Below are 115,343 nucleotides of genomic sequence, written 5' to 3'. Positions count from 1 at the left end.
TATAGATATCAAAGTCTTTTTGAGCTGCCGTTTGAGCGAGGTAGCTAGAATTATCGTAGTCATCTGTTGATAATTGTTGGATATCGATAACCACATTCTCAGCTCCTAGAACAGATTCGATGGATTGTTTCAAAGAACTTGCTTCAAGTACACCTTTTTTAGCTGATTGGTCTACAGATACATCCAAGTGGATTGGGAATTGTACACCCTTAGCTTCCAATTCTTTCTTAGCTTCTGCAAATTTAGCTTTAGCCTTGTCAGGATTGTAGTATGGGTCTTGCGCATCTGCAAAGTTGATTCCTTGCCATTCTTGGCCATAGTTGACCATCTTTTCTGAAACAACATCGCCAAAGTCTTTTCCGTTGATACTTACAAATGTTGGAGGTACAACCAAGTTACGAATAATCTTTGTTGCTCCTTCTTCCCCTTGAGATTGTGCTCCATAGGCTGTACGGTTATAAGCATAGTTGAAGGCTTGACGGAAGTTTTTATTCAGAACTGCTTCTTGAGTTGATTTCTTTTCGATATCTGATGTTTTAGACGTGAAGTTATAAGATTTTCTGTCCAAGTTGAAGTTCAAGTAATAAGAAGTTGCGTTTTGCATACTATAGATGATGTTATCCTTGTTCTTCTCTTTAATTCCTTCAAAGCTTGAGCTATTTGGATAGAGACGCGCGTAGCTGTAGACTCCTTCTACAAAGTTACGAGCTAGGGCATCTTGGTCACTACCATCATAGTAAGTCAATTTCACATCATCCACAAAGACATTTTTAGCATCCCAGTAATTTGGATTCTTCTTGTATTCGATAACAGATTTTGAAACAAACGATTTCATCAAGAAAGGTCCACTGTACAAAATGCTAGAAGGATCTACCTTACCAAAATCATCCCCTTTTGATTTCAGGAAGTCTGCATTGACAGGGAAGAGAATGGTTGAAGTTGTTTTAGAATTCCAATAAGGTTCTGGACGTGTCAAAGTATACTGAACTGTTTGGTCGTCAATCGCCTTAACACCGACAGTTGAAAAGTCAGTTGTTTTCCCGTTGATATAGTCATCCAAACCTGCTACAGAGTCTTGAACCAGGTACAAGGCTTCGGATTTTTTATCAGCAGCATATTTCAACCCAGTGACAAAATCTTGCGCCGTTACAGGGGCGTATTCTTCACCCTCATAGGTATACCATTTTGCATCCTTACGCAATTTGTAAGTATAGGTCAAACCGTCCTGAGAAACAGTCCAATCCTCTGCCAACGATGGAACATAGTTACCGTATTGGTCATTTTCCATCAATCCATCTACCAAATTAGTAACGATGTCGTTGGTTGTTGCACGGTTTTCTGCAAGATAGTTCAAACTAGATGGATCGCTCGAATAAACATAGTTATATGTTTTAGAAGAACTAGTTGAGTTTCCACATGCGCTCAGTAAGATACCTGCGCTTAACACGACACTTGCAAGTGTCAGATACTTGGCCTTAGACTTTTTCATCTCCAGAACCTCCTGTTTAAAAGTTTTGTCTTATTATACAGCTTTGGTTTTATTTAGTCAAGTAATTTCTGAAGAAAAACTTAAAAAACATATTTTTCTACTCTTAATTTTAGAAAAAGTTCTCCTTTTTTAAGAAAAATGTACTATAAAAACCTTTCTATTAAAGAAAGGTTAATTCATTGCTTTTATTTATAAATCTTCTTACGATATTTTCAATCGTGTCCGTAGTCGGTCCGCTTGGGCTTTACCTATTATCTTGTCTAAGAGTCGTGTTCGTAGGCTCATCAAACCATAGAGACATCCTCCAAACCCTCCGATGAGAGCCACATAAAGGAAACTCCAGAAACGTCCACTTGGTTGGAAGACAAAACCGAGTAGCCACTGCAAGAAGCCAACTAGGATAAACATGACAAGAGTCAAGATGGTGATCAAAATAGTCCGTTTCAAGATTATCTTTCGACGAGCACCCGTTACCTGGCAGATGTCTCGGTACATCAAGACATTCGGAATAATCAAGCCGATAGTCGTTGAGATCAAGGGACCGTAGCTGTGAAAAATGGCAATGGTTGGCAATTGCAAGACGATCTTAGCAATAGAACCATAGACAAAATAAAGCACTGCCTTGCGATTTCGGAACATGGCCTGAAGCATAGGGGACAAGACCATATACAAACCTAGGATAGTAGACTGCAAAACTGCAAAGACAAATAAGCCCATGGCCAGACTATCTGGCTTACCGTAAAAGACTGTATAAAGAGGCTCCCCTACCATGACCACTCCAACTGTTGCAGGTAGTAAAAATAAGAAGAGCATGGTAAGGCTATCTTGGACTAAGCGAGCCGCTGCCCGCAAGTCGCCTTTTACATAGTTCTCCGTCAACAGCGGCAAACCAACACTCCCAATTGAAACTCCCACAGAGATTAAAATCATGGTAATTTTATTCGGATTGGCAGAGAAATAAGAAAACATAACAACCAAGTCTTCATCGCTGTAGTTGGTAAACCACTTCATACTATTGATAAAGGTCATCTGGTCTAAAATCTGGAAGAGCTGGATGGCTGATCCCGTCAGGATAAAGGGAATGGCTTCCTTGATGGTATCAACCAAAAGTCGCTTACTATTGATCTTATCCCGTGTTTCAAAGACTTTCTTAAGCAAACCTTCTTGGGCAAGGAAGTAAATCAAAACTGCAAAACTTGCCACCATCCCCACAAAGGCCGCAAAGGTCGATTGGGTAACGGCTGATAAGTAGTCACCAGACCCCATCTTCATAATGAAGAAGGTCGCTAGCAACATCCAGATAACACGAATTACCTGCTCGGCGATTTGGCTCATAGCATAGGGTTTCAGGTTGTTCATCCCTTGGAAGAAGCCTCGGATAACACTCATAGATGGGAAAATCAAGACTGCCCAAGCCAAACTCTGCATGATGGGAATCAGGTCTTTCCCCACACCTGACAAATCTGCTAGCCAAGGAGAAAAGAGATACAAGACTAAGGCAAAGACTAGACCCAAGCCCGTCATAAAGCTTAGGAAACTCCGAATCAAGGCAAAGCTGTGCTCTTCTTCTCGCATGGTATTGTACTTAGCCACTTGTTTGGCGACCGCAACTGGGATACCCGCCGTCGAAATCAGCAAGAACCAGGCGTAAATATTGTAGCCCATGGTAAAGAGACCATTTGCCTTGGCTGCATAGGTTCCCATCCAGATATACCAGGGAATAATGTAGATAGCCCCAAGGAGGCGACTAATAAAGTTACTAGCTGTTAGCCAAGCAGTCCCTCGCAACATCTGGGCTTGCTGGTGATTGTTTTCGTTAGACATAGCTTCCTCATTCAATTTTGATAACTAGGAAATTTTCCTCATCTTCCATTATAAACTTTTCCTTGTTACTTGTAAAATTCAGACTTTCGGTTTACAATAGAAAGTATGATAAAGATTGAAACCGTATTAGATATATTAAAGAAAGATGATCTCTTCCGCGAGATTATCGACCAAGGACACTACCACTACAACTACAACGAAGTTGTTTTTGATAGCATCAGTTACGACAGCCGAAAAGTAAAAGAAGGCACTCTTTTTTTTGCAAAAGGCGCTGCCTTTAAAAAAGAATACCTTCTTTCTGCTATAAGTCAGGGCTTAGCCTGGTACGTCGCAGAAAAGGACTACGAGGTCGGTATCCCCGTCATCGTTGTGAACGATATCAAGAAAGCCATGAGTTTGATTGCCATGGAATTTTATGGTAATCCGCAAGAGAAACTAAAAATTCTTGCTTTCACAGGGACAAAAGGAAAGACAACATCTGCTTACTTTGCTTACCACATCCTATCTCAACGCTACCCAACAGCTCTCTTGTCAACTATGAATACAACTCTAGATGGCAAGACCTTCTTTAAATCTTCCTTCTCAACACCTGAAAACATCGATCTTTTCGACATGATGGCCCAGGCTGTTAAGAATGGTCGAACCCATCTTGTAATGGAAGTCTCTAGCCAAGCCTATCTTGTTCATCGAGTCTATGGCCTGACCTTTGATGTAGGTGTCTTTCTCAACATCACTCCTGACCATATCGGACCGATTGAGCATCCTAGCTTTGAAGATTACTTCTACCACAAACGTCTCTTGATGAAAAATAGCCGAGCAGTTGTCATTAATAGCGACATGGATCACTTTTCTGTACTGAAAGAACAAGTGGAACATCAAGAACATGACTTCTATGGTAGCCAGTCAAGCAATCAAATCGATAACTCCAAAGCCTTTAGCTTTTCAGCTACAGGTAAACTCGCTGGTGATTATGATATTCAACTCATTGGCCACTTTAACCAAGAAAATGCCGTTGCTGCAGGACTTGCCTGCCTCCGTCTAGGAGCTAGTCTTGAAAATATCAAAAAGGGAATCGCTGCAACCCGCGTTCCTGGACGTATGGAAGTCCTGACTCAGAAAAATGGAGCCAAAGTCTTCATCGACTATGCCCACAATGGCGATAGTCTTAAAAAACTGATTTCTGTTGTTGAAACTCATCAAACTGGAAAGATCGCTCTGGTTCTCGGTTCGACTGGAAACAAGGGTGAAAGTCGTCGCAAAGACTTTGGTCTCCTCCTCAATCAACATCCTGAGATTCAAGTCTTTCTCACCGCTGATGACCCCAACTATGAAGATCCAATGGCCATTGCTGAAGAAATCAGTAGCTATATCAGTCATCCTGTTGAAAAGATTGCCGATCGTGAAGAAGCCATCAAGGCGGCCATGGCCATCACAAATCAAGAACTCGATGCCGTAATTATTGCTGGTAAGGGAGCTGATTGTTACCAGATCGTACAAGGAAAGAAAGAAGACTATCCTGGAGATGCAGCCATCGCGGAACGTTATCTATAAAAAATCAAGGGAACCATTCCCTTGATTTTTTTAGTCTTCTTTCTTAAATGAGTTTTTAAGACCTTCAACGGCACCTTCTACAGCGCCTTTAGCATCTTCAACAACTTCTTTTGCTTTCGCAACTGTTTTTTCTACAGTGCCTTCTGCTTCTGTCTTGCTATCGCCAGTAACTTTACCAAATCCTTCTTTGATAGCACCAGTTGCTTGATCCAATTTATTTTCAAGTGACATAGCTCTGTCTCCTTTGCTTTTAATACGATAAACGTTATCGCTTACATTCAGTTTATGCTTATTCTTTAGCAAAGTCAAACAATCAGCTCAAAATGAAGCCATTAAGGTAAATAGAAAGTCAACCGTTCCTTGTCAAAATCAACAGCCAACTCATACTTCCCTTCTTCGTTTTGCACAACATAGCCTAGGACGACCAAACTATCCACAAAGATATCACGGCGTTTCTGCATGAGCTGGTCCTTTTTGAGGAACTTGAGTAAAAACGTCGTCATATACTTGAGAGCATACTCAGGATTGACATCTCCTAAAATGGCATATAGTTCCTGCTGTTTTTGTGTCAAAGGATAATGATTCTTGACCTTGTAGAAATAATTCGACAGGGTCATCTTTTCTCTTGCAAAATCCGTAGATTCGACTAAAATGGCTGCATTGGTTTGATTGCGCAATTCTGTCTCAAAAGTCTTCTCCAGCAAGGCTTGATAGACTGGACTGTCCTCTCGAGCAAAAATCTCTTGGTCAAGCTCTAGTGAGTCTAGCGACTCTAAAAAAGGAAGGTTAAGATAATAGCGCTTATTCTCCCGTAAGATCAAGCCTGCCTTAATATACTCTTCCATGAGTTTATCGACTGCTACATCTGGAAACTGAGCCTTGATTTCCCGGAGGATTACATCATCATGCTGGTCCAGATAGTCCACCAAATCTATAAAAAACGGCTGTCGAGTCAAACGGGAGGGATTAAAAATCTGAATCATGAAGATTCCTTTCTTTACATTCTAAAAGAGGAGATGCTGCCAACTGACTGGGATTGGTCCCCGGCTGGTTCAGAGGCACAGGAAGTTCGAGTTTCTGGTAATAATCCCTCCAAAAATCACTAATCTCCTGTTCCCCATCCCCAAATTTCATCGGAATGGTCTCAAAAATAGGGAGAATTTCCGCAATATACTGGGAGCAGTAAAAGCCAGACTCATCTGGATAAAAAGAGGCATTATAGGGTGCACCTAAATGTTTGCAAGCTCTTTCCTTTACCAAGTCAGCTTCCAGCTCTGGATAGACATAAAGGTCATAGAGATGAGTCGGTTCAAAAAATTCTACTGGTTCTTGACAAATAACACCTGCTTGCCCACTAGCATGATAGATCAAACCGTCTAAAAAGATAGCTACATGACTATAGTTCCCGGTGGAAGCTTGGATAGCCTGCCCCATATCTGAAAGATCCTTCACAAAAATCAAGTCACCATTTTCTAACATCTTTCTCTCCTAGAAAAAAAGGAGCCGAAACCCCTTTAGCTATAAGGAAACTAACGTTTCCTCATTTTAATTATCACTCCGACTATTACCCATTAAAGCTTTCTGTCAACTGAGGCACCACTTGTTTCTTACGTGAAACGGCTCCTGGAAGGAAAGCGTGGTTATTTTCAAGTGTAAAGTTGAAGGCTGCTTCGACCTTGTCCATGTTTGATCCAAGAGCAAGGATTTCTGAGTTTGAGTTGACGATGTCTGTAATCATCAAGACAAAGTCAGAGTAGCCGTTTGCTGCATTAGCCGCTTGCATTGCTGCTTCGATTTCAGCTTGGCGTTCCAAGACTTCAGCAATATCAACTGTGTTAACCTGAGCAACACGAACCTTATTTCCGTTGAGTTCAAAAGTCTTAGCATCGATGTCAATTAATTCTTCAGCAGATTTGCTTGCCAAGTTTGTACCAGCCTTGAGCATAGCAAGACCGTACTCTTCCAAGTTCACGCCTGCCAAGTCAGCCAATTCTGGAGCAATGACTTTATCAGACGGGTGAGTTGTTGGTGATTTCAAAAGAAGGGTATCTGAAATCAAACCTGAAAGCATCAATCCTGCGATTTCTTTAGGAACTGCTACACCATGCTCTTTGAACATGCGGTAAACGATAGAAGACGCCGATCCAACTGGTTCCAAACGCATGTAGAGTGGGCTTGCAGTTTCAAAGTTAGCCACACGGTGGTGGTCCACAACACCATAAACTTCTACTTCAGCGATATCTGATACAGACTGTTGGAATTCATTGTGGTCAGTCAAGATAACTTGCTCTGCACCTTCTGCTTTAGCTGATGTGATGACACGTGGTGCTTCTACACCAAAATAGTTCAATACATAGGCTGTTTCTTCGTTTGGAGTTCCAAGTGCTACTGCTTCTGTGTCCAATCCATAAGCCTCTTTTGCAAGATAAGCAAAGGCTACAGATGACCCGATGGCATCTGAGTCTGGATTTTGGTGACCAAATACTAGAATCTTAGACATGATAATACCTCTTTAAATTTATTCATCTTATTTTAGCACTTTTTTCTTCTTTTGACAAAAGTAAGAGGAGTCAAAGGACTCCTCATTAGACATCAATATCGTTAACTAGATTTTTCTCTTGATTTTCGGATAGAAATCGTTCTTTCTGTGGACGTTTCTTTCGTTTGAGAAGAGCCTCTGCTGACATGGCTTCTTCCTTGCTAACAAAACCCTCTACATAGATGAGTTTGACTGGCAAGCGAGCTCGGGTATACTTGGCCCCCTTACCACTATTATGAACGGCAAGGCGTTTCTTCACATCTGTCGTGTAACCAGTATAGTAAGAACCGTCACAGCACTCCACCACATACATATATGCCTTATGATCCATAGTAAATCTCTTGAATTTCTGACGTATAGGAACCATCATCATTGTGAACAATGAGCGGTGGCAAGACCTTGAAGCCACTCGTCGATCCATCCTTGATAGCTTCGATTAAAAGCATATTTGCTTCCTTTTCTCGTTTAGGATAAACAAATTGCAGGCGCTTAGGAGCTAAATTATGGCGCTGAAGCATATCTAAGATATCCAAAAGCCGATCTGGACGATGAACCATAGCCAAACGGCCATTAGACTTGAGAATACTCTGAGCGCTTCGGCAAATTTCTTTCAGGTTAGTCGTAATTTCGTGTCTGGCCAGAAGGTAGTGTTCACTCTCATTGAGATTGGAATGCGGATCCACCTTGAAATAAGGCGGATTACACAAGATCATATCCACCCTGCTTCCCTGAATGCGTGCAGGCATATTTTTCAAATCATCGCAAATAACCTGCATCTGCTCTTCCAATCCATTCAACCGAACCGAACGCTCTGCCATATCCGCCAAGCGCTCCTGAATCTCCACAGAGAGAATTTTGGCCTTGGTACGACTACTTGCAAAAAGTCCAACTGCACCATTTCCAGCACAAAAGTCCACAATTAAGCCATTTTTAGGAAAGCGAGGAAAGCGTGACAAGAGAACACTATCCACCGAATAGCTAAACACTTCTCTATTTTGAATGATCTTGATATCTGTCGAAAAGAGCTGGTTGATTCGCTCTCCTGATTTTAATAATTGTTCTTCTTTCATACTTTCATTATATCAAATTATGTTAATATCACAAATGATTTAGATAATCGTATTTACGGCTTCTTTTTTAAATGCTCCAATCCTTCACGCGTCCAAACAGGCATCATTCGAGCAAGTGGCGCAAAACCATGCTTGATACGATCATTTGAAAAACGTCTCCGTCTTGGCAATTGATGTTTTTCTTCCTCCAAAGTACGGATAGAAAGACTGGCTTTTCCAGTGTATTCGTCAAAATCCACCACCTGTACTTGAACTTCATCACCAATTTTTAAAATGTCATAGATATTCTCAATAAATCCCGTCCGAATCTCCGAGATGTGAATCAGCCCTGTCACCCCTGTCTCTAACTCGACAAAAGCACCATAGGGCTGAATTCCTGTAATACGCCCGTTTAGCTTATCACCAATTTTCATCCTAGTCCTCAATTTCAATCGTTTCAATTACTACATCTTCAACTGGTTTGTCCATTGCACCAGTCTCAACAGCAGCAATGGTATCTAAGACAGCAAAAGATTCTGCATCGACCAATTGCCCAAAAACAGTATGGCGGCGATCAAGGTGAGGAGTTCCGCCTTGCTCTGCATAAATCTCAGCGATTGGTTCTGGCCAACCACCACGCGCAATCTCTTTCTTAGAGTATGGCAAGTGTTGATTTTGGACGATAAAGAACTGGCTACCATTGGTATTTGGACCAGCATTGGCCATAGAAAGAGCACCACGGATATTGTAAAGTTCTTCTGAAAATTCATCTTCAAAAGCTTGACCATAAATGGACTCTCCGCCCATACCAGTACCAGTTGGGTCTCCACCTTGGATCATAAAGTCCTTGATAATGCGGTGGAAAATCACACCATCATAGTAACCGTCTTTTGACAGAGCAACAAAGTTGGCTACTGTTTTGGGAGATTGCTCAGGGAAGAGCTTGATACGTAAGTCTCCGTGATTTGTCTTAATAGTCGCCAACGGACCTTCTACTGTTTCAATTTCTACTTGTGGAAAATGCAATTCTTTTTCTACCATACCAAATCCTTCTAAGGCATCAAAAATGCCATCTTCTTCTACTGTTTTTGTAATATAATCTGCTTTTTCTTTGATTTTATCATGGGAAACACCCATAGCAACGCTGATTCCAGCATAATCAAAGAGTTCCAAGTCATTGAGACCATCCCCAAAGACCATAACATTTTCTGGTTTCAAGCCTAGATGTTCTACAACCTTGGCTACACCAGTTGCTTTGGATCCTGAAATCGGCACGATATCAGATGAATGTTCATGCCAACGCACCATGCGAAGTTTATCTGATAAAGACTCTGGTAAGTGCAAGCCATCTCCTTTATCTTCAAAGGTCCACATCTGGTATATATCTGCTTTTTCATGAAAATCAGGATCCACACCCAAGTTCGGATAAATCGGATCAATTGCCTCACTGATCAGTTCTGTTCGAGTGGAGAGTTTGGCGTCATGACTGCCAACCAAGCCGTACTCAATCCCTTCTCGCTTAGTCCAAGAGATATACTCCTCAACATCTGACTTGTCAATCTGATGCTGATAAATGACCTGACTTTTTTTATCTTCAATATAGGCCCCATTTAGGGTTACAAAAAAGTCCGGCTTGAGCTCACGAATCTCTGGAACAACACCAAAAATGCCACGCCCAGAGGCGATTCCTGTTAAAATTCCTTTCTCCCGCAACTGTTTAAAGACAGTGGGAATTGTAGCTGGAATAAAACCTGTCTTTGACGTACGCAAGGTATCATCGATATCAAAAAAGATGATTTTAATCTTCTTTGCCTTGTATTTTAATTTCGCATCCATCTCTCTACCTCTTTTTTCCATTACTCTTTCCATTATACCATAAAGCTGATGAAATTCCTTTTTTGAAAAAAGATGAAAATCCTATCAAAAAGAGAGCCAGTAAAACTAGCCCTCTCTTTTCATCCTAGAACAACTCCAGAGCAATCATGGTAATCATCGTTGCATCATAGTAGCTCTCTATAGGTAAATCTTGTGTGAAAATGTATTTATTTTGTTGAAGAAGTTTCAGATAACCTTCTCCCTTATCAGAAGCATAGGTAATTGGAGCCAAGAAACTACCTGCCTGGTATTGATTGAGGGCAGATCCATTCAAGTCATATCCAGCATAAATGCGCTGTTCTTTCATAAAGAAATTCATCATCTTTTGAACGACTTTTTGACTTCTTTCATCTTGACTTTGAGACAAGTGATAAGGCAAACGACAAGCATTATAAGAATAAGCCCCATCATATTGAGATTCGATAGTGTTGGCATCAACAAGTCGTGCCCCAGACTTCTCAGCCCAGATAAAGTCTGGCAAGAGACCCGTATCAGAATGAGAACTGATTTGCTCCAGTTGACCAAGCATCTTATCCTTAACATCTAACCACTGTTTGTTTCCAGTCAGGTCGTAGAAAGACTGGAAATAGTGAGGAAGAGTATCAGACGTCCGCATCAAGTAATAATAATTGGAATCCTTGTTTGCCCAGTTTCCTACTGTTAAAACACCTGTCTCTTCATTGTAATTGTATCGAAGAATATCTTCTAAGATTTTTTTAGCTTGCTCTTGGTATTCCTGCGCCTTATCTGGCCACTGCTTGGCAGCTTCAATCAAAGAATAAGTGATGTAGAGATCTCCATCAGTTGCGTTTTGCTTCTCAACCGTTTCGCTACCATTTGTGATCACTTGCTTCCAAGACATCAACTGCGTTCCCTCGATACGATGATTTTGGTAATAGCGATAAAGACCCTCAAAATCTGCTTGTGTTGCTTGCCCTTTTTGGGCTGCTAAAACCGTTATGAGCATGCCGTAACTTTGGGCTTCAGATAGAACTGTTGTTCCCCCCGAATCACTCGTCGTACGAACATAAGACTGATCGTCTTTTGTAACAAGGAACTGTTGGCTCCATTGGCTGTAAATTCGATTGCGCATCTCGACTTTACTCCTTCCTCTTGCCAAAAACAAGGTTAAACAAAAGATAGAAAGGATGAGCACAAACCAGACATATTTTAATTTATTCGTTTTCATAGAACCTCCTATCCTGCAAATCGTTTGGTTTTAACCCACTTGGTTTCTTTTCGGCGGAGTACTTTGTCCAGCACGATTGAAGAAATGGAATCAATGGATACAACGATAAACATCTGTGCGTAAGAGAAATAGGCTGCCAAGGCTAACCAGATTTGTTTTGTCGTCGCTTGTCCAAACTGACTTGCTAATGCCGTCATAATTTGCATCAAATAGAGACCAATCATGAGAATCCAGTTGAAGAGCATGAGCTGGGCGATGTAGATATTATCCGCATCAAAAGCAAATGGAATTCTGACATCTGGGAAGAAAAGATTAAGACAGATCGCTAGCACATTCGCTAGGAAAATCAAATCCGATAGGACAATGGCAAAGTTAAACCAAAAGAAAACACAAGAATAGTTAAAGACTTCTAGTTTAACGCGCCAGTTTGCTCTGCCAAATAAATGCTTAAAATTTGAGAGAACAACTTCGTAGTTTCCTTTAGCCCAACGTTTTCGTTGCATATAGTAACTCTTTAAAGTCTCAGGTTCTTGTTGGAAAGCCTCTGAGTTATAAGCAAGGGCGATCAATTTACCACTCTGCATGATTTTAAAAGAAATATCGGTATCCTCAGTTAAGGCACCATTTTTCCAACCACCGATACTCTTTACAAAGTCGGTTTGAATGATAAAGTTGGTTCCTGGGATACGCCCAATTTTAAAGAGATGCCACATCCCAACGTGGTGCACGCGCTGAGTAACAACTATTTCTTGGTTGATACAACGTGTCAAGAAATTTTGGTTGGCGTTTCGAGTCTTGTTGCGACCGAAAGATGCCACGTGACGTTCTGGGTCCTTCATCACTTCTTTCACAAGGAAATATAGGGCATTTTTTTCAGGCATGGCATCCGCATCATAGACACAGATGTATTCACCTGTTGCCATCTCTAAAGCATCGTTTAGAACGCCTGCTTTTCCTCCCGTACCAGTACGGTCGATAATAGTCAGATTTCTTCCTGCATATTCAGGCAGAGCTTGTACAGACAAACACTCTGCATAGGTGTTGTCCGAACAGTTATCCGCAAATAGAAGCAACTCCACACGATCGTGAGGGTAATTCATATCCAAGATAGCTTTTGCCGTCTGGGCAATAACCACATCCTCATTATGAGCAGGAACAACAATGGTAACCTTAGGGTAATAAGGTAGTGGCGAAGTGTCTACACGAAAATCACTGTGCTTAAACCAAAAGTGCACTGCTGAAAAGAGAATTACCAAGCCCCAAGCTAGAGAAATCCAAATAGTAAGCAGGGTAAAAATCATTAACATTTGACTAATCATGATTCACCGCCTTAAAATTTTTGTTCACTCGATGGTAAAGAATACTGTATGCAATAAATAATATGACAAAACAAATGCCAAAGGTAAGACTGAGTCCCAAAGCAATGCCAAAAAATATATTGGTTAGAGTCATGTTTCCCCCCTAATATTCTACAATTACATCTGTCTCTAATTGACGTTTGAGATGACTAGCAATATCCGAGTAGTCTTGATATTTATCTTTATTATCAGAGTTAATCATCAAGTAACCTGTTTGAAATTGAATTCCTTGGTTTCCATCTTCTCCATGAAAAACTAAACTGTCTAGTTTCTCCTGCAAACCATTCAAATAGAGTTGCTTCAAAGAATCTTGACTACTATTAGATAAAACAAGAAAATTCCCATCTGAAACGTAATAGAGTTTATCGTTGTAACTCAATTCCTGAGAAATTACCTCTTGAATGCGACTGAGCATCAGATTATGTTCTTTCGGTTTAATCTGGAAGAACAAGTCTTCATGCGCCCAATGAATCAATAGAGATTGAACCGTCACATCACTTTGTTCAGTTACCATAGCATGGTAATCTGCTCGAGCTGCGTCCTCCTGTTCTTGTACCTTTGAGGCCACCTTGAAGAAATAATAACGAACCTTAAGTAGAATCCCAATCAAAAGAGGAAAACTGATTAATAAGAAGACCAGTTGAATGATTGGGATATAAACCACACCCGCAACCAAAACGATAAGTCCAAGCCCAAATGTTAAGATAAGGGTCCAAGTAAGCAAAAGGTCAGATAATACCAACACTGCAAACAAGGCTAAAGCTAAAAACAAGATTTGTTCTAAAATGATTGCTCGAGCATACAAAAAACAAAGCACCAAAAGAATGACCTCACAAGCAAGCAAAGCCATAAGCCAGTTTTTAAATTGACTCCAATTTTTCATTTTATCTTATTTTCCCCCCTTTGAATTCAGATACAGAAGTCGCTGCACCAAAGTACTGTTGAATGGATTGGACGATTCGTTCAGAGGCTCTTCCATCTCCATAAGGATTCGGTGCCTGAGACATTTGTCTATAAAGAGTTTCATCTGTTAAGAGAGCTGTCATTGCTTCTTTCACACGTACTGGATCCGTACCAACTAGCTTCAAAGTACCTGCTCTTACTCCTTCTGGACGTTCCGTCGTGTCACGAAGGACAAGAACAGGTCTGCCGAGAGAAGGCGCCTCTTCCTGGACACCGCCAGAGTCAGTCATGATAAAATAGCTTCTTGAAGCCAAATTATGAAAATCAAGTACATCTAAAGGCTCAATCAAGTGAATACGATCGTGACCAGCTAAGATATCGTTTGCTGCTTCTTGCACAGCAGGGCTAAGGTGAACAGGATAAACAACTTCAATTTCCTGATGAAGATCGACCATCTCACGTAAAGCTGTAAAGACATTTCTCATTGGTTGACCTTGATTCTCACGACGGTGCATGGTTACCAATACAAGTTTCTTATATGGATCCAATTGATCTAGAACTTCATGATAGTAATCCGATTGAACGGTTAGTTTCAAGGCATCAATGGCTGTATTTCCCGTAATGACAATAGCAGACTCAGGATGATTTTCCTTGAGGAGATTTTCTTTACTCTCACTAGTTGGAGCAAAATAGAGATCTGCTAGGTTATCTGTCATCTGACGATTCATTTCTTCTGGGAAAGGAGAATACTTATCAAAGGTCCTTAGGCCAGCTTCAACGTGGCCGATACGTACCTGATTATAGAAAGCAACTAAACTTGCTACAAAAGTTGTTGTTGTATCTCCATGAACAAGAATCATATCTGGACGTTCTTGCTTAACAACTGGATCAAACTTTTCTAAAATTTTTCCAGTAATATCTAAGAGGGATTGATTTTGCCCCATAATATCCAGGTCATAATGCGGCTTGATGCTAAACGTTTCAAGAACTTGATCTAGCATTTGACGGTGCTGAGCTGTCACAACTGTAATCGTCTCAATACTGTCACTATGTTTTTGCAATTCCAACACTAAAGGGGCCATTTTAATAGCTTCTGGTCTTGTTCCAAAAACAACCATCACTTTCAATTTCTTCATTATGGTATCCTTCTACTATAATAAAATTTGACACATCAGATTAATCTTTATATCGAATTGTTGCGCAAATCAATTAATTTGATTATCTTAATTATTTTACCGTCAATTAATTTATATGTCAAATTTTTCTAAGTATATTATTGCATTTAATTTAATTTTAATAAAATGTAATATTTCTGTAACGCCGTAATTTACAGCTTGTAAACCTTATACCTTAAAGTTTTCTTAAAATTTTTTTGAGCGAAGTATTTTTAAAACATTCTAAAACTTACCATTATCTAAATATTTATTTTTTCTTAATAATTCAGATAATTATATTTTAGCGTTTCATAGAATGTATCTCTTTTTCTAATACGAAAAGATCCATCTCTAATGAAAAAGGGATTTACGACTTCTTGCTATTTTAAAGTTAAACCTTATAAAATCTGTCTTAAAACAAATTTTTCGACAGATACAAGACCAATTCTCCGATATATTCACAAACCGCATTCATGGCCGGTTGATGGTTCTGATACCAAATACCCGTCCCATCTGGAATATAGCCTCGTTTGATGTACAATCTCTGGGCAGGTCCATACCCTGAATGGAGACCAACACCAAGGGTCACCTTATCCGATATGAGCTTAACTCGTTTTTCCGCTTCTTCCATCAAGAGGTTTCCAATACCTTGATTTTGAAAGGGCTCAAAGACATTGAAATCTGAGAGTTCTGGATAGATTTCTGCAAAAGGCCCCTGCTTAGCGCAGGGCAAAATTGTGATATAACCCGCTAAAGAACCCCCAACCTCTGCAACTAAGACTTCTCTCTCCCTACATTCTTGTTCAAGAAAATACCTAGCCAAAATTTCTTCTCTACCCGGCCAACCTTGATTGATAAAACCTTGGGATAGTTCTTTAACATCAGATGTTTGCATTTTTCTAATCAGACACGTTGTTTCCATAAGGTACTCCTTAAAAGCCTTCTTCCACTATTATAGCACGATAATAGAGATAAAAAGAAAAAGAAAGACCTAGCAAACTAAAAATAGAATCCTACTAGGCCCAGAAATATATGCTTTTGATTGTTCACAGTAAGAATCTTAATTCGCTTTCTTATTTTCAAACTCATGAAAAAGAGGTCTACCTGGACCCAACTCGCTCTCTCATTTCCATGCTCGTAAAAAAAGACCCGTAAGGGTCTTAATTCGCTTTCTTGTTTCCGAGCTCATGAAAAATAGGTCCACTGGATCTCAACTCGCTCTCTCATTTCCATGCTCGTGAAAAAAAGACCCATATGGGTCTTTTCTTTAATCTTCGTTTACGAAAGGCATCAAAGCCATTACGCGAGCGCGTTTGATAGCTGTTGTTACTTTACGTTGGTTTTTAGCTGAAGTTCCTGTTACACGACGAGGAAGGATTTTCCCACGTTCTGAAACGAAACGGCTAAGAAGCTCAGTATCTTTGTAATCAACATATTCAATTTTGTTTGCTGCGATGTAATCAACTTTTTTACGGCGTTTGAATCCGCCACGACGTTGTTGAGCCATGTTTTTTCTCCTTTATAGTATTAATTGTCCATTAGAATGGTAAATCATCATCTGAAATGTCCAATGGATTTGTTGCTCCAAATGGATTTTCAGAACGTGAAAAGTCTGGTACTGGGTTTGCAGGTGCTGATTGACCAGCAGTTGGTGCAGAATAAGCTCCACCTGAATGTCCTTCGCGCACTCCGCGGCTTTCCAACATTTGGAAATTATCCGCCACGACTTCTGTTACGTAAACACGTTGTCCTTGCTGGTTATCGTAACTACGAGTCTGGATACGACCTGTGATCCCGATAAGAGAGCCTTTTTTAGCCCAGTTAGCAAGATTTTCAGCCTGTTGACGCCACATAACGACATTGATAAAATCAGCCTCACGTTCGCCATTTTGACTCTTAAATGTACGGTTTACTGCAAGAGTAAAAGTCGCAACTGCTACATTTGATGGGGTATAACGCAACTCAGCGTCACGCGTCATACGCCCTACAAGTACAACATTGTTAATCATAATCTACCTTCTTACGCGCCAAGTTTGACGATCATGTGACGAAGAATGTCAGCGTTGATTTTTGAAAGACGGTCAAACTCTTTAAGAGCTACGTCATCGTTTGCTTCAACGTTAACGATGTGGTAAAGTCCTTCACGGAAATCTTGGATTTCGTATGCAAGACGACGTTTTTCCCAATCTTTTGATTCAACAACAGTTGCACCGTTGTCAGTCAAGATAGAGTCAAAACGTGCTACCAAAGCGTTTTTCGCTTCTTCTTCAATGTTTGGACGAATGATATAAAGAATTTCGTATTTAGCCATTGATATGTTCCTCCTTTTGGTCTAATGACCCCCGGTCTTTGCAAGGGGTAAGTGAGGTTCGCTCACAATAAACCATTATACTAGAAAAACTGACAGATAGCAAGTAAAAAAGATAAAAGTGAAAAAATAACTTTATTACTTAGAAATAACATCCTCTTTGAGTTCCAAAGCTCTGGCCATCTCTTTCAAAATGAAAAATAGCAAAAAGCTGGCTAGCACTAAAACGAGCCCTAAGTAAAGGAAGGCTACTACAAATCCTAGATAGTCAATCAACCATCCCGTCAGAGGAAAAATGATGATCATACTTAGGCTGAACATCATAGAGTAGACACTTAGCATGGTTGCCCGTACCTCGCTTGGGAGTCGCTTTTGTAAATCATTATCAAAAATCGGCTGAAAGAGGGCATATAAGGCGTTACTGAGCCAATAAATCAAAATGTAAATCAGTGGCGTACCAAAATAGGAAAGCAAATAAGTTCCTCCCGTCAAGAGTACAAGAATTGGAAAGAGTTTTAAGGCTGAATACCTCTTTCCAATCTTACTTGCTAGATAAACTGCCCAGATATTCAAAACACTGCCGATCAGCATGACTATCGAAATCTGCCACCCTTCTAAGTCAGGCAGTTGATTTTGATAGTAAAAATAAAACATGCACATCAGTGTCCCGATGATTTGGGAAAGAATCATCCAACTAAAAAGACTGGGGTTTCTCCGCAACTCCTCTTTGACAGTCCAGATTATTTTTTTCATTGTCAGACGCTCAGATTTTTGTGCTTTAACACTAGGCTCTTTTAGCATCCAAGTTAGGAAAAGAACGATTATCGAAGTAACAATCATGATATAGTAGGTCAAGTGCAATTGACCATGGACAAAAAATCCCGCTAAAACAGTCCCCAAAGACCGAGTTCCTTCTGCTACTCCTGACATAAAACTGGAGATAGACAAGTAGCGCTCTTTTAATCCAGCCTCCACGGCCGAATCATAAACCATAGCTGCACTCGTCCCCGAATCAAAATTATAAGACAAGGCACTCACCACCATAGCGAGTGCGTAAATCCAAAAATTACCTTGTCCTAGTAACATGAGAATAGACGACGCGATTCCAGCTATTCGACTTAAATATAGATTGGTTTTATAGGAATAGCGGTCAGCTAACATTCCAGAGGGAATTTCACAGATGACACTGGTGGCATGAAAAATACTTTCCAATAAGCCAATCTGCCAAAGCGACATCCCGTTTTGACTGAGAAATAGAATCCAAAAGCTGGTAATGCCCAGAAAGGCAAAAAATTCCACACCAGCCATGAGACCGATATTCTTCCGATAATTTCGTTTAAACATAGTTTCTCCTTTAACAAGTGTATTTGTATCTTTGTGTTTGTCACTTGTTAAGCTGTGCTTTACATGTTCTCCACCTCTTCTTTCTTCTACTTTGAAAAAACGCCCCTAGGGCGTTTTGATTTATTTTATGGTTTGATACGGTGCAACATACGTGGGAATGGAATAGCTTCACGGATGTGTTTTGTACCTGCTGCGAAAGTTACCATACGCTCGATACCGATACCAAATCCTCCGTGTGGAACTGTACCGTATTTACGAAGATCAAGGTAGAATTCGTACTCTGTACGATCCATGCCAAGTTCATCCATTTTTGCGACAAGGGCATCGTAGTCTTCCTCACGCATAGATCCACCGATGATTTCTCCGTAACCTTCTGGTGCGAGCAAGTCTGCACAAAGCACGCGCTCTGGATTTCCAGGAACTGGTTTCATGTAGAAGGCCTTGATAGCTGCTGGGTAGTTCATGACAAATGTTGGTACACCAAAGTGGTTTGAAATCCATGTTTCGTGTGGTGAACCAAAGTCATCTCCATGCTCCAAATGCTCGTAGTCAGCATCTTCATCGTTTTCATGCTCTTGCAAGAGATCAATCGCTTCATCATAAGTGATGCGTTTGAATGGCTCTGCAATGTAGCGTTTCAACAGTTCTGTATCACGCTCCAATGTTTCCAAGGCTTGTGGAGCACGGTCCAATACACCTTGAAGCAAAGCTTTTACATAAGCTTCTTGCAAGTCAAGTGACTCATCATGTGTCAAGTAGGAGTACTCAGCATCCATCATCCAAAACTCAGTCAAGTGACGACGCGTTTTTGATTTCTCCGCACGGAATACTGGACCAAAGTCAAAGACACGACCAAGAGCCATAGCACCTGCTTCTAAGTAAAGCTGACCTGATTGGCTCAAGTAGGCTGGCGTTCCGAAGTAATCTGTTTCAAAGAGTTCAGTTGAATCTTCTGCTGCGTTTCCTGAAAGAATTGGGCTATCAAACTTCATAAAACCGTTCTTGTCAAAGAACTCATAAGTTGCATAAATGATAGCGTTACGGATTTGCATAACAGCCACTTGCTTGCGAGAACGAAGCCACAAGTGACGGTTGTCCATCAAAAAGTCTGTTCCGTGTTCTTTTGGTGTGATTGGATAATCTTGAGATTCACCGATCACTTCGATGTCTGTAATATCCAACTCATAGCCAAACTTAGAACGTTCGTCTTCTTTCACAATTCCTGTCACATAAACAGACGTTTCTTGGCTCAAGTGTTTGATCGTTTCAAATTTTTCAAGACCTACCTCTTCACCAAATTTTTCAATAAAGTTTGGTTTGAAGGCGACTCCTTGGAAAAAGGCTGTTCCGTCACGCAATTGCAAGAAGGCAATTTTCCCTTTTCCTGATTTATTGGCAACCCAGGCTCCGATGGTCACTTCTTGACCAACGTAGTCTTTTACATCGATAATTGTTACACGTTTTGTCATAATCTATCTTCCTTTTTTCGTTTAACTTGTCCGAAGACATCATTACCCACTATTTTACCATAAATAGACTGCGATAGCTAGGTTCTACTAGAGAAAAATCGCGAGATTTTCGATACAAAAAATCTTCGCTAAAAAGGCGAAGATTCTAGGTTTTATTTTTCCATAAATTGATGCAAGCGACGAATAGCTTCTTTCAAAGTATCCAAGTCTGTAGCATAGCTGAGACGAACATTTTCTGGTGCTCCAAATCCAGCTCCTGTAATCAAGGCAAGACCGGCTTCTTCGAGAATAGCAGTTGTAAACTCTGTCACATCGGTATAACCCTTCATCTCCATCGCTTTTTTAACATTTGGGAAGAGGTAGAAGGCTCCTTGGGGCTTGACAACTTCAAATCCTGGTACTTGGCACAAGAGAGGGTAAATAGTGTTCAAACGTTCCTCAAAAGCCTGGCGCATGGTTTCAACAGAGTCTTGTGATCCAGTCAGAGCTTCAATGGTAGCATATTGCGATACGGCAGTCAGGTTAGAGGTTGTTTGTCCTGTTAGTTTGCTCATAGCAGCTATAATTTCAGGATTTCCCACAGCATAACCTACCCGCCAACCAGTCATGGCATAGGCCTTAGATACACCGTTAATCACGATGGTTTGCTTGCGAATGGCTTCTGACAGACTAGAGATTGGAACAAATTCGTTCCCGTTATAAACCAAACGACCATAAATATCATCTGCTAGGATGAGGACATCATGTTCAACAGCCCAATTTCCGATGGCCAAGAGTTCCTCACGAGAGTAGATCATGCCGGTCGGATTAGATGGCGAATTGAGAACCAAGACCTTGGTCTTATCTGTTCGAGCTGCTTCTAGCTGCTCTACTGTTACTTTAAAGTGATTGTCTTCCTTGGCCCGGACAAAGACTGGTACTCCTTCTGCCATCTTGACTTGATCCCCATAACTGACCCAGTAAGGAGTAGGGATGATGACCTCATCACCTGGATTGACCACAGCCATAAAGAAGGTGTAGAGGGAGAACTTGGCACCAGTAGCAAAGGTAACCTCGTTAGCCGCTACGGAATACCCATAGTAGCGTTCAAAATAGGTATTAACCGCCGCTTTTAACTCTGGTAGGCCTGATGCAACTGTATAAAAGGAAGCTCGTCCATCTCGAATCGCTTCTACCGCTGCATCTTGAATGTTTTCAGGAGTATGAAAATCAGGCTGTCCCAAGGTTAGGAAAAGAACATCCTTTCCCTGAGCCTTTAATGCCTTGGCTCTTGCATCACTAGCTAGAGTGACGCTTTCTTCCATTTCTAGTACACGTTTGGATAGTTTCATATGTCCTCCTTATTGGATCACTGCTCCTGTTTCAAAGTCAACCAGATAGTACTGGTTTCCTGACTTGACTTCCCAAATCGGCTTGTCCTGATAACGACCAAAGGTGACTTTGTCAATGTCGCTAGCACCTTTTTCCCTCGAAATCGTCGCCGCCTTGTCTTGAGAAATCCCCTTATCTAGCTGATAAACATAAATCTTATGTTCATTCTTTTCAATCAGTACGGCAATGGCCTCTTGCTTTTTATTATGCCCCAGAACACTGTAATAAGCTTCCGAACCATTAAAAAAATCAACCTGATCTGCCTTTTCCAATTCTGCATACTGCTTGGCTAGTTTTTCTCCCTCAACCCTAGCATCCTGATAGGGCTTCATACTGAGAGAGATCAGATAAAGGAATGAAGTGGTCATGACTAGTAATACTAAAGTAATGCCGATTCCATACTGTAAAAGTAGCTTGTTTTTTGCGTTTTTCTGTCTTAGTTTCACCCGTCTATTTTACCATCTCTCCTCTTTTATTACAAGTGAAGATAGGAACATTCCGAGATTATTTTCCCTTTGAAATTAAATACAATATTTGCCTGTCTATCAAATACTGTTTTCTCAGAACTAAGTTTTCCACCCCTAACAAGTAAACTTAGCTGAGCACATTTATTGCTAATTAGTATTATTTGTTGTAACATAGATAGTAACAAAAAAAGGTTCGCTCTTTGAATTTTAAACTAAAGGAGACACATCATGTCTAAAAAAGTACTATTTATCGTTGGTTCACTACGCCAAGGTTCTTTCAACCACCAAATGGCCCTCGAAGCTGAAAAAGCACTTGCTGGAAAAGCGGAAGTTAGCTATCTTGATTACTCAGCTGTTCCTCTCTTCAGCCAAGATTTGGAAGTTCCAACTCATCCAGCTGTAGCTGCTGCTCGTGAAGCAGTCCTTGCTGCGGATGCTATCTGGATCTTCTCTCCTGTCTACAACTTCTCTATCCCTGGAACAGTGAAAAACTTGCTTGACTGGCTCTCTCGTGCCCTTGACTTGACGGATACACGTGGTGCTTCTGCCCTCCAAGACAAGTTTGTTACTGTCTCATCAGTAGCCAATGCCGGTCACGAACAACTCTTTGCGATTTATAAAGACCTCTTGCCATTTATCCGTACACAAGTCGTTGGTGACTTTACTGCCGCACGTGTCAATGACTCTGCTTGGGCAGACGGAAAATTGGTCTTAGAAGAAACAACTGCTTCATCACTTGCCAAACAAGCTGATGACCTTCTTGCAGCCATCAACTAATCAAGCAAAAACCAGCTCGAATGAGCTGGTTTTATGCTTGTTTCACAAAGACGAGTTCTAAATCACTTGATAAATCAGGTCGGTAATCAAAACCTGCAAAACTGAGCTGGCGAGCTTGTTCGACTGTTTGAACTTGCCCTTCTATCAAGGCTGTCAAAAAAGCCCCACGCGCTTTCTTGGAAATGGTTGAGTGAATCTTCAGCTGACCAGCCTTGTCCTCCATAAATTTGAAGGTCACCATCTTTTCTCTAATTTCCTTCGAAAATACGGTTTCAAACTCTGATGACAAGAGAGAAAATATCAAGTCCTCATCCTCTAGCACCTCATCGTAGGCTGACTTCCAATGACTCTTTAAAGTCTTACCAGTGACTTTTAACTTCATCAAGAAGTCCAAACGGTGAGGAGCCATTGGAGATAGGGCTGGAACTACGCCATACAAAGCTGATGTAATTAAAACATGATCTTCAAGATAGGTTTGTTCAGCCTCGGTTAACCCATCTCGTTTGATGTGGCGATACATGAGACCATCGAAGAGTTTCAAAGCTGGATAATGTTTAGCCCTGTGAGCTTTTAGAGCTTGAATATGAGCGTGCTCTTCTTCTGCTTTCTCGGCAGATACCTTATAAAAACTTTCTAATTCACTAGCTGAGTAGTGCGCCAGTGAGTCAAGAACTGCCTGGCTTTCTTCACTCAAGGGGAGCGCTTCGACAAGAGGAAGGTTTGTGTTCATTTCTTTGGCTGTTGGGATTAAAATTTTCATATTGTTAGTGTAGCATATTTTTCAACCACGACCAAGAATTTCATCTTAAAAACCTCGGTATGAACCGAGGTTTCTTTTACTTGACTTTAAAGGTCTTGAGATAGTTATCTTTACCGACTTGACCTTCAAAGGATTGCCCATTTTCAAGGTAAGGAAGGTCGTCTGACACTGAAGCCTTGACCTTGTAAATCTTGCCATCAACTTTGAAGAAGTAGACGGTATCACCCTTGATGACAGCTGATTTAAGGTCTGAGACGATACCCTTAATGTTTTCTACCGTTTCATTATCCAGCTCGAGGTCATTTTTATTGGCGTATTTGCTGAGGAGTTCATCTACCGTAGCTGCTACGATAACGTTTTGGTACTCCACGGCATCGACCAATGCATACTCCTTGACCAAGCCTGCATTGTCCTTCAAGCCCATGATGTAGAGCGGTTTATCATTGAGATTGACAAGGATAGGGAAGGTAGCCTTATAGGCCTTCTCTTGCACTGCTCCTTCTGCGGAAGCACGGGCAGATTCTTCGGTTGCAGATGCTAGATTATACTTGGTGATTTCACCAGTGCGCATATTTTCAAGAATAAATCCTAGATTACTTTCGTCAGCATTTGCTGAAGTCACCCCCGTGTAGAGATAGATATCATTTCCGATGGAGAGATAGTTATAGCCTTCTGTCGTTTGGGTAACATTTTTCTTAGAAATCAAGGCATTCCAGAAGCCGTCTTTATACTTGCCGTTGTAGTTGATTTGTTCGATGGTTTCTTCGGCTGGATAGACACGATCCACCCATTCTGGCACTTCATCCAAGCTGTATTCCTTGGTTTCTCCATTGGTAGCGTCTAAGATAATAACAGATGACGGACGAGGTACTCCTAGACCAAACTGCTTTTGATAAACGGTTGCTACATAGAAGGGATTGCCTTCATCATCCACCTCAAAGGATGGCATTTTAAAAATCTTGGTTGGGTACTTAATCCGAAGATGACGTTTGACGTCACGGTTAAAATACTCGGAGTCCGAATACTTCATCGGTGTTTTTAAATCTACCAATTCCGCATTTCCTGTCACCATATCAACCTTGATATACTCGCCAATTCCCTTGGCTTGATTGTTGAACCATTTGATGGGATCAGCATACTCTAATGGCGTCACCCGATAGGGTTTGCCATCAACCGTCAGCTGAGTATAGGTATCTGCTGCTACGTACTGGGATACCTTATCCGTCAGAGAGCCCAGATAACGGTCACCAATCTTTTCTGCAGTGCTACGATCTAGGATTGGAACCTTACTGGTATCACTCTTAGGAAAATCTTTAAAGTCTTTTTCTGTGATAGACACCACATTGGCATAGTTTTTAGCCTGGAAAAAGCTAGAGGTCACTAAGCTAACCAGACCAGCAAGGGCAAAGATAAGGCCTGCAGCCAGCAACAATCCTCCACCTAGTCTATTAAAATGAATCCCTTCTAGATTGAGTTCGTTGGCAACCTTGCCATGACGTAGGTGAACTGTCTTGAAAGGATTGGTATCCCTTCGAAAACTAAACAAAATCCCCATCACCACCAGATGAGCACAAAGAAAGACGATGAATTCCCAACTAGTAAGATTGAAGGGTGGTAAAAAGATATACCAGGTCGTTGCGATAAAAACAAGTTCAAAGAGTATACGTTTCATCTGAGTTCCTCCTAAATAATCCGTCCTTCCAAATGATCCAGTTCATGTTGGCAGATCTGAGCTGGAAAACCTGTCAGTGTAATGGTCTGTTCCTGCCACTTGCTATCGCGATAGGAAACCGTAATCGTTTCATAACGAGTCGTCGTTCGAACCCCCGTCAAGGACAAACAACCTTCCTCTGTCTCGTAAGGCCCTTTGTAGGAAAGGAGAATAGGGTTAAACATGACCATGGGAACTAGGCCAAGATTAAAGATAATCACGCGCTTCTGCACACCAATCATATTGGCCGCCAGACCGACACAGGTCTCGCGATTAGCCAGCAGGGTATCCTGCAAATCTTTAGCCAGATAAAGGTCTTCCTGACTTGCAGGTTTCGAGACCTGCGACAAGAATAAGACATCTCGGACAATTTTCTTTTCCATTCTCTTACGCTCCTTGCTACTTTACTTTATTATAGCACAAAAGGGGGTAACTTCTAGTCTTTTCCTCAAATGCAAAAGAAAGCCATCCAAAGATGACTTTCTTTTTAAATCGCGTTCTTATCAAGACCTAGTTTACGTTGAACAAACTTAACGATTTCTACGATAAGAATCATTGAGAAGCTTCCGCCCATAACGATTCCCCATTGTGATAAGTCTAGTTTGGTTACGTGGAAGATACCTTCAAGTGGTTCTACGACGATTGTTGCCATAAGAAGAATGAAGGATACCAAGATAGACCAGTTGAAGGTCTTAGACTTGAATGGACCAACTGTCAAGATGGATTGGTAAACAGACTTAACGTTGTAGGCATGGAAGAGCTGGATCAAACCAAGTGTTGCAAAGGCCATAGTAAGAGCATCAGCGTGGATAGCTTGATTGTCACCCACATGAACTGGGTAAAGAAGGGCAAGACCATAAACGGCCAGAACAAGAGCACCTTGAAGGAGACCTTGATAGATGATGGAACTCATAACCCCACCTGAGAAGAAGCTTGACTTACGTCCACGTGGTTTGTGGGTCATAACACCTGGCTCAGCTGGCTCAACACCAAGAGCGATAGCTGGGAAGGTATCGGTTACCAAGTTGATCCACAAAAGATGAACTGGTTGCAAAACATCCCAACCAAACAAGGTTGATAGGAAGATAGTCAAAACTTCAGCCGTATTGGCAGAAAGAAGGTACTGAATAGTCTTTTGAATGTTTGAGAAAACCTTACGTCCTTCTTCAACTGCGACGATGATGGTCGCGAAGTTATCATCCGCAAGAATCATGTCAGATGCTCCCTTAGAAACCTCTGTACCAGTAATTCCCATACCGATACCGATATCGGCTGTTTTCAGAGCTGGGGCATCATTAACACCATCACCTGTCATGGCAACGACCTTACCTTGGTTTTGCCAAGCTTTCACGATACGAACCTTGTGTTCTGGAGATACACGCGCATAAACAGAGTATTGACCAACTACTTTTTCAAATTCTTCATCTGAAAGTTCGTTCAATTCCGCACCAGTCAAGACATGGTCTTCTGAGTCATTTTCATCGATGATTCCCAAACGTTTGGCAATAGCTTCTGCTGTGTCTTGGTGGTCACCAGTGATCATGATTGGACGGATGCCTGCTTCTTTAGCGACACGAACTGCTTCTGCTGCTTCGGCACGTTCAGGGTCAATCATCCCAATCAAACCAGTAAAGATCAAGTTGTTTTCCAGTTCTTCAGAAGTCAAGTTTTCTGGAATGCTATCAATAATCTTATAAGCACCTGCAAGGACACGCAAGGCTTGGTGAGCCATTTCAGAGTTGTTTGTGTGAATTAAGTCATTGACTTTCTCATCAATCGAAGCAATATCACCAGCCTTGTCACGAGCAACACAACGTTTCAAAAGTTGATCTGGAGCCCCTTTGACTGCCACGAGGAATTTGCCATCTGGCAATGGGTGAACTGTTGACATGAGCTTACGATCAGAGTCAAACGGCAATTCAGCGACACGAGGATATTTCTCTAAAAATCCTTTAACATCATAGCCCTTATCTAAGGCATACTGGATGAAGGCTGTTTCGGTTGGATCCCCGATCAGGTTTCCTTCTGCATCAATCTTAGTATCATTAGCCAAAACAACTGAACGAAGAAGAGGCATTTCAAGACCTAGTTCAATGTCATCAGCTGAATCATGTAGGACTGCATCATAAAAGACTTTTTCGACGGTCATCTTGTTCATGGTAAGTGTACCAGTCTTATCAGAAGCGATGATCTCAGTTGAACCAAGTGTTTCTACTGCTGGCAACTTACGAACGATAGAGTTTCGTTTTGCCAAAACTTGAGTACCAAGGGCAAGAACGATGGTCACGATAGCAGGAAGGCCTTCTGGGATGGCTGCAACAGCAAGCGCAACAGAGGTCATCAACTCACCGAGTGGATTTTTGCCTTGAATGAAGACTCCAACTACAAAAGTAACAAGGGCAATGACCAAAATAGCATAGGTCAAGACCTTAGAAAGGTTGTTCAAGTTTTGTTTGAGTGGTGTATCCGTCTCATCCGCATCTTGGAGCATGCCAGCGATATGACCAACTTCAGTGTACATACCTGTATTGACAACAACACCAAGACCACGACCGTAGGTAACATTTGAGTTTTGGAAGGCCATATTGACACGGTCACCGATACCTGCATCTGCAGCAAGTTCAACTGTCAAGTCTTTTTCGACTGGAACAGACTCACCTGTTAGAGCCGCTTCTTCGATTTTAAGTGAATTAGCTTCTAGCAAACGGAGGTCTGCTGGTACGACGTCACCTGCTTCTAGAGCAACGATATCACCTGGTACCAATTCTTTTGAGTCAATCTCAGCCATGTTCCCATCACGTATAACGCGAGCAGCTGGACTAGACATAGACTTGAGAGCTTCGATGGCTTCTTCCGCTTTTCCTTCTTGGTAAACACCGAAGGCTGCGTTGATGATAACAACGGCTAGGATAATGATGGCATCTGCAATATCTTCCCCACCAGAAGTTATGACAGACAAGATGGCTGCAGCCACCAAAATAATAATCATCAAATCCTTAAACTGTTCGATGAATTTAACCAAGAGAGATTTTTTCTCACCCTCTTCGAGTTCATTGCGCCCATATTCTGCTAAGCGTTTCTGCGCTTCGCTTGACGAAAGGCCTTGCTCAGTTGCTTCAACCGACTTCAAGACCTCTTCAGGACTTTGAATATAAAACGCTTGGCGTTTTTGTTCTTTTGACATGCGTCTCCTCCTTGACATTGTGTGCAAAACAAGTTCTCTTTTTGTTTTATGACAAACAAAAAGAGACTTGTTAATCATAACAAGTCTCGCTGTTTAAGATAGGGCCGGAAGGTATACTTTGCAGTACACAATTCGGAATGACGACACTATCACAGGTTTCTGCCAGCTACTCCCTTGAGTAGTACTATTATACCAAATTTTGAAAAGTTTTCAATCATTAAAATTCGATGAAGGAGGAGGACTAAATTTGAATTTTCCCGCAAAAACCAGTATAATGAAAGAATATTATTTATACTAAAAAGGAAGTCCCATGAATCAATCCATGTCAAATCTCAAGTTAGCTGAGCGTGGTGCCATTGTCAGTATCTCGACCTACTTACTCTTGTCTGCGGCAAAATTAGCGACTGGCCACCTCCTACATTCTTCCAGTTTGGTAGCGGATGGTTTCAACAACGTATCCGATATTATCGGAAATGTTGCTCTTCTGATTGGCATTCGGATGGCTCGCCAGCCTGCAGACCGTGACCACCGCTTTGGACACTGGAAGATTGAAGATTTAGCTAGTTTGATCACTTCCATCATCATGTTCTACGTTGGCTTTGATGTGCTTCGGGACAACATTCAGAAAATCCTCAGTCGGGAACAAACGATTATTGATCCTCTAGGAGCATTCCTAGGAATCATTTCTGCGGCGGTTATGTTTGTCGTTTATCTCTATAACACAGGCCTCAGTAAGAAATCCAAATCCAAAGCTCTAAAGGCAGCTGCTAAGGATAATCTTTCTGATGCTGTTACCTCACTTGGAACCACCATTGCCATCCTAGCTAGCAGTTTCAATTATCCAATCGTGGATAAACTGGTTGCTATCATCATCACTTTCTTTATCTTAAAGACAGCCTATGATATCTTTATCGAGTCTTCCTTCAGTCTTTCAGATGGTTTTGATGACCGGCTACTAGAAGACTACCAAAAGGCTATCATGGAAATTCCAAAGATTAGTAAGGTCAAGTCCCAAAGAGGGCGTACCTACGGTAGCAACATCTACCTTGATATCACCTTAGAAATGAATCCCGACTTATCTGTCTATGAAAGTCATGAGATTGCAGACCAGGTCGAGTCTATGCTAGAAGAGCGTTTTGGAGTCTTTGATACCGACGTCCATATCGAGCCAGCGCCTATACCTGAAGACGAAATTTTAGACAATGTCTACAAAAAACTGCTCATGCGCGAGCAATTGATTGACCAAGGAAACCAGCTAGAAGAACTCCTTGCTGAGGACTTTATCTATATCCGTCAAGATGGAGAGCAGATGGATAAAGAGGCCTATCAAGCCGAAAAAGAACTTAAAGCTGCAATTAAGGACATTCAGATTACCTCCATTAGTCAGAAAACCAAACTCATATGCTATGAGATGGACGGAATCATCCACACCAGTATCTGGCGTAGCCATGAAACTTGGCAAAATATCTTTCATCAAGAGACTAAAAAAGAAGAATAGAAAAATCCTGTCGTAATAACAGGATTTTTCTATTCACCTAACTATCAAAGTCACTTAGGTATTCATAGCGTTCGTATTTTTCAAGGAGTTCTTCGTTTTTCTCGTCTAGCTCTTTCTGAAGGGTCGCTAGTTTGCCAAAGTCAGAGCCATTTGCCTGCATTTCTTCTTCAATGGCTGCGATACGATTTTCCAAGGCTTCAATATCGCCTTCAATGCTTGCCCACTCCTGCTTTTCTTGGTAGGTCATGCGTTTCTTGTCTTCACGGACCTTGACCACTTTCTCCTTTTCGGCCTTTTGCACTTGATTGGCCATCTCTGTTTCAAAGGCTTTTTCGTCAAGATAGTCTGTGTAATGACCAAAGAAAGGACGAATCTTGCCATCCTCAAAAGCAAGAATCTTAGTTGCTACCTTATCCAAGAAATAGCGGTCATGGCTAACTGTCAAGACAGGGCCTGCAAAACCTTGCAAGAAATTCTCTAAGACTGTTAAGGTCGCAATATCTAGGTCATTTGTCGGCTCATCCAAGAGAAGAACATTTGGTTTTTCCAAGAGCAATTTGAGGAGATAAAGGCGTTTTTTCTCTCCACCAGACAATTTCTCAATCAAGGTTCCATGCGTCGAACGTGGGAAGAGGAACTGCTCTAGCAACTCTGCAATGGAAGTCGTAGAACCACCACTAGTCTTAACCTCTTCTGCTACTTCCTGCAGGTAATTGATGACCCGTTTGCTTTCATCCAAGCCTTCGATTTGTTGAGAAAAATAGGCGATGCGAACAGTTTCCCCTCTCACAACTTGTCCTTCAGTTGGCTCAAGACTTCCTGCAATCAAGTTGAGTAGGGTTGATTTCCCAACACCGTTGTCCCCAACGATACCGATACGGTCTTTAGCTTGCACCAAAAGGTTAAAATCTTGCAGAATAGGTTTTTTCTCGTAGGCAAAGGAAACATCTTTAAACTCGATGACCTTCTTTCCAATACGGCTAGTTTCAAAGTTCATGGTTAAATCTGTTTCACTACTATTATCTGAAACTTCCTTTTTCAAGTCGTGGAAACGATTGATCCGAGCCTGCTGCTTGGTCGCACGCGCTTGCGGTTGTCTGCGCATCCAGGCCAGTTCTTGTTTGTAGAGTTGTTCTTTTTTATGAAGGAGAGCGGCATCGCGTTCATCCTGTTCGGCCTTGAGGCGAACATAGTCCTGATAATTGCCTTGATACTCGGTCAAGCCTGCGCGGTCCAACTCGAAAATCCGCGTTGACAGTGCATCTAGGAAATAGCGATCATGGGTGATAAAGAGAACCGTCTTCTTGGAATTTTTCAAAAAGAGGGTCAGCCACTCAATGGTCGCAATGTCCAGATGGTTGGTCGGCTCGTCCAGTAACAAGAGGTCGTGGTTTCCTAGGAGAACTTGCGCCAACTGGACCCGTCTTCTCAGACCGCCTGACAATTCACCAACTGGAGTCGACAAGTCCTGAATACCTAGCTTGCTGAGGACCGTCTTGACCTGACTTTCAATTTCCCAAGCTTGGAGAGAGTCCATCTCTGCCATGATTCGTTCCAAACGAGCCTGCTTGTCCTCGCTATAGTTGAGCATGATCAACTCATACTCACGAATCAACTGGATTTCCTTGAGGTCGCTGGAGAGAACCGTATCCAAGACCGTCTTGCTATCATCAAACTCTGGATCTTGGGTCAAGTAGCCAATCTTATAGTCATTCTTAGCCAAAAAAGGACTGACATCCCCATCAAAGCCTGAAACACCTGATAAAACATCTAAAAGGGTGGTCTTACCCGTGCCATTGACACCAATGAGACCGATTCTATCCAAATCATGGATGATAAAGGAAATATCCTTAAAAACGGTCTTGTCACCAACGGATTTGCTTAGTTTTTCAACGATAAAATCACTCATTTTTTCTCCCTCAGGTAAGCATGGATTGCTTGACGATCATTTTCCAACTCTCCATCGACAATGGCAAACTCAATCTCCGTTAAAATCTCTCCCAAGTCTGGTCCTGGCTGGTAACCATATTCCTTAATCAGAACTCCTCCGTTAATCTGGATTTCTTTCTTATCATGAATGGTCAAACTCTGGTAAGTTTCTGTGATGGCTTGTGGGTTGACTTCTTTCCCTTGAGCCTGACGAAGACTTTCAGCTTGTAGAAGGGAATCCAAGTCAAAGCGGTAACAATCGCGCTTGCTCAGCTCTCCTTCTTCTCGCAAAACCAAAATAGTCAGCAAATCCTGTACTTGCTTGGCAAACTGGCGTGAGGTTTTCCAAGCTTTCAAAAATGGCTGTGCATCTTTAATCTCCAAAGCCCACAACAGAGCTGCCCAGGCTTGTTCAGAAGATTCAAAAGTGAAATCAGTCTCCAAAACAAACAGTCTGTTGAGCTTGCCCTGGCTTCCTGCCATGTCTGGAAGATAGTCATAAGCTCGACTCTCAATCATGGAAGACAGACCAACTCGCCAAAAAGGAGCCAGCAAGAGTTTATCAAACTCAACGAAGGTGCGCTCCACAGAAATTTTCTCCAAGAGTGGCGTCAAAGTCTTCATCGCCACAAAAGTTTCTGGTTCAAGTTCAAAACCAAGACTGGCCTGAAAACGAAAACCACGCATAATGCGCAAAGCATCTTCATTGAAGCGCTCACTGGCTATACCTACTGCTCGCAAGACTTGGTTTTCCAGATCTTTGAGACCATCGAACAAATCGATGATTTCTCCTGTCTCATCCAAGGCAAAGGCGTTGACTGTGAAATCACGGCGCTTGAGATCTTCTTCTAGCGAGCGCACAAAGGAAACCGCACTGGGTCTGCGATAGTCCACATAGACATCCTCTGTCCGAAAGGTGGTTACCTCATACTCCTCGTCCCCATCTAAAACCAAGACAGTTCCGTGCTCGATTCCGATATCAGCTGTTCGCGGAAAAATCTGCTTGGTCTCCTCTGGATAGGAAGAAGTCGCGATATCCACATCGTGGATGGGACGATTGAGTAGGGCATCTCTGACGGAGCCCCCAACAAAATAGGCCTCAAAGCCTGCTTCTTTAATTTTTTCTAATACTGGTAAAGCCTTCTGAAATTCAGAAGGCATTTGCGTTAATCTCATAATAAGTGTTCTAATCCATAGACAAGCTCATGACGCTTGACAACTTCTTTGATTCCCAAATTGACCCCTGTCATGAAGGAGCTGCGATCATAGGAGTCATGACGAAGGGTCAATCCTTCTCCCTGATTGCCAAAGATGACTTCCTGATGGGCTACCAAGCCTGGTAGACGGACTGAGTGTATGCGCATGCCATCAAAGTTAGCACCACGAGCACCTGCAATCAATTCTTCCTCATCAGGCGCACCTTGCTGAATAGACTCTCGAACTTCCGCCATTAACTCGGCAGTTTTAATAGCTGTTCCACTCGGAGCATCTTTTTTCTTGTCATGATGAAGCTCGATGATCTCCACATTTGGGAAATATTTGGCAGCCTGCACCGCAAATTGCATCAGCAAGACAGCTCCCAAGGCAAAGTTAGGGGCAATCAAGCCACCCAAATCTTGTTCACGGGAAAATGCTTTTAGTTCTGCAATTTCTTCACTAGTGAAGCCTGTTGTTCCAACCACTGGAGCAAAGCCATTTTCAAGAGCAAAGCGTGTATTTTCGTAGGCAACAGCTGGAGTTGTAAAATCTACCCAGACATCCGCTTCAAAACCAGCCAAGTCAGCCTTATCATTGAAGACAGGAATTCTCTGCCATTCTGACGCAGACTCAAAGGGATCCAAAACTGCGACCAAGTCCAAGTCCGGATCAGCAAAGACCATCTGACAGGCAGCTTGGCCCATCTTTCCCTTAAACCCGGCGATAATTACTCGAATACTCATCTCTACTCCTGTCTAAGATACAAAGCCTGTAAGAACATAAAGTGAAAATAGGAGTTCTGATCAAGGAGTGTCTCCTCCTTGGAAGAACTATCTTTTTCACACAGGGTTCTAGGCATGTTCAATTATCAAGATATAAAGGACGTTAGTTGCCCATGAAAAATAGGGAATGACGCTGACTTTCCACGAAAGGCAAGACAGGCATCTTTTTCAAGAGGCAATAGTCCGTGTTCAATTACTAAGATACAAAGCTTGTAAGAACAGTCTAGACGACTGGTGTATAGCTTAAAGCGATACTACCTTCTCCAAGGTGGGTTCCAATGACACTACCAAAGGTTGCAATTGGAATCTCAGCAGTCACACCACTCTCCATCAAAAGCTGACGTAAGTCCGCTGCCTTTTGAGGAGCATTGCCATGTATGACTGTGATACGGTAATTCCCATCTTTTGTCAACTCTTTGATGATTTCCACCAAACGTTTGATTGCCTTCTTTTCTGTACGAACTTTTTCGTAAACTTCAATCACACCTTGGTCATTGAAGTAAAGAATGGGCTTGATACTAAGGAGATTCCCTAGGATGGCTGCCCCATTTGACAGACGTCCCCCCTTAACCAAGTGGTCGAGGTCATCTACTATGATAAAGGCTGAATTATCAGCAATTTGAAGAGCTAATTTCTCCTGAATCTGAGCAAAATCATCGCCCTGTTCTGCCCATTCAAAGGCACTCTCTACCATAAATCCTAGAGGGGAACTTGTGATATGGGTATCTGGAAAGGCAATGGTCAAGCCATCATACTCATCCAACATGTATTGGATGTTCTGATAAAAACCTGAAATCCCTGACGAAAGAAAGAGTCCCAAAACATGGGTATAACCTTGTCCTTTCAAGGAACTTAGAATCTCATCCAATTTGGCAATACTTGGTTGACTGGTTTTAGGCAATTCTGCAGACTGAGCCATTTTTTGATAAAATTCCTCAGCAGTCAGATTGACACCTTCAACATACTCCTCCCCATCAATATTGACAGGAATATCCAAGATAAATAGATTCTCTCTTTGCAGCGTCTTCTCCTCTAAATAGGCTGAAGAATCTGTAATGACAGCTAATTTCATGACTAAAACTCCAAATTGATCCCTGGAAGATCCAAGGCGATTTCTGTTACTTCATACGTCAAACGGTTGAGCATGTTCAAGCATGGACGTGCCAAGGTTTCAACTTCTTCTTGGTTAAATTCACTTGGTTCGTTAACAATACGACCTTCCACATGGTTAACTTGAGAAATCGTTCCACTGATAACAAATTTGTCAAAGACAATCATAAAGCTCAAGATAACAACTAGCGAGGTTACTTGGTTTTCTTGGTCGTATTGGAGCAACTGGAAATTCACATCTACCTTGGTTTCAGGAGCCCCATTTTCATTTTCCCATTCAAAGTTACGAGCATCAAAGTGATACTGGCTAACAAATTCTTGTTCTCGTTTAAGATTCATTTCTCTCTCCCATTGCTACAATTTACTATGCAATTGTACCACATTTTTATCATTTCATCTAGTTTTCTAGGCTTTAGTCAATACCGATCTCATCTTTAACAGCAGTAGCAATCGTATCTACATAGTAATTGACTTCTTCTGTTGTAGGTGCCTCTGCCATAACTCGCAAGAGAGGTTCGGTACCACTTGGGCGGACAAGGATACGGCCGTTCCCTGCCATCTCTTCTTCCATCTTTTCGATGATTGTCTTGATGGCTGGTACTTCCATGGCCTTTTCTTTCATGGCATTTTCCACTCGGATATTGACCAGTTTTTGTGGGTAAATCGTCACTTCTGATGCTAGTTGAGACAAGGTTTTACCGGTTTCCCGTATAACTTTTGTTAATTGAACGGCAGTTAACTGTCCATCACCTGTCGTATTGTAATCCATCAAGATAACGTGACCAGACTGTTCACCACCAAGGTTATAGCCTGATTTTCTCATTTCTTCGACGACATAGCGGTCACCAACTGCAGTGACTGCCTTATTAATGCCTGCGCTGTCCAAAGCCTTATGAAAACCAAGATTAGACATAACGGTTGTTACGATAGTATTTTGGGCTAACTGGCCTTTTTCAGAAAGGTATTTCCCAATAATATACATAATCTTATCACCATCAACGATATCGCCATTTTCATCAACAGCAATCAAGCGATCACTGTCTCCATCAAAGGCCAAACCGATAGCTGATTGGCTTTCTTTCACTACTTCTTGAAGAGCTTCTGGGTGCGTAGAACCCACATTCAAGTTGATATTAAGACCATCTGGTGTCTCACCGATAACTGTCAGTTGAGCACCCAGATCAGCGAAAATCTGACGAGCACTTGTAGACGCTGCACCGTTTGCGGTGTCCAAGGCCACTTTCATTCCCTCAAGAGGCGTTCCAGTTGAAACAAGGTAGCCTTCATACTTACGCAAACCTTCTGGATAGTCCACTAGGGTTCCCAAGCCTTCGGCACTTGGACGAGGAAGAGTGTCTTCGGTAGCATCTAGCAGGGCTTCGATTTCAGCTTCTTTTTCATCATCAAGTTTGAAACCATCCCCACCAAAGAACTTAATTCCATTATCAAGGGCTGGGTTGTGGCTAGCGGAAATCATGACACCTGCACTGGCTCCCTCAGTTTTGACCAAGTAAGCTACTGCTGGTGTTGCAAGGACACCAAGTTTGTAGACGTGAATCCCTACAGAGAGAAGACCTGCCACCAAGGCTGATTCTAACATTTCTCCTGAGATACGTGTATCACGTCCTACAAAGACTTTAGGGGCTTCTGTTTCGTGTTGACTGAGGACATATCCACCAAAACGGCCTAGTTTAAAAGCCAATTCTGGTGTCAGTTCTACGTTTGCTTCTCCACGGACTCCATCGGTCCCAAAATATTTACCCATTTTATTTATCATCCTTTTCTATTATTTATTATTGTTTAGACGAATCTGATTTTGTTTCTGAACTCGTTGAAGACGAACTGCCTTCTGAGGAACTTGTTGACGAGTTACTTGAACTAGACGTTGCTGTTTTTGTTGTAATTTTCATAGTTGTGTCAAACGGCATAATGACGCTTGGTAAGACATTTCCATTTTTATCGACTGCTTGTAGAGGAACAGAGGACGAGTAGTTTCTAGTTATCCGTTCACTCGTCGGTAAGATGGCAATGACACGATCTACTTTGGAGAGGGTTTCCTCATCACTAATAACCGTTACTTTTTCATCTGATATAGTAACTGTATCGATTTTCACGCGAGAATCAATCTGACTAGGATCAATCTCCGGCACAACAATGACATTGTCTCGTTTTGCTTTTTTACCAACCTTCACTGTTATCTTTTGCGGTGTCGCAACAGCCGTCAAACCACTCGGTAAATTTTCAATAGTCAGAGGAACTTCGATGGTTCCTACACTAGCATCAGAAAGATCAGCCGTCACCTTAAATTTGCGGGTACTTTCCTGCATCTCACTCGCCAAAGCAACTCTGTTTGACCCTGTTAGAAAGACCGTCACCTCAGATGTAAAACCACTGATAAAATACTGATCACTGTCATACTGAATATCAATTGGGACATTAAGAACTGTGTTTGTATAAGTCTCCGTCCGCACCTGTCTGGCACTGTTGCTATTCTGATAGTTTGTCAAAGTTGCATAGATAAAGAGAATGCAGGCGAAAAAGAAGGAAGAAATGATGTATAGACTATTTTTTCTCATGTTTCAATCCTCCTAGCAAGCGCTCTTTCAGACCTTGCTTTTTCTCTGATTTTGGAAGTAAGATTCTTCTTAATTCAGATTCAAACTCTTCCAAGGTCAAATCGTGCTTAAAGACTCCATTATAGGTGATGGAGATTCCACCCGTTTCTTCCGAAACCACAAAGGTAAGAGCATCTGATACTTCCGACAAACCAATCGCCGCCCTGTGACGCGTTCCAAACTCCTTGGAAATCCCGGTATCTTCAGTCAAGGGTAGGTAGGCTGAAGTTACAGCAATCCGGTCTTCCTTGATAATGACAGCACCATCATGCAAGGGAGTATTGGGAATGAAAATATTAATAAGCAATTCAGCCGAAATTTTAGCATCTAAAGGGATCCCTGTCGAGATGTATTCCTGCAAGGTTCTTACTCGCTGAACCACTACAAGCGCCCCAATCTTACGAGGACTCATGTATTCAACTGATTTCACAAATGCACGAACCATCTGCTCTTCCGCACTGATAGGGGCATTGGAGAAGAAATCAGTAGCCCGGCCCAATCGCTCCAAACCTGTTCGAATCTCTGGTGAAAAGATAACTACCGCTGCAATCACCCCGTAGGTGATGATCTGATTGATCAACCAGGAAATAGTCGTTAAACCAATCATATTGGAAAGAATCTGGGCTAGAATAAAAACTAAGACTCCACGGACCAATATCATAATCTTGGTGCCTGCAATAGCTTTAGTAAAATGATATAAAATATAAGTCACAATGAGAATATCAATCAGATTGGTGACTATACTCCAAGGACTTGAAAACAAACTCGTCCAGTATTGTAAATTGGATAATTGTTGAAAATTCATCCTTGGCCTCCTCCCTGTCAAAACACTTTACTCATCATTATACCATTTTTTGCCCATTTTTTCCCTATCCTACCTCATTTTAAATTAAGCAAAAATATGATAAAATAAACTGACTAGAAAAAACAAAGGAGAAATCATGTCTCAACTCTATGATATTACCATTGTAGGTGGCGGTCCTGTCGGGCTCTTTGCTGCCTTTTACGCCCACCTACGCCAAGCCAAAGTCCAAATCATCGACTCTCTTCCCCAGCTCGGTGGTCAACCAGCTATCCTCTACCCTGAAAAGCAAATCCTTGATGTTCCAGGTTTTCCAAACTTAACCGGAGAAGAGTTGACCAATCGCTTGATTGAACAGCTAAACGGCTTTGATACCCCTATTCATCTCAATGAAACAGTTCTTGAGATTGAAAAACAAGAAGAAGGCTTTGCCATTACAACCTCTAAAGGTAGCCACCTGACTAAAACAGTTATCATTGCCATGGGGGGTGGTGCCTTCAAACCACGTCCGCTCGAATTAGATGGAGTTGAAAACTATGAAAATATCCACTACCACGTTTCCAATATCCAACAATACGCTGGGAAGAAAGTAACCATCCTTGGTGGGGGAGACTCAGCTGTGGACTGGGCTCTAGCTTTTGAAAAAATTGCGCCAACTACCCTTGTTCACCGCAGAGATAATTTCCGCGCCTTGGAACATAGTGTGCAAGCCCTGCAAGAATCATCTGTAACCATCAAGACACCGTTCGTCCCTAGCCAACTTCTCGGAGATGGAAAAACACTCGACAAACTAGAAATCACCAAAGTCAAATCGGATGAAGCAGAAACGATTGACTTAGACCACCTCTTTGTCAATTACGGCTTCAAGTCTTCTGTCGGAAATCTAAAAAAATGGGGTCTGGATCTCAACCGACACAAGATTATCGTCAATAGCAAGCAAGAATCCAGCCAAGCGGGTATTTACGCTATCGGAGACTGCTGCTACTACGAAGGAAAGATTGACTTGATTGCCACAGGACTTGGAGAAGCACCAACTGCTATTAACAATGCCATCAACTACATCGACCCTGACCAAAAAGTGCAACCAAAACACTCAACAAGTTTATAAGAAAAGAACCACGGATTGAACAATCCGTGGTTTTATAGTTCATCTGCAATCTTGTTTATTTTTCGGAGTCTGTGGTTGACGCCACTTTTGGTTAGGGGATTGCTCAGGCTATCTGCCAACTGCTGGATAGAGTAGTCTGGATGCTGCATTCGCAACTGAGCCACCTCTTGCAAATCCACAGGTAAATTTTCCAAACCCATTCTATCTTTGATTTTACTGATATTATTAATGGTCTTCATACTAGCAGAAACCGTCCGAGCGATATTGGCTGTTTCAGCGTTATTGGCTCGATTGAGATCGTTACGAGTTTCACGCAAAATCTTGACACGCTCAAAATTATCACGCGCCTGCATGGCCCCAATCACGATCAAGAAATCCATGATGTCTTCTGCACGCTGGAGATAGGTAACTGCACCTTTCTTGCGCTCAATGACCTTGGCGTCCAGCAAAAACTGCTGAAGGAGAGAGGCTAGGCCTTGGGCATGGTCCATATAAACGGAACTAATCTCCAACTGGTACTTGCCAGACTCAGGATCTCGGATGCTACCATTTGCCAGAAAGGCCCCACATAAGTAAGCACGACCAGCCTCCTCATCTGCTAAAATATCGGGATCAATACCTGTCTCCAAACCAAAGAAGGAATCTGCAAGACGCAAATCAGCTAAAAGCTCCTGCACTCTCTCATCGGTATAGACCGTATAGACACGATTCTTACGAAGATTGCTCCTCTGATGATGTCGAATTTCTGACTTAATATCATAAAAATGGAGAAAGGACTCATAAAGGTGCCGAGCCAACTTGGCATTTTCAGTCACGACGGACAAGGTCAAGCCTGAAGTCGAGAGACCGATACTGCCAGACATCTTGATAATTGCCGACAGCTCATGACGACTGAGATGGTGTTGACCAAGAATTTCCTCTTTTACTGCAACTGTAAAACTCATTTTCTCACCTGTATGATGCGCATCAATTCGTCTACAATCAAATCGCCATCATGGAAGGCTCCTCCATTTTCCAAACGAAGGAAGTTGGATGAAATCACACGAGGAACCTGCTTGCAAAGACCAGCAAAGTCATGCTCTACCTGAACCAAATATTCATCGAAACGGTTGGTATCCATGTATTCTCTAGGAACCTTTTCAATATTGACCAAGACCGTATCAATAAAAGGCCGACCTAGATGGCGATGGAGGACTTCCACGTGGTCACTGTCTGAAAAGTGCTCTGTTTCCCCACGCTGGGTCATGATATTGCAGACATAGGCGATCTCCGCCTTGGTCTCCAAGAGAGCCTGCCCAATCTCCTCAATGACAATATTTGGCAAAATCGATGTAAAGAGAGAACCAGGCCCCAAGACGATCATGTCACTCTCGAGAATAGTATTGACCACTCGACGGCTGGCTTGAGGTGTTTCATCATCCAGAGTATTGGTCACATAGACATGGTCAATCATACCTGGATGATCAGCAATGTGGCTCTCACCTGCCACCTCAGAACCATCTTTAAAGACTGCATGCAGTGTCAAAGGCTGATCGCTTGAGGGGTAGATTTTTCCTGTTGTGTGGAAAAAGAGACTTAGCAGCTGCATGGCATTATAAGTGGACCCTTGCATTTCAGAGAGCCCAGCTATGATGATATTCCCCAGTGGATGACCCGCAAAAGCACCAGCGTCTTCTGAAAAACGGTACTGAAAAACCTTCTCATAAAACTTAGGCATATCCGACATAGCCACCAAAACATTACGAAGATCACCTGGTGGTGTCAGCTGTTGGATATTCTTTCTTAGTTCACCAGAAGATCCACCATCATCAGCTACCGTTACGATGGCTGCGATATCAACATCCTTTTCTCGCAAACTTTTCAAAATGACGGGGATACCCGTTCCTCCACCAATCACCGTTATCCTTGGTTTTCTCATGAACGGTTTACCGTTTCCTTTCTTCTGTCTTTGTCACGATGGCTTTCATTGACAGGCCAATTTTTAGCAAGATCCTTTGCGATTCGTTTGGCAAAGGCAACACTACGGTGCTGCCCACCTGTACATCCTACTGCAATGGTCAAAACAGACTTGCCTTCTTTCTTGTAACTTGGCAAGATTGGTTCAATCAAGGCGAGTAAGTGCTGATAGAAACTTTCAGACTCTTCATGATTCATCACATAGTCATAAACTGCTTGATCCTCACCTGTCTGATTACGGAGTTCAGGGAGGTAGTATGGATTTGGCAAGAAACGGACATCAAAGACCAAGTCTGCATCAATAGGGATACCATACTTGAATCCAAAAGACATGACTTCGATACGGAAAGACTGGGCTTGTTCTTGGTCTGAAAATTGCTCTGCAATGGTTTTACGAAGTTCACGCGGAGTGAGTTCTGTCGTATCCACCACATTTTGACTCATATTTTTCAAAGGTGCTAAGAGTTCACGTTCCAGCTTGATGCCATCTAAAATTCGACCATCTGCTGCTAGAGGGTGACTTCTTCTCGTTTCCTTATAGCGTGCCACCAATTCCTTATCTGCTGCGTCTAAAAAGAGGATTTTGAAGTCCAAATCGTCTTGGTTTTCCAATTCATCCAAAACTGCCTGAATCTCTGAAAAGAAGGAACGGCTACGCATGTCCACCACTAGTGCTAACTTATGGTCATCATCCTTGGTCTCAACCAACTGCAAGAACTTTGGCAAGAGGGCTGGTGGCATATTGTCAATAGTGAAATATCCCAAATCTTCGAAGGACTGAATGGCTACCGTTTTCCCTGCGCCACTCATCCCTGTCACAATCACCAAGTGAAGTTGTTTCTTTGTCATCTATCTCTCCTTATATCAAAAAAAGTTTGGCAGAGCCAAACTTCAACTAGCTTATCCAATCTCTGCGATTACTTCAATTTCGACTTTTACATCACGAGGAAGACGTGCAACCTCTACAGCTGAACGAGCTGGAAATTCCTCTTTAAAAGCGGTCTGGTAAACCTCGTTAAAAGGAACAAAATCGTTCATATCGCTCAAGAAGCAAGTTGTTTTGACAACGTGGTCAAAGTCTGTCCCCGCTTCAGCCAAAATAGCACCGATGTTTTTCAAAACTTGTTCGGTCTGTTCTTGAATCGTTTCTCCAACGATTTCCCCAGTTTCAGGAGACAGAGGAACTTGACCGCTAGCAAACAAAAGATTGCCAACGATTTTCCCTTGAACATAAGGTCCGATAGCCTTTGGAGCCTTGTCTGTATGAATTGTTTTTGCCATTTCTTTCCCTCACAATTTTTCTAATATTGCATTCCAAGCCTGATCCATCCCTGCCTTGCTGACAGATGAAAAGAGGATGAAGTCGTCACTTGGGTCAAAGTTTAATTTCTTTTTGATTGCAGATTCGTGCTTGTTCCATTTACCACGAGGAATCTTGTCCGCCTTGGTCGCAACGATGATAACCGGAATCTCATAATACTTGAGAAATTCGTACATCTGCACATCATCTGCTGACGGGTCATGACGAAGGTCAACTAAACTGACCACGGCACGGAGATTTTCACGAGTTGTCAGGTACTCCTCAATCATGCGGCCCCACTTTTCACGTTCCTTTTTGGAAACGCGGGCATAGCCATACCCAGGCACATCCACAAAGCGCATCTTGTCATCAATGTTAAAAAAGTTAAGGAGCTGGGTTTTCCCAGGTTTCCCTGATGTACGGGCAAGATTTTTGCGGTTGAGCATGGTGTTGATAAAGCTAGACTTGCCAACATTTGAACGCCCTGCAAGGGCAATCTCTGGCAGGTCATCCTGCGGATAATGAGATTTATTGGCCGCACTGAGCAAGATTTCAGCATTGTGTGTATTGATTTCCATAGTCACCTCTAGGCTGTTTCCAGGATCGGTTTATCCGTTCCATCAACAGCTTCTTTAGTGATGCGGACCAATTTCACATTTTCCTGACTCGGTACTTCAAACATAACATCTAGCATGGTTTCTTCGATGATGGAGCGAAGACCACGCGCACCCGTTTTGCGTTCGATGGCTTTATTAGCGATTTCTTGAAGGGCTTCATCGTCAAATTCCAATTCAACATCATCATAAGAAAGCAAGGTTTGGTATTGTTTGACCAAGGCATTTCTTGGTTCTTTCAAGATGCGAACCAAGTCATCGGCCGTCAATTGTTCAAGAGCAGCAAAGACAGGCAAGCGTCCAATCAACTCAGGGATAATCCCGAATTTTTGAATGTCTTCTGCGATGATTTCTTGCATGTATGAGCTGTTTTCGTCAATCGCCTTGTTGTTTTGACCAAAGCCGATGACTTTTTCTCCCAAACGCTGTTTAACAATTTCTTCGATGCCATCAAAGGCACCACCCACAATGAAGAGGATATTCTTGGTATCTACCTGAATCATCTCTTGTTGTGGATGTTTACGTCCGCCTTGAGGCGGTACGCTGGCAACAGTTCCCTCGATAATCTTGAGAAGGGCTTGTTGCACCCCTTCACCCGAAACATCACGTGTGATAGACACATTCTCGCTCTTTTTGGCAATCTTGTCTATTTCATCAACGTAGATAATCCCACGTTCTGCACGTTCGATGTTAAAGTCAGCAGCCTGCAAGAGTTTGAGGAGGATATTTTCCACGTCCTCACCCACATACCCAGCCTCAGTAAGAGCTGTCGCATCTGCAATAGCAAAAGGTACGTTCAAGCTCTTAGCCAAGGTCTGGGCCAAAAAAGTTTTCCCAGAACCAGTTGGGCCAATCATCAAGATGTTTGACTTCTGCAAATCCACATCTTCTGACTCTTCACGCGTATCGTGGAAATTGATGCGTTTATAGTGATTGTATACAGCCACTGCCAAGGCACGTTTGGCACGATCCTGACCAATCACATAGTGGTTCAAGATATTGAGGAGCTCGATTGGTTTTGGCACTTCAGACAAGTCTGCCAAAACTTCTTCGGCCAACTCCTCCCGAATGATTTCCTGGGCCAACTCCACACATTCATTACAGATAAAAGCGTTGTTCCCAGCGATTATTTTCTTTACTTCTTCTTGGCTTTTGCCACAAAATGAGCAATAAACCATCATATCATTTTTCCTATTTGTAGGCATGATTTCCTTCCATTCTAATTTATCATTCTATCTAAAATAAGGTCATATAAAAAGCATGGACACTGTTTACCAGATTGGTAAATGCATTCAACCAGAGTAAGGCAGACAGTCCATAGCGCTTCTTACGAAAAGCCTGTGCTCCAGTCAAAATACAGATTACACACAAAAAAGCTGTAAAAAATCCAAATATACTGCGCTCCATTAGACTTCCTTTCTTTCTCGGTATTCGATGGTAAAATCATAGTCGTTTTTCTCATCTCGGGTATAGGATTTGCTTGCGACTGTCTCAAAAAGAGACAAGTCAAAATCCTCAGGAAAATAAGTGTCTCCCTCCACCTGAGCATGAATCTGTGTCACGATGATTTCATCTAAATAGGGCTCAAAAGCCTGAAAAATCTGTTTCCCACCAATGATATAGAGATTTTTTTCTTGACTCTGATACCAAGCTAAAACAGATTTCACATCTTGAAACACTAGTGCACCATCCACGACTTCGTCACTGTTTCGTGTCAAAATCAAGGTTTGGCGTTTGGGAAGCAGACGACGCCCCATTCCATCAAAAGTCACTCGTCCCATCAAGATGGCGTGGTTCAAAGTTGTTTCCTTAAAATGTTGTAATTCTGCTGGCAAATGCCAAGGAAGACGGTCCTCTTTACCAATCACACCTGTTTCATCTTGGGCCCAAATGGCTACGATTTTCTTTGTCATGCTTCCATCCTTTTTATTGATACTACTATTTTATCAAAAAACTCCTAAAAAGACTGTTTTCAAATGCTCCCCAAAGAGAGAAAAGAAGCAGGCTAGCCTTAGCCTGCTTCACCTGCCACTAGGGCATGCGTTTTTTTGCTTCTGATTCAATTCTTTCGACTACTTCTTGGATACTCAATCCAGTTGTGTCGAGGTAAACTGCGTCCTCTGCTTGTTTGAGAGGCGAGGTTTCGCGATGACTATCTTTGTAATCACGCGCAGCAATTTCTTCTTTCAAAGTTTCCAAGTCAGTCTCAATCCCTTTGGCAATATTTTCCTTGTAACGACGCTCTGCTCTCTCTTCAACAGAAGCCACTAAGAAAATCTTGAGTTCAGCTTGTGGTAAAACAACTGTCCCGATATCACGTCCATCCATGACGATACCACCTTGCTGAGCAATCTCTTGCTGGAGCGAAACCAGTTTTTCACGCACCTCAGGAATGGCAGCAATGCTTGAAACCTTGTTGGTCACTTCATTTTCACGGATCGGATGAGTAATATCAACATCGCCAACAAAGACAAGTTGCTCACCTGTTTCCGAACGTCCAAAACTAATAGGGTGTTGGTTAAGAAGTTCAAGAAGTTGGTCTACATTTCCTGCATCCAACTGGTGCTTGAGCGCTATATAAGTCGCAGCACGATACATAGCACCTGTATCGAGATAAGTGTAACCAAAATCTTTAGCGACAATCTTTGCGACCGTACTCTTACCACTCGAAGCTGGACCATCGATAGCAATTTGAATTGTCTTCATGACCGACTCCTATCTTGTCTTGATCACATCACCTGGGTTGGCAAACCAAGATCCAGATGACATGTGAGAAGGATTTAGGGCTTCTAGCTGGGCAATGGAAATCCCTGCACGTTGAGCAAGAGCTGCCTCACCCTCTCCAGGATGCACTGTGATTGTTCCCTCTCCTTCTGTGTGTTCTTCTGAACTGCTCTCTGAAGGAGTTGTTTCAGAAGAAGATGTTTCTTCTACCTTGCTACTTGAAGATGACGATGCTTCTACTTTAGAACTTGAACTTGTAGAAGGAGACGATGTATCATAGAAGTCCTTCAAAGATGAAGTACGATTGCTTCCTCCGGTTGATAAGTAAATCAATACAACTACCATCGCTACAACGATCACAAAGAAGAGGCTAGCTAGAACTGTTAAGACACGATTGGCAACAGCCCCTTTTCCTTTTTGTTTACGGCGACGACGCTCTGACCTTGATTCTTCCTCACTATTTTCATAGATATCTTCTTGCCATGGTTCCTTTGCCATACCTTACTCCTTGTATTTTTTAAACTTTCTTATTACAATATAAATATGAAACTCACACTTATACCTGAACGGTGCATTGCCTGCGGGCTTTGCCAAACCTATTCTGAACTCTTTGATTACCATGATAATGGAATCGTTCGATTTTGCGATGATCCAGTTGAATTGCAAAGAGAAATCGCTGAGAGCAGCGATGTTCTAGAGGCCATCAAAAATTGTCCTACACGTGCACTTCTAAAAGATCCATCATAGTTTAAAAGGGAGATTGATTTTGTAGATTCTCTTTATCACTTTAATCCCTTCACCTACTAGTTTAGCATATTTCTAGGTAAAATTATAGTCTTTTCCGGTTATTTTTTCCTTCAACAATAGAAAGATCACTTTTTTCTTTGATGAGGTAGAGTGGTCTTTTTTTGGTCTCTAAATAAATCTTACTGATATACTTGCCCAGAATCCCAATGGTCAGGAGTTGAATCCCTCCAAGAAAGAGAATGACAGCCATCAGAGAGGTCCAGCCAGATGTCGGATTTCCCAAGATAAGGGTCCGAAACACCACAAAAACAGTCATCACAAAAGAAATAAAACAAGATAGAAGTCCCGCTACAAAGGCTATACTCAAGGGAAAATCTGAAAAGTTGAGAATCCCTTCAATCGAGTAGAAAAAGAGTTGCCTAAAACTCCAACTGGTCTTGCCAGCCTGTCGTTCAACGTTTGGATAATCAAGATAGTGCGTTTTAAAGCCCACCCAGGCAAAGAGTCCCTTAGAAAAACGATTGGATTCAGTCAGGGTTAAAATAGCATCTACCACAGACCTTCTCATCATCCGGAAATCACGGACGCCTGAGGGCAGAGCTACTGGGCTGATTTTTTGCATGAGGCGATAAAAAAGATCAGCACAGAAACTGCGAAATAGGGGTTCTCCCTCCCGACTGGTTCTCCGTGTCCCAACACAGTCCAAGTCAGCATTCTGGTCTAGTAAGGCTTTCATCTCAAGTAGCATACCGGGAGGATCCTGAAGGTCTGCATCCATCACGACCACCAGGTCCCCAGTCGCATACTGTAAACCTGCGTACAGAGCTGCCTCCTTCCCAAAATTTCTCGAGAAAGAGATATAATGCACCGCAGGATTTTGCTCCCGATAAGCCTTCAAAAGAGCTAAGGTCCCATCGCTTGAGCCATCGTCTATAAAGACATACTCGACCTCTGCTCCCAGGTTAGGAAGCAAATCTTCAACAGACTGATAAAAAAGAGGAAGTACTTCCTCTTCATTTAAACAGGGGACAATGATTGAAATCATTATCTTAGTCTTCAAATCCGTTTGGATGCTTACTTTGCCAACGCCATGCGTCTTCACACATTTTCGTGATATCAAATTCTGCTTCCCAGCCGAGTTCTGCTTTGGCTTTTGCAGGATCTGAATAGCAGGCAGCGATGTCTCCTGGGCGGCGTTCTACGATGCGGTAAGGAATAGGACGTCCCACTGCTTTTTCCATATTTTGAATAATTTCAAGAACAGAGTAGCCCTTGCCTGTTCCAAGGTTATAAATGTTAAGGCCAGACCCCTTTTGGATTTTTTGAAGAGCTGCAACGTGACCTTTAGCCAAGTCAACAACGTGGATATAGTCACGAACACCAGTGCCATCTTCCGTATCGTAATCGTCTCCGAAGACTTGCACTTGCTCTAATTTTCCAACAGCTACCTGAGTCACATATGGTAAGAGATTGTTTGGAATACCGTTTGGATTTTCTCCTAAATCTCCACTCTCATGTGCTCCAATTGGATTAAAGTAACGAAGCAAGACCACATTCCATTCTGAGTCTGCTTTGTAGATATCGGTCAAGATTTCTTCTAGCATGAGTTTGGTACGACCGTAAGGATTGGTCACTGAAAGTGGGAAATCTTCTAAGATTGGAACCGTGTGAGGATCTCCATATACTGTCGCAGAAGAACTGAAGATGATATTCTTACAGTTTGCTTCTTCCATAACTTTTAAAAGACTAAGAGTTCCAGCGATATTGTTGTCATAGTAGGCAAGAGGGATACGGGTTGATTCGCCAACAGCCTTCAAGCCCGCAAAGTGAATGACACCAGTCGGTTCTTCCTGCTTGAAAATATCTCTGAGAGTATCTGTATCACGGATATCCGCCTCATAGAAAGGCACTTCAACCCCTGTAATTCTCTCAACAACTTCTATACTTTTACGATTGCTATTGACAAGATTATCCACTACAACCACTTGATGACCTGCTTGGATCAACTCAATAACAGTGTGGGTTCCGATAAAACCTGCTCCACCTGTTACCAAAATTTTTTCTTGCATCTTTTTTCCTCGATTCTCGAATTATTTTTTCTTATTTTACCATTTTTGATAGGGAATGTCATTTGCCATCCTAGAGTGGAGACTAAAATTTCAGTAAAATGCTTATACTCTTCGAAAATCTCTTCAAACAACGTCAGCTTCACCTTGCCGTGGATTGGTATGGTTACTGGCTTCATCAGTTCGATCCACAACCTCAAAACAGTGTTTTGAGCTGACTTCGTCAGTTCTATCTACAACCTCAAAGCCGTGCTTTGAGCAGCCTGCGGCTAGCTTCCTAGTTTGCTCTTTGATTTTCATTGAGTATTATTCGCTTTTTACTCGTTTGACATAGTTTTCAATTGGATAGTTTACTGGGTCCAGAGTCAATTCCTTGTCTTGGATCAGTTGAGCTAAATGATAACCAATGATAGGGCCGGTTGTGAGGCCTGATGAACCTAGACCACTAGCCGCATAGACACCTGCTAAACCAGGTACTTGCCCAAAGAAAGGTGAGAAATCACGAGTATAGGCACGGATTCCCACACGCTCAGCTCTGGAAGTCGCTTTAGCTAAGGCTGGATAGTGAGGCAAGGCCGCATCCTCCATTTGTTGGAGCAAGGTTTCATCTACCGTCAAATCAAATCCCATGTCATTTTCATGAGTAGCGCCTAAGGACAATTTCCCACCTGCAAAAGGAATCAAATCCCACTCCCCTTCTGGCATGACAACAGGGTATGATTCTAGATCTTCGGAGAGTTGATAATCTCGGAGTTGCCCCTTTTGGGGACGAACATCTACCTCATATCCTAAAGGCTCCAAAATGTCCCCCAACCAAGCTCCTGTCGCCAAAATAACCCGTTCAAACACCTCTTCGCCAATCTGATAGCTGGATGCTAAAGGTATCAGACTCACTTTTTCTTTGACCAACTTGACCTGACTGGCTTCTAGCAAACGAGTCACTAAGAGGTGGCCATCTACTCTCGCCCCACCAGAAGCATAGAGCAAGTGGTCAAATCCCTGCAAACCAGGGAATAATTCATTTGCAGACGCTTGGTCCAGAATAGCTAACTGGCCTATCAAGGGAGATTCTTCCCTGCGCTGAAGGGCTAGCTCATAGAGTTCTTTCAACTTGGATTCGTCCTTTTTCAAGAGAAAAACTCCTGAGCGTTGGTAAAAGTCGATTTCCTGACCAGACTTTTCTAAATCAGCCAACAAATCCACATAAAAGTCAGCCCCCAAGCGTGCCATCTTGTACCAAGCTTTATTACGTCGTTTTGAAAACCAAGGACTGATAATTCCCGCTGCTGCCTTGGTAGCCTGTCCCTGCCCATGGTCAAAGACGGTTACCTCAAGGTCACTTTCTTTCGAGAGGTAGTAGGCAACTGTTGCCCCCACAATCCCTGCTCCAATAATGGCAACTTTTTTCATTGTCTTCACCTTCTAACTAGATATGGTGGAAAGGGTTTGTCGATTCCTGACTAGGCAAGATATCAATGCCCCAGTCTTTCTCTTCCTTCCATTGAGTAAAAAGTGCTACGATTCTTTCCACAAAAAGCACTTCTATATAGTGGCCTGGGTCCAATGCCAACAAGCCATCTGACAACATATCCTGAGCTGTGTGGTAATAGATATCACCAGTGATATAGACATCTGCCCCCTTTGCCAAAGCATCAGGATAGAAAGACTGACCACTACCACCGCAAATGCCAACTCTTGAAATTTCCTTCTTCAAATCACTCTCTTGATAATGCACCATTCGAAGGCTATCTAGGTCAAATACTTGCTTGACATGACTAGCAAATTCTTCATATGTTTGAGGTTGAATGTCACCAATACGACCAATTCCACGTTCAGGGCCTGTTTCCTGCAGATAAGTCGTCTCCTCAATGCCTAGCATCTGGCAGAACCAGTCATTGAGACCATTTTCAACGATGTCAATATTGGTATGGCTGACATAAACTGCGATGTCATGCTTGATGAGATCAATGTAAATCTGATTTTGCGGACGGCTAGCAACCAAGTCTTTGATGGGACGAAAAATCGGCGCGTGCTTGGCGATAATCAAATCCACACCCTTTTCAATAGCCTCTGCCACCGTGTCTTCACGAATATCAAGGGCAACCATGACCCTTTGGATATCCTTGTCTAGAGTCCCGATTTGCAGACCACGACTGTCTCCCTCCATAGAAAATTCTTGCGGACAAAAGGCTTCATAACGTTTAATCACTTCACTTGCTAGCATGGAGAACCTCCTTGATGGCTTGAATTTTATCTGCTAGGACTTGACGTTCCTCCAGATTTTTTTCTGGGATTTGGTTAAGGGCAAATTCTAGCTTAGTAGCTTCTTTTTGCCATTTTTTGATAAAGACTGGGCTGACTTCTTTGGACAAGAAGGGACCAAAGCGAACATCACTGGCAGATAACTTCATTTGTCCTGCTTCCACAACTAGAATTTCATAAAACTTGCCTGCTTCTTCTAGGATGCTTTCTGCCACAATCTGAAAATCGTTATCTTGCAACCAGATACGCAAGTCGTCTTCACGATTATTGGGCTGGAGGATTAAACGCTCTACATTAGCCAGCTTTTCCAAACCTTCTTGCAATATGGTAGCAATCAAACGACCACCCATACCTGCAATGGTGATGACTGACACTTGGTCAGTCTCTTCAAAGGCTGCCAAGCCATTGGCTAAACGGACTTGGATTTTCTCATTTAGGCCGTGAGCTTCAACATTTTTGACCGCAGACTGATAGGGTCCTTCCACAACCTCACCTGCAATGGCACTTTTAATTTGGCCTCTTTCGACCAAATCGATAGGTAGATAAGCATGGTCACTCCCCACATCTAGTAAAATGGCCCCCTGTGGCACAAAGGAAGCCACCAATTCTAATCTCTTTGAAATCATCTTCTCTCACTTTCCAAAACTCTATTACCTCTTATTATACCATATTTCGGCTAGCAATCTTGCACCTAAAAAAGACCGCAATCCACAGATTGCAGTCTTTCTTTATTTTCTGGCTTGGTAACGACTTGTCAAGATGAAAATCACCGTAAAGACCAACATCATAGCCCCATAAACAGGCAACGTTTGTCCTGTGAGTGTCGAAATTTCAAGCAATTTCTGGATCCTTGGGAAGAGAGCTGTAGCTAGGAAACCTCCTACTGACCAAACAATCAAGAGAACACGCCAGAGGGTAAATGGCATGCAGGCTCTAAATACGGATAAGAAACCGATAGACCCAAGGAGATAATAGAGGAGAGTTGACATTTCTAACTCAGACCAACCTTGACTCGCTCCAAATATTTTCACAAAAAGAACGCTGAAGACGACCATAAGGGCACTTGGTAGGGCACGAAGCATGGATCTTCTGAGGAAATTTGGCTCAACAGGTTTGATATTTCGCTCAAAAGTCAGAACGAATGGTGGGAAACCTTCCACGAATTGGTCGATCATGGTAATCTGGATCGGGATGAAAGGGAAAATCAAGATCCACTCAGACCGTCCCAGAAGAACACTGGCGATACAAATCACCGCTAACAGGAAGGAATAGATGGTCTTAATCAAGAAAATCGGTGCGATATGAGCGATGTTATTGACCACGCGACGGCCTTCAAAGAGAATCTCAGGAACATCATTAAAGTCTGAGTTCAAGAGAACCAGATTAGCAATCTGACGCGTCGCCGGATCTCCTTCAGCCATCACGATAGAACAATCCGCCTCACGAAGGGCCAGGATATCATTGACTCCGTCCCCTGTCATTGCTGTTGTATGCCCTACTTTTTTCAGCGTTTGGATGATGAGTTTCTTTTGATGAGGGGAAACACGTCCGAAAATAGCTGTTTCTTCAGCCATGGCAATCAATTCCTCATCCGTGATTTTTGAGCAATCTACATAGCTGTGATAGTCTGCAAAGCCAGCCTTCTGGGCAATGCTGGACACAGTGACCGGATTGTCACCAGAGATAATCTTGAGGCCCACTTCCTGAGAACGGAGATAGTCTAGCGTCTCAGCTGCTCCTTCTCGAATCGGGTCCAAGATTTCCAGCAAGGCTAGAGCCTGAATATCAGATGGTTTTTGTGGCTTGTGGTGGTCTAGTTTTTCCTGACTGAGTGCCAAGACCAATACACGTGACCCTCTCTCTAGAGCCTCTCTGGCTTCTGGTACTTCAGAGTCCAACAACATCTCAGGCGCCCCTAAGAAAACCGTTCCTAGCCCTTCTAACTCCATAGCTCCCCACTTGCGGTCGCTAGAGAAAGGAAGATTGGAAAGCATGGGATAAGCTACCTGTCCTTGGAAACGCTGGCGAATGGCTTGAGCTGTAGGATTTTTATCCTCACTATGAGATATATAGCTGGTCAGAATGCTTGCAATAGTCTCTTCACCATACGTTTCCGTCAGAGGAAGAACCGCCTCCACCTGCATCTTTCCTTGGGTGATGGTGCCCGTCTTGTCTAAACAGAGCATATCCACACGCGCCAAGGTCTCAACAGAGTACATTTCCTGAACCAAGACCTTTTTCAAGCCCAACTTAATCACCGCTGTCAAGAGCGAAGTAATGGTCAAAAGGGCAATTCCCTTAGGCAACATTCCCAAAAGGGCTGTCGACGAGTTTACAACGGATGACTTGAGAGGCAGGCCTTTTAAAATCAAGGCTTCTAGCAAGAGAGCTAGACCAAAGGGAATGATAATCTTCCCAGTAAAACCAGCTAACCTGTCCAGCGATTTCATGATACGGGAGTTGATCGGTTTCACTGTCTTAGCTTCCAGCATGAGTTTGGAAGCATAGTTTTCTGCCCCAACATGATGGACACAAGCCAAAACTGACCCACTGGCTAAGAAACTTCCAGACAAAAGCAAGGCTTCAACTTCCTTTTGCACCAAATCACTCTCACCCGTCAGCATGGCTTCATTAACTTCCGCAAATCCTTCTAAAACCCGCGCATCACTAGGAATCTGCTCTCCAGCAGACAAACGAATGACATCTCCTAGAACCAATTCTTCAGGATCGAGAGCGACTTCTTGACCATCACGAATAGTCTTGACCTTTTCCTTGGTCATGAGATTGAGCTTGTCCACCATGTGTTTGGCCCGTAGCTCGGTCACAATTCCAGAAAAAGCGTTAAAGCAGATAACAGCAAAGAAGACCAAATTGCTCCAAGCCTGCACAAAAGCTAGTGCTAGAGCAATAACAAAGTTTAATGCGTTAAAAAGTGTAAAAACATTTCGTTTAACGATTTGCCAAGTACTGGTACTGGCCGAAGCGGTAAAGTCATTGACCAAACCTTGAGCCTGTCTTTCCTTTACTTCTCTTTGGGTTAATCCCATTATCTTATTTTTATCCATGAATTCTATCATATCATTTTTTCTAGAAGAATTCTAATCTCATCCAAAAACTGTTGGTTGATAACTGAAAAAGTTTGCCAGCAGTCTTTTGATAAGGTATAATAATAAAAGCAATACAATTGAAGGAGATCTCATGTTTTATACTTATTTGCGTGGACTAGTCATGCTGATCTTGTGGTCCATCAACGGCAATGCCCACTATCACAATACTGATAAAATCCCTAGTCAAGATGAAAACTATATCCTCGTCGCTCCTCATCGTACCTGGTGGGATCCTGTTTACATGGCCTTTGCAACCAAGCCAAAACAGTTCATCTTTATGGCCAAAAAAGAGCTTTTTAACAACCGTATCTTTGGCTGGTGGATTCGTATGTGTGGCGCCTTCCCTATCGACCGGGAAAAACCTAGCGCTTCTGCTATCAAATACCCTATCAACGTCCTCAAAAAAAGCGACCGTTCTCTCATCATGTTCCCAAGCGGGAGCCGTCACTCAAATGATGTCAAGGGGGGCGTAGCCTTGATTGCCAAAATGGCCAAGGTCCGTATCATGCCGGTTACCTACATCGGTCCCATGACCTTGAAAGGCTTGGTTAGCCGTGAACGTGTGGATATGAACTTTGGAAATCCTATCGATATCTCAGACATCAAGAAAATGAATGATGAAGGAATCGAAATGGTTGCAGACCGTATCCAAGCAGAATTCCAACGTTTGGACGAGGAAACCAAGCAATGGCACAATGATAAAAAACCAAACCCACTCTGGTGGTTTGTCCGCATCCCTGCCCTCATTCTTGCTGTGATTGTTGGTATCCTAACGATTATCTTTACTTTCGTCGCAAGCTTTATCTGGAATCCAGATAAGAAGAGAGAAGCTCTTGGTTAAAAAATACAAATATCCCTTGGCTTTTGCCAAGGGATATTTCTTTTATTCAATTTTCCATTTTTGGGCTAACCAGTTGGAAAAGGCTAGGAATCGTTCAGCTACTTGTTCATGATGCCCATAGGGATCAAAGACAAACTGACCATTCGGATAGCGTTTCTGAAGACTGGTATGGATCTGCTCAGCATAGACTGGTGCTTGAGCCAAGCGATTGGTATGATGGGCTCCTTCTGTTTGACCATTCTGTAAATACAGCAAACAATCTAAATTTTTCACCTTTTCTTCCCTGCAATAAGTCGTAAAATCAGGATACCAAAAGGAACCACAGATAGAGAAAATACAGGAGACCTTGTCAAAATGGAAAAGACTGTATACAGCAGCCAATCCACCTAGTGAGTAACCCCCATAGGCAAGGCGATTTTTGTCCAGGCGATAAAGCGACTGCAACTTGTCTAAAAGACCTCCAAATAAATGACCATGATAGGCATTTGCCTGACCACCAAAATCTGGAGCCCCATCTCTCAGAGCAGATGCCTTCCAGGGAGTGTAGTCGTCTAGGCGATTTTTAGAGGTCAAGCCCACTAAAATCACAGATTCTGAAAGGGAAGATAGGAAATCCAAGTTTCCATCATTCAAGAGAATAGCTGGATAGGTTTGATTGGAATCATAGGTCGAAGGAAGGCTGACCTTGACTTGGATCCCTTCCCAATCAAACTCATTATTTATTGATAAAGACATTGATTTTCTCAAGGGAATCAATCACTGCTGGACCATAGTCCATCAACTCATCGTAAGAGATGGTCATGATTTTTTGATTCTTAATAGCAGGAACATTTTCCAAAACAGCATTTTTCTTCATCAACTCTACAGCTGTGGCATCCAATTTTTTATTGCGGTCGCTGGTCACATAGATAATCAACTCAGGATCCATTGACACGAGATTTTCCAAGGTCAATCCTGATGTTCCCGTTGCAACGTTGGTATAACCAAGTTGATTCAACAAACTTTCTTGCAAAGCAGACTTGTAAGCGCCGAAGGTTTCGTCGTTATATGCAACCATAATCAAAGCCTTTTTCTTCTCACCTTGGCTTGCTGGATTGGCTTTCTTAACAGCGTCAATTTTAGCTTGTAATTGGGTTGCGTATTCATTAGCCTTGTCCTGAACATTGAAAATCATTCCAAGATTTTTAACGTCTTCTACAATATTTCCCAAATCTTGCTGAATCGTTGAGAGAGAAGCCTTTTGCGTATAGACTGGGATTTTATTTTCATTCCAAGTGCTAACTGTCCCCAAGGATTTTTCAGAAAACATCATGTTTCGACCCATTACTGCGTCCGGTTCATAAGAAAGGACTGTCTCTTGTGAGACTGTTTTTTTATCACCGATTTGAGGAATAGTCGCAATCGCGTCCTTGTATTTGTCCGTCACAGCATTATCAGGGTTAAGCATGCCAGCAATTTTATCCTTCAAGCCTAACTCCAATAAGATTTCAGTGGTTGACAGATTGTTGGTGATAACTTTTTCAGGTGCCTTGTCAAAGACTTGTTCGACTTCATTTCCCTTAGCATCATAGGTCTTGACCGTGAGTGGATAAGTCGTCTCTGTGCTGGCTTTTTGACTTGTTTCTGTGCTAGACTGTGTGGTAGTTTTTTCTGTAGTAGTATTTCCACAAGCCGCCATGGTTAGGGTAGCTACTGTTACGAGTAAAATGCTTAGTGTTTTTTTCATCTTGTTTTCCTTTTCATTCTTATAAATAGTGAATCATCGCTTGCTGATCCTCGGTCCAAGTAACCTGACTTTGAACTCCGTATACAGTTTGCAATGACTCAGGGGTGATGGTCTCTTTTGGAGTCCCTTGGTAAAGGATTTCTCCCTCTTTCATCAGATAGAGATAATCCGAATAGCGACAAGCAAGTTGAATATCATGTAGGACAGCTAGAACATTGATATTGAGATTCTTCACAATGGCCAACAAGTCTAGCTGATACTTGATATCCAGGTGATTGGTAGGTTCATCCAGGAGCAAGAGAGTCGGTTCTTGCGCCAAGGCGCGGGCTAATAAGACTCGTTGTTTCTCTCCCCCTGACAGAGACGAATAGAGACGAGTTTTCTTCTCAAGCATATCCACCTTGACGAGAGCATCTTGAACGAGGGCATAATCCCTTTCCTTTTCCTTCTGTAAAAAAGAGAGGTGGGGAGTTCTTCCCAGCAAGACGATTTCCTCAACTGTACAATCAAACTGCAATTGATTAAACTGGGTTACAACTGCCATTTGCTTGGCTGTTTCTTTGAGTGACCAATGCTCCAGTGGCTTTCCATCTAGTCTTATCAAGCCTTTGTCCGCCTTTTCCTGACGATAGAGGAGTTTAAGAAGACTGGTTTTCCCACTTCCATTTGGTCCTAGTATCGTGTGAAATTGATGCCCCTCAACCTTAAGAGAAACTCCTTTGAGGATTTTTTTCTCTCCTAGTCCAAAGTGGACATCCTGACAAATCAAGTCCATATCAGACCCTCACCTCCCTTCGCCTACCTCCAACAATGTAGATAAAGAAAGGAGCACCTACTAAGGCTGTGAAAATACCAATAGGCAACTCAGCATTTGGAATGATGATACGGGAGAGTACATCGGCCCAGATGACAAAGAGGGCACCCAGCAAGGTTGCAACGGGAAAAAGTCTCCTGTAATTTGTTCCTACTAACCCTCGAGCTAAATGTGGAGTAATCAGACCAACAAATCCAATAATCCCACAAGTTGCCACTAAGACAGCTGTCAGTACAGCCACAACGGTCACGTAAAGATACCAATAGAAGCGTAAGGGAATTCCCAAAGTTAAAGCAGCCTCATCTCCCATCATCATCGCATTGAAAACACGATACTGGGTAGCGAAAAATAGAAAGGCTATTCCTACCACAATAGTTGGCAAGAATAAGTCAGACCAGGTAGTCCCTGCAAGCGAACCCATGGTCCAAAACTTAATGGTCATCACACTGTCCGCATTAGCGCCAACAGAGATAATAAAGTTGGAAAATGCCAGAAAGAGAGCGTTGACCACCGTTCCTGATAAGATCAGACTAGAAGTCGTCATCCTTCCCTGCATAGAGGCAATGATAAGGACAGCGATTGTTGCCAAAATAGCTCCAAGGAAAGCTCCAAGGCTAATCACCAATTTTAAACCAAGAATGATGCTCAAAGTTGCCCCTAGAGTTGCACCCGCAGAAATTCCTAAGACATAAGGCTCTGCGATGGGATTGTTCACTGTAGACTGCATCACGCTACCACACATAGAAAGACCAGCCCCTACTATCAGACCTAACAATACTCGGGGGAATCTCATGTTCCATACAATGGCAAGAGTGGACTTGGAAACCTCTCCTATCTCAAGAGGAAATCCCAATCTGCTCAAAATGATCCGATAGGTATCTCCTAAGTCAATCGCTACGGACCCCATAGAAACAGCTAAAAAAAGTGAAATTCCTAAAACACTTAGCAAAACACCCAAAAACAACACAAACTGCAGGTCCTGTCGGCTTCCAGAAAATTTGGAAAGCATGCAATCCTCCTTTGATAGAATCTTAAAAATTTAGAAAATTCTCATAAAAAGTATACCATATTTTTAACTAGGTAACAAGCTGAGAAAAAATGAATATAGTTGGTCTTACAGTTCTAGGAACCGTAACCGAAGATTATACTTGGGTATATCGAGGTAAAGTGACAACATAAAAAGCCCTCTAAAATTAGAGAGCTGATTTGAGCCCGGGCTAAAATCCTAGTGAAACAAAAAAATCTACACGATCAGAAAAGTCTCTATCGTGCCATTTTCATACATGATGTATAGTCCAAGTAGAATGAATACTAAGGGCACAATGATTCGCTCGTATTTTTCAATTGTCTCGAATATTAACGGAATAGAGGATAACATCCGACTAATCTCGCAAAAGATAATTATGCCGATTACAAACACAAGCAACGCCACGAGGGTCTGTGACCAATCTAACGAAGCAAAATAAGGTATATAGATACCTAAATTATCTCCGCCAGACGCAATTGTCAGCAATGTAACTGTCCAAAACAGTTGATTTGCCTTGCTTTGTTCTAATCTTTCAATAATTTCTTCCTCTTCTTCCTCACCTTCTCCAACAATTGCAAAGCGAATCCCTAAATAGATAGGGATTAAACCAAGCAATCCAACCATCCATTCTTCAGGCACGAAATTAACGACATAAGCAGCAACTAAACTCGCCCCTACAAGTAAGCCTGTTCCTAGATATTGCCCCGCATAAATATGCCATTTCTGTTTATTCTGTGATAGCTGTGCAAATAAAATAATTAAAATAATTAAATAATCGATACTGGTGGAAATATAAACACCAATAGCAGATATGATTGTCTGTCCCATAAAAACCTCCTGTATTAGTTAGTAATAAATCAGCAGATTTTAGGAGAGCACAGACACATTAATTTAGCTATCGCTAGTGGGTAATGTCGAACGTAGGAAAGCATTTTACTCCTCCTCAAAACGTAGTTACAAAGTAATTTCTAACTGGAATTCGGTGACTACTTCCATGTAGAGTATAACATACTATACTTTACTTCGTAAAGTGTGGGCTCTCCGAGGGGGCTTGCAGACAGTTACTCGGCTTGAAAAGCCGAGTAACTGCGCACCTTCATGGTGTCATTAGCTGATACCATTTGAGGTTTTTGTAGTCTCCAAAATTATGACCGATAAAACTTGACCAATTGCAGCAAAGAAAGCAGATAGGCTTTTGTAGTCTCCAAAATTATGACCGATAAAACCTGGAGATAAGCCAATATATGAGTCTAAAGGTTTTTGTAGTCTCCAAAATTGTGACCGATAAAACCTAAGGCTCTTGATGTCTCTGCTGACACTTGTTTTTGTAGTCTCCAAAATTGTGACCGATAAAACCTCAATAAAAAAGCTCTCTGAAGTCAGAGAGCTGATTTGAGCTCGGGCTAAAATCCTAGTGAAAAAGATGAAACTCCTTGTGTTCATCGAACACTGTTTCCTTTCCCTATTTTCATACGGATTTTTAACGCCCTTAGCATCATGATTCTTGCTGGATAAAACGTTTATAGACTAAGCGACAAGCCGAAGATTGTACTATAAAACTAGTGAAAATAAAAAATCTCCCCGAAGGGAGATGATCTGGTTTATTTTACCTTACAGTTCTAGGAACCGTAACCGAAGATAATACTTGAGTATATCGAGGTAAGGTGACAACGCAATGTAAGTGGAAAATAAAGCAGATTAACGACGAAGTCCTAGAGAGTTGATCAACTCACGGTAACGGTTAACGTCGTTCTTACGCAAGTATGCAAGCAAGTTACGACGGCGACCGATTTTCTTCATCAATCCACGGTAAGTAGCGTGGTCTTTTTTATGTTGTTTGATGTGTTCGTTAAGGTGGTTGATTTCCCAAGTAAGGACAGCAACTTGAACCTCTACTGAACCTGTATCACCTTCGTGACGTGCATATTGTGCGATGATTTCATTTTTTTTCTCTTTTGAGATTGCCATGATGTTTCTCCTTTTTATTTGGCTTCATCCGAGTGACAGGTTGGCATGCCTGTAACCAAGAAGAAGTTATTTGTCTTTACGACAGTTCTTATTCTACCAAGAAGCAGGGACTTTGTCAACTAATTTACTGTTTAAGTATGCGGTAGAATTTTCTAGAACGCCTAAATTCATACATTTTTTAGGAGAACATCACCGAGTTTTAAAAAAAGACTGAACAAATTTCTTGCTCAGTCTTGACATTGATACACTTATCAGGTATCATTAATTAAAGACTGAGTAAGAAGGACGAGTTCTTACTCGGTAAGGCGAGAAGTGTTAGCGCACTTTTCGTCTTTTTTTATTCGATTAATTTAAGTAGATTATAACACATTTTTACACACCGTGCAAGCATTTTATGTTTGATTGTAGCACAAAAAGACCTTTTTTTTCAAAGGTTGTTGTTGTATAACTTTTTATATACTTTATTATGTACTTCTATTGTTTTCGGAAGTAGGATAATCTTTTACTATCAGGGTAACATTGATATCTAGATGTATTTTCTTTATCCGTTTTACTCATTCTCTTTTTAATGGTATAAGCAGAAATTTCCTCTAAAGAAATAAATTTTTCATAATCTTCTCTCCAGTTGCCAAAGAATAATTCTCTCAAGGAATCCTCATAATTCAAAACAATTATCCGACTCATCGTTTCAGCTCCAGCAAGTGTCCAGTACATTCCTCTTTTTTTCATTCTATAAGTGACCTTACGATGCTGACTCTCCATTATCCCGATTCCTGCATGACTGAATCCCCTTTGTTCAGCTGGTTTAGTGAATTGGAAATTTCTCAATATTTTACTCTTGAACTTCTCAAATGACTCTTGTTCTTCTTCTGTCTCGATATAACTTTCAGTTGTATCTAGGACAGTTCTCATTAACTGCTTGTCATGTTGCTTAATCGCCTGGAAAGCTCTCTCTAATAGATCTTCAGAGTAAAATTTTAGATAATTCTTTAACTCTTTATTTACATGGTACTCATCCCAGAAATGTTCGTGGCGTTTAATTCGCAAAACCTTCGCAATCTCTTTGAAAACATAGGGTGTATATCCATGACCTCCATCAGAATTCGTAATCAATAAAGTCCTATCCGTAACTTCATAATTATTGAATAGATAATCGATCACCTGTTCCCTCACTAAGCGGTTGTCAAGGCCAATAAATTCTTTTTTGTCCTGGAGTTCAAATCGATTGCTGCCAACTTTCTGGCTTCCCGTATGGACTACAAAATGGGATAAATCATAATGTTTATTATCCTTTTGTGTATCACGTGCTTTAACCATCACACCATCACCCTCAATATAAATAACCTGGGCTTTTCTTTTGCGAAATTCTTTATTCTCTTCATAATATCGATAGCCTTCTCTTTCCTCCAATAACTTCTCACAAATTTTTACAGCTTTTACTACAATTGGCTTTGTGATAGAGATGTGATAAGTCAATTGAATCACCTGAGTTACTTTATCATATGGCATCAAAGTAGATAATTTGGCCACCTGATACATAAATTCCCAGGAGAAGCGGACGTTCTTCTGAAGCCCTAACTTTTCATCTACTGGAATGACCCAATGATCTCCCTTTTTCCAACGTCTTCTTCTGAAAGTAAACTCACCAAATGTAAAAGCAACGGTTCGCTCCATTGAATGAATACAGGTATAGCCCTTTGCTTTCATGACTGGAATCATCTCCTCATCATACCTAGAAACAAAGTTATAAAATTCTTTTGCATTTTGAAACAGCAATTGATTTTTTAATTCTCTCTCATCAAAGAAAGCCATTCAGAATCCTCCCTTATTAAAATTACGCTTATTTTAATAAATTTTGACCTGAATGTTCAAATAATCCTTTGTTCTGACAAAAAAAGAGCCTATCTTTTCAGATAAACTCTTACTTGTCATACCAGGGTTTCTCTTTTTTACTAAAATAGGATTTGCTCATTTCAATAGTAGCTATCCCCATAGGAATCAAAATAATACTCCATAAAACCGTCACAATTCCATCTGCAATAAAGGAAAAACCACCTGTAAAGTGAAGTCCCAAATACAGTAATAATACAACTGGAAGGAAAGCTGGAGCGAATTTTAAAACGGCCAACCCTAAAACAATTATAAACACCATACTAAGTCCAAATGTTTTATAGAACACATAGATTGCTATAGCTCCGATAAAAATAAAGAACAGCTGAACAAGTCTTTTAATATCAATGAAAATCATCATAGATTCCTCCTACTTCATCAGTAATATTTTAAAATTTATTATCTCCTTATATGTGGAGGCTAAATAGTTTTTGGTAAGATACCCTATAGAACGCTATTTTTTCTTTCTCTCCATCTTTTCCCATTCTCTTATAATCAGATTCTCAATATAAGATGAAGCTGATTTTTCACCGTGATACTCTACTAAAGCATCTAACATATCATATCGAACATTATGATGCAGAGAGAAAGGAAAACGTTGCTTTTTATTATAGCTGTCAGGAGACTTTCTAGCCTCCTGATTTTGTTTCCTCGAGGAAAGAGTCTTTTCTCTCTTTGGTGTACTTTGGAATGTTTGTTTTACTTGTGCGAATCGATTCTCTGTCATGCTACCTCTCCTTCTAACACATTCAAAATATTTTCATATACGTAGTTTATATTATCATAAAACTTTTGATGTGTCTCTTTTTGGTTAGCTGTCATCTCTTCATACTGCTCAAAGACACTCTGACTGATCACAAGACTCTTGGCCATGAGCTCTTTCTCCTGGATAGAACCCAGGTAAGCCTGATCTTCTTCAACAACTTCTAAAAATTGTTTGCAGGTGTCTGTTACATTGTTTCCAACGTACTTAATCTTATTCCCAATAAGATAAGGTTCTGCTTTAACATAGCTTTTCTTAGTAATAACTTCGATAGCTTCGCTCTTAATGAAATCTACAAAATTTTTCAAAGATAACCAGGCACGAAAACCATTAAGAGAGGCATCAGAAACAGCTAAGACAATATCTGATACGGCTATAAAATTAGCAGTAACTAGGCTCTCGTCATTATGCGTATCAATTAGAATGACATCAAATTGTGCTTCTAACTCCTCGTAATGTTCGCTAAACCACATAAACAACTGGAGATATTTGTTGTTTCGACTAGCCAGATCTAACTGCTCATCTGTCAAACGCTCATCACCACAAATCAAACTGAGATTTTCTGATATTGGAACAATTTCGTACTCTCCAGTCGTAAATATATCATAGACGGTTTTCTCACATTTTACATCAAATGTTCTTGTCAAATTGCATTCCCAGGCTCCATCAATGAGTAGTGTTCTAAGCCCCTTAACACGTGCCAACCAATCCCCTTCATTAAAGGTATCTGTAGTCTTACCACCGCCACCTTTACCTAAGTTTGTTGTCTGAATCTTCATGATTCCCTCCTTGGATAATTGTATATTTTGTTATATAACTTTTTATATACTTAATTATACCTAAAACTACTTTCCTTGTCAATATAAAAGCACAAAAAGTTATATAACTTTTTGTGCAACTTGTTATCCGTATGTACCACCTATATTTCCACCAACATAGGCTTTTAGCTGGATTTGTTGAACCGTAGTATTGAAATTTCCAACGAAATAGCTGTTCTCTTCTCCATTTTTAGTTAGAACAACTAAAAATTGAATAACATCATCTGATTCAGTTGGCATCACTTCCAATTGTTCAGGTTGAAAATCATACTGATTCGTCAGAAGAGCCATCGCAAAGGTTTGAACCATCGCATTCTGTGTCATAGATAAATGATTCTCGATTGTTCCCTTGACATTTGGCAGAAACTTCGTCTTTTTTATATCTGCTACTGCTTCTTCAAAGGCTTTTAACACCTCCTTTTTATCTTCCAGTGCTGCCTCTGCATAGGGACGTTCTAGTTTTAGCTTAGCTGTCCGATAATGCTTTTCATCTGCTGTTTCCTCTTTGGAAGACGGTTCGTTTTGAGCAGTTCCTGAAGAACTCACCTGAGCTGTTTCCTCTATTTTGGTTTGTTGAGATGGTCTGAAACTCGACACAATCCCTATTCCTGCCAAAATTAATAGAATACCTACTACAATCGATACAACCATATTCTCTTTTATCCAATCAATCATCTTATCTCCTCCTTTTAATTTGAACTTAATTTAGCTTCTCTGTCATCTGGATAAGCAAAAGAGATTACCTGTTCTTGCTGTTGAGATTTAGTCCAAATACGATAATTCCATGTATATGGAGTTTTGAACTGATCCCAACCACTCAGAGGTGTATTTTGCTCTACAAACAAGATGGAGCCATTCTCAAAAACATGACATACAATACCAGTATGGCCATATCCTCCGCCCCCTACCTGTGTAGAAAAAATAGCGCCTTTTTTAGGTGTAGTCTTAACTGAGTTTCCAAATATTGCAGCCCACGCTGCCGCCTGATCTTTCCCATCGCCCTGTACGGATCCAGAATGGCCCCATAAGTGATTTCCAATACTAATTGTAAGATTCACACATTGTCCAGCATACTCGTCACTTCCAGGATTATACCATCCTGTGGACTTGGCATAATCCATGCCTAAGCTCTTAGGATCAATAATGAATGGTTTCAAACTATCTGGTAAGTCTTCTGGTTTATACCCCCACGCAGTCGCATCTGAAGGGACAGTTCCCGTTCCATCGGTACTGCTGCCTGATTCTCCACATCCACTGTTTTCAGCTGAAGAAGACACCGCACTATCTGAAGAACCGACATCTTGTGTACTGGATCCTTCATAAGGTTTCTCACCATGAGCAGCAATAGCTTCCTTATCAAGCCACTGATACTTAGTACCTAGTTTTTGGTACATATCAGTTAGTTTGCTCTTATAAGTGCCATCTGTAGCCCATCCACCATCTGCTATAGCAGATAGGCTAGCAATACCATTTGTATTGTTTATAGCCCCTTTATAAAGTGTCTGGTGAGCCATAAACTCAGCTTTCCCTACGATTCCTGCATCGTAGCTAGAAAACCAAGTATAAGCTCCTCCTGTGCCGTCTCCAACATTCGCTCCAGGCTTTGTCCCACTTAAATCAACACTATCTTCACCATACGTCGCAAGAGTAACTGGAAAATTACTTTTGCTAGAGGTTTTAACACCTCCCATATTGTGAGCTTTCCAGAAGGAGGTGCCATTAGGATTCGTAAAATTGAAGCCATTCTCTATCATTGTTTGAGTGATAGAGGCTGAAGGTAGGAAACCTCCTGCCTTCCAAGACAGGATATAAGCTTCCTTATGCTTTTTTACAAAGTCATCGATGGAACCATCAGCTGAAGAAACTGTTGAGTCGCTGGTTGAAGATGTTGTTTCTACGGCACCACAATCATTTCTTCCATTATTGGTTACAGCTCCCATTATCCCAACTAACATGGTTATCCCAACATTGATAATTAATAGGAGAGCCACAAAAGGAATGAGGATCTTCAGTTTAAATATTTTTTTCATGGATACCTCGCTTATTTACCACAATCCTAATATTGTTCGCAAAATTCCATAAAAAACTAAAAATACAATAAATCCTATTCCAATCTTCTTGAGACCGTTCAAAAACTCCTTATCTCGTTCTTTTTGTGCTTCCAGGCGTTTTGGATCAGATTCTCCCTCTGAAGCGAAATAATCTCTTTCTTGTTTCATGCGATATTTACGAATCAACACATATTGATCAAATCTCTGCTTAGTCCTTGCAATCATTCCTAGTTTATTTTTGGCCATTCTGGTTTACCTTCCTTTCTTATTCAATACCGCCATAGCGCTCAACTTCAGGGGCTAACAGCTGTTGGTTAAAGACTAGATTTCCAACCCCCGCAATGTTCATGAATAACTGCCCTTTCGCTAGACGAGGCAAAGTCTCTAGTTCAGACTGATTCATTGATCCAGATAAGGCGTTGGCTAGTAGAGGAACACTGGTTTCATCCGTCTGAGCAAAAACTCTATATTGCATCAGACCAAAAATCCTCTGGACTGCCGTTACATACGGATCCTTATGAGTGCCAATCCCTGTCTCAAACAGAATCCCTCGTAGTGAATTAACAGACAATACAACACCAGCAAAGTTTTCGCCCATTGTATCAATCATATCGGCCAGAAGGTTGACACTACTTTCATGCTTAGGATCAATGAGTGTCTGTGCCCCACTAATATTAACAATATAGTGCTGCATATCCATCTCCGTTAAGTCAGGACGTCTCTTCAGTAATTGCTTACAGCGTTTTCCGTTATTGACAATATCAGCTGAGACAAGTGAAAGAACAGAGAATATCTGAACATTTAACAAATGAGGGGCGTTCTTCAACCCTGAGAAGTCAAATGTTACAACTTGCTCTGAAGAAATATCTTGAAATTCGGTTGTTCCCTCGAAAATTTCTGCGTTTGTTGTCAATAGTTCGTTAAACGTATTGTAAATACGCTTAACAGCCTTGTGCTCAGCTTTATCCGCACTAGTTTGTTCCAGTCGACGTTTGTAGGCATCAACAAACAAAATAAAATCAGACAGAATAGGATACTCTTCCTTCACAATATCCGTCGCTTTCAGTTTTTCTGGATTCAACGAAGGATTTCGAGCCCACAACTCTTCTTCAATATAGAACTCATTCAAGAGAGTTCCAAATGTGATTAAATCGTCTCCTGTCACTTCATTATTCAGGAGTTTATAGATACTCTTCAGTTTCTCGATGTGAAGGTTGTAAGATTTCTTCTTATCAATTTCAGTTCCTGCTTCATTGGTTACTGTTGGAAACACCTGGAAGATATTGATACGGTTAGACTCCCCTGATAAATCAAGAATCAGTCCATGTTGTTTTCGTGTCTGATCAAGAAACTGACCTGTAGCATCAAAATTACGAATATAATGTCCCTTCGCATAGAGACCGTCTGTATGTTTCATAAGGAAGGAACGCTGTCCCATCTTTGGATTTCCAGATAGAATCATAAAAGATCGTGTTCTTTTCTCGTCACGTTCTAGAAAATTGAAATTTACCGCTCCGTTGGTTGGAGTCCATCCAAGGTAGAAACCCTTCTCATCTTCTAGTTTCGTATGATTAAAGAAATATCCTCCAGCTATTGAGTGAGCTGGAGTCGGTATCCCTCTTCGATGGTTGGGCAAATCAATCTGATATTCGGCTGGAATAAATGGAGCATGGTATTCAAAATCTAATTCTCCAGATAGAATAGTAGATTTGAATTTCGACGTTTTGTCTTTGACCTCTTCAACCCTCTTGAATAATTCTTCTTTGGTTGATGCAAACACAAAGACACGAATATACATTCCATACATAGCTATATTTTGCTTATCAATTTCACGGCTTAGTTTATTCAGATTTTCAATTTCATCTAGTTCTTTCCGATTATTGGTTAGTTTGCTATTGTTTGTAATTCGTGTTGACTTCTCTTCAATAGAGTCCTCAATCTCTTTTTGAAGCTGTCTATTATCCTCCTTGTACAGGGACAGGAAGGAACGTGTCCTAGAGATCAATAACAGTTCGGAAAGCCAAAAACGATCCATTCCTTCAGTTGGATACTCATAATAGTGTAAGACCGTATGGTATCCATCTCCACTTATCCAGGACCGGTCATCCTTTTGAAAATCAATATTTCCTTGCGGTTGAATCTGGCTAAGAAAGGCAAGGTCATATCCTTCATTTTTTAGTTGTCTTTGTCTACGTTTTGATAAATCAGGCATGCTATCTCTCCTACACTTTCTCATTCATATTGTTGTATTGCTTTATAATCTGAATTTTCTTCCTGTAGCTGATATCTTGTGGAACAAAATCATTATTTCCATAGGTTTTAGCCTTCCGAACCAATTCGTCCAATTCAGTTGTTGTAGGCGCAAACAGCCACAGAATGAACTCTGTATTATAGACTTCTTGTCGGATGCTTTCTTCAACTTTGATTTGGCTTTGAAGCCAAATTTCACGATCCTTGAGTTGTAAAAAACGTCTCTCATTTACTGATAGCTTAGACATATCTTGTCGCACTAAATCCAAATGATGGCGCAAGTCAAAAATTTGCGTGTCTGTATTTGTTGGCAAAGTTGTCGTCTCCACTTGGATATTCGGCCCAAATCGAGTCAACCAGGTTTCAAAATTTTCAATGGTTCTCATAACTTCGTTATAAGACATCGAACCTAGATCTTTACCTGGTATCTCCATCAGCTGCAAGTAACCATAATCAACTAACTGGATATAAGCCTGGCTGTTTGGAATGATTGATTTTACATCTAACAACTCAACGCAAGAATGCAAATCAAAATATTCCTGCGTTTGTCTCTTCGTTTCTTGAATACGTCCCAGCGGACGTTTCTCATTTTTGGGGTATTTAATTTGTTTAATCGCCATTATGGTTTTCTCCTTCTGATGTAATTTAAGCTGATATAACGTTTTCTTCTTCGTCTGAAGAACAGAAACATGCTGTGCCAATTCTTTTTGCCACCGTTGGCTGGCAATACAAGATATAAACTCATAATTGGTGTCAACAAAATGAATGCGAACATCTGTATCCACTGACTTTTAGGAAAGATTTTTAAGCCAACGCTCAAAGCGATTACTCCAGTAATTCCTACAAAAGCAATATCTAGAATAAGAAGGCCAATAATCTTGATTTTGGCATAGATATCTCTAGGTACACCGTATTTTTCACCGTACATTAATTTCTCCTTTACATTTGTTGTGACACTCACATTATAATGAATAATCGAAAATATCTTTTAAAGGGACAATAGTATTTTTGCCATTATCTTCAGGAAAGAATTGTATAAAAAGTTATATACTTTTTTGCACAATAAAAGAAGCCTCAATCTTGAGACTTCTTAACTAAATCAAAGAATGATTCTTCAGAAAGGAAAGTGATGAATTGACCTTCTGATATTCTTCTAAGCGCTGCATCATGCTTTTTAGACCTTTTATCTGGATCAAAAAGATTCAACTGCTTGTGTCCTAAAACCAATATATCTGTTTTATTAGATACATAGCTTTGCACGACAGCTCCTTTACTTTCTAAAAATCGTATGGATTCTTCTCGAGTTAGAGGACGTAGGCTTCCTGTGATAACAATGTTCTTCCCTGTTAAATCCATAGTTCAGCCTATTCTTCTTCGTCGTCACTCTCAGCGCCAGTGATATGACGCCCTCCCTGCATACGCTGTCCTGCTTGTTGCATTTGTTGGTTCATGTAGTTCATTTGATTCATACTCTGTTGAAATTTTTGTTGAGAAGAATCAGGCTGTGCAGGTGGAGTTGGATTTTGGATTGGTGGCTCCTTTCCTTCAGCTGAAGACGTCGGATTGATAATAGGTGCTTCTGCAGGTGGAGCTGGATCTTGAATTGGTGGCTCCACTCCTTCAGCTGAAGGAGGTGGATCGACAACAGGCGCCTCCGTTGTTCCTGAATCAATTGGAGGCTCAGGAATATCAATCGGCCCAGGCTGACCAATTCCAGGAACAGCATCATTTTTCAGAGCGTTATAGGTCGCATTTTGAGCAGAGGCAGCCTTATCATCCAGGTTATTTAAAACGTTGCCAACTGCCCCTTTCGTATTTTGCATGGCTTCAAAAGCTTTCCATTCTGCCAAATCAACCATATTGCTTACACCACCTTTGGCCGCATTCATCAAGCCCTGGTCTTTTACAGAGTTCAAAGCACCTTGAATACCACCTCCAGTTTTGGCAAGACTATTTCCTAGGATCTGACTTCCTTTAGACAGGGCATCTGGAGCTTTTTTAGCCATATCCATACCAAATTGACCAAGCGCCATACCCCCATTGAAGACACCTCCTGCTCCAGCCGCAAAGGCATTGCCCATCATCATAGCACCGAGCAATTGTTGAGCTGTTTCACTATGACCTGTTGAAACTCCAAGCCAGCGCTCGATCATGGCCACTCCTTGCATTGCCGCAAAGAATACCCCCACATAGACAAAGGCAGCTGCGAGACACTGTTCCCACATGTTCAGCCCATCAAAGAATCCGCCAGAAAGCTTAGATACTGCTGAAACAGATAGGATTGGCAAATCTCTGAAAATCTCAAGTGTTACACGCATAATGATAACTTCAAAGAAAATTCCTGCGAAAGCACCACCAATCGTTCTTAACAACTCTTTGTATTTCTTTGAGTTTGATAGGGAGCTATAACCAAGAATCGGAGAAATCATTGCTTCAATCAGAATATCAAAAACTGATTTGACGAGCTTAATGATCATGCTGACCAAGAGAACAACAAGGATAATGTACTGAAGAAACATCCCTATCCAGTTGACTTTATAGCGCATATAAACGGATTCAAAAGCACTCAATTGATTAATGAGGCGGTGTTCTGTAATGCTTTCAACTCCAGTGTTATTAGAATTCAACTTATGGAGGAACAAGCCCTTAATCCCTGCTATTTTGTCGTCTTCCTGCATCCTCTTTAGCATTTCTGGATTTGTTGTACCATAGTTTGCCCCAAAATCAATCTTGGTCGCAAAATCAGTCGTGTCCCGCTGTTCAGGGTTATCCGTGATATTATTGACAGGGGTAGATCCCTCTTGAACAGGCTTGATATAGCCATAATCATCCATTGGAAACAACTCCGTAGAAAAATCCTTGTAGATCAAGACTTTTAAGTCTACCACATTATTTTTCATGGGTTGAAGAGCCAAGGAGGAAGTTGGTTTACTGCCAGATGGCGCTTCACTGGAGACTGTCTGGATAGACATGGCATCCTGTGCCACTGCTGTTGAGATAGTGGTCAAAGCTAATGGCAATACGGAAGTTACAGCTGTTACCAAAAGGAAATTCGTAATAACCCCCTTATACTTTACTGGCTTAGTAAAAACTCCTGCGACGGCTGACACGACCAAAATCAGGGTGAACAAGGACGTCCCCAATAGCTGAAACCAGTAAAAGAACTGGCCTATAATCGTCTTCTGGTCGCCCAGATAACCGAAGAGGCCAAAGAGCTTAAACATATTATTAAAAACATGTTCTAGACTAGAAGTGATTTGATAAAGAGCCTTGGCAATCCCTCCTGGTAAATAGGTGAGAAATGCCATAAATGCAGGAGTCGGTTCTAAATAGTTATTCCAATAGGAATAGAATTCTGCCAGCTTTTTTGCATTCTCACCTGTGATTTCACCATTGAGATTCTTGACCTCATTCACCAAATCTGAAAAGGTTTGATAGTGCACTAAAGATACCTTCTTTCTTTTTAAGATACCCCTATCATATTCAATAATGGCAAAATCGTTTTTAAAGGGACAATGAAATTCTGACAACAAAAAAAGTCTCAAGTAATTGAGACTTTTTAAATTAATCTGCTGTTCCATTGAAATCATAGAAAGCATTGTCTTCTTTATAGCCACGAAGGAGTTCAATGATTCGGATTTTTTTACCCCCCTCAGTCAAGACGACTTGATAATAGGCACCTGCATCCTCAGGCTTATCTGCATTATCACCAACAGCGATTGTAAAGTTATCCTTTCCTTTCAGCTGACTTTCTAAACTAACAATAGTCCCTCTGAAAGCGGCTGGAATAGTCTTTACTTGTTCCTCTGATAGTACACTGTACTTAACACTTCTACCGTCATTATTTGAGATGGTTCGCTTTTCTTTATCAAATTTCAAGGTAGTTCCTACTCCACCCTTAAAAACAGAACTATCAGAACTATGTTCTGGTGAAAAGCCTGTATAGCTATCTTTTAGCACATTTTTAGCAATAGAATCAGGTGATTTTTGACCACAAGCTCCAAGTAAAATCAAGGCTAAACCTACTAAAACAATTCTTAAAAAGTGATTTGCTTTCATCATTTTTCTCCTAACCATTGTTTATTTTATTATAGCAAACAGCTTTTTTTCTTGCAAGTGTTTATATAACTTATTGTATATCTTTTTAGATAACTTCATCTGCAAAGAAGTCGTCTCCATCATCATAATAATCATAGTCACCGTGAATGACACTAGCTACAGCCGCCTGGAATAGTTCATCTGTAGATGTAAATGATTGGGATTGTACCTTTTGTCCTTTACTATGACGACCTGATAGTTTAGGAGTTTCCCCATTGTTGCTGAGGAGAGGCATGGTCAAACGTTGCCTCCAGTCTATGATGTTGTTGAAGGCTGTACCTGCATCAACTGCGATCTCCTGAAGTTCTAGCTCACGGTGCGCACTTTCGACTGGAATATCCGCAAGAGTCATCGATGTATCAAACTCCTCTTGTAAAAACATGTACTTGTAAGGGAAGCTGTTCTTATCATGTGCGAAGATTGGATCCGTTGTGACCTTACGTCCAGCATTATCCCGTCCCTTGACTCCACGTAAGATAACCGCTTCTCCTTCCTGGAGCTTGGCCAATTGTGTTGGTGTCAACAACTCTTGTTTTGGATTCTCGACAGCTACATTTGGATTGGCTTCGTCCAAGATATTGCTGGAGCGCCGTCTTCTGGTGATGGTACGTGTACCCAGGTCAGCACTAAATTTCTTATTGGTATCTGAAGATGTTGTTTTAACATAAACCTTCAATGAACAGTTGTCCATAATGGTTCGAGCAACATTTTGGCCGTATTTATCATCCAATTGCTCCAGATTTTGAATCCATAGGTAATAGAGAATGTTTTGTCCCAATCCAATAGATATTTTTGTATCCATGTGAGGAATCGCAGGGATATTTGTAAACTCATCTAAGATATGGAGAATCCGATTAATACATTTACGACCACTTGAGAGAGCAAGCTCATAGTTAGCATTGAATAGCTGATCTAAGAATAACGAAACAATCCCATTATACTCTGTTCGGTTTGGCGGTGTTACCAGGTAAATGACTTTTGGTTTATCTGAATAGACCAGCTCAATATCCGACTCCTGGAGAAGATTTTGGGTATCTTCTTTATTCTTAAGGACGGTTATATCGATATGATCTAAAATCGGCTTCTTGCTATACTCATCTAGTTCTAGACTATCTCCAACTTTTCGATAGACTTTTTCAGCTGAAAATTGGAAGACTTGATCTCGAACAGGGGAATGGCCATTATTCTTATGGTTGAAATCAATCGTTACCGTAAACTGATCTGGAAGTTTAGGCTCAATGGCATAAGTAAGATAGCCTTCCCCATCGACTAAAGCCGTCGCTTGCTTTATATAATCGACTTTCTTCTCGACTTTCCCCCACTTCTTCAATCCTGTAATCGTTACTTTAGCAGTTTTGTGCTTAAATTCGTTTTTAAGCTGACTGTTGGTGCTTGATCTCAGCTTGACAGATAATCGACGTGGGAAGCCAACAGACTCTAAATCAATAGAGTTTTTTGAAGTCAGTTTGGCCACGTTGTCTTGCAAGAACAGGTTGATTCCTGTCATCATGCTAGAGTAGACATTCCCTTTAGTCTCATCACCACCAAAGTCTGAAGCTCTAAATTCAATATCCGCCATTTGTCTAAATTTCGAGAATTGTTTTTGATTGACTTGTCTCAAATTATCAAAATAGACTGTGATTTTTGACTTCTTCGATACTTGTTGTTCTCTGCTCGGATTCTCGACGATTTCTCCAGCACCATCTACAAAGACTTCTTCAGACCCCATTGTCGCCAAGAATTTCGCAACGTTAGGGATTGTAATGGTATCCCAGGCATCGTCTTCACCATTTTGATAGGTTTCATTGGCTCGATCCATCAAAGCCATTGTCAGAGCGTTAAATAGGGATATAGAAGACTTACGGAAGTATTCCGCATTTCCCTTCTCTCCTCCCTTTTGTTTGGGATAAATGGATTCTGCGACTGCATTGACATAGGTTTGAGTTTTCTCATAGTAGCCCTTCTTTGCGGCAGCGATGGCTAGAGCTAGCGGATTGAAAGACATAGACCAATCCATATTTTGGAAAGAAAGAACATTGACATCATAGTCACGTTGCCTCATGAGTTTGTAGGAGGCTTGATAATGTTCCCCTTTCGGGTCTGCTAGTACCATCGATGGCTGCAATTCAGCACGACTGTTGATTTCAATTGCTGGAGTAATATGACCTTCACCCTTACCTGAACGAGTCATCCCAATTCCTAACAGATTCGTCGGCTTATCTTCAATGTAATAATATCCAGAAGGAAAAGCTAACATGCCTAAAATCCGCTCCGCATTTGTCACGTATCGGCTCATTTTTCTATTTTGCCATAACATTTGAGTTCTCAGTGTTTGTCCTGCTAAATCATGAGTCAGTTCATGAAGTACAGGGGCTCCACCTTCACCTGGATAAGTTAAATCTTTATTGGGGATCTTTTTGTATTGACGACGAATTTCATCAATCGTCACAAAACGGTCATCTCCTTCTTCATTGTTGTTATAGTCTCGAAACTGCTCGAAGTTCACCCAGGCAGATTTCCAGGCGATAACTAATCCCAGTAAAAAGATTGGAAATGCTAAAATCGGTGCTATCAAGAAGACTTTAGCGTTCAATAAACTTTGAAATAAGAGGCTGTTTAAGTCAAAGTTTACGGCCTTACTAGCATCTTTAAACGACCATATACTAAAATAGAGAAAGCGGATTGTAGCCCTCAAAACAGTAACCAGGTAATTGGTTAAGATAAAAGCAATAAAGCTAAAACCTAATCCCATATAAACAAAACTACGGTAACTTTTAAAATAAAGAATGGGTTTCATTTCTTTATCAAAACGTTTCCGTTCCCGTTTTACAAAGGGAATCATATAAAGAATTCGAAAGAGAATATTCCAAAGAATGAGGGAGACAAGCGCAATGATTTTTGGAATCAATAACTTTACCCATTTGAACAGCCCTCTGGCTGATTGCTTCCATACCTGTTCCCAATCAATCGCATTGCGACCTTTCCAACTTCTTTTAAAAATCTGCTGAAGAAAACTCTTGCTTTTTAGTAACCGCTGATACTGCCTTAAGAAGTAAGGTTGAAAGAGTCTGAAGAGGTAATAACCTGCGACTCCTAAAAAAAGTAAGGTATTGATCCAACTGGCTCGAATCAATTGGATAAGGGTATAAAATACTACTTCAAATAACTCAAACAAACTACTACCCCCTTACACCTTCCAAAAACCATTCCATTTTTCGAGTATAGAAGCTCGAAAAGAGAAATATGTGAAACTGTAGCCTTGGAGAGGCTTTCTCATAACGGTTAAAATAGTTTTCCAACCATTTCTCTCCATCCAACTGAAGAACATTCAATCGACTGGATCGACTTTGTTCTAAGTAATTGGTCACCTGAAGAGATTCTGCAATCAATTCATCAGACAGATAATTGTATTTTTGTCTTGCCATTGTTGCACTCCTTTCTTATTATCTCTTAATTCCCCTCTATTCTAAAGGATAATATCAAATTCTTTGTTAAAGGGACAAAAGATATTATTGCATAAAAAGTTATATAACTTTTTATGCAATAAATAGACAATAAAAAAGCATACAAGTGTTCTTGTATGCTTTCAATCCCTTTAGAATGGGGAATCCGCATCCATTGGTTCAGGATAGGATGTAGGAATAGAACTTGGTATCGGCTGAGAAAATCCCTGTTGTTCCTGCTTACGTCGATTAGATGCTTCCTTATTTTCAAGGAAAGTGATTCCTCCTTGTTGGTTTGGGGAAATAAACTGATACGTCCGATGTTGACCTTGTTCATCATTATATGGTCGTTGGATAATTTCTCCTTTTAAGAGGATCGGAGAGCCTTTTGATAGACTCTGAGCCATCAATTCTGCTTGTTTTCCATAGACTTGTACATGGAAAAAACTAGAAATTGGTTTATTTGTATCATCATTCATACTTGAATCACAAACAAACTCAAATTTGAAACTGGCATGACCATTTTTAGTTTGACCTACTGCATCGCTTGGGATGAATGCAACACGTCCAGAAGCAATAAATACTTGCATTTTTTCTCCTTTCAATAAAGACCACAAGAGAGTTATATCCCAGCTTGTGGTCATCTTTCATTTTAGTTCGTCAAATTAGTTTTCTTTCGACTTACGAAGGCCTGCAAGACTCAATAATCCCAAAATCATTCCCACAACTGGAAGCATACTTGCTGCTGTTCCAGTGTTTGGCAAACTAGTTTCTTGTTTCTTGTTCCAAGTATAGTTATAAGAAACAGGTACTTGAATATCTACAGGTTTAGTTTGCGCTACATAAGACACAAGTTTACCAGTTTCGTCATAGACTTCGATAGGTGTTTCGCCAGCTTCAAGGATAGCTTTCTTCTGCGCTTCAAGGTCGGCTAAATGCTTAGCCTCTACTTGTGCGCTATACAAAGCAAAGAGTTTGTCATAGGCTTCTTGATCGATTTTCTTCTCCTGCTGCAACTTGTCAAGGATAGCTTGTGCTTCTTTCAAAGCAGTTTCTTTCCATTCAAGAGTTGTTTCTTTTTCAGCAAGATCTTTCTTAGCTTTAGCCAAGTTAGGCTCTGCATTGAGTAAGTTTTCAAGGTCAGTCTTGGCATTTTCAAGAGTTTTAGTTGCTTGTGCTACTTTCTCCTTAGATAGCGTGAGATTTTTCTCAGCAATCTTGATTAGAGATTTCAACTCTTCCAACTTAGCATTCTCAGTTGCTAGGTCGTTTTGAGCGTTAGCAAGGTTAGTTTGCTTATCAGCAAGTTCTTGCTTCGCTTTTTCAAGGTTTTGTTGCTTGATTTTAACGTCAGCAGTTAAGGCATCCAAGGCCTTTTGAGCAGCCACCAAACGTTGTTGTGCTTTCATTTGGACTTTCTCCGCCTGATCAAGTTCAGCTTGTGCCAAAGGTGTTTGTAATGGTGTTTCTTCAAGTCTTGAAAATTCTTCCTTAACTTGCTCTTCTGTAGATAAAGCTGTATCATATTCTGTTTGAGCTTTTCTCAGATCAGTTTGTGCATCAAGATTATTTTTCTGTGCTAAACCAAGAGATACAACTGCAGCATGATAAGCCCTAGTTAGAGCCTCAGCTGAATTAGGATTGCTCAACTCTGTCTTATCAAGTTTCATTCCTGAAACTTTTGTATCTGCTACTGTCAACCAGTGAGAACTTGTGACCCCTTCACGTTTCGATAAAGAAAAACCAAAGTAATCTTTATTCCCTGAAGACATTTGCGATAGCCCAGTTATACTCTCAGCATGCTGCCATTCTAAGCCATTAAACAAAAACTTAACAATACTCTTATAGATAAAGCGTTTAGCATCATCCATAGTATGAATTTCATCACCACTATTGACACCGTACATATTCTCTAAATATTGAGAAGAATTGTTCTTTGATGAAGGCAGACCATATTCTCGGGCTACGTCATTGATAACCTTTTTATCATGACCTGCACCAAACTTCCAATTATCAGAAACATAACCATCAGTTACCTTTTTAGCGACATCAAGCATCCCTTTTGAGACAACTGTTTTATTTGTTCCAAAACGTTGACGGACTTGATTCAACAAATCATTCGTAAAGAAAGCCAATTCCATTTGCTGTTCTTTGGTCAAATTATTTGGATCAACAGAAATTTGCTGATCTTTTTTATTGGATTTAAACTGATTAAGTTCTACATTTTCCTGATTGACTTGTTCAAGTTTGCGCTGTTGTGCTGCATTATGTTTATCCCAAAGAGCCTCTTGCTCAAGAATACTGTACGGATTATTCACATAAGATTTTAGTGCTTCCAAATAGCTGTCTGAAATTTGCAAAGTATTTATTGAATTATACTTTGCTTCAGCATCTGAGAACTCCGATTGGGCTTTATTGAGGGCTGATTGAGTTTGATTTGCTGTCTCTTTTACTTTAGATAATGCATTCTTAGTAGTTGAAACAACAGAACTAGCCTTTGTAACTTTTTCTTGTGCCTCAGCCGTAGCGTGAGCTAAGTTTTTGTCAGCAATTTTTGCTTGGGCTAAATTCGCATTTTTACTTTCTACAGCCGCTGATGCCTCTTTCAGTGCTTTTTCGGCATCTGCTTTTTCAGATATTACTTTTGCTTGACCTGTACCGTCAAGGATAGCTTGTGCGTTATCTACATTAGTCTGTGCATCTCTCACTTCCTTTTCAGCAGTCGCTACCTTGTTCTTAGACTTCTCAACCAATTTTTCTTGATCTTTGGCTACTTGATTCGCTTTGTCAAGGTCGTTTTTAGCATTTTCTTCTTGCTTTTCAGCATTCGTCTTACCAGTTTCAGCATCGACAACTTCTTGCTTTTGCTTTTCAATATTTTCTGGTGTCGCTTTGTCCTTGACTGCTTGCGCCTTATCTAATTCAGACTGAGCATTATCCTTTTCGGATTGAGCCTCGTCTTTTTCAGACTGTGCACGGTCTTTCTTAGCTTGTGCTTCATCTACTGCTTGAGTAGAAGTATCAAGTTTATTTTTAGCATCTTTAACTTGTTCTTGAGTGACAATAATTCCACTAACTTCACTCGTAAAAGATTGCAATTCTGTGGGAGCTGTTACTACAGGTATTTCATCTGCATGACCGATCGTACTTGCTAGACCAAAACCAATAACTGCTGTCCCTCCAACTGTTAATTGTACAGTTTTTTTCATTTTATTTTTCCTATCTACTTTTAAAAAAAGGTGGCAGTTCCTGTTACTATACCACCTTTTTTGCAGCTCACTAATCTATTTTATTCCACTTCTTTCTTACGCTTCACACCAACTAAACCTAGCATAGACAAAATACCAGTACCAACATAACCAAGCATACTAGAAGCTGTACCAGTATTCGGAAGTGAAGGTTTTTTAGGTTCTTGTGGTTTTGGAGGTTCAGGAGTGTGAGTTGTGACTTTCGCTTCCATTTCTTGACCATTGATCACATTCACAAATGTATTTTCAACATCACCACTTGCGATACGTTCTACTTCGATATAGAAATCAGCGTCAAACGTTCCTCGTACTCCAAGAGAGTTCAAGAACTCTTTGTCAATGGTGTAAGCCCATTTACCATCTTTTTCGTTCCAAGTTACTTTAACAATTTTCTTGATAAAGTCAGAGTTTGTACTTTGGTCAAACTCAAATTGGAAAGCATAAACAGCACCTTTAGCAATCTTATCTCCTGCCTTAACCACTTTACCATCTTTAAGCACTACATCATAAGGTAATGTAAGGTCTTTTTCAGCCGTATACTCAGTACCCTTGATAATACCTTTCCAGTTGCCAGTATAGCGATCATGCTTCACATCCAGCTTATCTACGCCATCATATTGATACAACGTATGGTGTCTTTCTGGAACAGTTGCACCGTCAAGAAGGTACTGAATCAATTCCCCAATTTGAACTTCTTTACCATCAAGAACTTTCTTACCTGCTTTATCAAGCGCATGTTTTTCTGGGTGTTTTGGTTTAGGTGGCTCTGGTGTACGAGTAATAACCTTAGCAGTCATTTCTTGTTTATTAACAATATTGACAAAAGCATTCTCAATCTTATTACCAGTTTCAATACGCTCAACTTCGATGTAGAAGTCTGCATCAAAGGTTCCCTTAACTCCTAGAGAGTTCAGGAAGTCTTGATTGATAACATAAGACCATTGACCACCTTTGGCATCCCACTTAACAGACACAAGTTTCTTGATGAACTCTGAATTTGTACTTTGGTCGAACTCAAATGTAAAGGCATAAGAGCTACCTTTAGCAATCTTATCGCCAGCTTTTACAACTTTACCATCCTTCAGGATAACATCGTATGGCAACGTTAGATCTTTTTCTGCTGTGTATTCTGTACCCTTGATGATACCTTTCCAATTACCTGTGTATCTGTCATGCTTCGTATCCAGCTTATCTACACCATCATACTGAGAAATAGTGTCATGTTTAGCTGGAACAGCCACACCATTCAAGAAATATTGAATCAACTGTCCAATTTGAACTTCCTGACCATCAAGAACTTTTTTACCATCTTTATCAAGCACATGTTTTTCAGGCTTGACATCTGGAACTTCAACAGTTACCAAATTAGACTTATGATCAATTCCAAAATCGATCTGATGGAAATCGTTTTGAACCTTTTGACCTTCTTTTACCAATAATTTAGCAAACAAATCAAAAGTCACATTTTTACCCTTAGAAACATAGTTCTTGTAGTAAGCAGCGTTGTCTTTTGGAACCCACATGTAAAACTCACCTTTAGGTGACAAGCCTGCTTCTTTCAAGATTTCATTGACAACATCTGTTCTTCCCTTGTCTGAAAGAACATGATACATGTCAAATAGTTGTTTCGCATCTTTTCCTTCGTCGTCAGTTGCCTTGATTTTGGCATTATCAACGGTATAGGCACCGTCTTGCACATCGTCTACAATCGCAAAACGTTTTGCGATTGATTTAGGGGACGCAGTCAATTTTGAATAAGGAGCATAATCCGTTTTCAATGTAAACTTCACATTCTTATCAAATGTCTTAGCCCCATCAATGTTATTTCCATGTGTATCCTCAATAGATTTTTTTAGATTTACAGATGGTTTGTAGCGCAAGTTAGCATAGTGAACATGAACCGTACGACTTTTTACTTTACCTGGCTCAGGAAGATATTCAGGATCAGGAATTGTATCCTTTTCATGCTGCTCCAATTCTGGCGGATGAATTTCATCTACCGTCTCCACGATATTATTATTCCCCCAAAGTTGGAATGTATATGTTGCTTCATACAATTCCCTATCCGAGTAAGGTGGTAGACCTTCCGCTTTTCGTTGCGCATCATAATACTTACGATATGCTTCAAATTGTTCCCGTGAATAAGGTTTAAATTCTTTTTTACCAGCATAATAACTCAAATGTCCTTTTGAACCATATCCAATAGATACAATCGTTCCAACAGGCGTATCATAAAAATCGTTTACATCTGAATAGATTGGGTCACCAGCTTTATATTTATCTAAACCTGTACTGTCGTCTGATTGATATGTACCTGACGTTTTCACACCTTTCCAACCAGTTTTATTTCCAAACGCTGGAATAGGTGCCTCTTGAACTAATGAATCACTAGGTGTTTTTACAATACCTGTCGAACCATCTTCATAGGTATGACGAATAGCCTGAAGATAATCAATATCTGAATACACATCGGCACGTCCAATGTTTAATGGCTTGCCAGTTACCTCATCAAAAAACTCATAATCGAAATCAGGATTCAAATAATTAAATGGGCTAAATCCAAATGGTGAAACACCTTTATTTTTCAACCACCAAACCCACAAACGACTGTAAACCTGAGAATTACCTTCTTTTTCAAATTCCTTGGTAGGTGTTGATTTTGAAGTGAATTTTACAGAAATTGTTTTTCCAGATACAGTCTTACCAATTTTATGCAGTGTAAACGAATCGCCTTCCTTAATATTTTTTAGAATTGTACCACCGATTGACGTAGCATTTTGACGAGCAATTTCCTCTTTATCAATCATATCTGGACGACCAGGTTCAATCGTAGTCTCAGAAGTAGCCCCTAAAGTACCTTTAACCAACTCCAAATCTTTTACTCCTGAAAATACTGCTGTAAGTTTACCGTAGTATTCCAAAGACCCACGTTTTGTTTCATCATAGTCACCATACAAAGTAATATTCGGTGCAGTTGCAGAAACACCTTTATTTTTAAGCTCTTCCAATTTTCGTTCATAAGCTTTTTTTTCTTCAGCATATTTAGCTAAACTTTCTTTATTACGCTTATCAATCTGATCATTCTTTTCTTGAAGGTCTTTTTTAGCCTTCTCATGAGCCTGACGAATCTTTTCGTTTTCATCCTGAACACGCTTCTTCTCCGTCTCATTATCCACTACATCTTTCTTGTAGCTAGCAATTTCAGTAGAAACCTTATTTGCTTGATTCGCATAATCCTTTTCTACATTAGCTTGTTTCTTCGCAAGTTCGTCTTGCCCCTGAGCAACACCTAAATCCACAGAAGAATCCTGTTTTACTTCTAAACCTGCTTTCTTAGCTTCAGAAACAGCTTTATCTACAGTTGAATGATCTACTACAACATCAACGGTAGTATTCTGCTTGGCAGTTTCGTCCTGCTTAGGTGCTTCTTGTTTAGGTGCTTCCTGAACAGTTTTTGGCACATTTTGATTTGCACTCAACTCATCAGCAGATACACTACCTGATGAAAAAGCCATAGCAAGAGCAGCCATACCCAAAATTACTCCACAAGCACCGTAGCGCTTCACCTTACGAATTGATCCAAATACTTTTGTTTCTTGTGTTTTAAACATTTTTTCTTTTCTCCTTTAATTAAAATAATTGTTTCTTGTAGAAATAACTTACTGCTGTAAGCAATAAGCCGCCGATTGCAGCTAGGAAACTTTGTTCTGATCCTGTGTTTGGCAAAGTTACCATTTTACCATCTGCAGTTGAAACACTAATGGTCTTGTCTTCATTTGTAACAGCTCCAAGTGCTTCAGGAGCAACTACAGAACCATCTGAAAGGACAAGATTTCCATTTTGAGTGCTGACAATGGAATCACCTGCGCTGGTTTGAACAGGTGCTTTTGTCACATCATGAACGACTTGTCCTGTTGAACTTGAAGTGGTTCCAATTTGTGACTTCCCTTGTTGGTTCGCTTGATCAGTAGTTTTTGGTTGTTCATCTGGAACACCATCTAGGCTACCTGCGTTATCCTTATCTTGCGCCTTGTCTGAAGGTGCTGGTTTATCTGTTGTCACTCCGTCAAGACTTCCCGCGTTGTCTTTGTCTTGTGGTTTATCTGATGGTGTTGGTACACCATCGAGGCTACCTGCATTATCCTTATCCTGTGGCTTATCAGAAGTTGCTGGTTTGTCTGTTGATACCCCGTCAAGACTTCCTGCGTTGTCTTTGTCTTGTACACTTGGCGTTGTTGGGTCAACTGGAGTAACTGAAGGCTCTGTTGGCTGAGTTGCTGGTGCCTCTGTTTCTGTTGAAGCGCTTGGTGCTGTTGGCGTAACGACTTCTGTTGCTGGGGCAGAAGAATCAATTGGTGCAAGCTCGTCTGCTGATACATAACCAACTTGTGCAAGTGCGATAGTTGAAAGTGCTAGTGTAGCTAGTACTTGTTTCTTGTTCATTTTGATTTTTCCTTTTCTAATTTTTAAGATAATTTGATTCTTTTGGTTCTGTTTCTACAACAAATCCATATTTTGAAGAATCAGAAGCTTTTACATCAAAGGTTAATCTAACGCTAGATGATTTATCCCCTTTTTTGACGGACAAGATATAGGAAACCGTATATTTTTGAGTTTCTGAATCATAATTCAATTTCTCTAAAATAACTGATTGTAGAATCCCTTCTTTTGGTTTGGTAAATTTTGCATCACCTTCAGAAAGAAAATCTACTAGATTTTCTTTTTTGCCCGAGTAATAAGAAGGTAAGAAATGACGACTAAATACATCAACTTCATTTTTCATTGAGATAAGATGTTGAGTATTTTTTTGTTCCTGATATAAGAAATTTACTTTTTCAGACTGGCTTGATAGTTGAGCGAAAGCAAAAAATACACCAACGATATTTACTACTGCAAGCACTCCTAAAAAACCTAAGAATAGATAAAATTTCTTCAGAGAAACTGACTGCTTTTGAGATACGGGAGAAACAACATCTGTTTGATCCCTTGCATTTGGAACAGGTGGTAGGCGATTGGGTTGTGAAACAGCCATCGTCTCACCTTCAGCTGGGAAAATAGGAAGAGAAGAATCAGACAATCCCATACTTTGTTTATATACAGGATAAATCTGGTTCTCAAAATACTCCCTTTTTTCTTGATAGCTATAATTTGCAAATTCAGAGCGAGTAAGTATCGCTTGAATGAGTGGAAGCAAGAGGTTTTCATAGTCTTCAGTAATCAGAAATGGACTAGCATAAACCTCCCCTTCTGTCACCACACTTTTCCCTTCCAGATGAGCGATTGCTACTTTTTTCAGCTGAAACTGACCATACATCTGTTTCAACTCTCTAAATAACAACTCTGCCTGTTGAAATGTTAGGTAGGGCAAACTTTTTGAAATCGGCTGAGAAAAATCAGAAAGATAATCCAATGACTCAATGATAGCAAGTAACTCACGATCATCCTCTGGACCTCTTCCATCTTCCCAGGAGATTTCTAAAAATAGATCATCTGTAATCGTACAGCGATCTTTATTAAAGAGTGAAAAAGCCATAAATCACCACCCCTTAACTTTTCACGAAATCAAAAATCCATTCAATGATACTTGGTCCCGCTGAAACACCAATAATTGCAATTGCAATTGATACCCAATGTTTTTTCATTGAGGCTTTTAACTCACGTCCACCAAACGCATAAATGAGCGAGGTGACAACGGCAGCTAGACCAAATAGCGCAACACTGACTAGCTGAACTTTTGTAATTCCTTGTTTTGCCAAGTTATCCGACTTAACAAATGGATCGTCCGCATACACTGTAGATCCTGTTAGGAATAGGGAAAGGCTCAATAAAAACATCTGTGATTTTGTTTTTACTTGCTGAAGTTGTCTTGTCAAATAATTTTTCATAGAAATCCTCCTTTGTTTTTTTGACAACGTTAGTATAATAGATAATTGAAAAAAATTTTTTAAAGGGACAATCATTTTTTTAAGGTGAGTTTTAAGAAAATAATGCTTCACCAAATGACGTTTTTTCAGCTTCGACTTCAAATAATATTTCTCTTTTATCTTCACGGTGATACTCATCTGGCGCATCACCTTCTACCCAAAGATGAAAATGATACTCTTGGTTGGGATCAGATAAGTTCAGAAACTCTTTAGAAATTAAAGGAAGTACTTTATGCTTAATCACTCTTTCCAGTGGCCGTGCACCATCTTTTATATTTGTTCCTACATCCAATAAATAAGTAACCAAACTTTCTTCATAAGAGAGAGTCAACTTTTGATTCCTCATTCTTTCTTCAATTTCTGATAGTTGTTTGACAATAATTTCCTTATTCACTTCCTCGTCTAACATGTTGAAAATTAATTTATATTCAATTCGATTGAGAAATTCTGGTCTGAACCTAGTTTCTAACTCCAACGTCATGCTCTTTTCAAACTGAACTTTGTCCCTGTCGGTTAGCTTTTTAAAATTCCCTTTCAATTCGTACTGCTTAATTATTTTTTGAGAACCAATATTCGTAGTAATAATAACGATTGTATTCTTAAAACTCACTTGCCTTCCAGTTGAATCAGTCAAGCGTCCTGCATCAAGCACCTGCAAAAATAAATCCACAACTTCCGAGTGTGCTTTCTCCACCTCGTCGATTAGAATAACGCTATATGGTTTCTGTTTAATCTTCTCAGTCAATTGACCTTTCGTTCTAGTTTGACGATCGCCAATCAGCTTTGTAATATCTCCTTTTTGCTTATACTCAGACATATCAAAACGAATGATTGCCTCCTCATCATCAAACATCCCCTCTGCCAATGCCAGGGCAAGCTCTGTTTTCCCAACTCCTGAAGTTCCTAAAAACATGAAGGAAGACAAGGGCTTTCTTTGATCCTGTAAACCAGCTTGTGCAACAGTTATAGCATTGACAACAGCCTCTACAGCCTCATCTTGGCCTTTAACACGTCGTGACAGCTTTTCTTTTAAACCATCTAGCCTTTCCTTGTCACCTTTCAAAATCGTCGTGACAGGAATACCTGTTTTATTTTTCAGCACCTCTGCAATTTCTTGTTTCCCGACATGGGCTAATCCATTTGTAGAACAAATTGTCGCTGCTTCATCTATTAAGTCAAAGGCTTTATCAGGTAAAAATTGATCAGGTATGTAGCGGACGGATAGAAGTACAGCTTGTTTTACAGCATCAGAACTAATAGATACCTGATGAAAATTTTCATAAATGGTTTTAGCTTGTTCAAGAATTTCAATCGCTTGAATAGTTGTTGGTTCATCAACCATAATCGGCTGCATTCTTCGCTCTAGCGCTCGATCTGTTTCTACATATTCATGAAATTCATCTAAAGTAGTTGCGCCAATCAATTGTATCTCACCACGTGACAAAACTGGCTTAATAATATTTCCAGCATCCAAAGCGCCCTTATCTGAACCACCAGCACCAACAATAGTATGAACTTCATCAATAAAGAGAAGATTCTCTCCTTTGGTTTCTACCATCTCCTCAATAATTTTTTTAAACTTAACAATAAATCCTCCATCATCATCTGACATTAAACTAGATAGTTCCAGAGAGCGCACGGTCAAGTTTTTTAATTTTGGAGACACCTGGTTTCTTAAAATGGCCAAAGCAAATCCTTCAACAATAGCTGTTTTTCCAACTCCAGCTTCTCCTACCAAAATAGGATTATTCTTAGTTCGCCTGAGGAGAGCGGTCTGAACAGCTTCTACTTCTTTATCACGGCCGTACACCTGATAATCTTCTGCTTTTTTTGAAACTTTTTCTGTCAAATTATCTGTATAACGATCTAAATAGGGTGTTTTTTTCTTTTCTTCAGTAGTCACACCTAATCACCTCTTTCTTTTACTTCCTTGATTTGAAGAGTGAGCTTATCTTTTATCGCATCCACAAATTCTCGTGGATTGATTGTACCTTCCCCTATCTGAGATAGAAACATTTCCCAGCCTCCTGTTGTTTCTGGATCAGAGAACTCATTGTCATAGAGATAATTGATAAGTAAATAGGCTTTATTGGTAGGCGTTAATTGACCTGTTTTTTTATCTTTGACAACATAGCCCTTACTCTGAATTTTTTTAATGATTTCTCCTCTAGTAGCCTGAGTTCCTAAGCCATATTTAGGAAATATTTGGCCAATCAATTGGCTTTCAGTTAATCGTTTAGGTGGTTTTGTTTCACCTCCTACAATCTGAACTTGTGTCTCAATCCTATCTCCTATTTGATAATCAGGAACTTCAACAGAACCTCGTACCTTTCGAGAACTCCATTCAGCCCATCCTAATTTATGAAGTGTTCTACCTTTTGTTTTAAAAACAAGACCATTATTTTCTACTTCAATTGTTTTGGTTGAATAATAACAATCATCAGCAAACATCAAGATCGCCTGCTTCACAACTGCTTCATAAATCAGTCGTTGGTCAGTTTTTAAATTTGAAAGGTTTGGAACTCTTTCAGTAGGAATCAAGGCTGAGTGGCTCGTACCAGACACTTTTTCATCATTGACATAATCTTCTCTAGGCTCCAAAAACGCTGGCTGAAAATGACAATTAATAGCTTTTTGATAGGCAGATAGATTTTCTTTTAAATCATCAAATTCAAAACGACTGATGTATTCTGAGTCTGGTCGTGGATATGAGAGAAAACCTTTCAAATACAGTCCCTCAACAATGCTCTCTGTTTTACTTGAGTCAAATTTCCAGGCGCTTGCTGCAAAACTTTGTAATGCTGACAAGGTAAATAGCTGTGGAGCAGATTTCTGATGATTTTCTATCTCAACTGAGGAAATAACAGAGGTGGTTGATAACCCCCTTGAAGAGGCTAAAACAGCCTCACTATCTTTAGTTTTATCTTTGGTAGTAAAGAACACCCCATTTTTCTTATCCTCCAGCTGAAGCTTCCAATATTTTTCTGGAGTAAAGTTGCGAATCTCTAAATCATTCTCACAAATTAGTCTGACCGCTGGTGTTTGAACTCGACCAACCGATAGATGGCTACCTTTTGTTCGAGGGAGTTGTCCTCTTGCTTGAAGATCAATCGTTGCAAGAGGTGATAAATTCATACCTACCAACCAATCACTTTGTGCACGTGCTTCAGCCTCTAAATAGTAATTATAGGTTTCTGAAGGTTCCTTCAATTCCTGAAGAGCTTTTTGAAGAGCTTTCTTTGTCAAAGAACTTGCCCAAATCCGTTTCCAAATTTTCTCCTTGCCTCCTGGGATGTGCGATAAAATAGAGTACGCAATCCGCTCTCCTTCTCTATCAGCATCCGTCCCAATAATCACTTGATCCGCTGCTACCACTTCATCATAGATTCTCTTAAATTTTTCTCTCGAATCCTTGTCCTCTTTCAGATGTTGCTTAAATGAAACATTTGTAAGAGGTAATTTCTCAAGCGACCAATTGTCTGGTTCGCTGTATTCAAATAGGTGCCCTTCAGCAGCCACCACATGTACTTCAGCTGGAAAATAGAGTGACTGCCTAATGACATAGACACCTCTCTTCTTACTAAATTGTCCCAAAGCTGTAGCGTAAGCTTCTGCCTGTTTCTCTTTTTCAGCCAGAATAACTATAACCATATCATTCTCCTTCTACTTCATTTTCTGTCATTGTAAGCTATAATTAAAAAATCTTTTGTAAAGGGACATTAACAAAGATGAGAACAAGTTCATATCAAAGAACAACACAAAAAGTTATATAACTTTTTACACAAAAAAGAGGCTCTTAAAGAGCGCTCTTTTTAGACTTTAAGCCCCTTCTTTGGGCTTTGGATAAAATTTTGATTTTGTACCACCCGTCTGTTTAACTGGTAAGGTTTTGTATGTTGTTCAACACTTTTTACAATCTTAGATACTGTTCCATGAATCCGTTTCATAGATTGCGCTAGTTGTTGATCATCAAGAGAGGTCAAATTATCAGTCCAAATTGCCATATAGCGAATGGCTTTCTCAGAGGTATCTAACCCAAAATGCTTAGAAACGAGATAACTTGTCATCTCAGCTTCAAGTTCTCTACGATCTTTTGAGACATCTTCCTTATACGAATTAGCAAATTTAGGATTATGTAAGGTAGCATGCGCCAACTCGTGAATGGTTGTTGCAACGACTTCACCAGGAGTATTATCTGGATTCAAAAGTATCTTTTGTTCATCTGGATAAAAAGCTCCTTTCGCACTCCTCAACTCTTTTGCATCGTCTTGATAGATTGTTACCCCAATATTCTTAGCATAGTCTGAAAGTCCTTCAAGCACCTCTTTTGTACGAATATGATCCATATTAAAGTTATAGTGACGATTTGGCATCGCTTTGGGATAAAATTCAGGCTTCAAGGTTGTTTGGGACAACTCAAATACTTTATACGTAGCGAATTTAGCTAAGCCTGTATTTGAATCTCTTTCTTGGAAGAAGCGAGATTTCAATTTTCCTTCTTTCTTTAAAACCTTTTCTTCAGGTGTCGCTTCAGAAAGTCTTTTATATTTTGGATTGCCTTTTCCATTTTTTACCTGGTTCCCATTTTCATCCAATACAGGAATCATTTCAACCATCATAGGTCTAAACAAGGTAATATGTGATTTTTCTCCTGTCTTAACCGAAAGATTGTTATGGACAACTTCTCTTGTTCGACCTGTTTTTTTATTGGTATAGGTATTTCTAGTTTCAAATACCTGATCTGAAGTAATCCCAAGAACTTCCCCCATCGATTGCCATTGATTATAGGTTGCGACTGCACTCGCTCCTGGCCACTGTTCCTGAATCAAAGCTACATTTCTAGGAGAAAGTTCTGGAAACTTACTCATAAAATTCAGATACTCTTCTAACCGTTCTGGTGTTTCTGTGTACTCCCTCACTTTTTGAAAAGCAACTTCACTCAATTCATGAGGCGTTAAAGTAGCATAATCAATACTACTTGAGTTTACTTCAGGGGTTTCCAAATCCGAAATAGATTCCTCTTTCAGAATCTCCTCTACACGCTGAAGCAAATTAGTTTTAGTTTCTTGCTTAGAAGATTGAAAAGCTACCGTTTTTCTTGTATCAGGAGTTTGACCCTCTCCTTCTTCTATCAATCGAGCTGATTCATTCGCTTCCAGGGAAATTTCCTTATTCACCACTCTATTTTCCAGCTGAGAAAGAATTTCTTCATCCATCGATGCTAGTTCAGATTGACCGTTGAGTCGACGATATCCTAACCCTAGCATTTGTGAAATTGGTGTAGTCTCATCTCCAATATCATAACGAATTCCCTCCTTAATCAATTCACCACCTGGAGCATAAACATCAAACTTAATTTTGGTAGGAGGGATATAGCCTTCAGTATTGCCTGCTGTTATTTGTTTTATTCCTTCTTGATGAATTGGATAAAAGTCCTTATTGGCCTTATATAGCTCCCTAGCAAAATCTTGATAAGATATCAGCTCTGTCTCTTTAAATGGCAATTTCGGGCCACCTGGGCGATCCTCAGACCATTGAAGGCGTACATGGTAGTTCTCCTTATAAATATGATCTTGTGTCCATTCTTTATAAAAATCTGAATTTGTATCTAGGAGATAATCTTTCCCAGCTGCAGCAACAATCTGATCAAATTTATCATTGTACTGTTTCGCATAGTCAAGATACTGATTCCAGGCTTGATGAAATTCTTCTGGAGTTTTTGAAATGTCACCTGGCACACCTAAATTATAGACAGTATCTAAGACTTGAGTAAAGGTAGCTGAATCAAGTGAGGTTTTATTCAGTGTGTTCTCTGGAGCTGGTAGTTCAGGTTCATCAGAAACCTCCTCATACTTCTTATTTTTTAAGATAGATAACATTTCCTCGCCACCATCTTTAACATATTCATCATTAATCGATAGCTGTTCAATCTGGCCATCACGTTCACGGAACACACCAAGAATAGGTGTTTTATCTACCGTATCTAGTTCCTTGGTAATTTTTGTCCGAGACTTAAAAACTGATATTGGAATATAGTTTTCTTCCTCTAACTCTTTGAATAGCAAGATAATATCTTTATCATCAGATTTTATAAGACTATCAAAACGTCCACCATATCGCCTAAGATTAGTTAAATCATCAAAATAGAACGAAGTACTTTCTGTTGCGACTGAAAGATCTGATAAGACCTTTAGTTTGTCAAAAGCCGCATCATTATTAGCCAATAAAATATTGTCAAAATGCCCATTTCCTTCTGCAAAATCATGTAAAGTTTTCTCAGGTGTCTGCCCTAATGCAATTGGCTTAATTCCTGTTAGGTGCATGAAGTGCTTTTCTTCAAAATGCACTTGTACAGTCTTATCAGGGGTAACATAATAAATCTTTGAGTTTGCCAACTCATCCAAATAATATTGTGCTGCATTTTGCAAAGCTAGTCTACGGATTGGACGATTTAATTTAGTTAATTCATCCAAGGAAATAGAGTGATAGTAGCCATCATTACTTGACTGAAACTCTTCATTTATGGTAAAATAAAGTAAATGAGAGGATGTCGTAGGACGACTGGTAACAGAGCGTTCAAAGGTGCCAACTTTTGGTACGGGTGTGGGACTGCCTTCAGCTTCGGGCTGTAAAGACCCCAGACTACCACTGGTCCTCTCATTTTTTTGTTGCTCCAAAATCACATCTAGCTCTTGAGATTTCTCAGGGGCTTTTTCTTCTGAAGTCTCCATTATCTTAATAGGATGAGTCTCAAGACGTGACATCAAGTTATTCAACAATTCATGATTTAAAACCACTTCTCCCTCTTGCCCTTCCAGATAGTGGAACAATGTATTTGGAGTTACCACAAAACCATAGGTAAAATCTCTTTTACCCGATTCAATCAATGGATACTCCAGCATTCGCTCAATCGATTGTGATAGATTATCAAGGGTTCTTTCACCAAAATAGACGCCAAAACTGTCACTTGAAAGGCTTTCTATCTGCTTGTTACTATTGTAGGCTGCTATTGCAAGTTCACCAATAAACTGGGTTGAAATATCTACTCCCAAAGTTCTCTGATGAGGTTTCAATGCTTGATACAAAGAATCCTGCTCAGAAGTCCCTTTTTTCTTGTATAAATCAACCGTTCGATCATCAATAGAGGTTAAAAGTGAATGAATAGGAGACAATACTTCCATTCGTTTAGCGTTGAGGTATTTAGTAGGATGGCTATTTCCTAACTTCGCAAAGACATCATACAGATAGAAATCTGGTGCAAATTCGATTGATAATTCTCCAGATTGAATCCGATTATTTAATCTCTTAGTTAATGCTTCGTTTTCCTGCTTTACCTCTTCGTAGCTCATCAATCTTTCAGCATTCTTTTCTGTATTGGCAATAGATTCTTGATTGCTTGGAATATGTTTGTCTTCCATAGTCAGATCTGTTTCAGAGGATCTAGTCGACTGAACAGAAAAAGAGATATTATTCCAATTTTCCTTCAACCATGTTGCATCTTCAGGAGAAAGGTGGCTGGTATCAGGAAAGGGACTTGATTCTGATAAAGTTGCTTCAGCCTTTTCTTCAAATTCTGATTCTCGACTATCAGATTTTTCTTCCTGTTTATTCTTTAGAACATCATTCCAGTCTGTTTTATCTTGCCCTGGTCTTAGTTCTGGTAGATCCGAATTGATAACAGCTCCTTTTGCTTCCAATTCTTGAATGAATGTTCTACCTGCTTTATCATTATCTAAAGCTAGGGTAATTAAATCCGCATTTTTCCCATCTTCAAAAAAGTGATGATCAATAGCTACTTGAAGCCCGTCTGCCATTTGTTCAGGTGTCCATCTTAGTGGTTTTCCTGAAATTTCAGCTTGAATTTGAGATAGATGACGCCCAATAGTCGATTCTTTCAAACCATCCATAGAAACTAATCTGACGTCCTGAAGACTATCCTTGTGCAATTCATAGTAGGACATTAAATCGATTGGACTCTCAGTGAAAATCAATCGTTTTGGACTGCCAATATCAACATGAATACCAGTCATAGGATCGGAGTTTTTCATAATCACTTTAGCATATCCATGTTTTGGCCACTTCTCCCAATTTTCCTGTATTCCTTGTAAAGAGGCTCCAACAACTTCACCTGAAGAAGAAAGGGACTTGAATACAATGACTGGCTCAATCGCATTTGTTGAATTTCCGCTATTACCTTCCGCAAAGTAGTCAAGTTTGGCATTAGCTTGGGCTAAAACGCCCTGTTCCAAAAAATAATCAATCGTTTCATCGGATAGCCCACGTTGATTTCGTAAGTAGTCTCGTCCAGCTGATAACGGCTGCTCGTATTTCTCAAGATAGTATTTAAAATCCTCTTGAGGCCTTTCAACCATTTGAAACTCTTTAAAATTTCCATCATTTAAAAAATCTACCGATTGGTTAAAATCTACTTCCTTTATTGTCTCAACCAAAGAAATCGCATCTCCACCCGTATTTCTAGAAAACCATTTCCATAAATTCTTATCAGGTGAAATAACTAGGCTATCATGTTCTTTCCATCGATAGTCTCGTCCAGATTGAACCAGCTCCATCTGGAGCTCGTTTGCAACATCCAAAATATCTCTAGAACGTGCAAATTCAACACGTTCTCTACGACTTTTCCCACGTCTTGATTCTTGTTCTGTCATATAAAATCTCCTTAAAATCCTTCATACTGTGGTTTGTACGGCTCTTTCTCTGCTTGTAGAAACGTTTCTGGATCTAAGTGAACCAATTCCCCTACTGAAAAAGATTCAAATAGCTCAGAATTTTCCTTAAAATCTAGAACCATTTCTAAATCAGAATTTCTTCCTTGACCCTCAAAATGCACTTGCTTATTATCGGCATTCATTGCCGTAATTAACCATTCAGCTGAAAAGTCAAAGGCTTCAACTGCTACATCTGGAAATACTAGCTCCATTTTTCTTCTCCTTTCTCTTTTTATCCTTCTATTCTATGTAATAATCGAAAAATCACAGTTAAAGGGACAATATAATTCCATTTTCAACAAAAAAGTCATTGCTTTTACAATGACTCTTATATACTTTGTCCTTTTTCCTCAAGTTCTTGCCTCTCATCACTTCTCTCACGTTCCATAAGGGCTTTTTTATTTGCACGTTGGGCCCTTTGAAGAGAATTGGTCAAATTTCTCATAAAATCTGTATTGATGATTGCTTTGCCTTGGGATTGTTGGACGTTTTTTCTTTGCAAGTTCTTCCTTTCTTGCATTTTATGTGAAACAGCTTGAGCTAACTGACTTTTCTGATTGCTTTCTTCCTCTGGCAATATTTTTTGATAGAGTGATTTGAGTTCAGAAAATCCTTTCGCATTCTCCCGTTTTAATTTTTGAATAGTCGTTTGATCAGTCGTTTGTGAAATTTCCTTGTTTCGACTGTAAATCTGATGTTTCAGCTGAAAAATTGAGATATGGGTCTGTAGTTCTTCTATATAGCTATCTTTCGTAACAGGATAGCCCTTTAGAATAGTCAGCACTCCTTCATCTTGAAGAGGTTGAACTGCCGCTAATTCTCCCTTCAGACGTTTAATAGGTGCTTGAATTGTTAATGAATCAGCCTTTTCTACTGAAAAAGAAACACTATCTTCAAATTGGTTAGCAAGAGATTGTTTTAAAGATTGGTCTGCTTCACCTAGTTTATAATTTGGAGTCAGTTGCAATTCAGTCAGCTTCAGTCTTTGAAGAATCTCCTTCTTTTTCAATTCAACAAATGGCTGATCCGTTTCAAGTGGTTGAATTTGATCAAAAAGAGTTTTACGAACTAATAAACTACTTTGTTTTTCCTCCAATAAACTCAATTTTAAAGCATAGCGAAATGTTCCTAACTCCTGGCGCTCTTTTAATGATCGATCACTTTTCTTTTTAGCTGCTTCTACAAGATCTTTCAAATCAGCCGAAGAAAATAGCGATAAGTCTCGTAAACCAAGTTGCTTCTTCAGTAAGTCTTCTTTCATCTGACTCACATCATAAACTAATTCCGTAACATATTCAGGACGTCCCAAACCTGTTCCGTGTTTGTCATAAGCAGCATAGACTGGTTTTGTAATTTCAATGGGTTTTGCCCCATCTTTCAAATCATAACCCAGTTTTTTCCAGGAATCTAGTGTTTTGATAACACTTGCATTTGGATCCTGTTCTAAAATCCTTTGTTGGTTCTTTACTGAGAAATTGGCCAAATTTTTTTCCAGCCGAACGTCAGCTATTTCAGGAGCATTCTCACGAAATAGGTGCAAGATCTTATTTGCTAGTCGTTCTCTCAATTCCTTCTCTCGACTCGCTATTAATTGCTGCAGATGATAGCCTGCAGCCTCCTGTTGTGTTTTCTCAAAACGACCATCAACTTTCCGAATCTTCTCGTAGGTTGATTTTTTTTCAGCTGAATAAGCTCCTCTATAGGTTTCTAGAAAGTTCTTCGTTTCTTTCAGAAATTCTTGATAGAGCTCTTTCCCATCATTTTCTAAATAGGAGTCCAGATAGCGGTCAAGGAAGAATTTACTGACTGCAAAATCTCTTGCATTTGATCCATAACGCCATTTTTTATCCATTGGCAAATGGTTGTAAGCCTGCTCCAAAAAATTTTTTTCAGCCGAAGAACGAACCTTCTGATCTCTAAATACAGAATTAATCAATTCACTTCTGATATTCGCCAAGATTTGTTCTCGTCGAACAATCATTCCTCTAGTCTGTTCATTCAACAGACCATGAAAAACATCACTTTTAAAACGCTCAATAGTTTTCTGGGAAAAGTTTCCTCTAAATTCCATTCGTCCACGAGGTCGATAGAAAATTTTTTCTCTTGCAGATTCAACTTCAGATAAACCAAAATGCACATGAATATTGTCCGTGTTCAAGTGAATATTGGCCCACCAAAATGATGAATCAGATAAGCCTTCTTTTTCAATCAACCTTGGCAATGCTTCACGTATGACAGACTTGATAGCTTGCTGATCGACTTTCCCAGTTTCCAAATCATATAATCCTTCTTTGGCTAAAAAATCATTATCAAAAGAGATAACACCCTGCCATAGAAGAGAGCCATTTTGATAAGCCTGTTCTAACTTACTTTTCAATTCAGTTACTTTGCTACGTTGCAAGTAATTGGCCTCTTTTGTAAAAATCGCTGTCATCTCTTCATTTTGGTTTTCAGTAGCATAAGAACGATTCATATAATCGATGTACTCCTGGAAATTAAGTTTTGTTTCTGGAACTTCAGCTTGGATTTTTTGTAGTTCATCTTCAGTTAGAGACTCAATATTTTGTCTGTGCGTTTCTAAATTTAATTCATTATCAACCTCGACAGCTTCGTCTCTATTGGTGTAGTCTACAAACCCACTATTTGCTTCTGTATATTGCAGCATGAAGGTAATACTTGGACTAGAAGATACGTTCATTATTTTCCTCTCTTTGAATTAAAATAGTCCATTTTTTCTTAAAAGAGCATAGTCTTTTAATAACGGTTGTAATTCTTCAGGTTCAACTTGAAAATCATTGATCCACCGTCCTGATTGAGAAATGTGTAATTCTTTTTGCTCTTCAATAAATTGCATGGGAATCAATAAGATATTTGGTTCTTCTAACTCTGAACCACTTTCTCGTTCTAAAAAGGCGACAATAAAATCTTGATTTCCTTTTGTCCTCAATTGCCAGTGATGAGAGTTCCCGTTTTTCCTTTTATACAATGAGCTGTATTTTACATCAATCGTTAGACCATCTAGCCAAAAATCATATACTGGATTATTTTTCTTGAAATACTTATTCGCATCCGTTGCATCTGGAACATATTTTTGAAAAAGCTCCTCGGCCATTCCCCCGAGCTTAGCTGTCCTAGAACCATACTGAATTTTATCTTGAATTTTAAGGCAGCCACTCTTTATTAATTTCAAATGAGCTATATGAGTAGGCAGCCCTGACTGTTTCACCGCTTCATGAAAATCTCCTGTTTCTAAATAGATTTCAACAATATCTACCATTTACTGTACCTCAATGAGAATGTTTGATAGTTTGACCACGTGCAATATCTTCTTGAATGACATCGTTGATTCTTGCCATCAATTCATGCTGTGTAGGATCCAATCGTGAATGAATAGATTCCAATTCTTGAACATCAAAATCATCTTTCGTAATAGCATGAAAGTTGGTTAGCGTTAGATAGAGAATTTGATCAAGTTGACGATGAATTGCCTTGTTATCATTTCCAGAATCAAAGGCATCCCCAAAATTTTTTTCCAGCTGAGTCAGTCGCTCATAGAAATTTTTTCCTTCTCCTAATTCAATAAAAAGTTTATAAAAAACTTCAATCAAAGTGACAAGCGTTGCTGAATTATTTCGATACTGTTTCTGCAAAGCAGACGATTCTTTCAAGTAGGATTTTATTTCCTTAAATTTTTCATGTGTTTCTTCGCTAAAATATAAGCTAAGTCTTGGATTCATTTTTCCCTCCTCAATTTTTCTGAGATGATCCTGTCAAATAATTGATTTTGTATCCTGGTTGAATATTAAAGATATATACATCAAATGAGATCTCATCATCTTCAATACTCTGTGCTTCCATACGAACTCCTCTAGCAACTAATTCCACATTTCTAAATATAGGTGTTACTCGATAGCGGACATGGTGGTTCGTATTTTTTATGTAGTTAGCAATCTTATTTTCATAGTAAACCATTGATGATTGTTCATCTTCAAAATTTGCATTTAAAGCACGTGTACCTGTAAATAAATTTTTAGCATTCGCATTCTCTCCACTTAATTGAAAACCGATTAAGTGAGAACGATTATATAAATAATCTTCTTTTCCGTTGAAAATTATTTTTTTATTTTTCCATCCTGTTGGTGTAATAGACGAAATAGATTCTCTATCTTCAGTTGGCATCAAATCTTTTCCCAACATCGCTTCAGCAATTCCTACACGGTTTAAAAAATCTAGATCAGAATATTTTTCCCAGCTGCCATTTTCTAAACTCAATTCGTCTTTTGTAAATTGTGATTTTTCATTGACGACAATCACTTGATTTTTTTCATCATACTCCTTCGATTTCAAATCATCATTTTTCAGAGTAGGATTCAAATTTGAGTTGGAATTTTTTTCTTCAGCTGAATCGGCTATGTTCAATTGATTTGGGATATCATTTTGTGTCAAGCCAGATTTGATAGCATTAAAATTGTTAGGTTGTACGATAAAGATCGCAAGAAAAATGAGAATGATGAACAGTGATTTATTCTTCTTCATTTTCAAACACCACCTGACCGTCGTTCAGCTTCAAGTGCTGATACATCATCCATAAAACGTAACCAATTTGTGGTTAGTTCGTTTACAATATCTTGTTTAACATTTAAAGCTGAAAGAGAAATTTCATTCTTCAACATCAATTCTAAAATCTGACTTTGTTGTTGTTTGATATCAGATAATGTTTCTGCAAATTGATTATTGTACAAATTTAATCCGTCATTCATTACGATATTTTGAATTTGCGATAACATAAACTCATTGAAACTTGAATAGTTATATTTTTTTGAAATAGCCTGAAGTTGTTCAAACATATCATCAGGAACATTTCTAATTAAAAAATTTTTAGTCATCACTTTCCACCTCCCCTTCATACTCTAACCAACGTGAAATATGATTGCCATAACGATCCATTTTTTCTTCAAATTCAGATAGTATCCTTGTCTGTTTTTTCATTTGTTTCAGAACATGGTCAGAAGCTAATTTCATATTTTCTAAATGAGCCACATACAAATCTTGAGCACGATTAAATTTTCCATACTCAATTTTTTCACGACAGATTGAGAGCAGAAAATCATTAAATGACTTGGCTTTATTTTTCTTAGCTAGAGCTTTTAGATAGCTAACCTCTTCCTGTGTTAATCCTCTAATGAGAATGTCCATCTGTATCCTCCATCTTATTATTTATTGTCCCAAAAGCAGGACTTCTTTTTTCTTTTGTCGAAGCAAAAGCAAAAAGAAGCAAAAAAGAAAACTTCAACCTCGCAACATCACGAACCGATACGGTTCTATTTTTGCGGTTTTTCAACACACTAACACACACAGAGGGACTAAGGTCCTTTTTAGGTGTGTTGTGGTAGAAAAGAGCATAAGGGAAACTGATATCACGTTCCGTGATATGTTGATAGTATCAACGTTTCCAATGATATCAATTTTCTCGGTTTCACCTACTTACACACACAAGCTATACTTACCTTTACACACTTTATAGGTGTTATACTTACACTGTTTTTATTCTTTACATACTTTTACATACACCATTTTTGACTTTATTTAGAAGTTCAAAACTCAAAAATTAAGACTGATTTTCAGCTGGAAGAGAGCCTTCTTCACGATTTTTCTTCGCTGCTAAACGTTGTTCTTTTTCCTCTTCTTTGATGAGACCTAGTTCCATTTTTAACTCTTCAAAAATCGATTCATACGACTGATTTTTATTTTTCTTCAATTGAATTTGAACATAGATTTTACCAATTTGTTTTTGAAGATTCTCTTCTGCTTCTTTACGTTCCTTTTCCAAAAGGGCAACTTTTTTCTTTGCCTCTTCTAGTTGATTATCAATTTTTGTTAAATCATTTTTAGCCATGATTACTTCTCCTTTTTATTTAATTAATCCAATTGTAACCGAAAATCTCAAATTATTTTTTAAAGGGACAATCATAAAAAATAAATCCCCTTAATTCAAAAATTAAGGAGATTTTTGACTGCTATTTGTTGGTAAACACAAACTCGCTCATCATCGAAAATGCGCTCTTTGTTTCACTTTTTTAATTCATTTCTACAGTTTCAATAGGATTTGAAAATTCAAATGTTCCATCTTTGACTGCCTGTTTTTTCTTATCCAAAGACTCTAATTTAGCCTTTAACTTCTCAATGTTTTTATAAGCTGTTTCAATAGTTCTGTTCTTCGTTTCGATATTTGTATCCAGCGTAGCAATATTCTTTTGATTGGCTTCGAGATCATCACCTGTTAGATATTTTGCTTCCGCTTGAAGACTCGCTTTTCGTGAATTATCATCTTCAATTGATTCCTTTAATTGAGCAATTGAGGTTGTCAATTTTTGAGACTGTTCATTCTGGAAATTGATCTCTTTTTCTATTTCCTGAAGAGTAAATTCTTCTCTGGAGACAACCTCAATAGCTTTAATTTCAAGCTGAGTATTTTGAGGAGTTACAAAAAATTGTACAGTGTCATCTTCTTCAGATTTCTTCTGAGAAACCTTTTTAGAATCACTGGATGGCGATGAAATATTCACATCAATTGAACTAGAAGCGACTGTCTGATTTGTCACATCGATCGCAAATGCACCAAAATTTTTCGGAACTCCTTTAATAATAACTGATACTTTATTATCAATGATTGGGACAACATCCATTTCTATTTTTGAATCTTTATGTTGCGCATAAAGTTTCCATTTCAATCGTTTGGCATCGATGCCCCGATCTATCGAAGTCGTAGCATCTTTCGTCTCAAATTGTAAAACAATAATTCCAGTATCTGGTGAATATTCCTGGCTGACCAGTTTCATCTCACCACTGCCATTCGCAAAAATCTGCTTTGTTTTGAGTTGTTCTGAAGTATAAGTTTGTCTTTGTGGCGAGAAAATTGCTCCCATCAAAAGGGTCAACCAGGTCACAAACAACATTGAGAAAATAACTAGTTTTCTCTTAATAATATTCTCTTGAAACCAAACTTTAATCTTAATAAATGGTTTCAAAATTGGGCTAGATTTTATCTTTTCAATCCATCGTTTTGCTGTCTCTATCATGATAGATTTATCCTTTCTATTCTATGTGAAATAATGATAAAATAAAATAAAAATTATTAGTGAGGTAATTATTTATGTCTTTTCAATCTGCTTATAGTTTAGAATTAAAACAACACGTAACTCCAAAAGAAGCCTTTGATTTTTCCTGTTCTCTAATCGGAACTCCTAATCATTTAACTGATGCCAAAAAATTTCAATGTGGAGAAAAATGCTCCTTCAAATTAACCTTAGCTAACTTCAATAATCCAGACTTTAATAAAACTCCCTATTTTACTCCTGGGGCAAGAAATCAAAAACATGACCCTAATAATTGTCAACGTATGATTGAACATTATCAACAAAGGGAACAAGAAGTAACGTCTGAAAATCATATCTCTTTTTATCGTGAGAAAAATAAACTGATTATTGACTTAGACCTTGTTAAAGGGAGCTTGGCTACTATAACTAAACCTAGACAGAAAGACGAATCCAATTTTTCTTCTGAGTCAAATAAAGATGAAATTCATCGTCAGAGCTCTCATTCCTCTCGTACTGATGAGGACAAGAGGACTTTCCGTAGCCATGTGAAACAACTCAGAGACTTAGTCAATTATTTTTTAGAATACCAGTCTGGAGAGAAGTATACATTCTATGATAAATATAAAAGAGAAATCCAACTCGAAAGATACTTTGTCAATCTAAAAGAAGCAAACCAAAGAGGAATAAACCTAGAAGATGTTCATATCTATTATGATACTGCAACAGTAAAGTCTATTGACAACAAAGAGAACCCTGAAAAAAGTTATTTTTTAGTTAGATTCCATAGTTTATGCACAATTGAACAAGACTCTAATTATCCAACTATAACGATTAACAAAAGCCTCGCTAGCCATCATGGAGTTAAAGGAAAGCTGAAAATATTAGAAAAAGCATCAAAAGATAAACAACCTCTTAAACTATTTTACTTTGGAAAGTTTGTTAAGCATAGTTCTAAGAAATACATTAATCCCGACGTAAGCTATGAAGATATTTTGGACTATTTAGTCATCAGTTAATATTTCAAAATCTAACAATTCTTGATAAGTGAACTCTATAATTTTGTATGAACCAATAAATCTAAAATTCTCTAGAAAATGATTTTCAACAGCTTCCCTAGCTTCCTCAAAACTATTAAAAACTCTTGTACCGCTGATTTCGTCTGACCAAGCTAATTGACCATTTTTTTGTTGGACTAACCAGACACTTTTTCCAACATTGATTTGCATAAGAACAGCGTAATATTTTTGTTCCATATTCTTATTTTCACCTTTCTAATTCTACATAGTATCTATTTATGGTTTTATAATAATGGCTTATCTCTGATTCCCATGCTTCTTATATCCTTTCCAAATAAATGAAACCTTACTTTTCGGCCAAACACTTTTTAGTAACATTAAGAACGCTAATGGTAGCCTTTTCGTTTTAATTTCATTTCCAAAGTTATCACATATAGTTATCCTGAAGAGCGGTACAAACCAGATCGCAATCAAGATAGTTCCAACCACGCCATGCGCAATAGCATTTAAAATTTGATACATACTGTCTCCTTAAATACAACCTAACTTTTCAGGTGCCAAATCCAATGTTAGCCAAAGAGCCTCATCTTGAGAAATATGTGTTAGTCTTCCTCCCTCATCATTAAAACGATGTAGGGTAAACGTTCCATCTGATAATTTTCCTAAAACAACCATTCCTTCATTTGTCCTAGTACGCCATAGTTCACAATCATTTTGAAAGGCTGTCTCGGCCCATTTACTTAGCTTTACCCTTTTAGTCATTTATGGCCTCCTGAATACTTTTCTCATCTGCTACAATCTTTTCCTCTGAATCTCTTGAAGCATATAGATATTTCTTTATTTTTCCCTTACGAATCTTAATGATAGTTGCAGCTTTTTCAACCTGGTATTTTTCTACCAACTTTTGACCTTCTTCTGTCTGAGTGTCAATGTAAAATGTAGGATAGGAACCTTTATTGGCTGCATCTACAACCACACTTTTTCCAACCTGACAGTAAGGACAATCTTTTTTATAAAATACTAGATTTACATTTTGATCAAGTACAGTATTCTGGTATTCCTTCTGAGTAAGGTGAGGATCATAATCTAAGATAAAATAATCTTTATACAGCCTATATCCTCCTAAAACTGCGAGACTCACAAGTAAAATGACAAGAAGAGTCCCTAGAGCTAACTTAACATGCGTAAAAAGCTCTTTCATCCTATCTCCTCCTCATCCATAAAATCAAATATGGAACCTTGAACATAATCAATCTTGGCCAATTCTTTTATTTCTAATTTCAAGTTAGTGAACGTTGTCATCACTTCTTGAAAGAGTAAAGGATCAAATTCCTCGGAATCCAATACACGGACAATTGGCAACATTGGATAATGATCTCTCAACTCCTCCTGCAGGTAATCTGAAATCATTTTATCATTCGAGATAACACTATCTACTCTAATGATCGCTGGAATGCTAGAAATACTCTCCTCGTTTTGATAAAAAGTTAAAGCCACATCCCCTGCAGAAACAGACTCAAATTTTAAATTATCCGATGAAAGCTTAAAATAATAAGCCAATGGTTCCTGACCAACCCCTGTTAGGTAGTATCCTCTAATGATTTTGAATAACTCTGACATCGACCTTTCTCCTTCCTAACAAACTTTTAAAAGTCTAAACGGAGCTTGATACACGTCAGGATAGTGAATCAATCTCTTTTTTCTTTGTTCAGGAAGTGGTTTACGGTAATGTTTTTGAAGATACTGAAAAGCTAGTCCCAAGGTATCAAAAACTAAAACTTTATTCTCCCCATTACAAATATAGTCACCTAATTCAAAACTGAAAATTACGTACTTCATTCTTCTTCTCACTTTCTATTTTGGCCAATCATTGCCAATCGATCTGTCTCTAATTCAGAATCATATCCGTTTTCAAAACGAACTTGTTGACGAATCCCTATAAGTGAGAGAACTAAGAAAAGTCCTCCTACAAATATAAGGCTAAAGAATCCAACTAAAATCAAAATCATATCATTCCTCCATAGATTATTTTATATACATTTATATCTGAGCAATAATCGTAGATATAAATGTAAGGCAGATTGCGGGTTTTTAAAATTATCCAATATCAAGCTCAAATAAAGATAGTTGTTGTGTTTGTTTAAAGCCATCTTTAACCCTTTCTATCACTCTCTGAGTGAACTCTATACTTTCTTCAAAGAAAGCAGCAATATTGGCCATATAAGCCTCCTGACGTTCTTTCTTCACCTTGATAAGGGAAAGCAAGATTGCTTTGATAGAGGCTAATCTGATGCCTCCTCCACGGCCGTGTTTGACTGTGAAGAAGATCTTTTGTTCTGTTTTGAGAACCTTCAATACTTTGTCTAATGAGCGCTCAGGAATGTTCAACTTCTCTCGTATCTCTTTTTTCGTCGTCTGGATAAATGGATCCTCGGATTGATAGAAACCTTCTAAATAAGCCATTACGTCTGTTTTCCATTCATAGAGATGACTATTCTTCCTGTCAGCACGTTTCTTCTTAAATTTGTACCAACGTTGCTTCACAAAGAGATCTGAAGCCTTGAGTTCCTGATTGACCCATGCTTTACATAAAGTCATCACATAATCACGACTAGCAGCTTCATATTTTCCTGAGTAGGCGCTTGTGATAATCTTATGATATTCAGCTGAAGAGAGTGGCTCGTCTAGATTCGCATTAAAACTAGAAAGAACCTCCTCACACTCTTCCTGATCGATTCCTGAAGAGAAGTTGGCTAAAGCCAGCGTGAAAAGAACGTTGTTTCTTCCCATCAAGGCTTTTCCACCTTTGATATTCCCCTCTCTCATCAGCAATTGATACCAGGGCTCATCAATCTGTTTCACCCCTTCAGAGCCCGAAATAACCGTCAAATTGGGCTTTTTACTTGGGAAAGGAAGTTCTGATTGCTTCATTGACCAATCTAACCACTCCTGGAATGAATAGGTATAGTCAGGTTCAAAGAATTCGACATTATCGGTTCGAGGAATACGAGCAATCCCAAAATGGTTACAAGTCAAATCTACTGGTAAAGTTTGAGCAAAGTAATTTCTCAAATTTTGAGAGATAGCTTTAGCCACCTTTACCACTCGAAATTGGGAATGAGCTGTAACATAGGCTGATCCTGATAGGACAAAATAGGCTTGAAATCCCTTATCAGATTTTAGAATCAACGTTGGCATAAAACCTAGCTCCAGAGAAGCGGTTAAAATATCTCCTGTCGTCATTTCTTCAGCTGCAGAGGTAATATCGAAGTCAATGTAGAATGTGTTAATCTGTCTAAGATTATCTTCAGAGTGCCCACGTGTAATCCGTCGACCAGCATCGCTATAGCTTCCATAGCAATATACGTTAGGGGTCCAGTGTGTAAACTGATCCTGATTCTCCAGCAATGATTCGATAGAGGTTAAAACAACACCACGTGCCTTCACCATATTCGCTTTTGAACGATAAGCAAATACAGAGCCTCTTCTTCCTTCTTCAGCTGAAGAGATGAGCTGTAGATGACTATTCTTAAATTTTTGTGTTCTTAATCCGTCTTTTGTGATGATGGATAAGCATTTTAATAAATCAATCTTTTTCATGGTTTTTAGGACTCTCATATCCCTTCACTAGTTATAGTTTGAAGTCAAGTACACTTATAATATATGGCGCCAACTCATTATATGAGAAGTAAATCATTGCCCCTCCTACCAAAATTAAAAATATACTTAACATCCATTCCCAAGGACTTAGAGACAAAAAGAAATCTTTCTCACCACTCCAGCCAAGTCTAATGTCTGTATTTTTAGCTATGATAAATACTCCATTGAACGAAATGCACACTCCTATAATAAACAATACAATAAACAACAAAATCATATAATTTCCTCCTATGTTCATTCTCATTTATTCAACAATTCTTCTGATAACAACCTGGTCTGTAATAAACTTTTGTCTGACAAGATTCATCATTAAATCCATAAAAACAGTGACTACACAGCGTTCTGTTTTTATCTACCCACCAGCAAGGACCATACTTTTCATCGATACAAGGTGTAACCCAGTTGCAAGCACATCGTCTACAAATTCCAGTTTCCATTTTCTATCCCTCGTTTATTCTCATGCTTTTAGGTAGCTTTTTACTCGGTAAGCAGCAACCTTCAGATAAGTCCCCTTTGCTATAAAATTCAGGACTACTTGTCATTACATGGTCACTTCTTCTCCAGCCTCTACGAAGTTGTTTGTAAGATAAAGAAACACGCTTCTCAATTTCTTTAAAACTAAATCCCAACTTCAAATATGTTGTTACAATAGTAGTAGCATGTTCTTTGGACTCTTCGCTTCTTGTTCTTCGCTGAAAGTTAATCTGCTTATCTTCTTCATTTAATGCTATCTGATAATCAATAAACAACTTCCGCATTTCCATAATTTTATGTTGCCAGGCCAAACTGTAAGGCTGCCCTGAATATCGATTCACTAAGTCCTTCACGGGTTGTTTAAATTTCAGCTGAAGAGGATCGAATTCCCCAAGGTCAGAAAAGGGATCAATGAAACCTAATGGTTCGCTTTGAATTAATTCATTGTATAGCGCTTCTCTGTCCATCCTAATATATCTCCTTCTGTTAAATGCACGTCATTGAGTCAAATAAGCTTAACTGGATGGTTGTAGGCGCTTGTTCGCTGTTTCCATTCTTATCATGATCGATAACGTCAAAGATTTCTAACGTGTCTAAATTCATTACAATCTCTAATCCTAACATCGTTGAACTCCTTTCAAATAGAATTTTAAGCGAACAAAAAAGAGAACAGATTTCTCTGTTCTCCTAAAAATATTGAATTATTTGATTTTCTAAAAACTCTTACCACTTACACTGTTTAAAACCGTGAATTACTCTACTGATTTCAGGGCTTCGAGCATATCCACTTTTCTTAAGTGGTGATTGACAAAGACGCCCAGTAAAGCCAAAATCACAGTCACTGCTACGATTGGAAGCGCATAGACTTCCCAGCTGACTTGTGGATAAAAAAGTATGGTGGCTGGTGAAATCATTTGGACCAAAAATTGATGTAAATAGTGGCCAGCTACCAAACCGAGAGCAATTCCCACAAGGGACAGCACCATAGTCTCACGGTAGATATAGAGGGTCACCTCTTTATTATGGAAACCGAGAACCTTGATAGTGGAAAGTTCACGGATACGTTCTGCCACATTGATATTGGTGAGATTGTAAAGAATGACAATGGCTAGTAAAACGGAAACAAGGACAAGGATGGCCATGGTTTTATTGAGCGAACTAGCCACGGATTCAAAGAGATGGATGGCCGTCGCATTTTGGACGACCCCAGAAACAGCTGGTTTTTCCATAAAGATAGCAGCTTCTTTCTCGATATTGGAAGGTGTTGGATCTTTTAATTTTACTAGGTAGGTATTGTCTTGTGGACTGGTACCGTAGACTTGTTCGTATGTGTCTCGTTTGAGATAAACAAAGTGTCCAACATAGTTTTCAGAAATAGCCGATACCTTGATTTCCTTCCCATCAAGCTCCAACTCGTCCCCAATCGTAACATTTGCTAGTTGAGCTAGTTTTTGACTCACGACCGCTCCATCTGTGATCTGCACCTCTTGGCCATTTTCCTCTAATGCGATAAAGAGCTTGAAGTCTTCTCCACTAGTAACCATCATGGTGATGGTTTGAGGTCCTGCTTTTCCTTTAAAATCTTTTTCAATGGATTTAGAGTAAATCTTTTGATAAGCATGGATAGGTTCGGCTTGCAAGGCACTTTCTAAATCTGCCTTTTCTTGCTCCGTTGCACTGCTCTTTTCCGCTACGATCATCTGGTATTGCTGAATTTGTTCAAATTGACGATCGACAACTCCTCCCACAGAAGACTGAATGCCAAGACCTGCAAATAGGAGAGCAACCGAACCCGCAACTCCAAAAATGGTCATCAACATCCGTTGCTTATAACGGAAAATATTTCGCGCCGTAACCTTATGAGTAAAACTCAAACGACTCCAAATAAAGCTCAGGCGTTCCAGCAAAATCTTTGATCCCTTAACGGGAGGTTTGGGAAGTAAGAGTTGGGCTGATTCATCGTGTAGTTCCCTCCGTGCCACCAGATAAGCCGGCAAAACACTGGATACCCAACTCAAGGCTAGGGCAAGGAGGCTATAAGACCAGTAAAAATACTCCTGACTTTTACCAACGACCATTCCTGCTGTTATAACATCCGAAATCACACCTGCAAGGAGATAATGTCCTAGAAGCGTTCCTAAAATGGTTCCTACAGTTCCTGCAAGAAAACCATAGAGGACAAACTTGGCAATTATATCTTGATTCCGGTAACCTAGGGCCTTGAAAATACCGGCATTGGTACGTTCTTCATCCACAAAGCGAGTCATCGTTGTAAAGGTCGCCATTGCAGCGACCATATAAAGCACAACGGGAAAGATATTCCCGACAGAACGAATGCTTGCTGAAGCGTTACTGTACATGAGATAGCCTTGACCACCTGGCATAGTTTGGCGGTTGTATACATGGTATTTCGGCTCTGCCAGTTCATCAAGCTCTTTCTGACGCTGTTCAATCTTCTCTTTTTCCTTAGTTAGATCACTCTCTGTCTGAGCCAGTTTTTCTTTTTGAGTCGCCAGTTCTTCCTTTGCTTTTATCAGCTGTCCCTCGATTTGACTCTTTTGCGGTTCTGGTAAAGCGGTCGCTTGTTCTTCTTGGGTTTTCAAGCGACTTTCAGCCTGCTCTAACTGACTCTTGCCATTTTGAAAGTTGCTTTCAGCAGTTTGGAGCTGTTCTTTCCCCTCTTCCAAGCTCTTTTGCCCATTTGCTTTGATACCTGCCAATCTTTTTTGACCATTATCTGCTAGCAAGTCTTGCAACTCTTCCTGATGTTGGGTTCGTTTGGTCTTATAGTCTGATGAAAAAGCATCCAGATTTTTTAAATCATCATAGCGCACACGCGCAATACTATAAACATCTGAATCAAACTGGCTGGGCAAAATCACTCCATAGCCAGCCAAGCTTCCATTTCCACTGCTAGCACTCCCTAGGTCTTTTTTAGAAAGGAGCTCACCCGACTGAACAAATCCAGTAATTGTAAAAGTTTGGGATTTTAGGACGGACTTCCCTTCTTCTTTCTTAGTAAAGGTAATGGTCTGCCCAATCTGATAGCGGTCTTTCCAGAAGTCGGCTAAGGCAATTTCCTCATCAGCCTCTGGCAGTCGCCCTTCTGTCACTTGGAAGGTTGAAATCCCCTCTGTCTTGGAATAAAGTCGAACCGCTTCTTCACTATTTTCAACGGTTAGGTCTGCCATATAACCAAACTCAACACTTGCTCCTTGAAGGGTCTTTAATTCGTCTTGGTCTTCTTTGTCCAAGCCATAATCAGCTATCACTGCCAGATCTAGGGTATTGGCTTTACGGAGATAATCCCCTGCCGTACGTTCCATATTTGGACTGGCCACTTTGAGACCAACAAGGGCTAAAGAACCCAGCATCATCAAGGTCAGGATAGAAACAAAGCGTCCCTTTGAAGCCGTCACTGACTGAAATAGGTCTTTCCGATACGTTTTTTTCATGCTAATACTCCAATGTATCGATATCCTGCGGATGCTCATTGACCGTCATGCTCTTAACTGTAGCATCGCGCATATGAATCACCCGATCTGCAATAGGGGCTAGCGCGCCATTGTGGGTTACGATAATCACCGTTGCTCCTTTTTGACGAGACATGTCTTGGAGAATCTTCAAGACTTGCTTCCCCGTCTGGTAATCCAAGGCACCCGTCGGTTCATCACAAAGGAGGATTTTAGGATTTTTGGCTACAGCACGTGCGATGGAGACTCGCTGTTGCTCCCCTCCAGAAAGCTGGGCTGGAAAGTTATTCAGGCGATGAGCCAGACCTACATCTTTGAGCACTTGCTCTGGATCCAAGGCATCTGTCACGATTTCTGAAGCCAGTTCCACATTTTCCTTGGCCGTCAGATTAGAGACCAGATTGTAAAATTGAAAAACAAAGCCTACATCTTCACGACGATAGTTTGTTCGTTGGTGCGAACTATAGTTGGCAATATTGGCACCATCAATCCAAATCTCCCCCTCATCATTGGTATCCATACCTCCTAAAAGATTGAGAACGGTTGATTTTCCAGCACCTGAAGCGCCAAGTATGATAACCAGCTCCCCTTTTTCAATTTCAAAATTCACATCACGATTAGCCACAATCTCTGTATCCCCAACCTGGTAACGCTTGTAGCTGTGTTTCATCTCAATATAAGCCATCAGACACACCTTCCCTCAAACAAATTACTTCCTATTATCATTATAACGCTTTTTCAACTAGTTGGAAACCAGAAGCAAAAACAAAAAGCCTAGGAATCCTAGGCTTTCTGTTTATAGATTATTTTCCAAGGTAGTATTCTTTTACAACGTTCAATTTTTCGTCGAATTCGAATACCAATGGTGGGAAGTTAGGGATTTCTACACCCATGATTTCATCATCTGACAAGTGTTTGATGTGTTTTACAAGGGCACGGATTGAGTTACCGTGAGCTCCTACGAATACGTTTTTACCATCTTTAAGTGCTGGAGCGATTTTATCTTCCCAGAATGGAAGGGCACGTTCCAAAGTCACTTTCAAATTTTCAGCATCTGGAATGACTGAGTCGTCAAGTGAAGCGTAACGACGGTCAGTGTGTGCTGAGTATTCGTCATCATGAGGCATTGCAGGAGGCAATACATCGTATGAACGACGCCAGATGTGAACTTGCTCATCACCAAATTGTTCAGCAGCTTCAGCTTTGTTTTTACCAGTCAAACCACCGTAGTGACGTTCGTTCAAGCGCCATGATTTTTCAACTGGAACCCAAAGTTGATCTGAATATTCAAGAGCCAAATTAGTTGTTTTAATAGCACGAGTCAAAACTGATGTGAAAGCAATATCAAACTCAATTCCTGCTTCTTTAATCAATTTACCAGCGTCGATTGCTTGTTGTGTTCCTTTTTCAGAAAGGTCTACGTCAGCCCAACCAGTGAAGAGGTTTGCTTTGTTCCATTCAGACTCACCGTGGCGAGCAAAAACTAATTTTACCATTAGAAGTTCTCCTTTTATTTTCCGAGGTAACCCTCGTTTATCTATTCTATTTTACACAATTTTTCACAAAAAAGCTAGTTAAAATCAACTAAAAAGAGAAGAGCTTATCAGTCTTCTCTTTATCACACTATCATAATTGTTCTCGATAGACGATGAAATAGTCCCCAAAAAATAATTGGAAAACTACTACTCTTCAATTACAAATTTTTTCAATGTTCCAAAGTAAAGTGAACCACCAATAATGGTTAGAATTCCACCTACCCATCCTAAAAATGGAATCAAGCCGACCGCACCACCTACAATGAGCAAGACAGAAGGTGCATTCGTAACACGTTCATCATCTTTATAATACACAATAGCCACAATTCCCAATACTAAAACAGCAATTTTAACCAATAACAAAATAATTGAGAGCCCTGTCAATGTCCCAACTGTTACATCTGCGTCTTCAGTTGCCGCAGCAGCTCCAACAGCCATGATAAACATGATAACTGGCGCTAAAAGCAATATAATTCCTGAAATAAGACCAAAAATAGCGTTGACACGAGCAAGTGTATTTGTTTTCATAATAATCTCCTTAAAATTTTTATAGGTATTATTCTATCATAATTTATCTAAAAATTAAACAATCTTATAAAATTTTATAATAAATATTGATTTTCAAAAAATAATTTTAAGTTCTATAGTCTCTTTATAATTAGTAGAAATATAAAATTATGAGAAAACTGAATAGTTGATTATGTTAATTATCTACACGGACAGGCCAGGAAGAACTTCATTTGAAGAAATGGACTAGTAAATTTTCCCATGAGAAAACGCATAATATCAAAGCACTTGAACTCTTGATATTATGCGTTTTTTATGATTTTAACGACCTTTATCAGTCTCTTTCTGATTATTTCGCTTCAAATCCTTCTGCGACAGCATCCGCAAAGTTTTCTTCTACGATACTTGCACAGTGGTCACAGATAACTGCGTGGTAGCTACGTTCAGCAGTAGTTGGATCGATACGACGGCAGCGGTCACATACTTCACCTGCAGCGCGTTCAACTGTGAAGGCTACATCCTCAAAGCTAACTGCGCCTTCTGGAGCTGGTCCTTCTGCAATAGTCAATTCTGACACGATCAAAAGTTGAGCTACATTGCTATCCAATGCTCCAAGAAGAGTTTTCACCACTTCATTTGGATAAACTGTCAAGTGGGCTTCAAGTGATTTACCGATTACTTTTGCATTACGAGCTCCTTCCAAGGCTTTTTGAGCCTGTCCACGGAAGTCCATGAAGGCTGCCCATGTATCCAAGATTTCTTCTTGGTTGGCAAAAGTTTCAGCTTCTGGTAATTCTGACAATTGAACGAATTCCTCTGCTTCAAACTCAAGATATGACCAGATTTCTTCCGCAGTGTGAGGAAGGATTGGTGTCAAGAGTTTGGTGATTTTCACAAGAATGTCATAGAAGACTGTTTGCATTTGACGGCGTTCGAGTGATTTGGCACCTTCAATGTAGACAACATCTTTGGCAAAATCAAGGTAGAAGGCTGACAAGTCAACGTTGATAAAGTTCACCAAGGCCTTGTAGATGGTTAAGAATTCAAAGTCAGCATAAGCATCACGAATGGTCTTCACAAGCTGGTTAAAGCGAATGGTCATGTACTTGTCAACAGAACGAAGCTCATCGTAAGCCACTGCGTCTTGAGCTGGGTTAAAGTCAGATGTATTGGCAATCAAGAAGCGAAGTGTGTTACGGATCTTACGGTAAGTTTCAGAGACTTGGCTCAAGATATCCATAGAGATACGCACGTCGTTGCTTGAGTCAACACTTGTTACCCAGAGGCGCAAGATTTCCGCACCAAATTGTTTTTCAACATCACTTGGAGCAATGGTATTCCCAAGAGATTTAGACATCTTTTCACCTTTACCGTCAAGGGCAAATCCTTGTGATAAGATTTGTTTGTATGGCGCTACGCCATGGTTGGCAACAGATGTGATGAGTGAAGAGTTGAACCAACCACGATACTGGTCAGAACCCTCAAGATAAAGGTCTGCTGGGTATTTGAGTTCTGGACGGTTGACCACTACTCCATTCCATGATGAACCTGAATCAAACCAAACGTCCATGATATCTGTTTCTTTCTTGAACTCGCCATTTGGTGAACCTGGATGGGTGAATCCTTCTGGCAAGAGATCCTTAGCATCACACTCCCACCAGATGATAGAACCGTGTTCCTCAAAGAGTTGAGCCACGTGCTCGATCGTTTCAGCTGTCATGATTGCTGTACCATCTTCAGCATAGAAGATTGGAAGTGGAACACCCCAAGCACGTTGACGAGAGATAACCCAGTCGCCACGGTCACGGATCATGTTGTAAAGACGTACTTTACCCCATTCTGAGTGGAATTTCACTTTTTCAATTTCGTCCAAGATTTCTTGGCGGAATTTTGAAACTGAGGCAAACCATTGTGGAACAGCACGCCAGATGATTGGTTTCTTAGTACGCCAGTCAAATGGATATGAGTGAGAAATTTCTTCTTGAGCAAGGAGCAAATCACCCAGTTTTTCGATAACAGTTGGTACAACCTTGTCATAGAATTGACCTTCAAAGTCAGAGCCAGCATTGGCCATCATAATACCGCGTTCGTTAACTGTTACAGCAACTTCAAGGCTGTTAGCAACACCGACATTGTAGTCGTCCTCACCAAAACCAGGGGCTGTATGGACAATACCAGTACCAGAGTCAGTCGTAACGTGGTCACCGAGGATCACCAACTCATCTACAGCTGTATCCCATGGGTGAGCTGTCACAATTTTATTCAATTCTTGACCACGGTAGGTCGCCAAGACCTGAACATCAGCCCAGCCAAATTTCTCAGAAAGACTATCCAGTAATTCTGAAGCAACCACAAACTTACGAGATTCGCCAGCTGGTTGTACCAATACATAATCAATATCTGCTCCAACTGTCAAACCACGAGATGCTGTGATAGTAAATGGTGTAGTTGTCCATACGACGATATAAGTATCCGTATCTAGCACACCTTTTCCGTCTTTAACGCGGTTAGCATAGTAAAGGGAAGTTGAAAGCAAATCATGGTATTCAATTTCCGCTTCGGCAAGCGCTGACTCAGAAGACCAAGACCAGTAAACTGGCTTGGCACCACGGTAGATATAGCCTTTCTTAGCCATTTCACCAAAGACACGGATTTGAGCCGCTTCATAGTCTGGAGTCAAGGTCACATAAGGATTTTCCCAGTCACCAGAAACACCCAAACGTTTAAAGTCTTCTCGTTGTTTATCTACTTGAGAAAGAGCATACTCACGGCAAAGTTTCAAGTACTCAACCAAGTCCATTTCTTTACGTTTCACACCTTGTTTTGCCAAGACTTGCTCGATTGGCAAACCATGTGTATCCCAACCTGGGATATAAGGAGCATAAAATCCTGACATAGACTTAGAACGAACAATAATATCTTTAGAAATCTTGTTCATAGCATGTCCAACGTGGATATTTCCGTTCGCGTATGGAGGGCCATCATGCAAGGTGAAATGCGGTTTTCCTTGGTTCAATTCTTGACGACGTTGGTAAAGTTTTGCATCTTCCCATTCTTTTTGCCAGAGTGGCTCTTTGGTAGGAAGTCCTGCTCGCATTGGGAAAGCTGTTTTCCCAAGGTTAAGGGTATCTTTGAGTTTCATGGTATCTCCTTTATAAATATTAACAAATTAAAAACCACGACTTCCAAAAAGGACGAAAATCGTGGTACCACCTTTGTTCGAAAAAAGACAGTGTCTCTTTTCCTCTTTTCCCGTAACGTGGGGAACGTCCAGTCTTACTGTTTTCAGACTGGATTCGTTGAGAGGATAATCTAACGACTAGGGATTGCAGGGCTCACACCATCTCCCGCTCGCTGAAAATTTAGTTGGTTAGATTTTGTTCTCACATTTACTTTTATAGGATAAGAACAGATTCTTTGTTTGCATCTTCCTCAGTTGCTGCAGTAGTTTCTACGTCAACTGACTCTTCATGTTGTTCACTTTCATCTGTATGTTGATTTTGTTGAGCTTCAAACTCAGCCAATTCTTTATTTCCAGCCTCGATGCGAGCTTGCAACTCAGCAACCTCTTCTGGTGTGAATTGACGAGTCATATCAATTGGCTCTTCCTCTGGTTGAGAAGGAATAGTCTCACCAAGAACTTCACCCACCACTTCTTTAAAGGCTTCATCGCTTGTTTGAAGATACGTCGCTGTTGGGCGAAGAATGTCTTCCCAATCTGATGACTCAACAATAGCCAATTGACTTTCAATCGTAGACTTGAGGCGTTGATGGAATACACGACTCTTGTTCTTCAACTCTTCTGTCTCAACAGCCACTTTCTTAGCATTATCTGTTGCCTGACGGAGAATTTCA

General features: G+C 40.1%; 112 protein-coding genes (2 of these 112 only partly in view). 7 read left to right on the top strand and 105 right to left on the bottom strand.

What is annotated here, in order from left to right; all coding sequences use genetic code 11:
- Together HMPREF9189_RS04555 and HMPREF9189_RS04550 are read right to left on the bottom strand one after the other, a co-directional pair.
- Positions 1-1,489 carry the 5' portion of a peptide ABC transporter substrate-binding protein gene (locus HMPREF9189_RS04555; RefSeq protein ID WP_000748549.1) on the bottom strand. Its footprint begins 470 nt before the window's first position, so the window shows 1,489 of its 1,959 coding nt (coding positions 1-1,489); the start codon lies at positions 1,487-1,489; the stop codon falls past the left edge of the window.
- 201 nt (positions 1,490-1,690) lie between these two features.
- Complete coding sequence (locus tag HMPREF9189_RS04550) at positions 1,691-3,313, bottom strand: polysaccharide biosynthesis protein (RefSeq protein WP_000064197.1); 1,623 nt, start codon at positions 3,311-3,313, stop codon at positions 1,691-1,693.
- Between the two features lie 105 nt (positions 3,314-3,418).
- Here HMPREF9189_RS04550 and HMPREF9189_RS04545 point away from each other — a divergent pair, with 105 nt between their 5' ends.
- Positions 3,419-4,864 carry a UDP-N-acetylmuramoyl-L-alanyl-D-glutamate--L-lysine ligase gene (locus HMPREF9189_RS04545; RefSeq protein WP_000590268.1) on the top strand — a complete coding sequence of 482 codons (1,446 nt, stop codon included), beginning with the start codon at positions 3,419-3,421 and terminating at the stop codon, positions 4,862-4,864.
- Positions 4,865-4,894: 30 nt separating this feature from the next.
- Here the strand turns inward: HMPREF9189_RS04545 and HMPREF9189_RS0102040 are convergent, their stop codons facing one another.
- The 20 genes from HMPREF9189_RS0102040 to HMPREF9189_RS04450 all read right to left on the bottom strand — a co-directional run bounded on the left by HMPREF9189_RS0102040 (position 4,895) and on the right by HMPREF9189_RS04450 (position 21,869).
- Positions 4,895-5,095, bottom strand: coding sequence for a CsbD family protein (locus tag HMPREF9189_RS0102040; protein WP_000051179.1), 201 nt, complete (start codon positions 5,093-5,095; stop codon positions 4,895-4,897).
- A gap of 101 nt (positions 5,096-5,196) precedes the next feature.
- Entirely contained in the window at positions 5,197-5,847 is a 651-nt protein-coding gene (locus HMPREF9189_RS04540) for a DUF1803 domain-containing protein (protein WP_000614482.1), read from the bottom strand.
- Positions 5,831-6,343 (bottom strand): YiiX/YebB-like N1pC/P60 family cysteine hydrolase, encoded by a 513-nt coding sequence (locus HMPREF9189_RS04535; protein ID WP_000892232.1) that lies wholly within the window; start codon positions 6,341-6,343, stop codon positions 5,831-5,833. The genes HMPREF9189_RS04540 and HMPREF9189_RS04535 overlap by 17 nt, the downstream gene beginning before the upstream one ends.
- An 85-nt stretch (positions 6,344-6,428) precedes the next feature.
- Positions 6,429-7,364 carry a manganese-dependent inorganic pyrophosphatase gene (locus HMPREF9189_RS04530; RefSeq protein ID WP_000036063.1) on the bottom strand — a complete coding sequence of 312 codons (936 nt, stop codon included), beginning with the start codon at positions 7,362-7,364 and terminating at the stop codon, positions 6,429-6,431.
- A gap of 85 nt (positions 7,365-7,449) precedes the next feature.
- Entirely contained in the window at positions 7,450-7,734 is a 285-nt protein-coding gene (locus tag HMPREF9189_RS04525) for a GIY-YIG nuclease family protein (RefSeq protein ID WP_000349618.1), read from the bottom strand.
- On the bottom strand, positions 7,724-8,473 hold the full coding sequence (locus tag HMPREF9189_RS04520; protein ID WP_000657022.1) for a tRNA1(Val) (adenine(37)-N6)-methyltransferase: 750 nt from the start codon (positions 8,471-8,473) through the stop codon (positions 7,724-7,726). Before HMPREF9189_RS04520 ends, HMPREF9189_RS04525 begins: the two co-directional genes overlap by 11 nt.
- A gap of 53 nt (positions 8,474-8,526) precedes the next feature.
- Complete coding sequence (locus HMPREF9189_RS04515) at positions 8,527-8,886, bottom strand: S1 RNA-binding domain-containing protein (protein ID WP_000689614.1); 360 nt, start codon at positions 8,884-8,886, stop codon at positions 8,527-8,529.
- A 1-nt stretch (position 8,887) separates the two neighbouring features.
- On the bottom strand, positions 8,888-10,288 hold the full coding sequence (locus HMPREF9189_RS04510; RefSeq protein WP_025168503.1) for a bifunctional Cof-type HAD-IIB family hydrolase/peptidylprolyl isomerase: 1,401 nt from the start codon (positions 10,286-10,288) through the stop codon (positions 8,888-8,890).
- A 124-nt stretch (positions 10,289-10,412) separates the two neighbouring features.
- Complete coding sequence (locus tag HMPREF9189_RS04505; protein WP_000856188.1) at positions 10,413-11,516, bottom strand: glycosyl hydrolase family 8; 1,104 nt, start codon at positions 11,514-11,516, stop codon at positions 10,413-10,415.
- Between the two features lie 8 nt (positions 11,517-11,524).
- On the bottom strand, positions 11,525-12,835 hold the full coding sequence (locus HMPREF9189_RS04500; RefSeq protein ID WP_000625488.1) for a glycosyltransferase: 1,311 nt from the start codon (positions 12,833-12,835) through the stop codon (positions 11,525-11,527).
- A 142-nt stretch (positions 12,836-12,977) separates the two neighbouring features.
- Positions 12,978-13,757, bottom strand: a complete 780-nt coding sequence (locus HMPREF9189_RS04495; RefSeq protein ID WP_000800624.1) for a hypothetical protein — start codon at positions 13,755-13,757, stop codon at positions 12,978-12,980.
- A gap of 1 nt (position 13,758) precedes the next feature.
- Positions 13,759-14,913, bottom strand: a complete 1,155-nt coding sequence (gene wecB / locus HMPREF9189_RS04490; protein WP_000734444.1) for a non-hydrolyzing UDP-N-acetylglucosamine 2-epimerase — start codon at positions 14,911-14,913, stop codon at positions 13,759-13,761.
- Between the two features lie 430 nt (positions 14,914-15,343).
- Complete coding sequence (locus HMPREF9189_RS04485; RefSeq protein WP_000450284.1) at positions 15,344-15,853, bottom strand: GNAT family N-acetyltransferase; 510 nt, start codon at positions 15,851-15,853, stop codon at positions 15,344-15,346.
- A 345-nt stretch (positions 15,854-16,198) separates the two neighbouring features.
- A complete protein-coding gene (gene rpsR, locus HMPREF9189_RS04480) occupies positions 16,199-16,438 on the bottom strand; it encodes a 30S ribosomal protein S18 (protein ID WP_000068664.1) in 240 nt (79 codons plus the stop codon).
- 31 nt (positions 16,439-16,469) lie between these two features.
- Positions 16,470-16,940 carry a single-stranded DNA-binding protein SsbA gene (gene ssbA, locus HMPREF9189_RS04475; protein ID WP_000609592.1) on the bottom strand — a complete coding sequence of 157 codons (471 nt, stop codon included), beginning with the start codon at positions 16,938-16,940 and terminating at the stop codon, positions 16,470-16,472.
- Between the two features lie 11 nt (positions 16,941-16,951).
- On the bottom strand, positions 16,952-17,242 hold the full coding sequence (rpsF, locus tag HMPREF9189_RS04470; protein WP_001151776.1) for a 30S ribosomal protein S6: 291 nt from the start codon (positions 17,240-17,242) through the stop codon (positions 16,952-16,954).
- 135 nt (positions 17,243-17,377) lie between these two features.
- Positions 17,378-18,583: an MFS transporter gene (locus HMPREF9189_RS04465; protein WP_000476803.1), complete on the bottom strand. Its 1,206-nt coding sequence runs from the start codon at positions 18,581-18,583 to the stop codon at positions 17,378-17,380.
- A gap of 125 nt (positions 18,584-18,708) precedes the next feature.
- Positions 18,709-20,055, bottom strand: a complete 1,347-nt coding sequence (gene asnS, locus HMPREF9189_RS04460; protein WP_176601962.1) for an asparagine--tRNA ligase — start codon at positions 20,053-20,055, stop codon at positions 18,709-18,711.
- A gap of 149 nt (positions 20,056-20,204) precedes the next feature.
- Positions 20,205-21,383, bottom strand: coding sequence for a pyridoxal phosphate-dependent aminotransferase (locus tag HMPREF9189_RS04455; protein ID WP_000777450.1), 1,179 nt, complete (start codon positions 21,381-21,383; stop codon positions 20,205-20,207).
- Between the two features lie 9 nt (positions 21,384-21,392).
- On the bottom strand, positions 21,393-21,869 hold the full coding sequence (locus HMPREF9189_RS04450; RefSeq protein WP_009755268.1) for a DUF5590 domain-containing protein: 477 nt from the start codon (positions 21,867-21,869) through the stop codon (positions 21,393-21,395).
- A 249-nt stretch (positions 21,870-22,118) separates the two neighbouring features.
- Here HMPREF9189_RS04450 and HMPREF9189_RS04445 point away from each other — a divergent pair, with 249 nt between their 5' ends.
- Complete coding sequence (locus HMPREF9189_RS04445) at positions 22,119-22,667, top strand: NADPH-dependent FMN reductase (RefSeq protein ID WP_000039637.1); 549 nt, start codon at positions 22,119-22,121, stop codon at positions 22,665-22,667.
- A gap of 31 nt (positions 22,668-22,698) precedes the next feature.
- Here the strand turns inward: HMPREF9189_RS04445 and yaaA are convergent, their stop codons facing one another.
- From yaaA to HMPREF9189_RS04425, 4 genes are all read right to left on the bottom strand, one after another.
- On the bottom strand, positions 22,699-23,427 hold the full coding sequence (gene yaaA, locus HMPREF9189_RS04440) for a peroxide stress protein YaaA (RefSeq protein ID WP_009755267.1): 729 nt from the start codon (positions 23,425-23,427) through the stop codon (positions 22,699-22,701).
- A 76-nt stretch (positions 23,428-23,503) separates the two neighbouring features.
- Positions 23,504-25,099, bottom strand: a complete 1,596-nt coding sequence (locus tag HMPREF9189_RS04435; protein WP_000821463.1) for a hypothetical protein — start codon at positions 25,097-25,099, stop codon at positions 23,504-23,506.
- A gap of 11 nt (positions 25,100-25,110) precedes the next feature.
- Positions 25,111-25,521: a peptide deformylase gene (locus HMPREF9189_RS04430; protein WP_000412253.1), complete on the bottom strand. Its 411-nt coding sequence runs from the start codon at positions 25,519-25,521 to the stop codon at positions 25,111-25,113.
- Positions 25,522-25,625: 104 nt separating this feature from the next.
- The gene (locus tag HMPREF9189_RS04425) at positions 25,626-28,322 is read right to left on the bottom strand and encodes a cation-translocating P-type ATPase (RefSeq protein WP_000032413.1); all 2,697 of its coding nucleotides are present in this window, start codon (positions 28,320-28,322) and stop codon (positions 25,626-25,628) included.
- A gap of 310 nt (positions 28,323-28,632) precedes the next feature.
- Between HMPREF9189_RS04425 and HMPREF9189_RS04420 the strand changes: the two genes are divergently transcribed.
- Entirely contained in the window at positions 28,633-29,820 is a 1,188-nt protein-coding gene (locus tag HMPREF9189_RS04420; RefSeq protein WP_001076593.1) for a cation diffusion facilitator family transporter, read from the top strand.
- Positions 29,821-29,857: 37 nt separating this feature from the next.
- On the opposite strand, the gene HMPREF9189_RS04415 is transcribed toward HMPREF9189_RS04420, so the two are convergent.
- The 8 genes from HMPREF9189_RS04415 to cdaA all read right to left on the bottom strand — a co-directional run bounded on the left by HMPREF9189_RS04415 (position 29,858) and on the right by cdaA (position 38,258).
- Entirely contained in the window at positions 29,858-31,729 is a 1,872-nt protein-coding gene (locus HMPREF9189_RS04415; protein WP_001279090.1) for an ABC-F family ATP-binding cassette domain-containing protein, read from the bottom strand.
- Positions 31,726-32,925, bottom strand: coding sequence for a CCA tRNA nucleotidyltransferase (locus tag HMPREF9189_RS04410; protein ID WP_009755266.1), 1,200 nt, complete (start codon positions 32,923-32,925; stop codon positions 31,726-31,728). The genes HMPREF9189_RS04415 and HMPREF9189_RS04410 overlap by 4 nt, the downstream gene beginning before the upstream one ends.
- On the bottom strand, positions 32,922-33,689 hold the full coding sequence (gene dapB, locus HMPREF9189_RS04405) for a 4-hydroxy-tetrahydrodipicolinate reductase (protein ID WP_000027860.1): 768 nt from the start codon (positions 33,687-33,689) through the stop codon (positions 32,922-32,924). Before dapB ends, HMPREF9189_RS04410 begins: the two co-directional genes overlap by 4 nt.
- 262 nt (positions 33,690-33,951) lie before the next feature.
- Entirely contained in the window at positions 33,952-34,800 is an 849-nt protein-coding gene (locus tag HMPREF9189_RS04400; protein WP_000762158.1) for a DegV family protein, read from the bottom strand.
- A 2-nt stretch (positions 34,801-34,802) separates the two neighbouring features.
- Positions 34,803-35,177 carry a DUF1149 family protein gene (locus HMPREF9189_RS04395; RefSeq protein ID WP_001050095.1) on the bottom strand — a complete coding sequence of 125 codons (375 nt, stop codon included), beginning with the start codon at positions 35,175-35,177 and terminating at the stop codon, positions 34,803-34,805.
- Between the two features lie 73 nt (positions 35,178-35,250).
- Positions 35,251-36,603: a phosphoglucosamine mutase gene (gene glmM / locus HMPREF9189_RS04390; protein ID WP_000521458.1), complete on the bottom strand. Its 1,353-nt coding sequence runs from the start codon at positions 36,601-36,603 to the stop codon at positions 35,251-35,253.
- 28 nt (positions 36,604-36,631) lie between these two features.
- Positions 36,632-37,414, bottom strand: coding sequence for a YbbR-like domain-containing protein (locus HMPREF9189_RS04385; protein ID WP_001230920.1), 783 nt, complete (start codon positions 37,412-37,414; stop codon positions 36,632-36,634).
- On the bottom strand, positions 37,401-38,258 hold the full coding sequence (gene cdaA, locus HMPREF9189_RS04380) for a diadenylate cyclase CdaA (protein WP_001011078.1): 858 nt from the start codon (positions 38,256-38,258) through the stop codon (positions 37,401-37,403). The genes HMPREF9189_RS04385 and cdaA overlap by 14 nt, the downstream gene beginning before the upstream one ends.
- A gap of 136 nt (positions 38,259-38,394) precedes the next feature.
- Here cdaA and HMPREF9189_RS04370 point away from each other — a divergent pair, with 136 nt between their 5' ends.
- Positions 38,395-39,363, top strand: coding sequence for an NAD(P)/FAD-dependent oxidoreductase (locus HMPREF9189_RS04370; protein ID WP_000081024.1), 969 nt, complete (start codon positions 38,395-38,397; stop codon positions 39,361-39,363).
- Between the two features lie 32 nt (positions 39,364-39,395).
- On the opposite strand, the gene whiA is transcribed toward HMPREF9189_RS04370, so the two are convergent.
- From whiA to HMPREF9189_RS04320, 9 genes are all read right to left on the bottom strand, one after another.
- Positions 39,396-40,307 carry a DNA-binding protein WhiA gene (gene whiA, locus HMPREF9189_RS04365; protein WP_000011270.1) on the bottom strand — a complete coding sequence of 304 codons (912 nt, stop codon included), beginning with the start codon at positions 40,305-40,307 and terminating at the stop codon, positions 39,396-39,398.
- Entirely contained in the window at positions 40,304-41,281 is a 978-nt protein-coding gene (locus HMPREF9189_RS04360; protein ID WP_001231134.1) for a YvcK family protein, read from the bottom strand. Before HMPREF9189_RS04360 ends, whiA begins: the two co-directional genes overlap by 4 nt.
- Complete coding sequence (rapZ, locus tag HMPREF9189_RS04355; RefSeq protein ID WP_000163040.1) at positions 41,278-42,168, bottom strand: RNase adapter RapZ; 891 nt, start codon at positions 42,166-42,168, stop codon at positions 41,278-41,280. The genes HMPREF9189_RS04360 and rapZ overlap by 4 nt, the downstream gene beginning before the upstream one ends.
- Before the next feature lie 51 nt (positions 42,169-42,219).
- Positions 42,220-42,600 (bottom strand): RidA family protein, encoded by a 381-nt coding sequence (locus tag HMPREF9189_RS04350; RefSeq protein ID WP_001140420.1) that lies wholly within the window; start codon positions 42,598-42,600, stop codon positions 42,220-42,222.
- Between the two features lie 9 nt (positions 42,601-42,609).
- Positions 42,610-43,197: a ribosome biogenesis GTP-binding protein YihA/YsxC gene (gene yihA, locus HMPREF9189_RS04345; protein WP_000405197.1), complete on the bottom strand. Its 588-nt coding sequence runs from the start codon at positions 43,195-43,197 to the stop codon at positions 42,610-42,612.
- An 8-nt stretch (positions 43,198-43,205) separates the two neighbouring features.
- Positions 43,206-44,438, bottom strand: coding sequence for an ATP-dependent Clp protease ATP-binding subunit ClpX (gene clpX / locus HMPREF9189_RS04340; RefSeq protein ID WP_009755265.1), 1,233 nt, complete (start codon positions 44,436-44,438; stop codon positions 43,206-43,208).
- A gap of 201 nt (positions 44,439-44,639) precedes the next feature.
- On the bottom strand, positions 44,640-45,146 hold the full coding sequence (locus HMPREF9189_RS04330) for a dihydrofolate reductase (protein ID WP_000162502.1): 507 nt from the start codon (positions 45,144-45,146) through the stop codon (positions 44,640-44,642).
- Positions 45,147-45,264: 118 nt separating this feature from the next.
- Positions 45,265-45,939 (bottom strand): (d)CMP kinase, encoded by a 675-nt coding sequence (gene cmk / locus HMPREF9189_RS04325; protein ID WP_000849407.1) that lies wholly within the window; start codon positions 45,937-45,939, stop codon positions 45,265-45,267.
- A gap of 9 nt (positions 45,940-45,948) precedes the next feature.
- A complete protein-coding gene (locus tag HMPREF9189_RS04320) occupies positions 45,949-46,455 on the bottom strand; it encodes an SAG1386/EF1546 family surface-associated protein (RefSeq protein ID WP_001040923.1) in 507 nt (168 codons plus the stop codon).
- 45 nt (positions 46,456-46,500) lie between these two features.
- Between HMPREF9189_RS04320 and HMPREF9189_RS11980 the strand changes: the two genes are divergently transcribed.
- Positions 46,501-46,704, top strand: coding sequence for a ferredoxin (locus HMPREF9189_RS11980; protein ID WP_007517026.1), 204 nt, complete (start codon positions 46,501-46,503; stop codon positions 46,702-46,704).
- 82 nt (positions 46,705-46,786) lie between these two features.
- Here HMPREF9189_RS11980 and HMPREF9189_RS04315 read toward each other — a convergent pair whose 3' ends face one another.
- The 6 genes from HMPREF9189_RS04315 to HMPREF9189_RS04285 form a co-directional block, all read right to left on the bottom strand.
- Positions 46,787-47,749 (bottom strand): glycosyltransferase family 2 protein, encoded by a 963-nt coding sequence (locus HMPREF9189_RS04315; protein ID WP_000623491.1) that lies wholly within the window; start codon positions 47,747-47,749, stop codon positions 46,787-46,789.
- A 4-nt stretch (positions 47,750-47,753) separates the two neighbouring features.
- Positions 47,754-48,773, bottom strand: a complete 1,020-nt coding sequence (gene galE / locus HMPREF9189_RS04310) for a UDP-glucose 4-epimerase GalE (RefSeq protein WP_001156516.1) — start codon at positions 48,771-48,773, stop codon at positions 47,754-47,756.
- A gap of 303 nt (positions 48,774-49,076) precedes the next feature.
- Positions 49,077-50,180, bottom strand: a complete 1,104-nt coding sequence (locus tag HMPREF9189_RS04300) for an FAD-binding oxidoreductase (protein WP_000754683.1) — start codon at positions 50,178-50,180, stop codon at positions 49,077-49,079.
- Between the two features lie 16 nt (positions 50,181-50,196).
- Entirely contained in the window at positions 50,197-50,994 is a 798-nt protein-coding gene (locus HMPREF9189_RS04295) for a Nif3-like dinuclear metal center hexameric protein (protein WP_000881133.1), read from the bottom strand.
- Positions 50,981-51,658, bottom strand: a complete 678-nt coding sequence (locus HMPREF9189_RS04290; protein ID WP_000624057.1) for a tRNA (adenine(22)-N(1))-methyltransferase TrmK — start codon at positions 51,656-51,658, stop codon at positions 50,981-50,983. The genes HMPREF9189_RS04295 and HMPREF9189_RS04290 overlap by 14 nt, the downstream gene beginning before the upstream one ends.
- A 102-nt stretch (positions 51,659-51,760) precedes the next feature.
- On the bottom strand, positions 51,761-54,097 hold the full coding sequence (locus HMPREF9189_RS04285) for a cation-translocating P-type ATPase (protein ID WP_025168501.1): 2,337 nt from the start codon (positions 54,095-54,097) through the stop codon (positions 51,761-51,763).
- A gap of 133 nt (positions 54,098-54,230) precedes the next feature.
- Between HMPREF9189_RS04285 and HMPREF9189_RS04280 the strand changes: the two genes are divergently transcribed.
- On the top strand, positions 54,231-54,980 hold the full coding sequence (locus HMPREF9189_RS04280; RefSeq protein ID WP_000500171.1) for a 1-acyl-sn-glycerol-3-phosphate acyltransferase: 750 nt from the start codon (positions 54,231-54,233) through the stop codon (positions 54,978-54,980).
- Between the two features lie 42 nt (positions 54,981-55,022).
- Here the strand turns inward: HMPREF9189_RS04280 and HMPREF9189_RS04275 are convergent, their stop codons facing one another.
- The 39 genes from HMPREF9189_RS04275 to HMPREF9189_RS04085 all read right to left on the bottom strand — a co-directional run bounded on the left by HMPREF9189_RS04275 (position 55,023) and on the right by HMPREF9189_RS04085 (position 100,805).
- The gene (locus HMPREF9189_RS04275; protein ID WP_000058929.1) at positions 55,023-55,715 is read right to left on the bottom strand and encodes an alpha/beta hydrolase-fold protein; all 693 of its coding nucleotides are present in this window, start codon (positions 55,713-55,715) and stop codon (positions 55,023-55,025) included.
- Positions 55,696-56,706 (bottom strand): ABC transporter substrate-binding protein, encoded by a 1,011-nt coding sequence (locus HMPREF9189_RS04270; RefSeq protein ID WP_000753265.1) that lies wholly within the window; start codon positions 56,704-56,706, stop codon positions 55,696-55,698. Before HMPREF9189_RS04270 ends, HMPREF9189_RS04275 begins: the two co-directional genes overlap by 20 nt.
- A gap of 19 nt (positions 56,707-56,725) precedes the next feature.
- Positions 56,726-57,481, bottom strand: coding sequence for an ABC transporter ATP-binding protein (locus tag HMPREF9189_RS04265; RefSeq protein ID WP_000364118.1), 756 nt, complete (start codon positions 57,479-57,481; stop codon positions 56,726-56,728).
- Between the two features lies 1 nt (position 57,482).
- Entirely contained in the window at positions 57,483-58,529 is a 1,047-nt protein-coding gene (locus HMPREF9189_RS04260; protein ID WP_000949301.1) for an iron ABC transporter permease, read from the bottom strand.
- Positions 58,530-58,763: 234 nt separating this feature from the next.
- On the bottom strand, positions 58,764-59,375 hold the full coding sequence (locus HMPREF9189_RS04255; protein ID WP_000531730.1) for a CadD family cadmium resistance transporter: 612 nt from the start codon (positions 59,373-59,375) through the stop codon (positions 58,764-58,766).
- Between the two features lie 870 nt (positions 59,376-60,245).
- Positions 60,246-60,515 (bottom strand): 30S ribosomal protein S15, encoded by a 270-nt coding sequence (rpsO, locus tag HMPREF9189_RS04245; RefSeq protein WP_001018251.1) that lies wholly within the window; start codon positions 60,513-60,515, stop codon positions 60,246-60,248.
- A 474-nt stretch (positions 60,516-60,989) separates the two neighbouring features.
- Complete coding sequence (locus HMPREF9189_RS04240; RefSeq protein WP_000863692.1) at positions 60,990-62,327, bottom strand: ISLre2 family transposase; 1,338 nt, start codon at positions 62,325-62,327, stop codon at positions 60,990-60,992.
- A 109-nt stretch (positions 62,328-62,436) separates the two neighbouring features.
- Positions 62,437-62,766 (bottom strand): hypothetical protein, encoded by a 330-nt coding sequence (locus HMPREF9189_RS04235; RefSeq protein WP_000972579.1) that lies wholly within the window; start codon positions 62,764-62,766, stop codon positions 62,437-62,439.
- A gap of 93 nt (positions 62,767-62,859) precedes the next feature.
- On the bottom strand, positions 62,860-63,132 hold the full coding sequence (locus HMPREF9189_RS04230) for a hypothetical protein (protein ID WP_000138497.1): 273 nt from the start codon (positions 63,130-63,132) through the stop codon (positions 62,860-62,862).
- Complete coding sequence (locus HMPREF9189_RS04225) at positions 63,129-63,947, bottom strand: ParA family protein (RefSeq protein WP_000701738.1); 819 nt, start codon at positions 63,945-63,947, stop codon at positions 63,129-63,131. Before HMPREF9189_RS04225 ends, HMPREF9189_RS04230 begins: the two co-directional genes overlap by 4 nt.
- Before the next feature lie 123 nt (positions 63,948-64,070).
- Entirely contained in the window at positions 64,071-64,661 is a 591-nt protein-coding gene (locus tag HMPREF9189_RS04220; protein WP_000568112.1) for a hypothetical protein, read from the bottom strand.
- Between the two features lie 14 nt (positions 64,662-64,675).
- A complete protein-coding gene (locus HMPREF9189_RS04215) occupies positions 64,676-66,016 on the bottom strand; it encodes a CHAP domain-containing protein (protein WP_000718094.1) in 1,341 nt (446 codons plus the stop codon).
- A gap of 15 nt (positions 66,017-66,031) precedes the next feature.
- On the bottom strand, positions 66,032-66,283 hold the full coding sequence (locus tag HMPREF9189_RS04210) for a hypothetical protein (RefSeq protein WP_001107250.1): 252 nt from the start codon (positions 66,281-66,283) through the stop codon (positions 66,032-66,034).
- 19 nt (positions 66,284-66,302) lie between these two features.
- Positions 66,303-68,249: a hypothetical protein gene (locus HMPREF9189_RS04205; protein WP_001113077.1), complete on the bottom strand. Its 1,947-nt coding sequence runs from the start codon at positions 68,247-68,249 to the stop codon at positions 66,303-66,305.
- A 10-nt stretch (positions 68,250-68,259) separates the two neighbouring features.
- A complete protein-coding gene (locus tag HMPREF9189_RS04200) occupies positions 68,260-68,907 on the bottom strand; it encodes a hypothetical protein (RefSeq protein WP_000985684.1) in 648 nt (215 codons plus the stop codon).
- Positions 68,907-69,215, bottom strand: coding sequence for a DUF5592 family protein (locus HMPREF9189_RS04195; protein WP_000274178.1), 309 nt, complete (start codon positions 69,213-69,215; stop codon positions 68,907-68,909). Before HMPREF9189_RS04195 ends, HMPREF9189_RS04200 begins: the two co-directional genes overlap by 1 nt.
- Before the next feature lie 146 nt (positions 69,216-69,361).
- On the bottom strand, positions 69,362-69,643 hold the full coding sequence (locus HMPREF9189_RS04190; RefSeq protein WP_000366278.1) for a BRCT domain-containing protein: 282 nt from the start codon (positions 69,641-69,643) through the stop codon (positions 69,362-69,364).
- A gap of 8 nt (positions 69,644-69,651) precedes the next feature.
- Entirely contained in the window at positions 69,652-71,730 is a 2,079-nt protein-coding gene (locus HMPREF9189_RS04185) for a pLS20_p028 family conjugation system transmembrane protein (protein WP_025168500.1), read from the bottom strand.
- Positions 71,731-71,851: 121 nt separating this feature from the next.
- Positions 71,852-72,349 carry a hypothetical protein gene (locus HMPREF9189_RS04180; RefSeq protein ID WP_083771784.1) on the bottom strand — a complete coding sequence of 166 codons (498 nt, stop codon included), beginning with the start codon at positions 72,347-72,349 and terminating at the stop codon, positions 71,852-71,854.
- A gap of 82 nt (positions 72,350-72,431) precedes the next feature.
- On the bottom strand, positions 72,432-75,560 hold the full coding sequence (locus HMPREF9189_RS04175) for a VirD4-like conjugal transfer protein, CD1115 family (protein WP_000462365.1): 3,129 nt from the start codon (positions 75,558-75,560) through the stop codon (positions 72,432-72,434).
- Positions 75,561-75,564: 4 nt separating this feature from the next.
- Positions 75,565-75,810 (bottom strand): hypothetical protein, encoded by a 246-nt coding sequence (locus HMPREF9189_RS04170; protein WP_000113750.1) that lies wholly within the window; start codon positions 75,808-75,810, stop codon positions 75,565-75,567.
- Between the two features lie 170 nt (positions 75,811-75,980).
- Entirely contained in the window at positions 75,981-76,418 is a 438-nt protein-coding gene (locus tag HMPREF9189_RS04165; RefSeq protein WP_001195795.1) for a single-stranded DNA-binding protein, read from the bottom strand.
- 75 nt (positions 76,419-76,493) lie between these two features.
- Complete coding sequence (locus HMPREF9189_RS04160; protein WP_000754466.1) at positions 76,494-79,037, bottom strand: SEC10/PgrA surface exclusion domain-containing protein; 2,544 nt, start codon at positions 79,035-79,037, stop codon at positions 76,494-76,496.
- Between the two features lie 80 nt (positions 79,038-79,117).
- The gene (locus HMPREF9189_RS04155; RefSeq protein ID WP_000477355.1) at positions 79,118-82,687 is read right to left on the bottom strand and encodes an SspB-related isopeptide-forming adhesin; all 3,570 of its coding nucleotides are present in this window, start codon (positions 82,685-82,687) and stop codon (positions 79,118-79,120) included.
- A gap of 19 nt (positions 82,688-82,706) precedes the next feature.
- On the bottom strand, positions 82,707-83,519 hold the full coding sequence (locus HMPREF9189_RS04150; RefSeq protein WP_001036089.1) for an LPXTG cell wall anchor domain-containing protein: 813 nt from the start codon (positions 83,517-83,519) through the stop codon (positions 82,707-82,709).
- A gap of 16 nt (positions 83,520-83,535) precedes the next feature.
- Positions 83,536-84,609 carry a hypothetical protein gene (locus tag HMPREF9189_RS04145; RefSeq protein ID WP_000885770.1) on the bottom strand — a complete coding sequence of 358 codons (1,074 nt, stop codon included), beginning with the start codon at positions 84,607-84,609 and terminating at the stop codon, positions 83,536-83,538.
- A 13-nt stretch (positions 84,610-84,622) separates the two neighbouring features.
- Positions 84,623-84,961 carry a hypothetical protein gene (locus HMPREF9189_RS0102015; protein WP_000800859.1) on the bottom strand — a complete coding sequence of 113 codons (339 nt, stop codon included), beginning with the start codon at positions 84,959-84,961 and terminating at the stop codon, positions 84,623-84,625.
- A gap of 91 nt (positions 84,962-85,052) precedes the next feature.
- Positions 85,053-86,903: an AAA family ATPase gene (locus HMPREF9189_RS04140; protein ID WP_000206016.1), complete on the bottom strand. Its 1,851-nt coding sequence runs from the start codon at positions 86,901-86,903 to the stop codon at positions 85,053-85,055.
- Between the two features lie 2 nt (positions 86,904-86,905).
- Positions 86,906-88,651, bottom strand: a complete 1,746-nt coding sequence (locus HMPREF9189_RS04135) for a type IA DNA topoisomerase (protein ID WP_000237218.1) — start codon at positions 88,649-88,651, stop codon at positions 86,906-86,908.
- A 161-nt stretch (positions 88,652-88,812) separates the two neighbouring features.
- On the bottom strand, positions 88,813-93,666 hold the full coding sequence (locus tag HMPREF9189_RS04130) for a PBECR4 domain-containing protein (RefSeq protein ID WP_000139146.1): 4,854 nt from the start codon (positions 93,664-93,666) through the stop codon (positions 88,813-88,815).
- A gap of 11 nt (positions 93,667-93,677) precedes the next feature.
- Positions 93,678-93,938: a hypothetical protein gene (locus HMPREF9189_RS04125; protein ID WP_000424244.1), complete on the bottom strand. Its 261-nt coding sequence runs from the start codon at positions 93,936-93,938 to the stop codon at positions 93,678-93,680.
- 116 nt (positions 93,939-94,054) lie between these two features.
- Positions 94,055-96,424 (bottom strand): MobP2 family relaxase, encoded by a 2,370-nt coding sequence (mobP2, locus tag HMPREF9189_RS04120; protein WP_001103206.1) that lies wholly within the window; start codon positions 96,422-96,424, stop codon positions 94,055-94,057.
- Positions 96,425-96,442: 18 nt separating this feature from the next.
- Positions 96,443-97,003: a hypothetical protein gene (locus tag HMPREF9189_RS04115; protein WP_000227716.1), complete on the bottom strand. Its 561-nt coding sequence runs from the start codon at positions 97,001-97,003 to the stop codon at positions 96,443-96,445.
- Between the two features lie 10 nt (positions 97,004-97,013).
- Positions 97,014-97,463, bottom strand: a complete 450-nt coding sequence (locus HMPREF9189_RS04110) for a hypothetical protein (protein ID WP_001069604.1) — start codon at positions 97,461-97,463, stop codon at positions 97,014-97,016.
- 10 nt (positions 97,464-97,473) lie between these two features.
- Positions 97,474-98,262, bottom strand: coding sequence for a DNA/RNA non-specific endonuclease (locus HMPREF9189_RS04105; protein WP_000739746.1), 789 nt, complete (start codon positions 98,260-98,262; stop codon positions 97,474-97,476).
- A gap of 2 nt (positions 98,263-98,264) precedes the next feature.
- Positions 98,265-98,612, bottom strand: coding sequence for a hypothetical protein (locus HMPREF9189_RS04100; RefSeq protein WP_000164565.1), 348 nt, complete (start codon positions 98,610-98,612; stop codon positions 98,265-98,267).
- Positions 98,605-98,922 carry a hypothetical protein gene (locus HMPREF9189_RS04095; RefSeq protein ID WP_000353213.1) on the bottom strand — a complete coding sequence of 106 codons (318 nt, stop codon included), beginning with the start codon at positions 98,920-98,922 and terminating at the stop codon, positions 98,605-98,607. The genes HMPREF9189_RS04100 and HMPREF9189_RS04095 overlap by 8 nt, the downstream gene beginning before the upstream one ends.
- A 412-nt stretch (positions 98,923-99,334) precedes the next feature.
- Positions 99,335-99,622: a hypothetical protein gene (locus tag HMPREF9189_RS04090; RefSeq protein WP_001096995.1), complete on the bottom strand. Its 288-nt coding sequence runs from the start codon at positions 99,620-99,622 to the stop codon at positions 99,335-99,337.
- A gap of 181 nt (positions 99,623-99,803) precedes the next feature.
- Positions 99,804-100,805 carry a hypothetical protein gene (locus HMPREF9189_RS04085; protein WP_000573156.1) on the bottom strand — a complete coding sequence of 334 codons (1,002 nt, stop codon included), beginning with the start codon at positions 100,803-100,805 and terminating at the stop codon, positions 99,804-99,806.
- A 74-nt stretch (positions 100,806-100,879) separates the two neighbouring features.
- Between HMPREF9189_RS04085 and HMPREF9189_RS04080 the strand changes: the two genes are divergently transcribed.
- The gene (locus HMPREF9189_RS04080) at positions 100,880-101,839 is read left to right on the top strand and encodes a hypothetical protein (protein WP_000009937.1); all 960 of its coding nucleotides are present in this window, start codon (positions 100,880-100,882) and stop codon (positions 101,837-101,839) included.
- Here HMPREF9189_RS04080 and HMPREF9189_RS04075 read toward each other — a convergent pair.
- From HMPREF9189_RS04075 to HMPREF9189_RS04005, 17 genes are all read right to left on the bottom strand, one after another.
- Positions 101,825-102,076, bottom strand: a complete 252-nt coding sequence (locus tag HMPREF9189_RS04075; RefSeq protein ID WP_000436118.1) for a hypothetical protein — start codon at positions 102,074-102,076, stop codon at positions 101,825-101,827. The two genes, HMPREF9189_RS04080 and HMPREF9189_RS04075, sit on opposite strands and share 15 nt — an antisense overlap.
- A gap of 60 nt (positions 102,077-102,136) precedes the next feature.
- Positions 102,137-102,361, bottom strand: a complete 225-nt coding sequence (locus HMPREF9189_RS04070) for a hypothetical protein (RefSeq protein WP_000284341.1) — start codon at positions 102,359-102,361, stop codon at positions 102,137-102,139.
- A 9-nt stretch (positions 102,362-102,370) separates the two neighbouring features.
- Positions 102,371-102,601, bottom strand: coding sequence for a hypothetical protein (locus tag HMPREF9189_RS04065; RefSeq protein WP_000167063.1), 231 nt, complete (start codon positions 102,599-102,601; stop codon positions 102,371-102,373).
- Positions 102,594-103,040: a thioredoxin domain-containing protein gene (locus HMPREF9189_RS04060; RefSeq protein WP_000661092.1), complete on the bottom strand. Its 447-nt coding sequence runs from the start codon at positions 103,038-103,040 to the stop codon at positions 102,594-102,596. Before HMPREF9189_RS04060 ends, HMPREF9189_RS04065 begins: the two co-directional genes overlap by 8 nt.
- Entirely contained in the window at positions 103,037-103,459 is a 423-nt protein-coding gene (locus HMPREF9189_RS04055) for a hypothetical protein (RefSeq protein ID WP_001292117.1), read from the bottom strand. The genes HMPREF9189_RS04060 and HMPREF9189_RS04055 overlap by 4 nt, the downstream gene beginning before the upstream one ends.
- A gap of 15 nt (positions 103,460-103,474) precedes the next feature.
- Complete coding sequence (locus HMPREF9189_RS12505) at positions 103,475-103,678, bottom strand: hypothetical protein (RefSeq protein ID WP_000878299.1); 204 nt, start codon at positions 103,676-103,678, stop codon at positions 103,475-103,477.
- Between the two features lie 8 nt (positions 103,679-103,686).
- A complete protein-coding gene (locus HMPREF9189_RS12410; RefSeq protein WP_000600806.1) occupies positions 103,687-103,848 on the bottom strand; it encodes a hypothetical protein in 162 nt (53 codons plus the stop codon).
- An 88-nt stretch (positions 103,849-103,936) separates the two neighbouring features.
- A complete protein-coding gene (locus HMPREF9189_RS04045) occupies positions 103,937-105,439 on the bottom strand; it encodes a primase C-terminal domain-containing protein (RefSeq protein WP_000717781.1) in 1,503 nt (500 codons plus the stop codon).
- A 31-nt stretch (positions 105,440-105,470) separates the two neighbouring features.
- Positions 105,471-105,716, bottom strand: a complete 246-nt coding sequence (locus HMPREF9189_RS04040; RefSeq protein WP_000601796.1) for a hypothetical protein — start codon at positions 105,714-105,716, stop codon at positions 105,471-105,473.
- Between the two features lie 223 nt (positions 105,717-105,939).
- On the bottom strand, positions 105,940-106,440 hold the full coding sequence (locus tag HMPREF9189_RS04035; protein ID WP_000373371.1) for a hypothetical protein: 501 nt from the start codon (positions 106,438-106,440) through the stop codon (positions 105,940-105,942).
- Positions 106,441-106,459: 19 nt separating this feature from the next.
- Positions 106,460-106,597, bottom strand: coding sequence for a hypothetical protein (locus HMPREF9189_RS12465; RefSeq protein ID WP_000901043.1), 138 nt, complete (start codon positions 106,595-106,597; stop codon positions 106,460-106,462).
- A 128-nt stretch (positions 106,598-106,725) separates the two neighbouring features.
- Complete coding sequence (locus HMPREF9189_RS04030) at positions 106,726-109,434, bottom strand: ABC transporter permease (RefSeq protein ID WP_176601961.1); 2,709 nt, start codon at positions 109,432-109,434, stop codon at positions 106,726-106,728.
- Positions 109,430-110,131, bottom strand: a complete 702-nt coding sequence (locus tag HMPREF9189_RS04025; RefSeq protein ID WP_000323386.1) for an ABC transporter ATP-binding protein — start codon at positions 110,129-110,131, stop codon at positions 109,430-109,432. Before HMPREF9189_RS04025 ends, HMPREF9189_RS04030 begins: the two co-directional genes overlap by 5 nt.
- 118 nt (positions 110,132-110,249) lie before the next feature.
- Complete coding sequence (locus HMPREF9189_RS04020; RefSeq protein WP_000240123.1) at positions 110,250-110,942, bottom strand: phosphoglycerate mutase; 693 nt, start codon at positions 110,940-110,942, stop codon at positions 110,250-110,252.
- A 186-nt stretch (positions 110,943-111,128) separates the two neighbouring features.
- A complete protein-coding gene (locus tag HMPREF9189_RS04015) occupies positions 111,129-111,509 on the bottom strand; it encodes a hypothetical protein (RefSeq protein ID WP_000856373.1) in 381 nt (126 codons plus the stop codon).
- Positions 111,510-111,837: 328 nt separating this feature from the next.
- Positions 111,838-114,630 carry an isoleucine--tRNA ligase gene (gene ileS, locus HMPREF9189_RS04010; RefSeq protein ID WP_000768032.1) on the bottom strand — a complete coding sequence of 931 codons (2,793 nt, stop codon included), beginning with the start codon at positions 114,628-114,630 and terminating at the stop codon, positions 111,838-111,840.
- A 253-nt stretch (positions 114,631-114,883) separates the two neighbouring features.
- Positions 114,884-115,343: the 3' portion of a DivIVA domain-containing protein gene (locus HMPREF9189_RS04005; protein WP_001123186.1), read on the bottom strand. The gene runs 335 nt beyond the window's last position; the window shows 460 of its 795 coding nt (coding positions 336-795); its start codon lies beyond the right edge, outside the window — the gene reads right to left on this strand; the stop codon is at positions 114,884-114,886.

The sequence above is a fragment of the Streptococcus sp. oral taxon 071 str. 73H25AP genome (assembly GCF_000146755.1).
GTDB classification, from domain to species: Bacteria; Bacillota; Bacilli; order Lactobacillales; family Streptococcaceae; genus Streptococcus; species Streptococcus oralis_T.
This window is presented reverse-complemented; position numbering and strand designations above follow the sequence as displayed.

What these genes read in the sequence shown, in the direction of transcription:
- HMPREF9189_RS04170 (WP_000113750.1), bottom strand. Translation starts at nt 75,810, where the DNA reads ATGGCAAGACAAAAATACAATTATCTGTCTGATGAATTGATTGCAGAA.
- HMPREF9189_RS04100 (WP_000164565.1), bottom strand. Translation starts at nt 98,612, where the DNA reads ATGACTAAAAATTTTTTAATTAGAAATGTTCCTGATGATATGTTTGAA.
- HMPREF9189_RS04155 (WP_000477355.1), bottom strand. Translation starts at nt 82,687, where the DNA reads ATGTTTAAAACACAAGAAACAAAAGTATTTGGATCAATTCGTAAGGTG.
- HMPREF9189_RS04360 (WP_001231134.1), bottom strand. Translation starts at nt 41,281, where the DNA reads ATGAGAAAACCAAGGATAACGGTGATTGGTGGAGGAACGGGTATCCCC.
- HMPREF9189_RS04445 (WP_000039637.1), top strand. Translation starts at nt 22,119, where the DNA reads ATGTCTAAAAAAGTACTATTTATCGTTGGTTCACTACGCCAAGGTTCT.
- HMPREF9189_RS04315 (WP_000623491.1), bottom strand. Translation starts at nt 47,749, where the DNA reads ATGATTTCAATCATTGTCCCCTGTTTAAATGAAGAGGAAGTACTTCCT.
- HMPREF9189_RS04060 (WP_000661092.1), bottom strand. Translation starts at nt 103,040, where the DNA reads ATGAAAGAGCTTTTTACGCATGTTAAGTTAGCTCTAGGGACTCTTCTT.
- HMPREF9189_RS04195 (WP_000274178.1), bottom strand. Translation starts at nt 69,215, where the DNA reads ATGTACGGTGAAAAATACGGTGTACCTAGAGATATCTATGCCAAAATC.
- HMPREF9189_RS04520 (WP_000657022.1), bottom strand. Translation starts at nt 8,473, where the DNA reads ATGAAAGAAGAACAATTATTAAAATCAGGAGAGCGAATCAACCAGCTC.
- HMPREF9189_RS04025 (WP_000323386.1), bottom strand. Translation starts at nt 110,131, where the DNA reads ATGGCTTATATTGAGATGAAACACAGCTACAAGCGTTACCAGGTTGGG.
- mobP2 (WP_001103206.1), bottom strand. Translation starts at nt 96,424, where the DNA reads ATGAACGTATCTTCTAGTCCAAGTATTACCTTCATGCTGCAATATACA.
- HMPREF9189_RS04515 (WP_000689614.1), bottom strand. Translation starts at nt 8,886, where the DNA reads ATGAAAATTGGTGATAAGCTAAACGGGCGTATTACAGGAATTCAGCCC.
- HMPREF9189_RS11980 (WP_007517026.1), top strand. Translation starts at nt 46,501, where the DNA reads ATGAAACTCACACTTATACCTGAACGGTGCATTGCCTGCGGGCTTTGC.
- HMPREF9189_RS04495 (WP_000800624.1), bottom strand. Translation starts at nt 13,757, where the DNA reads ATGAAAAATTGGAGTCAATTTAAAAACTGGCTTATGGCTTTGCTTGCT.
- HMPREF9189_RS04230 (WP_000138497.1), bottom strand. Translation starts at nt 63,132, where the DNA reads ATGACAGAGAATCGATTCGCACAAGTAAAACAAACATTCCAAAGTACA.
- HMPREF9189_RS04435 (WP_000821463.1), bottom strand. Translation starts at nt 25,099, where the DNA reads ATGAAACGTATACTCTTTGAACTTGTTTTTATCGCAACGACCTGGTAT.
- ssbA (WP_000609592.1), bottom strand. Translation starts at nt 16,940, where the DNA reads ATGATTAACAATGTTGTACTTGTAGGGCGTATGACGCGTGACGCTGAG.
- HMPREF9189_RS04220 (WP_000568112.1), bottom strand. Translation starts at nt 64,661, where the DNA reads ATGATTGATTGGATAAAAGAGAATATGGTTGTATCGATTGTAGTAGGT.
- HMPREF9189_RS04115 (WP_000227716.1), bottom strand. Translation starts at nt 97,003, where the DNA reads ATGGTAGATATTGTTGAAATCTATTTAGAAACAGGAGATTTTCATGAA.
- HMPREF9189_RS04505 (WP_000856188.1), bottom strand. Translation starts at nt 11,516, where the DNA reads ATGAAAACGAATAAATTAAAATATGTCTGGTTTGTGCTCATCCTTTCT.
- HMPREF9189_RS04210 (WP_001107250.1), bottom strand. Translation starts at nt 66,283, where the DNA reads ATGGCCAAAAATAAACTAGGAATGATTGCAAGGACTAAGCAGAGATTT.
- HMPREF9189_RS04525 (WP_000349618.1), bottom strand. Translation starts at nt 7,734, where the DNA reads ATGGATCATAAGGCATATATGTATGTGGTGGAGTGCTGTGACGGTTCT.
- HMPREF9189_RS04430 (WP_000412253.1), bottom strand. Translation starts at nt 25,521, where the DNA reads ATGGAAAAGAAAATTGTCCGAGATGTCTTATTCTTGTCGCAGGTCTCG.
- HMPREF9189_RS12505 (WP_000878299.1), bottom strand. Translation starts at nt 103,678, where the DNA reads ATGAAGTACGTAATTTTCAGTTTTGAATTAGGTGACTATATTTGTAAT.
- rpsF (WP_001151776.1), bottom strand. Translation starts at nt 17,242, where the DNA reads ATGGCTAAATACGAAATTCTTTATATCATTCGTCCAAACATTGAAGAA.
- HMPREF9189_RS04300 (WP_000754683.1), bottom strand. Translation starts at nt 50,180, where the DNA reads ATGAAAAAAGTTGCCATTATTGGAGCAGGGATTGTGGGGGCAACAGTT.
- HMPREF9189_RS04500 (WP_000625488.1), bottom strand. Translation starts at nt 12,835, where the DNA reads ATGATTAGTCAAATGTTAATGATTTTTACCCTGCTTACTATTTGGATT.
- HMPREF9189_RS04535 (WP_000892232.1), bottom strand. Translation starts at nt 6,343, where the DNA reads ATGTTAGAAAATGGTGACTTGATTTTTGTGAAGGATCTTTCAGATATG.
- HMPREF9189_RS04545 (WP_000590268.1), top strand. Translation starts at nt 3,419, where the DNA reads ATGATAAAGATTGAAACCGTATTAGATATATTAAAGAAAGATGATCTC.
- wecB (WP_000734444.1), bottom strand. Translation starts at nt 14,913, where the DNA reads ATGAAGAAATTGAAAGTGATGGTTGTTTTTGGAACAAGACCAGAAGCT.
- HMPREF9189_RS04370 (WP_000081024.1), top strand. Translation starts at nt 38,395, where the DNA reads ATGTCTCAACTCTATGATATTACCATTGTAGGTGGCGGTCCTGTCGGG.
- HMPREF9189_RS04045 (WP_000717781.1), bottom strand. Translation starts at nt 105,439, where the DNA reads ATGAAAAAGATTGATTTATTAAAATGCTTATCCATCATCACAAAAGAC.
- HMPREF9189_RS04190 (WP_000366278.1), bottom strand. Translation starts at nt 69,643, where the DNA reads ATGGATTTAACAGGGAAGAACATTGTTATCACAGGAAGCCTACGTCCT.
- HMPREF9189_RS04105 (WP_000739746.1), bottom strand. Translation starts at nt 98,262, where the DNA reads ATGAAGAAGAATAAATCACTGTTCATCATTCTCATTTTTCTTGCGATC.
- HMPREF9189_RS04095 (WP_000353213.1), bottom strand. Translation starts at nt 98,922, where the DNA reads ATGGACATTCTCATTAGAGGATTAACACAGGAAGAGGTTAGCTATCTA.
- HMPREF9189_RS04320 (WP_001040923.1), bottom strand. Translation starts at nt 46,455, where the DNA reads ATGGCAAAGGAACCATGGCAAGAAGATATCTATGAAAATAGTGAGGAA.
- clpX (WP_009755265.1), bottom strand. Translation starts at nt 44,438, where the DNA reads ATGCCTACAAATAGGAAAAATGATATGATGGTTTATTGCTCATTTTGT.
- HMPREF9189_RS04225 (WP_000701738.1), bottom strand. Translation starts at nt 63,947, where the DNA reads ATGAAGATTCAGACAACAAACTTAGGTAAAGGTGGCGGTGGTAAGACT.
- yaaA (WP_009755267.1), bottom strand. Translation starts at nt 23,427, where the DNA reads ATGAAAATTTTAATCCCAACAGCCAAAGAAATGAACACAAACCTTCCT.
- HMPREF9189_RS04160 (WP_000754466.1), bottom strand. Translation starts at nt 79,037, where the DNA reads ATGAAAAAAACTGTACAATTAACAGTTGGAGGGACAGCAGTTATTGGT.
- HMPREF9189_RS04330 (WP_000162502.1), bottom strand. Translation starts at nt 45,146, where the DNA reads ATGACAAAGAAAATCGTAGCCATTTGGGCCCAAGATGAAACAGGTGTG.
- HMPREF9189_RS04145 (WP_000885770.1), bottom strand. Translation starts at nt 84,609, where the DNA reads ATGGCTTTTTCACTCTTTAATAAAGATCGCTGTACGATTACAGATGAT.
- HMPREF9189_RS04055 (WP_001292117.1), bottom strand. Translation starts at nt 103,459, where the DNA reads ATGTCAGAGTTATTCAAAATCATTAGAGGATACTACCTAACAGGGGTT.
- HMPREF9189_RS0102040 (WP_000051179.1), bottom strand. Translation starts at nt 5,095, where the DNA reads ATGTCACTTGAAAATAAATTGGATCAAGCAACTGGTGCTATCAAAGAA.
- HMPREF9189_RS04425 (WP_000032413.1), bottom strand. Translation starts at nt 28,322, where the DNA reads ATGTCAAAAGAACAAAAACGCCAAGCGTTTTATATTCAAAGTCCTGAA.
- HMPREF9189_RS04075 (WP_000436118.1), bottom strand. Translation starts at nt 102,076, where the DNA reads ATGGAACAAAAATATTACGCTGTTCTTATGCAAATCAATGTTGGAAAA.
- cmk (WP_000849407.1), bottom strand. Translation starts at nt 45,939, where the DNA reads ATGAAGACAATTCAAATTGCTATCGATGGTCCAGCTTCGAGTGGTAAG.
- dapB (WP_000027860.1), bottom strand. Translation starts at nt 33,689, where the DNA reads ATGAGTATTCGAGTAATTATCGCCGGGTTTAAGGGAAAGATGGGCCAA.
- HMPREF9189_RS04295 (WP_000881133.1), bottom strand. Translation starts at nt 50,994, where the DNA reads ATGCTAGCAAGTGAAGTGATTAAACGTTATGAAGCCTTTTGTCCGCAA.
- HMPREF9189_RS04485 (WP_000450284.1), bottom strand. Translation starts at nt 15,853, where the DNA reads ATGGAAACAACGTGTCTGATTAGAAAAATGCAAACATCTGATGTTAAA.
- HMPREF9189_RS04415 (WP_001279090.1), bottom strand. Translation starts at nt 31,729, where the DNA reads ATGAGTGATTTTATCGTTGAAAAACTAAGCAAATCCGTTGGTGACAAG.
- HMPREF9189_RS04275 (WP_000058929.1), bottom strand. Translation starts at nt 55,715, where the DNA reads ATGTCTTTATCAATAAATAATGAGTTTGATTGGGAAGGGATCCAAGTC.
- yihA (WP_000405197.1), bottom strand. Translation starts at nt 43,197, where the DNA reads ATGGAAATCAATACACACAATGCTGAAATCTTGCTCAGTGCGGCCAAT.
- HMPREF9189_RS04400 (WP_000762158.1), bottom strand. Translation starts at nt 34,800, where the DNA reads ATGAAATTAGCTGTCATTACAGATTCTTCAGCCTATTTAGAGGAGAAG.
- HMPREF9189_RS04455 (WP_000777450.1), bottom strand. Translation starts at nt 21,383, where the DNA reads ATGAAACTATCCAAACGTGTACTAGAAATGGAAGAAAGCGTCACTCTA.
- HMPREF9189_RS04150 (WP_001036089.1), bottom strand. Translation starts at nt 83,519, where the DNA reads ATGAACAAGAAACAAGTACTAGCTACACTAGCACTTTCAACTATCGCA.
- ileS (WP_000768032.1), bottom strand. Translation starts at nt 114,630, where the DNA reads ATGAAACTCAAAGATACCCTTAACCTTGGGAAAACAGCTTTCCCAATG.
- HMPREF9189_RS04270 (WP_000753265.1), bottom strand. Translation starts at nt 56,706, where the DNA reads ATGAAAAAAACACTAAGCATTTTACTCGTAACAGTAGCTACCCTAACC.
- HMPREF9189_RS04200 (WP_000985684.1), bottom strand. Translation starts at nt 68,907, where the DNA reads ATGGCGATTAAACAAATTAAATACCCCAAAAATGAGAAACGTCCGCTG.
- HMPREF9189_RS04420 (WP_001076593.1), top strand. Translation starts at nt 28,633, where the DNA reads ATGAATCAATCCATGTCAAATCTCAAGTTAGCTGAGCGTGGTGCCATT.
- HMPREF9189_RS04395 (WP_001050095.1), bottom strand. Translation starts at nt 35,177, where the DNA reads ATGAATCTTAAACGAGAACAAGAATTTGTTAGCCAGTATCACTTTGAT.
- HMPREF9189_RS04035 (WP_000373371.1), bottom strand. Translation starts at nt 106,440, where the DNA reads ATGGACAGAGAAGCGCTATACAATGAATTAATTCAAAGCGAACCATTA.
- HMPREF9189_RS04135 (WP_000237218.1), bottom strand. Translation starts at nt 88,651, where the DNA reads ATGGTTATAGTTATTCTGGCTGAAAAAGAGAAACAGGCAGAAGCTTAC.
- rapZ (WP_000163040.1), bottom strand. Translation starts at nt 42,168, where the DNA reads ATGACAAAGAAACAACTTCACTTGGTGATTGTGACAGGGATGAGTGGC.
- HMPREF9189_RS04385 (WP_001230920.1), bottom strand. Translation starts at nt 37,414, where the DNA reads ATGAGAAAAAATAGTCTATACATCATTTCTTCCTTCTTTTTCGCCTGC.
- HMPREF9189_RS04040 (WP_000601796.1), bottom strand. Translation starts at nt 105,716, where the DNA reads ATGATTTTGTTGTTTATTGTATTGTTTATTATAGGAGTGTGCATTTCG.
- HMPREF9189_RS04125 (WP_000424244.1), bottom strand. Translation starts at nt 93,938, where the DNA reads ATGGAGCTAGTATTTCCAGATGTAGCAGTTGAAGCCTTTGACTTTTCA.
- galE (WP_001156516.1), bottom strand. Translation starts at nt 48,773, where the DNA reads ATGCAAGAAAAAATTTTGGTAACAGGTGGAGCAGGTTTTATCGGAACC.
- rpsO (WP_001018251.1), bottom strand. Translation starts at nt 60,515, where the DNA reads ATGGCAATCTCAAAAGAGAAAAAAAATGAAATCATCGCACAATATGCA.
- HMPREF9189_RS04465 (WP_000476803.1), bottom strand. Translation starts at nt 18,583, where the DNA reads ATGTTTAAACGAAATTATCGGAAGAATATCGGTCTCATGGCTGGTGTG.
- HMPREF9189_RS04130 (WP_000139146.1), bottom strand. Translation starts at nt 93,666, where the DNA reads ATGACAGAACAAGAATCAAGACGTGGGAAAAGTCGTAGAGAACGTGTT.
- HMPREF9189_RS04260 (WP_000949301.1), bottom strand. Translation starts at nt 58,529, where the DNA reads ATGCTTTCCAAATTTTCTGGAAGCCGACAGGACCTGCAGTTTGTGTTG.
- HMPREF9189_RS04540 (WP_000614482.1), bottom strand. Translation starts at nt 5,847, where the DNA reads ATGATTCAGATTTTTAATCCCTCCCGTTTGACTCGACAGCCGTTTTTT.
- HMPREF9189_RS04085 (WP_000573156.1), bottom strand. Translation starts at nt 100,805, where the DNA reads ATGATAGAGACAGCAAAACGATGGATTGAAAAGATAAAATCTAGCCCA.
- HMPREF9189_RS04065 (WP_000167063.1), bottom strand. Translation starts at nt 102,601, where the DNA reads ATGACTAAAAGGGTAAAGCTAAGTAAATGGGCCGAGACAGCCTTTCAA.
- HMPREF9189_RS04070 (WP_000284341.1), bottom strand. Translation starts at nt 102,361, where the DNA reads ATGTATCAAATTTTAAATGCTATTGCGCATGGCGTGGTTGGAACTATC.
- HMPREF9189_RS04530 (WP_000036063.1), bottom strand. Translation starts at nt 7,364, where the DNA reads ATGTCTAAGATTCTAGTATTTGGTCACCAAAATCCAGACTCAGATGCC.
- HMPREF9189_RS04015 (WP_000856373.1), bottom strand. Translation starts at nt 111,509, where the DNA reads ATGAAAACAAATACACTTGCTCGTGTCAACGCTATTTTTGGTCTTATT.
- HMPREF9189_RS04180 (WP_083771784.1), bottom strand. Translation starts at nt 72,349, where the DNA reads ATGATGAAAGCAAATCACTTTTTAAGAATTGTTTTAGTAGGTTTAGCC.
- HMPREF9189_RS04215 (WP_000718094.1), bottom strand. Translation starts at nt 66,016, where the DNA reads ATGAAAAAAATATTTAAACTGAAGATCCTCATTCCTTTTGTGGCTCTC.
- HMPREF9189_RS12410 (WP_000600806.1), bottom strand. Translation starts at nt 103,848, where the DNA reads ATGATTTTGATTTTAGTTGGATTCTTTAGCCTTATATTTGTAGGAGGA.
- HMPREF9189_RS04235 (WP_000972579.1), bottom strand. Translation starts at nt 62,766, where the DNA reads ATGATGATTTTCATTGATATTAAAAGACTTGTTCAGCTGTTCTTTATT.
- HMPREF9189_RS04410 (WP_009755266.1), bottom strand. Translation starts at nt 32,925, where the DNA reads ATGAGATTAACGCAAATGCCTTCTGAATTTCAGAAGGCTTTACCAGTA.
- HMPREF9189_RS12465 (WP_000901043.1), bottom strand. Translation starts at nt 106,597, where the DNA reads ATGTTAGGATTAGAGATTGTAATGAATTTAGACACGTTAGAAATCTTT.
- HMPREF9189_RS0102015 (WP_000800859.1), bottom strand. Translation starts at nt 84,961, where the DNA reads ATGAAAAATTATTTGACAAGACAACTTCAGCAAGTAAAAACAAAATCA.
- cdaA (WP_001011078.1), bottom strand. Translation starts at nt 38,258, where the DNA reads ATGAATTTTCAACAATTATCCAATTTACAATACTGGACGAGTTTGTTT.
- HMPREF9189_RS04020 (WP_000240123.1), bottom strand. Translation starts at nt 110,942, where the DNA reads ATGGTAAAATTAGTTTTTGCTCGCCACGGTGAGTCTGAATGGAACAAA.
- HMPREF9189_RS04110 (WP_001069604.1), bottom strand. Translation starts at nt 97,463, where the DNA reads ATGAATCCAAGACTTAGCTTATATTTTAGCGAAGAAACACATGAAAAA.
- whiA (WP_000011270.1), bottom strand. Translation starts at nt 40,307, where the DNA reads ATGAGTTTTACAGTTGCAGTAAAAGAGGAAATTCTTGGTCAACACCAT.
- HMPREF9189_RS04080 (WP_000009937.1), top strand. Translation starts at nt 100,880, where the DNA reads ATGTCTTTTCAATCTGCTTATAGTTTAGAATTAAAACAACACGTAACT.
- HMPREF9189_RS04350 (WP_001140420.1), bottom strand. Translation starts at nt 42,600, where the DNA reads ATGGCAAAAACAATTCATACAGACAAGGCTCCAAAGGCTATCGGACCT.
- HMPREF9189_RS04205 (WP_001113077.1), bottom strand. Translation starts at nt 68,249, where the DNA reads ATGCCTGATTTATCAAAACGTAGACAAAGACAACTAAAAAATGAAGGA.
- HMPREF9189_RS04165 (WP_001195795.1), bottom strand. Translation starts at nt 76,418, where the DNA reads ATGCAAGTATTTATTGCTTCTGGACGTGTTGCATTCATCCCAAGCGAT.
- HMPREF9189_RS04280 (WP_000500171.1), top strand. Translation starts at nt 54,231, where the DNA reads ATGTTTTATACTTATTTGCGTGGACTAGTCATGCTGATCTTGTGGTCC.
- rpsR (WP_000068664.1), bottom strand. Translation starts at nt 16,438, where the DNA reads ATGGCTCAACAACGTCGTGGCGGATTCAAACGCCGTAAAAAAGTTGAT.
- HMPREF9189_RS04255 (WP_000531730.1), bottom strand. Translation starts at nt 59,375, where the DNA reads ATGGGACAGACAATCATATCTGCTATTGGTGTTTATATTTCCACCAGT.
- HMPREF9189_RS04090 (WP_001096995.1), bottom strand. Translation starts at nt 99,622, where the DNA reads ATGGCTAAAAATGATTTAACAAAAATTGATAATCAACTAGAAGAGGCA.
- HMPREF9189_RS04285 (WP_025168501.1), bottom strand. Translation starts at nt 54,097, where the DNA reads ATGGATAAAAATAAGATAATGGGATTAACCCAAAGAGAAGTAAAGGAA.
- HMPREF9189_RS04510 (WP_025168503.1), bottom strand. Translation starts at nt 10,288, where the DNA reads ATGGATGCGAAATTAAAATACAAGGCAAAGAAGATTAAAATCATCTTT.
- HMPREF9189_RS04550 (WP_000064197.1), bottom strand. Translation starts at nt 3,313, where the DNA reads ATGTCTAACGAAAACAATCACCAGCAAGCCCAGATGTTGCGAGGGACT.
- HMPREF9189_RS04290 (WP_000624057.1), bottom strand. Translation starts at nt 51,658, where the DNA reads ATGATTTCAAAGAGATTAGAATTGGTGGCTTCCTTTGTGCCACAGGGG.
- HMPREF9189_RS04240 (WP_000863692.1), bottom strand. Translation starts at nt 62,327, where the DNA reads ATGGCTTTCTTTGATGAGAGAGAATTAAAAAATCAATTGCTGTTTCAA.
- HMPREF9189_RS04265 (WP_000364118.1), bottom strand. Translation starts at nt 57,481, where the DNA reads ATGGACTTGATTTGTCAGGATGTCCACTTTGGACTAGGAGAGAAAAAA.
- glmM (WP_000521458.1), bottom strand. Translation starts at nt 36,603, where the DNA reads ATGGGTAAATATTTTGGGACCGATGGAGTCCGTGGAGAAGCAAACGTA.